Consider the following 113,715-nt stretch of genomic DNA (forward strand, 5'->3'; position numbering starts at 1 on the left):
TCCCCCTCGTATTCCAGGCCGATCTTCAGCCGCGGGTATGCCAGATCGAGTGCGCCGAGGTACATCCCTGCGTCGAAGACCTCGTAGTTCAGCTCCGGCTCGGACAATCCGGCGTCGACGACGACGAGGCGCAGATGGGTCTCCGGCCGTGACGCCGACCGGGTTCGGATCTGAGGGAGCGCCTCTCGCAGACGCGCCACCCCCACCCGCCGTCCGGCGCCGGCTGCGGCAGTCAGTTCATGCAGCTGGGCGAGGGGCGTGGTCCTCCAGCTGCGAACAGCCGCGTCGCCGACGGCGACGACGTCGCGCACGTTCGGCAATACGGCTGCCAGTGCGGCCCACGTGGTCGCGGGACTCGTCACGAGAAGGCCGGTCGCCGGGTGCCGCCGGACGTGCGCCAGCGCCTCGTGGGCTTGATGCCCCCGCACACCTCGACCGCGCGGCGCCCGTCCCGGGGCCCACACGGAGACATCGATCGTGTCATCCCGCAGGAGTTTCGGAGGGAGCGGCAACCCCCATATCGCCGCTGCGGTGACGTGGCTGAAGAAAGCGCCTTCGGCAGCGACCGCGGCATAGGCACGCGCCCTGTCGATGTGAGCATCCTCGGGCGCACCCCGCGCACCGAAGATCGAGTCGGGCCACGGCGAGCCCCGGCCGGGATCGAGGGAGCGGACGCCATGGAACGGACGCCGAAGAGACGGGTGACGAAGGCGAGCACGGCTCACACCGGCGCGCAGCGCGTCCCTCACGTGGAAGTATGGTCCGAGTTCTGCGGGGAGGGATTCTCGAGGCATGCCGCAACGCTGTCCGAGAGGCGCGGCCACCGGCATCGCGTGCGCTGGATCTGTGGGCGACTTTGTCGCCGCCTCGCCTGTGCAGGAGCGGACGGCGACCTCGCCTCCCCTCTTCGCTGGTCGCAATCGGCGTGTCCCCGTCGCGCTTTGCGCCAGGCGAAACCACGTCGACAGACACAGCGGACGTTCGCCTGGCCGAAAGTGCCGCGGGGATGCGCAAGATGTGACAGGCGAGCGCGGGGAGCGCAGGGCGCGGCGACAGGCGAAGCGCGCGGGCGCGAAGCGCGGGCGCGAAGCGCGCGGCGAAGCGCGGCGGCTAGGGGTTCCCGAGGACCGGGACCCGGATGTCGGCGAAATCGCCGCCCGACAGCACGGCCGTGACGGCCGCATCGTCGTCGACGTCTCCGGTGACCGCGACGACGGTGACCCGCGGCGCCATGTCGGCGGTGCACACCTGGTCGGCGACCGGCTCGGCGAATCGCACGAGCACCTCGGCGCCCGCAGCCTCGGCGGACTCCAGCACCGGAGGGCAGGTCGACGAGCCCCAACTGAGGATCAGCATCATGTCGTCATCGGCCCATCCGGCGCTGGGAGCGAACTCCTCGGGCACCGCGATGTCGCCCTCGAGGCCGTCGAGGTCGGTGTCGTCGGCATACGTGCCCGTGACGACGATCTCGAGCTCGCGGGTCGGGTCGACTCCCTCCGGCAACCCCACGTATGACCCGCGCGGCACGAGATCGCGGGTGCAGGCCTCACCGTCGGGGTCGCTGATGTCGACCGTGAGCACCCCGTCGGCGTACGTCGGCTCGCCGACCACCGGAAGGCAGGACGACGAGCCATACGTGACGAGCCCCACGCCGCGCCCGCCGTCGAGCCATGCGGCCTCCACGTCGTCCGTCCCCACGACTCCCCCGACGACGCCTCCGGCGACGGAGACGCGGATCCAGACGGCGCCGGCTCCGCAGATCCCGACCCGGCGCCGGCCCCGCCACCGGACGGGGTCGCGCAGCCGGCGAGCATCATCGCCCCCGCTCCGAGAACAGCGAGGGCGAGAACCAGGCGAGGTCGTGTCATGTCCACATCATGCCGCGAACGGCGGCCCGCGTCATCCGTCTTCGCTCGCACGCTACTGCAGCGCCGACGTGAGGCGCGCGATGTTGTCGAGCACGGTCGAGCGCAGCGGCTGCTTCTGCCACTCCTCGAGGGTGAGTTCGCGGGAGAGCGAACGGTACTTGTCCTCGACCTCGCGCATCTCCCGCACGAACTCCTCGCCGCGCACGAGCATCGAGATCTCCATGTTCAGACCGAACGAGCGCATGTCCATGTTGCTCGATCCGATGACGGCGATCTCATCGTCGATCGTCATGCACTTGGAGTGCAGGATGTAGGGCTTGCGGTACATCCAGATCTTCACGCCGGCGCGCAGCAGCGCCTCGTAGTAGCTGCGCTGGGCGTGGTAGACCATCGCCTGATCGCCCTCCTCCGAGACGAACAGCTCCACCTCGAGTCCGCGCTGGCAGGCGGTCGTGATGGCCAGCAGCAGCGCCTCGTCGGGCACGAAGTACGGGCTGACGATGATGATGCGGCGCTGGGCGTAGTACAGCAGCGCCGCGAACAGGCGCAGGTTGTTCTCGGAGTCGAAGCCGGGCCCGGAGGGCACGATCTGGCAGTCGAGGTCGCCGTGGCTGGAATCGACCTTGAACAGGTCGATCTCGTCGGTGAGGATCTCGTCGGTCTCGCTGTACCAGTCGCTGAGGAAGACGGCATTGATGGATGCCACGACGGGGCCGTGCAGCCGCACCATGAGGTCGACCCAGTGCAGCCCCCGCTTGATGTTCTTGCGCAGGTTGTAGGTGGAGTCGGTGACGTTCTGCGAGCCCATGTAGCCGACCTTGCCGTCGATGACGAGGAGCTTGCGGTGGTTGCGCAGGTCAGGGCGCTGATACTTCCCCTTCAGCGGCTGCACCGGGAGCATCAGACGCCAGTGGGCGCCCATCGCATCGAGGCGGCGGAGTGTCTGCCTGTAGAACGGCTTGCCGCGGTTGGCCCAGTGATCCAGCAGGACGCGGACGACGACCCCTCGGGCGCACGCCTCCTCGAGGGCGGCGAAGAACTTCTCGGTCGAGGCGTCGGTTTGGAGGATGTAGAACTCCACGTGCACGTACCGCTCCGCGGCACGGATGGCCTCGCCCATCTCGTCGAGGCTCTTCTGGTAGTCGGAGATCAGGTGTGCGTCGTTGTCCCCGGCGAGGGGCATCGCGCCGAGGGCGCGGTTCATCGTCACCAGCGACTGGAACCACTGCGGCGCGTGCGGGCGCAGCGTGCCGAAGTCGAGGCCCGCGCTGGTGTCGCGGATGTACTGGTTGATGGCGTCCTGCTGGCGACGGCGCTTGCGCGGCAGCCGCGGGTTGCCGATCAGCAGGAAGAGGAAGACGCCGATGAGCGGGATGAAGTAGATCGCCAGAAGCCACGCCATCGCGGCGGTGGGCCGGCGATTGCGCGGAACGTAGATGACCGCGAGGATGCGCACGATGATGTCGAAGACGAACACCAGGATGAGCCACCAGGACGCATCCAGTGTGATCTCGATCACGGCTCCCCCGTTTCGCCCCGCCCGCCCAGAGCCAGCGTAGCGGGCCGAGCGATCAGCGCCCGGCGGGGGCCGGGGGTGCGTCGGGCGCTGCCGACGCAGGGGGAAGCCCGCGCTTGGCGCGCTCCTGCGCTTCGATGCGCGTGTAGGCACGCCGCTCGTTGCGGTCGGCGTGCAGGATGCTGCGCAGGATCCAGAAGAAGAGGGCGCTGACCACCACGGTGGGGAGGAGCGTCCACGCCGCTGCGATCCAAAAGCCATCCATGCCTTCCAGGATACGCGGGGCGGCCCTGGGCACGGCCCGGGAGAGGACGGATGCGGCGGCGCAACCTCTCCTGCACAACGGGCGGAGAGGGCGAGTTGACCACAGAGTGTGCTGACGAGCTCCCGCGCCCGGACGCCGACGACGAAGGTCGGGGCATGACCACGATCGTGAAGGCCGCCACCGCGGCCGAGTTCCTCTCCTTCGTCCCCCGCATGCTGGGCTACGTGCCGACCGACAGCGTCGTGCTCATCCCTTTCCAGGGCACGCGCACTCTCGGCGCGATGCGCATCGACCTTCCGGCGGTCGCCGACACCGACGCGGCGGCGGCGACCTACGTGGGGCTCGTATGCCGGATCGAGGCGGCCGATGCGCTCGCGGTGGTGGTGTTCACCGATGAGCGTTTCGATGGCGGCAGCGCTCCCGCGAGGGCGCTGGCCGAGGGCATCCGAGCGCGGGCCGATTCAAGCGGCCTGCGTGTGGTCGACATGCTCTGCCGCGCCTCCGACGGCTGGGCGTCGTACCTCGACGCCGACACCCCGCCCGGCGGCCGGCCGCTGCCTGAGATCCTCGATGCCGACGCGTCGCCCGCCGACCGCGCCGGGCTTCCCCTCGCGGACGGCGATCAGTGGACCGGAGCCGCGCTCCCCGCGGTCGACCTCGCCGAGAAGGAGAGGGTAGGGAACGCGCTGCAGGCGATCCGCGTCGCGATCGGGGGGTTCGGGTCGAGCGCGACCGGATCGACCGCCCGTATCGACCCGCGCGGACTCGAAGCGGTGTGCCTGCTCGACGACCTCCCGGCCCTGTTCGAAGAGGCGCTGAGCTGGAACCCCGAGATGCTCGATCCGTTCGATGCGGCCCTGCTGCTGTGGTGCCTCGAGCGGCCGGCGACCCGGGATGTGGCGCTGGTTCAGTGGTGCGACGACATCGACCGTGGCGATGAGGCGATGGCTGCGCAGCTGCGGTGGGAAGCGGGAGAGCCGTACCCCGCCGAGGTCGCCAAGCGCATGTGGGGTGAGGGTGCGCAGCCCTCGGCCGAACGCCTCCGCGGCGCGCTCGAGGTCACTCGCCGGGTGGCCGCCGCAGCGCCCCGAGCCACCCGGCCCGGACCCCTCGCGGTCTGCGCGTGGCTCTCGTGGGCGCTCGGCCGATCGACCCACGCGGAGTGGTTCGTCGGACAGGCCGCCGCGATCGACCCGACCCATGGCCTCACCGGGATCGTCCAGGCGATGGTGCGCAGCGGCCACCTGCCGGAGTGGGCCTTCGCCCGCACCGGGGTGTGGCGCCCGGAGGATGCGATGGGGGCTGCGGGGTGACCGGCTATTTCACGAGCGGGAAGAGGATCGTCTCGCGGATGCCGAGCCCCGTGATCGCCATGAGGAGCCGGTCGATCCCCATGCCCATGCCGCCCGTGGGCGGCATGCCGTGCTCGAGGGCGCGGAGGAACTCCTCGTCGATGCGCATGGCCTCGACGTCGCCGCGCGCGGCGAGCTTCGCCTGCTCGACGAACCGCTCACGCTGGATGACGGGGTCCACGAGCTCGGAGTACCCGGTGGCGAGCTCGAAGCCGCGGGCGTACAGGTCCCACTTCTCCACCAGTCCCGGAACCGACCGGTGCTCGCGCACGAGTGGACTGGTGTCGACGGGGAAGTCCATCACGAAGGTGGGGCGCGTCAGGCCCGGCTTGACGAAGTGCTCCCACAGCTCCTCGACGAGCTTGCCGTGGGTGGCATGCGGCGGCGCTTCGACGCCGACTTCGGCGGCGAAGGTCAGCAGATCGTCCAGCGACGTGTCGGGGGTGATCGCTCGGCCCGCGGCATCCGAAAGAGAGTCGTACATCGACAGCCTCTCCCACTGCCCGCCCAGGTCGTACACCGTGCCGTCGGCCCAGGTGACCGTCGTCGACCCGGCGACCGCGACGGCGGCGTTCTGGATGAGCTCCTGGGTGAGGTCGGCGATTCCGTGGTAGTCGGTGTAGGCCTGGTAGGCCTCGAGCATCGCGAACTCGGGGCTGTGCGTGGAGTCGGCGCCTTCGTTGCGGAAGTTCCGGTTGATCTCGAAGACCCTGTCGAGCCCCCCGACCACCGCGCGCTTGAGGAACAGCTCCGGCGCGATGCGCAGGTAGAGCTCGGTGTCGAAGGCGTTGGAGTGCGTGACGAAGGGGCGCGCGGATGCGCCGCCGTGCTGCACCTGGAGCATCGGGGTCTCGACCTCGATGAAGTCGTGAGCGGTGAAGGTCTGCCGGAGGCTTGCGTTCACCGCGGCGCGTGCGCGCACGGTCGCGCGGGCCTGATCGCGGACGATGAGGTCGAGGAAGCGGCTTCGCACCCGGCCCTCTTCGCTCAGCTCGCCGTAGACGTTGGGAAGGGGCAGCACGGCCTTCGCGGCGATCTCCCACGAAGCGGCCATGATCGACAGCTCTCCGCGACGGCTGGAGATGACCTCGCCCGAGACGAAGACGTGATCGCCGAGGTCGACCAGTTCCTTCCACCGCTGAAGGGACTCCTCGCCTACGGCGGCGAGGGAGATCATGGCCTGGATGCGACTGCCGTCGCCCGACTGCAGGGTGGCGAAGCACAGCTTGCCGGTGTTGCGACTGAAGACGACCCGTCCGGCGACCCCCGCTGTCACGCCCGTCTCGGCGCCTGCCTCGAGGTCGCCGAACCGCGCGCGGAGCGCGGGGATGGTGTCGGTCAGCGGCACCGCCACGGGGTAGGCGCCACCGGCGGCATCCGTCCGCTCGGAGATGAGCCGCTCCCGCTTGGCCAGACGCACCGCCTTCTGCTCGAAGACCTCTTCGTCGCTGGGCTCGGAAGCGTCGGTGTCGTCAACGGCGCCGGGCGCGGTCGAATCAGTCATGAACAGGCTCCTCGGGGTCGCCGTCAAGTGTATCGACGGGCACCGGCGCGCCCGTCGCTCGCGTCCGGCCCCGGCGGACGGTCACACCGGCGGTCGCGCGGGCGTGAGCGCGGCGATCACTGCAGCGAGATCTCGGTGTTGTCGATGAAGCGCTGCCCGGCGACGGTCGCGGCGATCAGCGCCAATGCCCGCCCGCGATGGCCCTCGTCGACGGGAAGGAAGGTGGCCGGGTCCACCACGGTGAGGTACTCGAGGTTGATCCGCGGCTCGCCCATCAGCGAGGACTGGGCCGCGGCGATGCACGCGTCGACCCCGCGGTCGGCGTTCGAGGCCGCGGCGTCGAGGGCCTTCGTCAGCTTTCCGGCGGCCTGGCGATCGCGGTCTTCGAGCAGTGACGCACGGGTCGAGACGGGCAGCCCGTCATCGCCGCGTACGGTCTCGACGGTGGCGACGTCGACGTCGATGAAGAGGTCGCGGATCATCCGTTCGACCAGGAAGATCCGCTGCCGGTCGCGGAGCCCGTAGACGGCGACATCGGGCTCGACGAGGTGGAAGAGCTTCGCCTCGACGGTGAGCAGGCCGTCGAAGTAGTACGGCCGGAACCGCCCCTCGTACCGCAGACCCAGGTCGCCGGCGCTGATCTTCGTCGTCGCCGTGCCGTGCGGCAGGAGGTCGGCGGTCTCGGGGGCGAACACCACGTCGACGCCGAGTGACTCCAGCAGCAGACGGTCGGCGTCGGGGGTGCGCGGATACGCCTCGAAGTCGGCCGTCGTGCCGAAGCGCAGCGGGTTGACGAACGTCGAGACCACGACGATCTCCGCACGCTCACGGGCGGTGTCGATGAGATCGATGTGACCGTCGTGGAGCGAGCCGATCGTGGACACGAGCGCCACCGTCGAGCCCGGGGCGTCGCGGCGGGCCTCAGCCAGGCGGCTGCGCAGCGCCTCGGGGGTGCGGATCATCCGTCGATCGTATCGGCGGTGCGAGCTCCACCCGTCCGCGGGCCGTGACAGCGACAGGATCGTCGTGTCCAATGGACACCATGCCCCAGCGACAGGACGCCGACGTCGCGCTCGCCGAGGTCCACCGTGCGGAATGGGGCCGGATCGTCGCGGGGCTCGCCCGCCGCTTCGGCGACCTCGATCTCGCCGAAGAGGTCGCGGCCGAAGCGTTCGCCGTCGCCGTGGAGCGGTGGGCCGTCGACGGTGTGCCTCCGAATCCGGGTGCCTGGATCACCACGACGGCGCATCGGAGGGCCATCGACCGCCTCCGGCGCGAGGCCCGGCGTGACGACAAGCACCGGGAGGCCCTGCTCCTCGCAGACGACTCCCCCGCCGAACCGGTGGGCGCGGTCGCGGACGATCGCCTGCGGCTGCTCTTCGCGTGCTGTCATCCGGTCCTCGGCCTCGAGACCCAGGTGGCTCTGACCCTCCGTGTCATCGTCGGTCTCACCGTCGAGCAGATCGCGCGGATGTTCCTCGTGCCGCCGACGACGATTGCGCAGCGGATCACCCGGGGGAAGGCGAAGATCGGCGCGGCGCGCGTCCCGTTCCGGGTTCCCGAGGCGAGCGACCTTCCTGATCGCGCGGCCGCCGTGGTGGCCGTGCTCTCGCTGATGTACACGCAGGGCTACACGGCCACCGGCGACGCCACCGACCGGCTGCGGCTCGACCTCCTCGCCGAGGCGCTCCGGCTCGCACGCGAACTGCACGCGCTGCTTCCCGGCGACGGCGACGTCACCGGGCTCCTCGCCCTCCTCCTCGCCTCGATCGCCCGCACCCCCGCCCGGATCAGCGACGACGGCGCACTCGTGACCCTCGCCGAGCAAGACCGCGGCGCGTGGGACCGCGACCTCATCGAGGAGGCCGACGCGCTCCTCGGCGAGCGGAAGCGACAAGCCCGCGCCAGCGGCATCCCCCTCGGCCGTTTCGAGCTGCTCGCCGCCATCCATCTCGTCCACGCGCACGCCACCGATGCCGGAAGCACCGACTGGTCGCAGATCGTCACGCTCTACGAGATGCTCGAGCGGGTCGACCCGAGCCCCATGGTGGGCGTCAATCACGCCCTCGCCGTCGCCGAGGCCGACTCCCCCGAGGCGGGCTTGGTCGTCCTCGCGCGGCACGACGACGCCCTCGCCGGGCACTACGCCCTCCACTCGGTCCGGGCCCACCTCCTGGCGTCGAGCGGCGCACCTTTCGAGGCCCTCGACGCGTACGAACGTGCGATCTCGCTCGCGCCGACGCCCGCGATGGCGGAGCTGTTGACCGCGCGCCGCGACGGTGTCGATGTGACGACGCGCGGATGAATCATCCACCGGGTGTCGTATCCGACGCTCCCCGATCGTCGCTTGTTCGACAGAGGCCGTTCAGGCCCCGCATCATCACACGAGAGAGAAGCAGATGAGCAACAGGTACCTGGTCATCCACATGACCGACCCCAGCGGCACCGATGTCCCCCGCGAGGAAGACCAGCGCATGCTCGAGGGCTGGCTCGCCGACGGCGAAGCGAAGGGGATGCTGCAGAGCGGCGCGCCGACAGCGCCGGCCGATCAGGCGAAGTCGGTGGTCGTCCGCGACGGCCGCGCCCTCATCACCGACGGACCCTTCCCGGAGTTCACCGAATGGTTCGCCGGGTACGACATCATCACCGCGGAGTCGATCGACGACGTCGCGGGCCTCATGACCAAGCATCCGACCGCCATCGCGGGACGGGTGTACGTGCTGCCGCTGGTGAAGCTCCCCTGGGACGAGGAGTGAGCGCCGCCGCGGCGCCCGGGAATGCTCGGGCGCCGCGGAGCGCTTGACCCCTCCATGACGAACATCACGCAGCCTGCACAGTCATCCGGCACCTTCCGCATCGGCGGCGACCTCGAGGTCAACCGCCTCGGCTACGGGACCATGCAGCTCACCGGGCCCGGGGTCTGGGGACCGCCGAAGGACCACGACGAGGCGATCCGCGTCCTGCGCCGGGCGGTCGAGCTCGGCGTGAACTTCTTCGACACCGCCGAGTCCTACGGCCCCTACGTCGCCGAGGAGCTTCTGAAGGAGGCGCTTCACCCCTACGCCGACGACATCCTCATCGCGACCAAATCGGGCCTGACCCGCACGGCCCCCAACGTCTGGCCGCCGCTCGGTCGCCCCGAGTTCCTGCGCCAGGGTGCGGAGATGAGCCTCCGCCGGCTCGGGCTCGAGCGCATCGACCTCTTCCAGCTGCACCGCATCGACCCGAAGGTGCCGCTCGAAGACCAGGTCGGCGAGCTGAAGGCGCTCCAGGACGAGGGCAAGATCCGCCACATCGGCCTGTCGGAGGTCACGATCGACGAGGTGAAGGAGGCGCAGAAGATCGCAGAGATCGTCACCGTCCAGAACCTCTACAACCTGCAGACGCGCGACGCGGAAGACCTTCTCGACTGGTCCGAGGAGCAGGGCATCGGGTTCATCCCGTGGTTCCCGCTCGCGACCGGTGGTCTCACCGGAGCCGACTCGCCGCTCACCGACATCGCTGCGCAGAAGAACGCGACCCCCGCGCAGATCGCTCTCGCGTGGCTGCTGAGGCGCTCGCCCGTCATGCTCCCGATTCCCGGCACGTCCAGCGTCGCTCACCTCGAGGACAACATGCAGGGCGGCGCCCTCGAGCTCACCGCCGAGGAGTTCGCCGAGCTGTCCGCGCTCCGCGGCTGACCTTGCGCCGGGTCAGGCGTCGGGCGACGACGCCCCGGGTGGCTCGATCACCGGGGCGTCGGCCCGCGTCAGCGCGTGGTCGATCGTCGTGTGCACGAGGTTCGAGAGGTAGAGTCCGGGATCCTCGACCCCGGCGCGGGAGAGCAGGTCGGCCGCCTGGGCGATGATCGAGCGGGAGAACTCCGTCGCGGTCGAGATCGCCTCGGCGTACAGCGGTCGCTGGTCCTCGGCCACCTCGACCGGCTCGCAGCCGAGCTCGACCGCGAGCGCCTGCGCGATCGGGAGAACCGGCGCCGGCGCGGTGACCGCCGCGTAGGCGTGGGTCAGCTGCCGCAGATCGATGGATGACCCGGTGAAGGCGATCGCGGGATGAATTGCCAGCGGGATGGCGCCGCGCGCCGTCGCCGGCTGGAGCACCTCGATCCCGTACGAGGCGTCGGTGTGCAGCACCAGCTGGCCCGGCCGCCAGGCGTCCAGCGCGGCGAGGCCCGCGACGAGGCCCGGAAGCTCGGTTCTCGGGACCGCGATCACGACCAGGTCGCTCCCCGCGATGAGCTCGACCGGGTCGAGCACCGGCACATCGGGCAGCACCGCGTCGACGCGGTCGCGGTCGGAGCCGGCGGTGATGCCGACGATCGCGTGACCGGCGCCGCGGAGAGCGGCGCCCATCACGGGACCGACCCGACCCGCTCCGATGATGCCCACGCCGAGTCGTCCGTCACGCCTCACCGCGACACCTCCTCCGTGCGGCCCGGGTCCGTCGATGCGACCGGTCCAGGCACCTCCGGCGGCGGGGCCGCAGCTCCGACGGTCACCGCGACCTCATCTGGCGCCTCGTCCCCCGCCCACCGGTGGCTGCGGTCGTTCGCAGCCGCCACGATCGCCGCCGCCTCGGTGCGCTCGAACAGCGACACCGCGTCATCCCGATCGATGATGCCGAGCGATCCGCTCACCCGACCGACGACGGTGTGCACCTGCAGATTCGCGACACCGAGTGCGCGGTCGACGGGCCCCTGCGCGATCGCGAGACTCTGCATGCGCGCGAGCGGGAAGAGGGCGAGCTTGCGCCAGATGAACCCTCGGCGCACGAACAGCACGTCGGGCGTGACGAAGGCGCCGTTGCGCCGCCAGCTGGTGGGCCGGAGCCAGGCGGCGCGGCGCGGCGTGGTCACGTAGGGGTCGCCGTCCTCCGGCCCGAGCACGCCGTGCCGGAACACCAGCGGCCACTCCTCGCGCGGCAGGTGCGGCAGCAGAAGCTGCAGGACGCGCTCCACGTCGGTGCGATTTCCCACCGGGAGGACCGTGGCGAACTGGTCGGTCCCCGCAGCCTCGAGACCTCGTCCGGACAGCCGATTGACGGTGATCGCCCACCATCCGGCCGGCCGCCACAGGATCGGCTGGCTGATCTCAAGGGCATGGATGCGACCCGGCGGCAGCGTCTCGGTGACGGTGGTGAACAGGCCGAAGGTGATGCGCACGCCGCTCGAGGTGGGGGCGATCGAGTAGCGCAGCGACCTCGTGATCGTGCGCACCCAGTACGCCCCGAAACCGAGAAGAGCGGGGATGGCGGTCAGCAGCAGCCACGGCGTTCCGAGAATCGAGGCCACCACGATCGCCGCGACGAGCACGATGAGGAACAGCAGCGAACCGTCGAGCAGGTGCGAGGCGATAAGGCGCCCGACCGGGATGTTCACCACCGAGTCGGGCTCGTCGGCGGGATCCTCCGCCCCCTCGATCATCTCGGTGAGCCCGGCCGCGACGGTCGACGCCGCCGCCGACACCCGGCCGCCGCCCGCCGCCGCGGCCGCCTGGCGGGCTTCGGCGAGGCGTCGTCCTGAGGCGAGCCGCAGGATGTCGGCCCGCACCGCCTCGGCGTTGGCGGTGGAGAGGTACTCGAGCTTGACGTTCCCGTCGGTGCCGGCGCCGACGACCTCGAGCTTGGCCATACCCATGAGCCGGGCGATCATGGGCCTGGTGAGGTTGACCCCCTGCACCCGATCCAGCGGGGCGCGCCGCTGGGTGCGGAACAGCACACCGCTGCGCACCTCGACATCGTCGCCGGTGATCCGGAAGGTGTGGAACCGCCACGACAGGTAGAAGACGCCGACGAGCACGACGACAACGACGATCACCGCGCCGAGAGCGGCGAGGATGAGCCCGCGCTCGAAGATGAAGTCCAGCGGATCACCGGTCTCGAAGTCGCCCGGGTCGACTTCGGGGACGAAGATCGGCACGACCCCCTGGATGAGACGGTCGCGGAAGTTCGCGATGAGGATGCCGGCGATGATGACGAGTGTCAGCCCGCCCCGCAGCAGCGGAGTGAACGGATGCAGGCGGTGCCAGTCGCCGTCGCTGAGCGGCGAGCGCGTCGGCGCGGGAGCGCTCGTCACAGTCCCGTCCGGCGGGTCTCGGCGACATCGATGAGAGTGTCGCGCAGCTGCTCGGCTGCTTCCTGCGTGAGTCCGGGGAGCGTCACTCCCGACACGGCCGCCGCGGTGACGATCTTCAGCTGGGCGATGCCGAAGCCGCGATCCAGGGGGCCATGGGTGATGTCGACCAGCTGCATCCGGCCGTAGGGAACGGCGACGATGCGCTGCCACAGGATGCCGCGGCGGAACACGAGATCGTCGCGGCGGAGCTGGTAGCCGTACGAGCGCGCCTGCCGGGGTGTCACGACGAGCACCGCGGCAAGGATGACGAGGAGGATCCCGGCGGGGATCATCAGCCAGCGGATGTCGAACGCGAACACCGCGACGAGGCCGGCGACGAGCACGAGCAGGAAGAAGAACCCGGTCGTGATGAGCTGCACCCGCACATAGGCCTTCGCCAGCTGGTACCAGGTGCCGTCCCCGAGGGGGAGACGGTTCTCCGAGCGCGGCTCGACGATGCGATCGAAGGCACCCCCGGTGAACACCGCAGGATCGTGGTCATCCTGGCGGACCTGATCCGCTTCGAGCGGCGCGGCCGCCGGCGGGGTCGGCGCGGCGTCGAAGGCCACGGCGGCCCGCTCAGTGTCCGCCGGGTTCGAGTCCGGGGTCGGAGCCTCCGGGCTGTTCGTCATCGTCGTCCTTCCGGATCGTGCAGAACTGCTCTGCGACCAGGCCCGCGACCACCAGCAGCACCGCGCACAGGGCCGTCGCGATGACAGCCCCCAATGAGCCTATCGAGGGCGGAACGGGCCGGGTGAGCAGGAACAGCGCCAGGCCGCCCGCGATTCCCGTCACGATCGCCCCGACCAGGCTCGACGCCTTCGCGAGCACCGCGATGCGCAGCGCCCGGAACGGATCCACCGGGGCAGCGGCTCCCCGCGTCGCGCGGCGGATCGGCACCGCGAGGGCGACGATCACGGCGGCCAGCAGCACCAGGAGGATCGGCAGGGACACGGCGGGAGTGAAAGTCGCCCGTCCGGCCGCGGTGAGTGCCTGGTCGATCGCGAACCCGACCGCGACGCCCAGGACGGCGACGATGACGAGGACGAGCGGGCGCGTGCGCCTCACGAGGGTCCCCGCAGGCGGGCGAGGATGTCGGCGACAGGGCCGACCCCCGGGAGCACCGCATCGGGGTCGACCTGCAGCCAGGGCTCGAGGACGAAGTCCCGCTCCGCCGCGCGGGGGTGCGGGAGGATCAGCACGGGCCCGTCGCTGGTGACCTCGCCGTAGGCGATGAGGTCGAGGTCGAGCGTGCGGTCGGCCCAGCGGGCCCCCCGCTCACGGCCGTGCCGCGCTTCGATGGCGTGCAGGTAGCCGAGCAGCACGGTGGGTGCGAGGCGCGTGGTGAGCAGTGCCACCGAGTTGAGGTAGGCGGGGGCCTCGGTGTCGGGCCCGTCCGGCGTCAGGGCCACCGACTCGATCGGCGTCGCGGTCTTCACGTGGGTGACGAGCGGCAGCCGGGCGAGGTCGGTCAGCGCCGCGTCGAGGATGCCCGCGCGATCGCCCAGGTTCGACCCGAGCGCGACGACGGCGATCGCCTCGTCGCGACGCCGGGGCGTCGCATCCGTCTTCAGACCCTCAGCCAGTCGACGACTCATGGGCATGCCCTCCTTCATCGGGTCGCACACGCGTGATCGTCACCGACACGTCGGCGAAGGTCAGCGGGATCGGCGCCTGCGGCTTGTGGACGGTGACGCGCACGGCCGAGACGAGGGGACGCCCGAGCACCGCGCGGGCGATCCGATGGGCGAGCGTCTCGAGCAGGTTCACCGGATCGCCCGCGACGATCGCGGCGACCTCTTCGGCGAGCTCGCCGTAGTGCACGGTGTCGGAGACGTCGTCGCTGCTCGCTGCGGGGCGGGTGTCGAGCGTCAGAGCAAGGTCGATGACGAAGTCCTGACCGTCACGCCGCTCGTCGTCGTAGACGCCGTGGTATCCGAAGACCCGCAGGCCCGTCAGCGTGATCGTGTCGCCGTCCACCGGCGGTCTCCCTCCCACGCCTCCGCGATGAGCAGCGCATCTCGGGTGGCGCGGACGTCGTGCACGCGAACGCCCCACACCCCCTCACGCGCAGCGAGCGCGCTCGTGACGGCCGTCGCGAGGTCGCGCCGTTCTTCGGATGCGTCGTCGAGCGTCGCGGTCGGCGCACCTGCGGCGCCGCCGGAGACGAGCGTCTCGGCGAGGAATCGCTTGCGGCTCGTTCCGATGAGCACCCGGGGGCCGATGCCGAGGATGCGCGGGAGCCCGCTCAGCACCGACCAGTTCTGATCGCCGCGTTTGCCGAACCCGATGCCCGGATCGAGGATGACGCGGGACGGCGCGATGCCGGCGATCGCCGCGGCCTCCAGGCGCGCCGACAGTTCGGTGACCACCTCGCGGACGACGTCGCCGTACTCGGCGCGGGCGTACATGTCGCTCGAGGGACCCCGCCAGTGGCCGACGACGAACTCGGCGCCCGACCCGGCGACGGCCGGGAGCATCGCGGGATCGGCGAGGCCACCCGAGACGTCGTTGACGATCGCAGCCCCCGCCTCGACGGCGGCCACGGCGGTGGAGGCGTTCATGGTGTCGATGCTCACCGTCGCGCCCTCGGCCGCCAGCGCGCTGATGACGGGGAGCACGCGCTCCTGCTCGACACCCGGGTCGACCCGATGGGCACCGGGCCGGGTCGATTCGCCGCCGATGTCGAGGATGTCGGCGCCGGCGGCCCGGAGGACGCGGCCGCGTGCGATCGCGGCGTCCTGCGCGAAGTAGCGTCCGCCGTCGCTGAAGGAGTCGGGCGTGACGTTGACGATGCCCATGACGACGGTCATTCGCGCGGCGCCCCCATGAGCAGCATCAGCTCGGTCCGTGAGATCGGGTCGGTGAACTCGCCCCGCGCGGCGATCGTCACCGTGGAGGCGTCGCGCTGGCGCTCTCCGCGGAAGGTGACGCACCCGTGGGTTGCCTCGAGCACGACGAGCACGCCTCGGGTGTCGAGCGCGTCCCAGATGGTGTCGGCGATCTGCTCGCCCAGGCGCTCCTGCACCTGCGGGCGCGAGGCGAGCACGTCGACGACCTTCGGCAGCGCGCCGAGACCCACCACCTGCTCCCCCGGCAGGTAGGCGATGTGGGCCTTGCCGCGGAAGAGCAGCAGGTGATGCTCGCAGACGGAGCGGAAGTGGATGTCGCGGAGCATCACCGCCCCCGAGGGCAGCGTGTCAGGGGCAGGACCTCGGCTGACCGAGATGGTGTGCGAGAGCGGCTCGGCGGGGTCCTCCCCCACCCCGGAGAAGAACTCGGCGTATGCGTCGGCGACGCGCTGCGGCGTGAGCTTCAGCCCCGGACGGTCGGGATCCTCCCCGATCGCCGACAGAAGCTCGGTCACGAGCGCGGCGACGCGCTCTCGATCAACGGCCACAGGCCGAGCCTACGCGGTCGCCGGACGCGCCTGTCCGCTCGGCCGGCGACGCGGCGCCTTCTCGGCGGCAGGCTCCTCCGCCTCGACGGAAGCCGCCACGCCCGCGGGCTCCGCGCGTCGCGGCACGTCGACGGGGGGAAGCGTCGAGACGGGCCGGTCGCTGCTGGAGAGCCACTGCGGACGTGGCGGGAGCTTGGTGATGTCGGAGAAGATCTCGGCGAGTTCGATGTGATCCAACGTCTCCTTCTCGAGCAGCGCCAGGGCGAGCTTGTCGAGGACGTCGCGGTTGGCGTTGATGACCTCGTACGCCTCGTTGTGCGCCTGCTCGATGAGTGCGCGCACCTCGGCGTCGACCCGCTCGGCGATGCGCTCGCTGAAGTCGCGGCCGTGGCCCATGTCGCGGCCCATGAACACCTCGCCCGAGGACTGGCCGAGCTTGACCGGGCCCACCTGCGTGGTCATCCCGTACTCGGTCACCATCTTGCGCGCGATGCTCGTGGCCTTCTCGATGTCGTTCGAGGCGCCGGTGGTGGGGTCGTGGAAGACGACCTCCTCAGCGACCCGGCCGCCCATGGCATACGTCAGCTGATCCTGCAGCTCGTTGCGAGTGACCGAGTACTTGTCGTCGAGCGGGAGGACCATCGTGTAGCCGAGGGCCTTGCCACGCGGGAGGATCGTGACCTTCGTCACCGGGTCGGTGTGGTTCATCGCCGCCGCGGCCAGGGCGTGCCCGCCCTCGTGGTACGCGGTGATCAGCTTCTCCTTGTCGCGCATCACGCGGGTGCGCCGCTGCGGACCGGCGATGACGCGGTCGATCGCCTCGTCGAGCGCGCGGTTGTCGATCAGCTGGGCGTTGGAGCGGGCGGTCAGCAGTGCCGCCTCGTTCAGCACGTTCGCGAGGTCGGCGCCGGTGAAGCCGGGGGTCTTGCGGGCGACGACCTCGAGGTCGACGCTGTCGGCGAGGGGCTTGCCGCGACCGTGCACCTGCAGGATCTTCTGCCGGCCCTTGAGGTCGGGCGCGTCGACGCCGATCTGGCGGTCGAATCGACCGGGGCGCAGAAGCGCCGGGTCGAGGATGTCGGGGCGGTTCGTCGCTGCGATGACGATGACGTTCGCCTTCGGATCGAAGCCGTCCATCTCGACGAGCATCTGGTTCAGGGTCTGCTCGCGCTCGTCGTGACCGCCGCCCATGCCGGCACCGCGGTGGCGGCCGACGGCATCGATCTCGTCGATGAAGATGATGGCGGGAGCGTTCTCCTTGGCCTGGTTGAACAGGTCGCGCACGCGGCTGGCGCCGACGCCGACGAACATCTCGACGAAGTCCGACCCCGAGATCGAGTAGAAGGGGACGCCCGCCTCACCGGCGACGGCGCGGGCGAGCAATGTCTTGCCGGTTCCGGGAGGGCCGTACAGCAGCACGCCCTTCGGGATGCGGGCACCGACCGCCTGGAACTTGGCCGGGTCCTTCAGAAAGTCCTTGATCTCCTGCATCTCCTCGATGGCCTCATCGGCACCGGCGACATCGACGAAGGTGACCTGCGGCATCTCCTTGGTCACGAGCTTCGCGCGCGACTTGCCGAACTGCATGACCTTGCTGCCGCCGCCCTGGGCGCTGGAGAGCAGGAACCAGAACAGCAGACCCAGCAGCAGCAGCGGGATCATCAGCGACAGGAACCCGTCGAACCACGACGGCTGCGGCACGGAGTCGTTGAAGCCGTCAGCGGGGTCGGCGGAGTTGATGGCGTTGACGACCTCTTCGGCGCGGGCCTGGACGTAGTAGAACTGCACCTCGGTGGCGCCCTCATAGGGCTCGGCGAGGGTGAGGTCGACCCGCTGGTCGCCGTCGGTGTTGAGAACCTCGGTCACCGTGCCGCCGTCGAGGAGTTCCAGGCCCTCCTGCGTGGAGATCTGCTTCGCTCCGCCCAGGCTCGAGATCAGCGAGAAGCCCACGATCAGGAAGATCCCGATCAGCACGATGTAGAACAGGGGATTCCTGGTGATCTTCTTCAGGTTCATGGTGCGGGCGGGGCCCGATCCCTTCCTCGACGAGCCGTGAGCGCGGCGGGAGCCGCGGTGACGGTGAACTCAGGGTAACGCGGGGTCTCTATGCCCGGCCTGTGCGTTCGTCGTGGGCGGAATCGACGCGTGACCTGCCGGCGGTCAGGCGTACACGTGCGGTGCGAGCACCGCGACATCGCGGAGGTTGCGGTACTTCTCGGCGAAGTCGAGGCCGTACCCGATCACGAAGTCGTTCGGGATGTCGAATCCGACGTACTTGCAGTCCACGTGCACCTTGGCGGCTTCCGGCTTGCGGAAGAGCGCGAAGACCTCGACGGAGGCGACCCCGCGGGAGGAGAAGTTGTCCAGCAGCCAGCGGAGCGTGAGGCCGGAATCGATGATGTCCTCGACGATGAGCACGTGCTTGTCGTGCAGGTCGGTGTCGAGATCCTTCCGGATCTGCACCACCCCGCTCGAGCGGGTTCCGGCCCCGTAGGACGACACCGCCATCCAGTCCATCGGGTACGACACCGGCAGCGCGCGGGAGAAGTCCGCCATCACCATGATCGCGCCCTTGAGCACCCCGACGAGCACCACGTCCTTGCCCGCGTAATCGGCGGCGACCTGCGCCGCGATCTCGTCGAGCCTGGTGCGGATCTCCTCCTCGGTGACGAGAACCCGGGTGATGTCGCCTTCGATGTCGGCCGCGCGCATGCGCTCCAGCTTACGGCGCTGCGTGTCGCGCGCCGAGCGCCGGCATCCCCGGCGCCGCGCCCGACGCGGTCAGCGTGCGGTGAAGACCACGCGGCCGCCGACGCGCGCAGCGCGGCACGCGGGCAGGTCGAGGGGCCCCTGCCCCGACCAGGCGGTGACCAGGCGCGCGACCTCGAGCGTCTGCGCGCGGGTGAGGCTCTCGCCGAACTCGGCGGCCACGACGTGGCGGATGATCCGGTGCCGGAGCGCGGGCGGATTGGCGGCGAGCGCCGCGATCGACACGGCGATGCCCGCCTCGGCGTGCTCGACGATGTCCTCGATCGTCTCGTCGATCATCTCGTCGAAGGCTGCCGCATCCTCGCGCAGCTGCTCGGCAGTGCGCGCGAGCGCCTCGGCGATGCCCGGGCCGAGCTCGGCTTCGAGCACCGGCAGCACGCGTTCGCGCACCCGCACGCGCGCGAAGCGCGCGTCGGCGTTGTGCGGGTCGTCCCATGGGGTGAGCCCCTCGGCTGCGCAGGCGGCCCGGGTGGTCTCGCGCCGCAGGCCCAGCAGCGGCCGCAGCAGCGGTACGCCGTCGAGATCGGATGCTGCGGCCATGCCCTGCAGGCTCGCCGCGCCCGAGCCGCGGGCAAGGCCCAGCAGCACGGTCTCGGCCTGATCGTCGAGGGTGTGACCGGTGAGGATCGCCGCGGCGCCCTCCTCCCGCGCCGTGTCCCGAAGCGCCCGGTAGCGCGCATCGCGCGCCGCGGCCTCCGGCCCGCCCGCGGCGCCCACCTCCACCCGCACCACGCGGGCCGTGGCCCCGAGGGTCTCCGCGGCGCGGCGGGCCGCGTCCGCGGCATCCACCGACCCCTCCTGCAGACCGTGATCGACCGTGACCGCGACCACCGTGATCCGACGTCGCGCAGCCTCGAACACGGTCGCGGCGGTGAGCGCAAGCGAGTCGGCACCACCCGAGAGTCCGACGATCACAGAGTCGCCGTCGGTCACCGCATCGAGGCCGCCGCGCACAGCCAGCCGCACGGCGGCGACCGCCGGCTGGAGCGAGGGTCGATACGTCACGCCCTCACGCTACCCACCGACGGCGTGGCGACCGTCGACAGCGCGCACGCGGGGCTCTACGTTGTGGCCATGGAATCCGAATCCGAGATGGGTCGCACCCGCTACCGGCTCTACATGATCATCGGTCTCGTCATCTCGCTGCTCTTCGCCGCCGCCGGCGTCGGCGCTCTCCTGACGAATGGCGGACCGGTGCTCGGCTGGCTCATGATCGTCGCCGGCCTCGCCATCGCCGTCGTCTCGGTCGTGCAGCTGCGACGATCCTGAGCGCGGAGGGCGCCGCGACTAGGCTGGTCGCCGGCCACCCACCGTTCTGAAGGAGCACAGGCATGGGCGCATACGACGCCGTCATCGAGATCCCGCGCAACAGCAAGATCAAGTACGAGGTCGACCACGGCACCGGACGGGTCTTCCTCGACCGCATCCTCTTCACCCCGATGGGGTACCCGACCAACTACGGGTTCTTCGAGAACACTCTCGGCGAAGACGGCGACCCGCTGGACGTGCTGGTGCTGCTCGACCAGGACCTCATGCCCGGCATCCTCGCGAAGGTGCGCCCCGTCGGCGTGCTGAAGATGGTCGACGAGGCCGGCGGCGACGACAAGGTCGTCGCGGTGCTCGCGAAGGATCCCCGCTGGTCGCACATCCAGGACGTCGACGACATCCCCGAGTACACCAGGAACGAGATCGGGCACTTCTTCGAGCACTACAAGGACCTCGAGCCGAACAAGTGGGTCAAGGTCGACCAGTGGGCGGGTGCGGCCGAGGCCGAGCGCCTGGTGAGCGAAGCCTTCGTCCGCTTCGAAGAGCACGAGGGCGAGACCCGCACCCAGGGTGAGGGCGAATCGCCGAGCACGCGAGACTGAGGCTGGGGCGACGGTGGCGCGGAACGGGTTCGGGCCACGCGCCGCCGCGCTCTCCGAAGCCATCGCCTCGCGGCTGTGGCCGATCCCGCTCGCCGCGACCGTGGTCGCCGTCCTTCTCGGCGTCGCGCTGCCCGAGGTGGACCGGGCGATCGACGAAGACCTGCCGGCCACCTTCACCGCGCTGCTGTTCGGAGGCGGCGTGGAAGCGGCGCGTGCCGTGCTCTCGGCGATCGCAGGATCGGTCATCACCGTCACGTCACTGACGTTCTCGTTGACCGTCGTCGCCCTGCAGCTCGCCAGCAGCCAGGGCTCGCCGCGACTGCTGCGCATGTTCGCCGCCGACCGGATGGTGCACGCGACCCTCGCGATCTTCATCGGCACGTTCGCCTACGCATTGACGGTGCTGCGCACGGTCGAAGACGCCACCGAGGATGCGGGAGCCTTCGTCCCTCGGATCGCGGTCACCGTGGCATCCGTCCTGACGCTCACCAGCGTGGTGATGCTGACCTTCTTCCTCGGGCATCTGGCTCGGCAGCTTCGGCTCGAGACGATGATGCGCGACGCCCACCGCGAGGCGTCGCGCACGATCAAGATGGTGTGGGATGCCGCGCCGGGGCGCCCTGCTGCCGTCGCCCCCCGCACGCCGCAGGAGGCACGGGAGGTGCGCGCGGAGTCCTCGGGGTTCCTCACCGAGGTCGATCGGTCCGGGCTGGTGGAGATCGCCCGCGAGCACGACATCCTCGTCGAGGAGATCTCACCGACGGGCACGAACGTGGTGACCGGATCGCCGTTGCTCCGGTGGTGGCCGCGCTCGGGTGAACCGACGCGCGCCGATGCCGGCCTCGACGGCCGCCTGCGCGAAGAGTTCAGCCTGTCGTACGAGCCCACTCCCTCACAGGATGTGAGCTTCGGTATCCGTCAGATCACCGACGTCGCGATGAAGGCCCTCTCCCCCGGGGTCAACGACCCGACGACGGCCGAGTACGCGGTGGGGCATCTGGCCGACCTCCTCGCGGACATCGCCGCGCGCGGCCCCCTGCCGGCGTCGTTCGCGGATGACACAGGTGCGGTCCGTCTCGTTCCGGCGCACGACTCGTTCGAGTCGCTCGTCGCGCTCAGCCTCGGCCGTGTCCGCCACTACGGATCCGGCGATCCACTCGTCGCCGGCCGGCTGCTCCGCGCCTACGGCGAGGTGGGCCGTCGCACCGTCGATGACGGCCAGCGCGAGGTGCTGCGGGCCGAGCTCGCACGCACGCTGCGCGCGATCGACGCTCACGCCGCCGATGACACGGACATCCGGGCGGCCCGGCGCATCGCGGACGAGGTGCGGCCGGCACTCGGCTGACCGCGCGACGACGGCGCCCGGGTGTGTCAGACGCCGATTCCCCGAGCGGCCATGAAGTCGATCGGGTTCGTCGTGCCGCCGTTGACATAGCACTCGAAGTGGAGATGGCAGCCGAACGAGCGCCCGGTGTTGCCTTCCGCGCCGATCAGCTGGCCGGCGTTGACCCACTGGCCGTAGCCGACGTAGATCGCCGACATGTGCCCGTAGCCGGTGCCGATACCGCCGCCGTGATCGATGCGGACGTAATTGCCGTACCCGCCGTTGTATCCGGAGTACGTCACCCGGCCCGCTGATGCGGCGAAGATCCCTGCGCCGCACCCGGCGGCGAGGTCGACCCCGGCGTGGAACGAGCTTGCACATCCCTGCGGGCCGCACTGACTGGTGCGCCACCCGTAGCCGGAGGACCGCCAGCCCGACGACGGACGAGCCCAGCCGGTTCCGACGACGCCGCCGCCGTTACCGCCGCCACCTCCGCCGCCGCCGCCACCGCCGCCACCGCCGCCTCCGCCGCCACCCCCGCTGTTCTGCTGGGCTTCGCGGCGTTTGCGCTCCTCCTCAGCCAGGCGGGCGGCCTCGGCCGCGCGGGCGCGGGCCTCTTCCTCTTCACGGCGCTTGCGCTCTTCCTCGGCCTTGCGACGCGCCTCGACGCCGGCCTGGTAGTCGGCGATCGTCTTGGCGGTCGTGTCGCGAAGGGCTGCCAGCTGAGCCTCGAGCTCGACGCGGTGCGTCTGCTGTGCAGCGAGCGCCGCCTCAGCGGCAGCGGCCGCTTCCTGGGCGGCCACCATCTTCTGCTCCGCCTCCTTCTGCAGACGGTCGCGCTCCGCGCGCTGTACGGCGGCCTGGTCGCTGAGGCTCTGCGCCGAGTCGCGAGCGGTGATCGCCTCGGCGTAGACCCCGCGGTTGCGCTCGACGAGCTTGTCCATCGTGCCGAGCTTGGCGAGGAGGTCGTCGGCCGTAGCGGCGGAGCCGGCGAAGAACAGCTCGAGCGAGGTGTCGTCACCGCCGTTCCGATACAGCTCGGCGGCCACGCGGCCGGCCTTGTTGGCGGCATCCGCGGCCTTCTCGGCCTGCTCGTCCGCCTGTCGCTGCAGCTCATCGGCGCGGTAGGCGGCCTCGAAGAAGGCCTGCTGCGCCTCGTAGTACTCGTCGCCTGCGCGGACCGCCTCGGCCTGCTTGGCGGCGACATCCGCAGCGAGACCGGCGATGAGCCCCTCGATACGGGTGATCTCCGCAGCCTTCGCGCCCTCGTTCTGCTTGGCGCGCTCGACGTCGTCCCACGAGGGGTAGTCGACGGCGAAGGCCGGAGCGAGGGTGGGACCGGCCAGCGCACTCGCCGCGGCGAGGCCGACGATTCCGAGCCCGAGCAGGCCGCGACGGCTGAGGTCGGGCCAGAGCATCGCCTTCTCGCGCGCGGTGGGCGCGCAGCCGCAGTCGTCATGCATAGCGTCGGAGTCCACAGGCCCTCTCCTTCGCGCACAGGCAGAAGTAGACGTGCATCACATTAGCAACATCAGTCACAATCGCAACGGTGATCACCGGAACCGTGCCCGTCGATTCCGGTCTGTCTCTCGGCTCAGTGTCGCCGTCACCCCCGCCTCCCGTGCGCGCGACGCGCGGGTCGGGGCCGCATCCGAGAGCTCGATTGGCGCAAGCGCCGGGGATTGCGTATGCTTGGGCGTCGGCGAGTGAGCCTCCGGGTTCGTTCATCCGGCCCCATCGTTTAGCGGCCTAGGACGCCGCCCTTTCACGGCGGTAGCACGGGTTCGAATCCCGTTGGGGTCACTCCGTACGGCACAATTGAATAAGCATGGCCCTGTAGCGCAGTTGGTTAGCGTGCCGCCCTGTCACGGCGGAGGTCGCGGGTTCAAGTCCCGTCAGGGTCGCTCCAAGCGGCGGGCCTTCTTTCGAGAGGGCCTTTCGTCTAGGACGTGGCATCGCGTCGTTCGCGATACGGATGCCGCGCGGCTCTGTAGCTCAGTTGGTAGAGCGCACGACTGAAAATCGTGAGGTCACGGGATCGACGCCCGTCGGAGCCACTGGGACCCTCGTGTGGCTTCTACGCACGGGGGTTTCTTCTTTTCCCAGCGAGCCCCTTGCGACGCCGCCTCGCCTGGCTGCCCATACCCCACTGGCGCAGAGGGTCAACCCCGTGTGCAGTCTGTCGACCCCTGTCCTAGCGTGCAGCGACGCACTCGAACCGCCATCCGCCGGCGGACCCAGGGCGGTCGAAACCCGACACCCACACGGCACCGCGCGATTCCCGAATCGGAGACGTCATGACCTCGAACGACCACCCGAACACCGAGCGGAACAACAGCAACTCACCATCCGAAGAGCACGGCCGGCCCGAGTCTTCCAAGTCCTGGAGGATGTATCTACGGTTCGGGGCGATGATCCTCACGGGAATGGTCGTCATGTACTGGGTGATGTTCGTCGGCTCCTGGGAATGGAGCCACGTCCGCTTCAGCGAAAGTCGCGTCTTCATGGCCCTCACCATGGGCGGCGCCATGGGGCTGGTGATGCTCGCGTGGATGCTCAACATGTACAAGAGCGTCACGGCGAACATCGCCGTGACCACCGTCAGCCTTCTGCTCCTCGGCGGTGGAATCGCCCTTGACCGCAGCCAGATCACCGTGGGCGATACCGACTGGATGAGCGCCATGATCCCTCATCACTCCCTCGCCATCACGCGTTCCGAACGCGCTCAGATCCTCGATGTCCGCGTCTGCGAACTCGCCGCCGAGATCAGCGCCGCACAGCGCAACGAGATCCTCGAGATGGACTGGCTGATCGATGACATCCAGCGCAACGGAGTCGCCGACACCTCCGAGGAAGCACGCGCTCGCCCTGCGCCCTCCTTCGATCAGTCTGCCCTGCGCGAATGCCCAGGCGAGTAGTGGAACGGGCCGGTCACGGCCGGCGTACCGCCACTGTGAACGGCGAACTGCCGCGCTTCGATGAGTGCGCCGGCCGTCGCTCTCGGCTCGGAGCGGGTCCGCGTCGCCGGATGCGGTCAGAGAGCGCCCCGTCGCACCGCACCGCCTAACGTGGCACGCATGCCCGACGTGGACACCCCCGGCGACGACCGCGAGCCGACGCGCGCGACGCGCCTGCGTTCCCCTACTTGGCGTTACCTCCTCCGCCGCACGATCAGCGAGTTCATCCGGGATGAGTGCCTGGATGCCGCGGGGTCGCTGACCTTCTTCGGCGTGCTGGCTGTCTTCCCCGCGGGCTTGGCCATCATGGCGGTCGTCGGCATCGTCGGCGACAGCGACGCCGTTCGAGACCGGTTGCTGACGCTCCTCGGCCAGGTCGCGCCCGGCGCCGTCACCGACACCGCGGACGCCATCCTCACGAACGTCACCGGCTCATCCAGCGCCGACGTCACCCTCATCGTCAGTGTCGCCATCGCCCTGTGGTCCTCCTCGATCTACGTGACTGCCTTCGGAAGATCCGTCAATCGGATCTATGGCGTGGCGGAAGGTCGCCCCTACTGGAAGCGGAAGCCGATCCAGCTCCTCGTGACCGTCGTGCTTCTCACGAGCGTCACGATCATGATCGCCATCGTGATGGTGTCCGGACCTGTGCTTCGTCTCGTCGGAGACGTGCTCGGCATCGGCGATGCGACCGTCGAGGCGTGGAACGTCTTCCGGTGGCCGATCTTCGCGGTGGCGCTCGTCGTCGTGATCGCGATCCTCTACAAGGGCACCGGGAATGTCCGACTGCCGAAGTTCCGATGGTTGGGACTGGGCGCGCTTCTGGCGATGATGGTGATGGGAGCAGCGTCGCTCGGTTTCGGCTTCTACGTCTCGAACTTCGCCCGATACAACGAGACGTTCGGCGCCTTCGCCGGCGTCACGATCTTCCTGATCTGGCTCTTCCTGGTCAACGTCGCCCTCCTGCTCGGAGTAGAGCTGAACGCCGAGATCGAGAGGGGACGGGAGCTGCAGGCGGGGGTGCCCGCTGAGGAGCACATCCGCATTCCCCTCCGCGACACCACGGCGATAGAGAGTCGAGAGCGTGCGAGGGAAATCACTCGCGACCACGGCTCGATGCTGCGTCGGGGTGAGGTCCCCCCTCCCCGACCCGACTCGTTCGTCACGCGCGTCCGGGAGTGGCTCCGACGACGCTCCCCGCACAAGGAATGATGTTCTGCGCCAGAAATTCGCCGCTCCGCTGCGACTTCGACGGATTTTGTGCAACGCCGCGGCACGACGTGACGCATAATCCAGATAGCGCGTCCTCCGAATGATCGGTTTCCCCATGCCCTTCCGCAATGCTGCCACCCTCCAGGGGTGGTTGGAGGAGTTCCTCGCCTCGGGCGATCACGCCGGCTTCGCGGGCACGGTGCGCGTGCTTCCGCAGGACGGGGCGGACGGCGCGGACACCGGGCTCGTGGGAGTGCAGTTCGAGCGGCTCTCCACGACGACCGCGATCCGACCCGAGCAACCCGGCTCCTCGCGGTGGCTGGTGAGCTTCGAACCGCGCGAGACCCCCGTGTCGATGCCACCCGAACAGGTCAGCGCCCTGGCCGAGGATCTCGCCTACATCGCGCGGCTCTGCCAGTTCCTCGAGCGCAAGTCCGCGGAGTATCTGGGAGGCGACCAGCCCTAGCCGGACCCCCGGGTCTCAGCGAGATGAGACGGCAGCCGTGAGGTCGTCGAGGAGCGTCGACAGCTCCTCGATGCGCGCCACGTCGCGACCTGCCACGGCCTCGTCGAAGTCGTCGTCGAAGCGGCAGAGCGATGACCACGGGTCATCCGAGAGATCGATGGCGGGTTGGATCCGGATGGCGCGGCGATCGTCAGGGTCGTATTCACGGGTCGCGACGCCTCGCTCGACCAGTCGGTCGATGAGCGCCGTGGTCCCGGCCGCCGTGATGCCGAGGCACGCCGCGATGTCGGCTGCACGAACGCCCGGACGCTCGCAGATGAACATCAGCGCGCGCGCATCGCCGTCGCCCATGTTGAGCTCGCGGCGAGCCCGCGAGAAAGCGGCGGAGCGCGCGTCGGCATAGCCGGAAAGCGCCCGCCGCAGAGCGGATGGTTGTCGTGCGATCGTCATCGCCTCCATCCTGCTGCCCGCACTCGTACGGTGGGGTTCGCTCCCTGAGTATTACACAAATTTAACTAAATTGGTGAAGCATTGTGTTAGCGTGGTCGCATCGCCACTGGCTCGCTCCCGGTGTCGACACCTCGATCCCAAGCGCTGGGCTCGCCTGGCGAAGGAGTGGACATGGGTTACTTGTACTACGGTAGCGACACGCAGGCCATCTCGATGCCTGACCGCATGCTCGCACACGTGAAGGTGCTGGCGGCGACGAAGCTCAGGCGGAACGAATCCTTCACGATCACGTGGCGCCATACCGACGATGAAGCCCCGGGCCGGACGACGCTGTGGCTACATCCTGCGATCCCGCTTCGCTTCACCTTCAGCACGGTCGACGCCGAGAAGATCGACGGACCGCTCCTCCAGCGGCTCGCGGCAGAGGCCAGCTCCTCTGGCGGCCTCAATCTCGACGCGCGCATGTTCGAGGCTTCCGCGGATCCCGTTGCAGTACCGGTACGGGAACTCGCCCACGCCTGACGCCGCAACGGTCAAGAAGGCGAGACCGCTGGCGTCGCGCGCCCTGAAGGCGGGCATGCGCAGCATCTCCTTGGCCGTCGGCCAGCTTCTCAGCAGAGTCTTCGCGGGCATCCTGGTGTTTCGGCATCCGCGACCGATCCACCCGCACGGCGTGGCATTGTTTGGTCAGTCGCACTGGATCGGATCGTCTGGAAGCGGCATCCGATGGATCGATGAGCCTCCCGCCGAGCCGCAGGTGGTGACTGCCCGCGCGTCGCGCTCCCTCGGGGTTCCTGCGCCGCTGCCTGACATCGTCGGGTTGGCAATACGGTTCCACACTCCGGAAGGCTTCGCCGATCTGGAGTTGGCCTCCACCGGGCTCGGCGTCCCCGCCCGCTTCGCGCTGCGCGCCCACGGCTCGCCGTCACGCGCACGCCTCACCACCCTTCTGCCCCACCACGGCGCCCACGGCAGCGTGCTCATCGCAGCCGTCACTGTTTCGCCCGGCGATCTTCCCGTCGACCTCGGGGAGCTCGCTGCCGCGGTGCAACAGACGCCATGGCGCCTGCGCCTGCTCGTCGCGCGACCCGCAGGCCGCTGGCACCCGTTCGCCGAGTTGGAGTTGCGGAGCGCGGAAAGCGGCGGCGACTCCCCCATCCACTTCGACGCAGGCCAGCACATGCTTCCCGGGGCTACGATGCCGACGTGGGTCCGAAACGCCAGAGAACCGTCCTACCGACTCACGCGTCGCCACAGGTCGACGTTCACCTCCCCGCCCGTTCCCCGCGCCGGCCCGGCCCCTTCCCCGCCGCCGTAGGCTGACGGCATGGAGGACGGTCCACGACGGGGCACCGCACCGCTGGACGCCGGCGAGGCCGAAGAACTCCGCTCTCTCCGCCGACGCGCTTTCAGCCCCGACGCCGATATCCACCTCGACGCCCGAGCACTGGCACGCCTCGACGAGCTCGAAGCCCGCGCGCTGCCGAGCCCGCCTCCTCCCCCGCCCGCACCTGCGCCGGCGCCACTTGCCGGCCCGGGCGTTTCGCCGCCGCATCCCTCCGCGACGGGTGCGGCCACCGACATCCTGCTGATCCCCATCGATGAGGATGTCGCGGACGCGACCGGTAACGCCGAGCCCCGACACCCGCGGCGACCTCGGCCGGCCGTCACCTGGGCGGCCTCGCTGATCGGCGCCCTCGTCATCGGCGCGGTCGTCACGGCGGGGGTGATGGGCGCCGCCGCCGAGAGCGGCGAGATCCGCCAGGTCGCGACTTTGGCCGTGGTCGAGGACTTCCAGGCGCCGTTGTTCATGGATCCCGAAGCGTCCTCGGTGCGCGGCTACGAGGACTTCTACGGAATGGTCGTGATGGCCAGCGACCAGAAGTGGCTCGGGCCGGGATCGGACCAGTGCCTGGTCATCACCGCCGGCGGAGACATCAGCTCGCAGTCGCAGGCATTCCAGGGACGACTGTTCGTGGGGTGCGGGGCGGGCGAATTCCCCGCTTCCGCTCAGTTCACGGTCTCGCCGGGCCTGCCCCGCGACCTCATCGCGGCGTTCCCCGTCGGCACGCCGCTCCAATTCGTGCTCGACGGGTCGCGCGTGGGGGTGTTCGTCGGACAGGAGACGTCCGTCCAAGCAAGCGGAGCCGGCGGATGACGCCCGACGCCACTCACGAAGAGCTCCGACGCCTGCGGGAGCGGGCGTGGGGTCCCGACGCCGACCTCGCCGACGATGCGGCCGCCCTGGCACGGCTGCGCGCCCTCGAGGCCGCCGTCCACGGAGAGGTCGAGCGGACGGAAGACCCGGGGCCACCGGCTCACGGATCCGCCGCAGACGCAGCCGCGCCCGCTGCCACGCCCGAGGCGCCCGCGACGCCCGCGACGCCCGGCCCGGAGTCCGAGAACCGCCCCACGACCGAGGGCGTCGAGCTCGCGGCATCCGACCTCCTCCCGGAGGCGGAACGACCGCCGATCCGCGCCTGGTTCCCCCGGCGACGCGCACCCTGGGCCGCTTCGCTCATCGCGGCGGCGGCGATCGGCGCCGTCATCGTCGTCGCCGGCGCGACCACCGTCGAGCGCACCGGCGGCGGTCGGCAGATCGGCACCCTCGCCCCAGACCCCGGCTTCACTCCGCCGGACTTCCTCGGCATCCCGGCGGACTCGCTGCGCGGGTTCGACGAGTTCTACGGCCTCACCGTCTTCAGCAGCAACGAGGAGTGGATCGGGGGCGGCACCGACGAATGCCTCCTGGTGGTCGGCGACGGCGGCGGCGAGGCGCAGCGACAGGTCTTCCTCGGCTGCGGCGTGGGCGCCTTCGCCGCGTCGGTGTCGTTCCGTGTGCAGCCGAGGATGCCCGCCGAACTCCTCGAGCGCTTCCCCGAGGGCACGCCGCTGAAGTTCGTGCGTCAGGGCTCCGACGTGCGGGTGCTCGCCGGCGATACGCCCTGACCGCCCGGCGCGGCGGCTTCGCGGCTCGTTCGACGTGCCGCGATCCGACGCCCGATGATGCCCTGCCGCGGCGCGAACAGGTAGGCCAGCGTGAAGAACATCCCCTGAACCAGGACGATGAGCCCCCCGGATGCCGCATCGAACCAGTAGCTCAGATAGATGCCGATGACCGACGCGGCCGCTGAGACCACCGGCGCGATGACGAGCATGCGCCCGAACCGGTCGGTGAGGAGGTACGCCGTCGCGCCCGGGATGATGAGCATCGCCACGACGAGGATCACGCCGACCACCTGGAGAGCGACGACGGCGGTCAGGGCGAGCACCCCGAGAAGGAGAGCGCCGAGCATGCGCGGCGACAGCCCGATTGCGAACGCGTGCGTCGGGTCGAAGGCGTAGAGCGTGAGGTCGCGACGCTTGACGATGAGCACCGCGAAGGCGACGACCGCGAGGATGAGGATCTGCACGAACTCGGCGTCGGAGATGCCGAGGATGTTGCCGAAGATGATGTGGCTGAGATCGGTCTGGCTGGGTGTGACCGAGATCAGGACCAGGCCGAGGGCGAAGAGCGTGGTGAAGACGATGCCGATCGCGGCATCCTCTTTGACCCGGCTGGTGCCGCGGATGAGTCCGATGAGCGCGACCGCGAGGAGTCCGAACACCAGCGCCCCGAGCGCGAAGGGCGCGCCGAAGACGTAGGCGAGCACCACCCCGGGGAGCACGGCGTGCGAGACCGCGTCACCCATGAGCGACCAGCCCACGAGCACCAGCCAGCACGACAGCAGCGCGCACACGATCGCGGCGACGACGGTGGTCGCGAGCGCGCGCACCATGAAGTCGTACTGCAGGGGCTCGAGGAGGATGTCGAGGGGAGTCACGGCGAGTCCTCCTCCGCGCGGGGCTGCCGCTGGCGGGGCTGGTCCTCGAGACCGAACGCGCGTGCCAGGGTCGCGGGTTCGAGGGCCTCGGCGACGGGTCCGTGGAAGAGGACGCGATTCATCAGCAGCACGGCCTCGTCGGCGAGATCGGGAAGCGCGTGGAGGTCGTGGGTCGAGACGAGGACCGTGCGGCCCGCCGCGGCGAGGTCGCGGAGGAGGCTGACGATCGTCGCCTCGGAGCGCTTGTCGACGCCGGCGAACGGTTCGTCCAGAAGCAGGATGCCGGCATCCTGCGCGATGGCCCGCGCGACGAACGCGCGCTTGCGCTGGCCGCCGGACAGGCGGCCGATCTGCCGGTCGGCGAGCTGGTCGAGCTCGACCCGGGCGAGGGCGTCGTCGACCGCGCGGCGATCGGCTCCGCCGGCGCGGCGCATCGGACCCAACCGGCCGTAGCGGCCCATCATCACGACGTCGCGCACCGACACCGGGAACGACCAGTCGACAGCCTCCGACTGCGGGACGTAGCCGACCAGCCCGCGACGGCGGGCGCGCGCCGGGTCGGCACCGTCGATGCGCACCGAGCCGCTGTCGGGGCGAAGGCGCCCCACGATCGCGGCGAAGAGGGTCGACTTGCCTGACCCGTTCATGCCGATCAGTCCGGTGACCCGGCCGGCGGCGACCTCGAGCGAGACACCGCGGAGCGCGACGACGTCACCGTAGCGGACGGTGACGTCGGAGACCTCGATAGGATGCGTCATCCGCTTTCCCCTCGCAGACCCGCGGCGACCACCTCGGCGTCGTAACGGAGGAGATCGAGGTAGGTCGGCACGGGCCCGTCGGGTTCGGAGAGCGAATCGACGTAGAGGGTGCCGCCGAAGGCGGCCCCGGTCGCTTCGACGACCTGCTGCATCGGACGATCGGACACCGTGGATTCGCAGAAGACCGCGGGGAGGCGATCGTCCTCGACCCGCTCGATGACGGCGGCGATGCGCTGCGGTGTCGCCTGCTGCTCGGCGTTGACCGGCCAGATGTAGGCCTCCTCGAGCCCGGCGTCGCGCGCGAGGTACGAGAACGCTCCCTCGCAGGTGACGAGCACGCGCTCCGCCGGGGGGACGGCATCGATCTCGTTGACGAGGTCGTCGTAGACCTCCTGCAGCTCGGCCTTGTACGCCTCGCCGTTCGCGGCGTAGTCGTCGGCGTTCTCGGGATCGAGTTCGCCGAAGGCGACGACCATGTTGTCGACGTAGATCGCAGCGTTCAGCGGACTCATCCACGCGTGCGGATTCGGCAGGCCCGCGTAGGCGTCACCGGAGATGTCGATCGGCTCGACACCCTCGGAGACGACGACGTGGGGCACGTCGACCGACTCGACGAATTGGGCGAACCAGGCCTCCAGGCCCAGCCCGTTGTCGAGGACGAGGTCGGCATCGGCGGCACGGCGGACATCGCCCGGGGTCGGCTCGTACCCGTGGATCTCGGCGCCGACCTTGGTGAGCGACTCGACGCGGAGGTTGTCGCCGGCGACGTTCTGGGCGATGTCGGAGAGCACCGTGAAGGTCGTGAGGACGACGGGACGGTCGTCAGCGGGGGTGGTCGCCGCGCCGGAGGCGCATCCCGCGAGCGCGACGGCGAGCGCCAGCATCCCCGTGGGGAGCGCACCGGCGAGCGCCGCACGATTTTTCGGCATACCGAAAAATATAGCGGCAGCACGTGACGAGCGACATCACGATGAGGATGCGACGGCCTCACGCTGCCGGCCGAGGCTCGCCCGAGGTACTACGATGCCCTCGGCGCGGGGGCGCAGCGAAGGGGGAGCGCGATGTCGCAGATGGGTCGATCCGGGAGGCGTCGGGCCAGCGCCCGCGTGCGACGCCGGAGGCGTCTGGTCGCGACCGTTGCGGCCACGGTGCTCGTGGTCATCCTGGTTGCGACCGTCACGATCTCAGCTCTCACCCGGGGTGCGTCGCCGCCTGCGGCCGGCGGCGGCGCCTCGACTGTTCCCGCGAGCTCGGCCCCGCCGACGCCCGAGCCGACCCCGCTCACACCGGTGGAGACGCTGCTCGCGACCACCGACGACCCCGCCGCATGCGCGGTGAGCTTCGCCGGAGACAGCGTCGACCAAGCGCCGATCCTGCAGACGCAGGGGACGCTGTACGCGGGTCTGCCGATCCCCGGCCGCGACGGCGCCGTGTTCGCCGGCTGGTACGCGACACCGGAGGACGCCGACGCCTTCACCATATCCGCGCGGGTCAACGGCTCGGAGATGGTCGCCTGCACCGACCGCCAGGTGACGCTGCACGGTGCGTGGAAGACCCCCGAGGACAACGCCGCCGAAGACGCGCGCATCCCGATCCTCATGTACCACCAGTTCACCTCGAATCCGGAGGGCGAGAGCGGCTGGCTGCGCGGCAACTACGCCTACATCGGCGATTTCGACGCGCACATGAACCACATCGCCACCGGCGGGTTCTACCTCCCGACCTGGGATGAGTTGAGCGCCTTCATCGACGGGCGGCTGTGGCTTCCGAACCGGTCGGTGATCGTCACCGACGACGATGCCGATCAGACCTGGTTCGATCTCGCCGTGCCGGTGGTGGACAAGTACCAGGTGCTCTCGACGTCGTTCATGATCACCGCCTACCGGCAGGACCCTGCACCCTCGCCCTACGTGCTCCGTCGCTCGCACACGCACGACATGCATCAGGCCGGGGCGAACGGCGACGGGCGGATCACGAACTACGCCGTTCCCGAGATCGTGGCCGACATGGAGGCATCCGCTCAGGTTCTCGGCGTCAAGGAGGTCATGGCCTACCCCTTCGGGCACTACAACGAGACCGCGAAGGAGGGTCTGCGCCAGGCCGGCTTCGAGATGGCCCGCACCATCGAGCCCGGGTACGTCACCATCGGCACCGACAAGCTCGCCCTCCCCACCATCCGCATCAACTACGGCATGGGGCTGGATGCGCTGGTGAACCTGATCGGCTGAGTCGCGCGGTCCTGCGGTGGTCTCGCGGTGCGAGGTTCGGCGCCGGGGAGGGGCCGCGGCCTCGCTGGTTCTCGCGCTCGCGGGGATTTCACCTACACGCGGATGCAGGGGCTCGAGCGATCCGCAGGAGCGAGGATCTCCGCGCGAGCGCGTGCCGGTGCGCCACCGGCCCGGAGCGGACCCCGATTCGCCGCGTCCCGCTCTTCGCCCTCGCGCGGATATCCGCACTCACGCGGATGAAGACGGCCCGAGCGGTCCGAAGTAGCGCAGATCTCCGCGCGAGCGGAGACGAGAACGGAGGGTGGTGCCGCACAACGCGCCGCACCACGGAGGGGATGCGCGTCAGAGCTCGCCCGGCGACATCGCCTGCGCGTCGAGCTCGTCGACGAACTGCCGCGCGCGACTCGGGGCACCCGCCCGGCGCGGGGCGTAGACGACCAGCGAGTGGAACATGAACCGCACGAGGAAGGCGACGACCAGCGTCATCCCGGCGGCGATGACGCTGGAGATGTGCCAGGTCTCCACCAGCAGCGCGATGACGGGGATGCGGATCAGCGCCTCGGCGTTGTTGAAGGCGAAAGACTTCGCGAAGCGCGTCCAGACCCCGGATGCCTCGTGCTTCATGTCGTAGAAGACGAAGCGCTCCTGCAGCAGGAAGTTGCCGATGATCGTGGCTTCGGCGGCGATGACCGCCGCGACGATGTAGCCGACGCCGAGCTGGATCAGCACCCACATGATCGCAAGGTTTGCGACCGCCCCGAGCCCGCCGATGAGGGCGAACAGCGACATCTTGCCGAAGCGCAGCGCCGTCAGCTGGGCGAGGAAGTGAAGACCCTGGCGGAACGACGCCTTCGAACGGCCCGCGTGGCGCTCGGCGAAATCGAAGGGCACCTCGGCGATGCGGAGCGCCCGACGGGCGAGGATCTCGAGCAGGATCTTGAACCCGCGCGGCATCAGCGTCGCCGGATCGACCGCACGACGGTCGATGAGGAAGAACCCCGTCATCGGGTCGGTGACCTCGTGCAGCCGGATGGGGAACATCGCCTTCGTCAGCGCCGTCGACGCGCTCGAGACGAGCACGCGGGTGCGGTCGGCGAGACCGCCGGAGGTGCCGCCGCCGGCGTAGCGCGAGGCGATGACGACGTCGACGTCGCCCTCGTCGAAGCGCCGGTAGAGCTCGGGGATCTTCTCGGGCGGATGCTGCAGATCGGCGTCCATCACCAGGCAGGCATCGGCCTCAGCGGCCTTCATGCCCGCCATGACCGCGCCGCCGAGGCCCCCGGTGCGCTTCGCGCGGTGAATCAGCCGGACCGGGAGCGCCGCGCTCCGCGCGACCTCCTCGACCACGACGGGGGTGTCGTCGGTGCTGTCGTCGACCACGATGATCTCGGCGTCGATGCCCTCGACCGCCGCCGAGACGCGCGCGACCAGCTCCGGGATGTTCGGAGCCTCATTGAAGGTCGGGACGATGATCGAGAGCTGCACTGCCGACCATCGTCGCATGATCGCTCGGGCCTGCGCGCGGCCGTGGGGGAATGCGTCGGGCGTGCTCAGGTGTTGTCCATGCTCGGCACGAAAGGATTGACCGATGACTGACACCCCCACCCCCATCACCATGTTCGGCGCCGACTGGTGCCGCGACTGCATCCGCACCAAGAAGCAGCTGGATGAGCTGGGCGTCGCCTACACCTACGTCGACCTCGTCGCGCAGCCCGAAGCCGCCGACGTCGCCCGCGAGATCTCGGGCCGGACGAACATCCCCGTCGTCGTCTACCCCGACGCGTCGCACCACGTCGAGCCCTCGAACTCCGACGTCGAGGCGAAGCTCCGGGAGCTCGCCCTTCTCTGACGCGCCGCGCGCACGCCGCGGCGTCCGACCGGCACACCTCGCCTGACGCGAACGGCCGCCCCCGAGCGCCAAACGCGCCCACCGAGCCGCGCCCCGACCGGTCGGCACACCTCGCCTGACGCGAACGGTCGCCCCCGAGCGCCGAACGCGCCGACCGAGTTGCGTGCCGATCGACCGGCACACCTCGCCTGACGCGAACGGCCGCCCCGGGGCACCAAACGCGCCCACCGAGCCACGCCCCGACCCACCGACGCACCTCGCCTGACGCGAACGGTCGCCCCGGGGCATCAAACGCGCTCACCGAGCGCCGCGGGCGCGTGGGCCACCCGGCCAGCGCGCAGCGCGCGGCGCAGGGCGCACCCGCGCACCCGCGCACCCGCGCACCATCCGATCCCCCGCCCGCGACGAACAGGTGAGGTCAGGCCGAGAAGCGGAAGGGGAGCGGGATGACCGTCAAGACGGCACGCCGACCCATCGGGTGGGCCGCGGCATCCGGGATCATCGCCGCCGCCGCCTTCCTCGCCGCGGCCGAACTCGTCGCGCTGATCGTCGCGCGCAGCGCGAGCCCCATCCTCGCGGTCGGGTCGTTCCTCATCGACATCGTTCCGCAGCCGATCAAGGAGTTCGCGATCTCGACCTTCGGCGATGCCGACAAGGTCGTGCTGCTGATCGGGATCGGCGTCGGCGTCGTGGTCGCCGCGGCGGTCGCGGGCATCCTGCAGTATCTCCGTCCTCCGCTCGGTGTTGCCGCCCTCGCGCTCGCCGGCATCCTCTCGGGCGCCGCGACGCTGACGCGCGCCGGCGCGACCCCGCTCAGCGTGCTGCCGCCGCTCGTGGGCACGGTCGCCGGCATCCTCGCCCTCATCCTGCTCGTCAACCGTCTCCGTCGGTGGCGCGCGCCGCGCGCGAGCGCAGTCGGCGCGACGACCACCGCCGAAGACACCGACGCCACGCGATCGACCGCCGAACGGCCATCCGCCGTCGACCGCCGCGCGTTCCTGCGGGCCAGCATCCTCACTGCCGCGGCTGCGGTCGTCGTCGGCGCGGGCTCGCGCGTCGTCAACGCCGCGACCTCGTCTCTCGCCGCCATCCGCGAAGAGCTCGCCCTCCCCGCACCCGGCACGACGGTGACCATCCCCGACGGGGCGAGCTTCGACATCCCGGGCCTGTCGCCCCTCATCACCCCGAACGATGAGTTCTACCGCGTCGACACCGCGCTCACCGTGCCTTCGATCGACCCCGCGACCTGGCGGCTGCGCATCGACGGCATGGTCGACACCCCCGTGGAGCCTGAGCTTCGACGACCTCGTCGCGATGGGGGTCGATGAGTACGCCGTCACCCTGACGTGCGTCTCGAACGAGGTCGGCGGCGGACTCGTCGGCAACGCCGTCTGGCTGGGTGTGCCGCTCCGCGACGTCTTGCGCATGGCCGGCCCGCAGGCGGGCGCGGATATGGTGCTCTCGCGCAGCGTCGACGGGTACACCGCCTCCACGCCGCTCAGCGCCGTCACCGATCACGGGATCGACGCGATCCTCGCCGTCGGGATGAACGGCGAGCCGCTCCCGTTCGAGCACGGCTTCCCCGTGCGGATGGTGGTGCCCGGCCTCTACGGCTACGTCTCGGCGACCAAGTGGCTCACCCAGCTGACGGTCACCACCTTCGCGCAGGACGAGGCCTACTGGACCCCGCGCGGATACAGCGCCGAGGCGCCGATCAAGTTCTCCTCGCGCGTCGACACCCCGCGCGCCGGCACCCCCATCCCCGCCGGACGCACCCCGATCGCCGGCATGGCCTGGGCGCAGACCGTCGGTATCGAGCGGGTCGAGGTCAGCATCGACGACGGCCCCTGGCAGCAGGCGACGCTGTCGACGCCGATCAACGACGACACCTGGGTGCAGTGGTTCCTCGACTGGGACGCCACTGCCGGCACCCATTACGTCGCCGTCCGCGCGGTCAACCGCGACGGCGAGACCCAGATCCAGGAGCGCGCGCCGATCGCACCCGACGGATCGACCGGATGGCAGCGGGTGCTGGTCACGGTCCGGTGACCTGCAGCCGCGGCCGGCCCCCCGCGACTCGTTAGGCTGACGGAGTGACGGTCGAGCGCAACACCCGACCACTGGAGCCCACGGTCGAGACCGATTTCTCCGACCGGATGAGCTACGGCGGCTATCTGCAACTTCCCACCCTGCTGTCGGCGCAGCTGCCGCTGAGCGACCCCGAGCACCACGACGAGCTGCTGTTCATCGTCCAGCACCAGACCACCGAGCTGTGGCTGAAGCTCGTGCTGCACGAGCTCGCCGAGGCGTGCCGTCTGCTCCGTCAGGACGAGCTGGCACCGGCCCTGAAGTGCATCGCGAGGGTGAAGCACATTCAGCGCACCCTGACCGAGCAGTGGTCGGTGCTGGCGACCCTCACCCCCACCGAGTACGCCCAGTTCCGGAGCGTCCTCGGCAAGGCGAGCGGCTTCCAGTCGGCGCAGTACCGGGCGGTGGAGTTCACGCTCGGCAACAAGAACGCCGCCGTCCTGCGGGTGTTCGACGCCGACCCGGCCGCGCACGAGCTCGTCCGCACCGCGCTCGAGCAGCCGAGCCTCTACGACGAGTTCCTGCGGCTCCTCGCGCGCACCGGCTACGACATCCCGAGCGAGATCCTCGACCGCGACGTCACCCAGGCGTGGACCTTCACGCCCGAGCTGGTGCCGGTCTTCACGGCCATCTACGCCGACACCGCGACGCACTGGGCCGCATACGAGACGTGCGAAGAACTCGTCGACCTGGAGGAGAATTTCCAGTTCTGGCGGTTCCGTCACCTGAAGACGGTCGAGCGCATCATCGGCGGCAAGACCGGAACGGGCGGTTCGAGCGGAGTGCCGTTCCTGCGCCGCGCGCTGGACCTCACGTTCTTCCCCGAGCTCTGGGCGGTCCGCACCGAGGTGCCCGATGGCGCATCCTGAGTCGCTGCGCGCGCTGCTCGGACCGGATGCCACCCCGGTCCGGCGCGCCCTCACCGACGAGGTGGGAGTTTCGCTCCCCCGTTCGTCGACCACCACGTGCATCTTCACCTCGTCGACGGCGAGCGCCTGCCGCTCGGCGGCGTCGCCGCGGTGGTCGACCTGGGCGGCGACCCCGCGATCCTCGCCGACCGCGCCGCGGGCTCGCTCCCGCACGTGACCTATGCCGGCGCCTTCCTCACGACCCTCGGCGGCTACCCCGCCGGTCGCGAGTGGGCACCGCCCGCCATCGTCCGTCAGATCACCGACGCCTCTCCGCAGATCGGGCGCCCCGGGGGCGCGGCGACGGCGGTGGACGAGCAACGGCTCGCCGGAGCATCCGTCATCAAGATCGTCCTGCACCACGAACGCCCTCTTCCCGAGGACGCCCTCGCGACGATCGTCGACACCGCCCACGCTGCCGGGCTTCCGGTCGTCGCCCACGTCGAAGGAGAGGGGATGACGCGGCGCGCCCTCGACGCCGGGGTCGACGCCCTCGCGCACACACCGTTCAGCGAGCGCCTCGACGCGGCCCTCATCGCCCGGGCCGCTGCCGCGCAGGTGTGGATCTCGACGCTCGACATCCACCGCGACGACGACCATGGGGCCGGTATCGCCCGCGAGAACCTCCGGGCGTTCCGCGCGACGGGGGGCCGGGTCGTCTACGGCACAGACCTCGGCAACGGCGACCTCCCGCTCGGGGTGAATCCGCGCGAACTCCGTGCGCTCCTCGCCGCCGGATGCGACGCCGCCGCCCTCGTCGCGGCCCTGACCGATCCGTGGCCCGGCACCGGATCGCTCCCGGGGGTGCGCACGTTCCTGCGCGGCCGGCCTCCGCGCCGCTCCGACGGCGCGGTCGACCCCGACGCCCTCGCCGACTGGCTCTCCTCGGCGAGCGTGCTGCCGACCGAGGACCTGCTCCCCACCCTCGACGACGAGGGCGACAACGCCGACAGTGAGGACCGCGATGACGGACACCCGTGAACGTGCCGGTACGCAGGACTGGGATGCCGCGGCATCCGCTCTCGACGCCGCCGACCCGCTCCGCGGCTTCCGCGACCGGTTCGTCGGAGCCGAGACGTCGCTGGTCTACTTCGACGGCAACTCGCTCGGCCGGCCTCCGCGCGCGACCGCCGAGCGGCTCGCCCGATTCGTCACCGACGAGTGGGGCGGGCGGCTGATCCGCGGGTGGGACGAGTCGTGGATGCGCCTGCCCTACGCCGTCGGCGACGAGATCGGCCGGGTGACCCTCGGCGCGGCGGCCGGCCAGACCGTCGTGGGCGACTCGACCACCGTGCTGCTCTACAAGCTCATGCGCGCCGCCGTCGATCATCAGCGCCGCCGCGACCCCGCCCGGGTCGAGATCGTCATCGACACCGACAACTTCCCGACCGACCGGTTCCTCGTCGAGGGGATCGCCGCCGAGCGGGGCGCGACCATCCGCTGGATCGAGGTCGACACCGCCGCCGGCGTCACCCCCGATCAGCTCCGCGCCGTGGTGGGGCCGGCGACCGCTCTCGTCGTCCTGTCGCACGTGGCCTACCGCTCGGGGCACCTCGCCGACGCCCCCGCGCTCACCGCCGTGGCCCGCGACGCCGGTGCTCTGCTGCTCTGGGATGTCTGCCACTCGGCCGGATCCGTTCCCGTCGAGCTCGACGCGTGGGGGGCGGACCTCGCCGTCGGGTGCACGTACAAGTACCTCAACGGCGGCCCGGGGTCGCCGGCTTTCGCCTACGTGGCGACGCGGCTGCAGTCGGAGCTCACCCAGCCGATCCAGGGGTGGATGGGCGCCGCCGACGTCTTCTCGATGGGGCCGCGCTACGAGCCCGCCGAAGGCATGGGCCGATTCCTCTCCGGAACCCCGCCGATCGTCGGGATGCTCGCGATGCAGGACACCCTCGCGATGATCGACGAGGCGGGAATCGGGCCGATCCGCGAGAAGTCGCGCGCGCTCACCGGCTTCGCCGTCGACCTCGCCGTCGACCTCCTCGAGGGCTACGGCGTCACCCTCGGATCGCCCCGCGATGCGGCCGATCGGGGCGGGCACGTGACGCTGCGGCATCCGCAGATGCGCGCCGTCACGGCGCGGCTCTGGGAGAACGACGTCATCCCCGACTACCGCGACCCCGGGGGCCTGCGCATCGGACTGTCACCGCTGTCGACCAGCTTCGCCGAGACCCTGGCGGGCATGCGTGCCGTCGCCGACGCGCTCGCGGCGCTCGACGGGGATGGGGACGGCGGTCGCGGGAAAGCGACCGACACCGCGGCTTAGGCTGGGCGGGTGCCGGCACCTGACATCGACGTCGCCCTCCACGACCTGCGTGAGGGATCGCGCGCCTGGGTCGCACTGACCCTGTCGCAGCGGGCTCGCCTCCTCGACCGAGTGCATGCGAGCATCAGCGAAGCCGCTCCCGAGTGGGCTGCGGCGGCGGCGCGGTCGAAAGGCCTCGATGCCGATCATCCCCTTCGCGGTGAGGAGTGGCTCTCCGGACCGTACGGCGCGATCGAGCTCGTCGACGCCCTGGCGACGACCCTCCGCCGGCTCGCACGGGGCGGCAATCCGCTCGACGGGGTGCGCGTCACCTCCGCGCCCGGGGGCCGGGTGCGGGTCGACGCCTTCCCGCTCCGCCCGATCGACTCGCTGCTGCTGTCGGGCTTCACCGGCGAGGTGTGGCTGAAGCCGGGCGTCACCGAGGCCGAGGCTCGGGCGGGGGCGGGCCTCGCGCAGCGCTCCCCCGGCGCCCCCGGCGGGGTGGGGCTCGTGCTCGGCGCCGGCAACGTCACCTCGATCCCGGTCGCCGACGTGCTGTACGAACTGTTCGCCCACAACCGCGTGGCGATGCTGAAGCTCAATCCGACGCAGGAGACGCTGCTGCCGGTGTTCACCCGCGCGCTCGCCCCGCTCATCGAGCCGGGGTTCCTGCGCGTGATCGCCGGCGGGCCCGAGGTGGGTGCCGCTCTCACCTCGCACCCCGGGATCGACCACGTGCACATCACCGGGTCTGCGGCGACGTTCGAGCGGATCGTGTGGGGCGACGGGCCGCAGGCCCGCCGCCGCCGGCGCGAGAACCGTCCCGCGCTGAAGAAGCCGATCACCGCCGAACTCGGCGGGGTCTCGCCGATCATCGTCGTCCCCGGTGAATGGTCGGCCGCCGACATCCGCTATCAGGCCGAGCACATCGCGACGATGCGCCTGCAGAACGCCGGGCACAACTGCATCGCGGGGCAGGTCGTGCTGATCAGTCGCGACTGGCCGCAGCGCGGTCGGTTCCTGGCGGCGCTCCGGCGCGCGTACGACGAGGCGACCGCGCGGACGCCCTGGTACCCCGGCAGCGCGGAGCGAATGGATGCCGCTGCGGCGGCGTACCCCGACGCCGCCTGGTGCGCCGACGGCACGCGGCTGCTCGTCGAGGTCGATGCCGGGGCTGCGCCCGGGCTGCCCGGACCCATCGAGGAGACCGAGTACTTCGCGCCGGTCCTCGGCGTGATCGCGCTCCCGGGTCTCGGCCAGGAGTTCCTCGACGCCGCGGTCGCGCACGCGAACGAGCGGCTCAGCGGAACGCTCGGCGCCAACATCCTCATCCACCCCGCGACCGAGGCGGCGCTCGGTGCCGGGTTCGAGCGCGCGGTGGCCGACCTGCGGTACGGCGCGATCGCGATCAACGCGTGGACGGCCTTCGTCTTCCTCACCCCGACCCTGACGTGGAGCGCGTTCCCCGGGAGCACCCTGCAGGACGTCGGCAGCGGCGTCGGCGTCGTGCACAACGCGCTGCTCCTCGACGACGTCGAGCGTTCGATCGCCCGCGGTCCGTTCCGGCCCTTCCCTCGGTCGCTCACCGCGCTGGTGCGGGGTGGCCGATTCTCGGTGCTGCCGAAGCCGCCGTGGTTCGTGTCGTCGCGGACGGGCGCGACGGTGAGCGAGGGATTCACACGGTTCCGGATGCACCGTCGGTGGCCGGCGCTCGCGGTGACGCTCCTGCGGGCGTTTCGGGCGTAGGCGTCATGCAGGGGCGGGCCGAGTCGCCATTCGGAAGGTCGACGCCAGGACGACGACGAACAGACCCGCCAGGCCGACGATCGTCCACGCCAGCACTTCCCAGTCGGCGCTGGAGGTGCCACCCGAGAAGCACAGACCGACCACGACGCTGGCACCGATGCAGCCGGCACTTCGCGCCGTTTGGAACAAACCCGCTGCCTCCCCCACCTCGTCCGCGGGGGCAGCGATGTACAGCGACTGCGTGACCGCCACCAACACGAAGACGTACGGCACGCCGATCCCGGCTGCGGCGAGGAGCACCAGCCACACCGGCGCGCTCGCCCCGAGCAGGGGCATCAGCAGCGAACCGGCAGCGAGCCCGATCACTCCGACGAGCATGGCCTGTCCGAGCCCTCGCGCGTGGACGAGTTTCTCGGCGGGACGAGCAAGGAGCACGTTGAATGCGGCAAGCGGGAGGAGAAGGGCACCGACGATGGCGGTGCTGTATCCGACGTGGTCTTCCAGGTACTGGGGCAGCCCGAACAGCGCGCTGTAGAGCACGAGGCTTCCGAGGATGATCCGGGAGTAGACCCGCAGGAGCGGGGCGTTCGCGGCCAGGAAGCGGATGTCGATGAAGGGCGTTCGGCATCGTAGCTCCCGCCACGTGAAGAGGCAGGCCGCCGCCACCGCGATCACGAGGAGCACCCACGGAGCACCGTCCGGCAGATCCAGCAGGAACATCAGCAGGGCGACAACCGTCACGGTGAAGGCGAGGATGCCGGGAAGGTCTGACTCACGCAGGATCTCGATCAGGGGGCGGGACTGTCGCGGCTCATCGGCGGGAGTCACCGCGCGTGTCGCGACGATCGCCGCGACGGCGATCGGAATGTTGACCCAGAACACCGCCTGCCAGCCCACGAGCGACAGCAGCACGCCGCCGACGACGGGGCCCACGGCCGCGGTGCTCGTGTCGATGAGCTGGATGCGGCCGATCATCGTCGGAGCATCGCCGCCGCGGTCGTGCGCGATCGCCCGCAGCATCGAGGCTGCTGCGGGAAAGGCCGCGGCTGTCCCGATGGCAAGGATCACTCTCGAAAGGCAGACCCACCAGATGTCCGGGGAGAACGGTCCGACGGTGCCGGCGACGATGATCACCGCCATCCCCAGCGTGAAGATCCGTCGCGGGCCGAATCTGTCGGCAAGGCGGCCCATCAAGGGCTGCAGCACCGCCGACGCGAGGTAGAAGACCGAAATCACCCACGTGACGGTCGCCACGTCGACGGCGAACACACCGCGGAGGGTACTGAGGGCCACCGCGATCATCCCGGAGTTGAGCGCTGAGAGGGCCGTGCCCAGACAGAGCGCGGCGATGACCTGTCCGGCCCGGGCATCTTTGTGGCGCGCGGTACCCATCAGCGGGCGCCTGAGCCGAGCACCACACGCACCACCGCTTCCCGCGCCGCCCACAACGCCGCCCCCGTCTGCTCCATGCCGGCCATTCTGCCGGGTGGGCCGCGCACACGCGTCCATACACTCGCCCGGGTCCGAACTTCACCGGTGCGCGGATGGTCATCGCGTTTCGTGCGGCATGTGGCGCTCGTGTGGCGCCCCCCAGCCGGCTCGAATCCATTCGGGCGAGCGTTCGGGACCTCGGCGGGAGTGGTTCAGCCGCCGGCGGCGAGGACCACTCCCCACGCGAGCGCGGTCGTCGCCAGGAGGGGGAGGATGCCGGGAGCGTCGGCGTCCGCCGGCCGGAACCAGCCGCGGAACCACACCGCGATCGACAGCGCGAGAACGATGAGGGTGACGACGCGCGTCACGAGTCCGACCGGGTCGCCGAGGATGCCCCCGCCGATCTGTGCGAATGCGATCGATCCCCAGGGCACGATGCCGATGACCGCCGCCGGCGCGGCCGGGCGCCGGAGACCCCGGATGCCGCGGGTCGCGGATGGGGTGGCGGCAGCGTCGACGGGGGCGGACGTACCGGTCCGGAGCACGGGGCCGTCGCTGCGACGCGTGGCCGAGATCTCGTGGGGCGTGGCACCGTCGTCCAGGCGCGGAGCGACGAGGGTGCCGTCGAGCGCGAGCAGCATCACCGCGCCCGCGGCAAGGGCGTAGAGCGCGACGAGGGTCGTCAGCTCGGTGATGCCGTTCAGCTGCGCGATGAGGAAGACCGCGACACCAGACAGCTGCGACCACCCGATCCAGGTGACCAGGCGCGCGCGTGTGGCGAGCGGTTCGATGCGCGCGACGGCGGCGTCGACGAGCCCGCCGAAGGCGAGCAGCACCACCGCGGCCCATCCGGCGTGGACCGTCGCGATCACGACATCCGCTCCTCCCAGGCGGGCGGTGACCTCACCGCTGGCCGGCATGCCGACCAGCGTGATGACGACGCCGACGATGACCGCCTGCACCAGGTACAGCCCTGCGCGAACGAGCCTCATGCCGTCATTCTGCCCGGCCCCGGGCACCGCGATGCCGGGGTTGCGCGGGCGGGCGGGTGCTCCGCCTCGTCGGTCGAAGCGCCGCTCCGGGGCATCCGGCTACCGACGAAGGTGACGCAGATGGCGACCTTGCGCCCGTCAAGCCCACCATCTGCGCCACTTTCGCGGCGGAGCTCGAGACGAAGGTGGCGCACATTGCGACCTTCACCCGGCCAAGGTCACCATCTGCGCCACTTCGACGTCGCGCACCCCGAAAAGGCCCCCGACGCGAACGAGCCCACCCGATCCAGCCCGCCAGCGCGTCCTCGCGAGAGGACGGGGACGAGGAGGAACGGATGGGCTCGGCCGGCCGAGGCCCCCGGCGAGAGGGGCCCCGGCGACCGGCGCGGATTGGGCCACGCCGGTGTCGTGCGGCGCGTTACTCGGCGACGGGGATCGACTGCGCCTCGAGTGTTGCGATCGTGGCCGCCTGGCCCTCCTCGAGCGCCTCGAGCAGCGTGCCGTTGCCCTGCGCGGCGGCCTTGAAGCCGTCGGACACGTCACCGTAGGTCTGCGTCATGGTCGGGCCCCACGTGAAGTCGGGATCGACCTGGGTCGCGGCCTGCGCGAAGACGTCGTAGATCGGCTGGCCGCCGTAGAACTCCACGCCCTCCTTCAGCACCGGCAGCTCCAGGCCCGCGGTGGTGGCGGGGTAGATCTGCGCGGTCTCGTTGAGCGAGGTGAGCGCCTCTTCCGAGGTGTTCAGCCACAGTGCGAACTTCGCCGCCTCGTAGAGGTGGTCGGTGCCGTTGAAGACCGCGATCGACGATCCGCCCCAGTTGCCGGCCTTCTCATCACCCGCGTTCCACTGCGGAGCCAGGGCCACCGACCAGTTGCCGGAGGTGTCGGGAGCGCCCGAGAGGATCGAGTTCGCCCCCCACACGGCCGAGTTCCAGGTCCATACCTCACCCGAGTTGTAGGCGTTGTTCCACTCGTCGGTCCAGGCGGGGTAGGTCGACACGAGGTCGTTCTCGATGAGGTCCTGCCAGTAGTCGGCGACCGTCGTCGACTCGTCACCCGTGAGGTTCACCGTCCAGGCGTCGCCGTCGTTCTCGAACCACTGACCGCCTGCCTGCCAGACGAAGCCTGCGAACTGGTTGATGTCGCTGTCGGAGAAGTTGGTGATGTAGCCACCGGCCTCGCGCACCTGCACCGCAGCCTCGCGGTACTCCTCCCACGTCGTCGGAACCTCGATGCCGTTCTGCTCGAACAGGTCGCTGCGGTAGAACAGCGCCATCGGGCCCTGGTCCTGCGGGATGCCGTACACCTCGTCCTCGGTGCCGAGCGTGACCTGGCCCCACGTCCAGTCGAGGAACTGGTCCTCGGCGGCGAGCACGTCCTCGCACGCGCCGAGGTCGACGAGTCCGTCCTGCACGCGGAAGTTCGGCAGCGCGTCGTACTCGATCTGGCCGAGGTCGGGGGCGTTGCCCGCCTCGAGCTGGTTGAAGAAGTTCTGGTAGGTGCCGGCGTTGCCCGACGGGCCCGTCTGCACCTCGACCTGGATGTCGGGGTTCTCCTCGTTCCACATCGCGACGGCATCCTCGATGCCGGGGATCCACGAGGTGAACGTGAGGGTGACGTCCTCGCCGGCTGGCTCGCAGGAGGCGGCGTCGCCTCCACTGCCCGACCCTCCGCCGGCCGCACAGCCGGCGACGGCGAGCGCGGACACGGTGAGCAGGGCTGCGGCGGCCGCTCGTTTCGCTGAACGCATTGTTTCCTTCTCTCGGTGGTGGATGCCCGGGTTGCTGCCCGGGCGGGGGGTCGTCACTTCAGCGCGCCGGTGCCGAGGCCGGTACGCCAGTACCGCTGAAGCAGCAGGAACGTGATGATCAGGGGGACGATCGACAGCAGCGAGCCGACGAGCACGAAGGTGCGCAGCTCGGGGAACTGGTTGATCGTGGAGTTCCAGGCGTAGAGCCCGTACGTGACCGGGAACAGCTCTTCGCTGCGCAGCATGATCAGCGGCAGGAAGAAGTTGTTCCAGATGGAGACGAACTGGAAGAGGAACACCGTCACCAGCGCCGGGAACATCAGACGGATCGACACCGTGAAGAAGGTGCGCACCTCCCCCGCGCCGTCGAGGCGGCTCGCCTCGAGCAGCTCGTCGGGAACGGATGCCTCGGCGAAGACGCGGCTCAGATAGACACCGAACGGGCTGACGATGCTGGGGAGGAAGACCGCCCAGAAGGTGTTGGTCAGCTGCACCTGGCTGAAGAGCAGGAACAGCGGCAGCGCGAGCGCAGTGGCGGGCACGAGCACCCCGCCGAGCACGACGTTGAAGAGTGTCTCGCGGCCCGGGAACCGGTACTTCGCCAGAGCGTATCCGCACATCGACGCCAGCAGGGTCGCCACGACGGCGCCGACCCCGGCGTACAGCAGGCTGTTCAGCAGCCACCGGAGGTACACCCCGTCGCGGTACGCGACGAGTGCCCCGACGTTCTCGAAGAACCGGAAGTCGGCGAACCACAGCGGGTTGGTGCTGAACAGGTCGCCGCGGTCCTTCGTGGAGGCGATCAGCAGCCACCAGATCGGCGTCAGGAAGTAGAGGGTGAAGACCCCCATGACGATGAAGGCCGCGGTGCGGGGGATGACGCCCTCGCGGGGTCCGCGACCCACGGCATCCTGTCCGCCGCCTGTCGGGCGGCGCGCGGCCCTCGGGTTGACGGCCGTCATCGTGGTCGTCGTGGTCATGACGCCGCCGCCTTCCGCCGGGTGATGCGCAGGAACGTGAACGACAGCACGAAGGTCGCAAGGGCCAGCACCACCGAGAACGCCGCCGCGAGCGACACGTTGGGGATGGAGCTCGTGGCGTAGATCGTCATGTTCGGGGTGTAGGTGCTCGTCACCGCCGAGCTGAACGACCGGAAGGTCTGCGGCTCGGCCAGGAGCTGGAGGGTCCCGATGATCGAGAGCACGCCGGTGAGAACCAGGGCGGGCCGGATGAGCGGGATCTTGATCGACCACGCGATCCGCGCCTGCCCCGCACCGTCCAGGCGCGCTGCCTCGTAGATGTCGCCGGGGATCGCCAGGAGGGTCGAGTAGATGATCAGCATGTTGTAGCCGACGAACACCCAGGTCACGACGTTCGCGATCGACCACAGCACCAGGTCGGAGGAGAGGAAGTCCACCTGGCTGGTCACCGCCTCGAAGGGCGACAGGTTCGGGGAGTACAGGAAGCCCCACATGATCGCGGCGATGACGCCGGGCACCGCGTAGGGCACGAAGAACGCGAGGCGGAAGAACTTCTTGCCCCTCAGCAGCGGCGAGTCCAGCAGCAGGGCGAAAAGCAGCGCAAGGCCCAGCATGACCGGCACCTGTACGACGCCGAAGAGGAAGACCCGGCCCACGGATGACCAGAACTCGGCGTTCTGGAACACCAGCGCGTACTGTGCGAATCCGCCGAAGACTTCCCGGGCCTCGCCGAACGTGCCCTCGCGCTCGACGACGAGCAGCGACTGCCACACGGCGTAGCCGATGGGGATCACGTAGAAGAGCGTGAACACCAGCGCGAACGGCGACACGAAGGCGACGATGGCCCCCGGGCTCTGCACGCGCGGACGCTTCCGCTTCTGCACCGGCGCGTCGGGCGCCGCGACCGCGCCGGCGACGCCGGCGATGGATGGCGAAGTGGTCATGCCGTCTCCTCTGTCGGCTGCTCACGGATGACACGGACGCCGCCGGCGGGGACGACGAGCGTTCCGGTCACGCGGCTCTGGGTCACGAGGTCATCGCCGACCGCGTCGATCTCGACGGGTCGGTCGGTGTTGTTGATGACGAAGCGGTAGGCGCGGTCGTCTCCGCGACGGCGGATGACCTCCACCCCGCGTCCGGCACCGGGCTCGGCGGTGACACCTGCCGCCGAGGCGGCGGTCTCGAGCAGATCGCGCAGCGCCGGTGCCTCCAGGAGCGTCGCGAGGTACCATGCGTCGCCGCTGCCGGCAGATCCGCCGCTGCGCCGGGTGATCGCCGGGAGCCCCGCCGATGGCCCGTCCGCGAAGCGTGCCACGACCGTGGCGTTGCTCACCGACATCCGCTCGGTCCACATCGTCGCGCGGGCGCCCGTGTCGAGGGTGACGGTCGTGCCGGGGAGCACGGGGGCGAACTCCTCGACGCGGACGCCGAGCAGGTCGCGCCACGCGCCGGGGTGACCACCGGGGCGGACTCGGTCGTTCTCGTCGACGATGCCGCTGTAGAAGGTGACCACGACGTGGGTTCCGGTGGCCGCGGCGCCGTCGAGCGCGCGGGCGTCGGCATCGGAGACGAGGTGCAGCCCCGGAACGACCACGAGGCGGTAGCGCGAGAGGTCGGCCCCCGGACGGACGACGTCGACGGTGTGACCGAGGTCGCGCAGCGCTGCGTACATCGCGTGCACCTGGTCGAGGTAGCCGAGCGCGTGGTTCGGCCGGTTCTCTGCGTCGGCGGCCCACCACGATTCCCAGCTGAAGAGCATGGCCACGTCGGCGGTCACGGTGGTGCCCCCGACCTCGTCGAGCCGACCGATCAGCGCGCCGAGCTCGCGCACCTCGCGCCACAGAGCGCTCTCGGTGCCGGCGTGGGGAAGGAGTGCCGAATGGAATTTCTCCGAGCCCTGGAGCGAGGCGCGCCACTGGAAGTAGCAGACGGCGTCGGCGCCGCGCGCGACGTGCGACAGCGAGTCGCGCGTCATCTGCCCCGGCGCCTTGGCGAGGTTCACCGGCTGCCAGTTCACCGCGCCGGTGGAGTGCTCCATCAACAGCCACGGCTCGCCGCCGGCGAGCCCCCGGGTGAGGTCGGCGGTGAACGCGAGCTCGGCGAGCGGGTCGGCCAGGCGCGAGTCGAGGTAGTGGTCGTTCGCGATGACGTCCATCTCGGGCGCCCAGGTCCAGTAGTCGAGGGCGTCGATGTGGGCGGTCACCATGAAGTTGGTGGTGACGGGGATGTCGCTGTGGCGACGGATCACGTCGCGCTCGGCCCGGTAGTGGGCGAGCACCTCGTCACTGCAGAAGCGGCGGTAATCCAGAACCTGACCGGGGTTGCGGGTGGAGACGGTGCGCATCGGCGTGAGGATCTCGTCGAACTCGCTGTAGCGCTGACTCCAGAAGCTCGTCCCCCAGGCATGGTTCAGGGCGTCGATGGTGGCGTACTTCGCCCGCAGCCACCGGCGGAAGGCGCGGGTCGACTCGGCGCAGTGGCACTCGGCGTTGTGACAGCCGAGCTCATTCGAGACGTGCCACAGGGCGACAGCGGGGTGCGCGCCGTAACGCGCGGCGACGGCTTCGACGAGCGCGAGAGCGTACCGGCGGAACACCGGGGAGCTCGGGCACCAGGCCTGGCGGCCGCCGGGGTAACGGGTCGTGCCGTCAGCCATCACCGGCAGGATCTCGGGATGCCTCGTCGTCAGCCATGGCGGCGGAGAGGAGGTGCCGGTGCCGAGATTCACGCGGATGCCGTTCTCGTGCAGCAGCGAGACCACCTCGTCGAGCTCGTCGAAGCGGAAGACGCCGTCGGGGCCCTGGAGGGCAGACCAGCCGAAGACGTTGATCGCGACCAGGTCGACCCCGGCCTCGCGCATGAGGGCGACGTCTTCGCGCCACACCTCGGGCCGCCACTGCTCGGGGTTGTAGTCGCAGCCGAAGGCGACACCCTGGTGTGCGAGGCGCGGGTGAGCCGTCGACGCGTCGATCTCGGTGAGAAGCGCGTCGTCGCTCTGCAGGCGGAGCGTCGTTGCGAGGTGGTCCACGGGTCTCCAGAAGGCGGGGGCTGTCGGACGGCTGCTGTGTGAACGTGCACAGTTTCCCGGACGACAACTCCTCGTCGAGAGTCTGTGAACGTACACACACTGACATTTCCGCGGGCCCGATGTCAAGCAGAAAGTTCGGTGGCGGGGGCTACAGTGGCTCCGTGACCTCTCCGCCCGTCCGCCCCAAGCGTGCGACCGTGCACGATGTGGCGCAGGAGGCCGGGGTGTCGCGAGGCACGGTCAGCCGGTACGTCAACGGCGACCGTTACGTCTCGACCACGGCGCGCGAGGCGATCGAGGCCGCCATCGCGAAAGTCGGATACGTGCCGAACACGGCGGCGCGCAACCTCGTGATGCAGCGGAGCCAGGCGGTCGGCTTCATCGTGCACGAACCGCACTCCCTGTTCATCGAGGATCCCAACATCGGCGAGATTCTGCTGGGCGCCAACGCCGCGCTGTCGGAGGCCGACCATCAGATGGCCGTGCTCATCGCCGACACCGGCCGCGACACCGATCGTGTCGCCCGCTACCTCTCCGGCGGCTTCGTCGACGGCGTCATCATCGTCTCGGCCCGCGCGAACGACCCGATCACGCGGGTCGTGGAGCGTCTGCAGCTGCCGGCGGCGTACGTGGGCCACCCTCCCGGCGCATCCTCGGCCTCATTCGTCGTCATCGACAACCGCGGGTCTGCCCGGGCCATCACCTCGCGCCTGAAGGACACGGGTCGCCGACGCATCGGCATGATCGCCGCCGCCCTCGACCGCGACTCGGGCTCGGACCGACTCGCCGGTTTCCGCGAGGCGCTCGGCGAGCAATTCGACGAGCGGCTCATCGAACCGGTGCCGCTCTACTCGTACTCGGCCGGTAGAGAGGGCATGCAGGCGCTGCTCGCGCGCGCGCCCGACATCGACGGGATCTTCGCGGCATCCGACGCCGTGGCCGCCGGCGCCGTGGAGGCGCTGCGCACGGCAGGCCGCCGGGTGCCCGAGGATGTCGGCGTGGTCGGCTTCGACGACTCGGCGTGGGCGCGCCGCACCCTGCCCGCGCTGTCGACGGTGCACCAGCCGGCAGCGCGGCTGGGCGCCGAGGCGGCGCGGCTGGTGCTCGATCGGATCGGCGGCGCCCCCGGCGGCACCGAGGTGATGCTCGAGTGCGAGACGGTGTGGCGGGAATCGGCATGAACCTCGACGACAGCACGCTCGCGGCACGCGTGCTCGAAGCACGGCTGGAGGTGCGGCATCCCTCGCCGCTCAAGCGCGCGGCGAAATACGTCGGCGCCTTCGCGCTGGCCGTCATGGGCGGCGGCGACGACCTCGCCGCCCCGACCTTCGATCTCGTGGTGGTGCGCTCCGACAGCGACGCGCCGGTGCTCCGCGTGAACGCCGGAGCGGATGCCGAGGCGAGCCGTCTGCTCGAGACGGTGCGGCGCGACCTCGGCGAGAAGACGGTGCGCGACTTCTTCGCCGAGTGGCGGCTCCTCGACGCCTGAGCGCCGCGTCGTGCTCAGCCGGCGAGCCGGCGCCGATAGGCGGCGGGCGGTTCGCCGCAGCGATCGCGGAACCGTGCGTAGAACTGGCTCTGCGAGCGGAAGCCGGCGGCGAACCCGACCTCGCTGATCGGCAGATCGGTGGTCAGCAGCAGGCGCTGGGCCCGCGCGACCCGGCACTGCAGCAGGTATTCGCCGATCGTGATGCCGAGCGAGCGTCGGAACAGCGTCATGACGTACTGCGGGTGCAGGTGGACGTGGCGCGCGACGTCCTCGACGCGGAGGTCGTCGGCCGAGTGTTCCGAGATGAAGGCCGCCATCTCTCCGGCGGCCCCCTTGACCCCCGGATGCCCCGGGGCGACCTCCGTGCGACGCGCGGCGATCCGCCGCAGGAGCGCCTCGACTTCGAGCTCGGCTGCACGCCGCTCGGCGTCGGCGGTTTCGCGTGCGAGCGCCCCGGCCCACAGCGCGGCACGCTCGGCGAGCGCGAGCCCCGCCCCCTCCGAGACGAGCACGAGGTCACCGGCGAGAAGCGATCCGATGAACCCGCCCGGCAGCGACCAGCCGAGGGCCACCCCGAGCGGCACGGTGAGCCAGCTGACCTCGTCGACGGCGGTGACCAGTCGATGTGGCCGGGCCGCCCAGAACACCCCCAGGCTCCCCGCCGGGATGGTGGTCTGCCTTCCGTCGATGAGGTAGACCAGCGGCGAAGGCGACGCGTTGACCTCGAGGTCATCGTGCCGGTGCGCAGCGAACATCGCCGGCACCGCTCCGCGGAACGCCGCCAACCCGAACCACTCCGGCCGGCCATCTGGCATGCTCATGATCCCGGAATTCTGCCATGCATCTCGGGAAGTACTGCGGCCGACTCCTCCGTAGCGTTCCTTGCATGACCGACACCACACTGACCGACGCCCCTCTCGCTCCGACGCGCGCCTGGCACCTCACCCCCGAAGAGATCGCCTTCTTCGACGCGAACGGCTATCTGGTCCTCCGCGACCGAATCCCCGCACCTCTGCTGGAGCGCCTCCGCGCGGCATCCGATGCCTGGATGACCCAGGGCCGCGCTCTGGGTCCCGATCACCCCGACGCGGGGGACTACGCCTGGGCGAACCGGGGCGGGCAGAAGCGCATGTTCCGCGTGGACTACCTGCACAGCAAGGGTCAGTCCGCGTCGCTGGAGCTGCTCGGCAGCCCCGCTGTCCTGGGGATCGCCGAAAGTCTCGCCGGCGAGAACTTCGTGCCGACCTACGAGTCGCTGGTGTTCAAAGACGCCGGCGACGGCGCCGCGATCGACTGGCACCAGGACGCCGTGCACCCCCGCACTCACCGCATCTTCAACATCGACGTCTACCTCGACGCCTCGCGCGCCGGCGAGGGCGCCCTCCGGGTCGCGCCCGGATCGCACCGCGCACCGGTCGATGTCTGCCAGCTGCAGGAGGAGTACGGCTGGGATGCGCCCGGCGTCATCCAGGTCGAGCTGAACCCCGGCGACGTGCTCGTGCACGACGTGATGATCGTCCACGGCTCGGAGGCCGTCACCGGCAATCGCCTGCGCCGGACGATCTACTACGAGTTCCGCGCCGCAGAGCAGATCCTCAGCGAAGGACCCTGGGACGCCGAATGGGTCGACCGGCGCCTGCGGCTCGTGCCGCTCGGCCTGCGCGAACACGCCCGGCAGAATCCCCACACCGAGGCGTTCGACTGGCGGATCTCCCCCGAGCTCGCCCCCGCGGTGGGCGAGGATGACGCCGCCGAGCTGCGCATCGCGCACGTGGTGCACTCACCGGGGTCGTACTGCAGCGCGGGGAGCGTGCCCTTCACCGAGTGAGGCTCAGTCGGTGACATCCGCCGCCGCGGGTACGTCGTCCGCCGCGAACCGGTCGGTCGCTGCGCGCAGTGCGGCAGCGATCCCCGGCTCCGACGCGGCGTGCCCCGCGTCGTCGACGATCACGAGCTCCGCCTCCGGCCACGCCCGGTGCAGGTCCCACGCCGTCATCACCGGCGTGCAGACGTCGTAGCGGCCCTGGACGATCACACCCGGGATGTCGCGGAGCGCCGTCGCACCACGGATCAGCTGCTCCTCGGTGAACCACCCGCCGTGCGTGAAGAAGTGGTTCTCGATGCGGGCGAAGGCGGTCGCCGCGACCTCGTCGGTCATCCTGTGGACGAGGTCGGAATCGGGTCGGAGGGTGAGGGTCGCCGCCTCCCAGCGGGTCCACGCCTTCGCCGCGGGCACGTGGACGGCCGGGTCGGGGTCGGAGAGTCTTCTGCAGTACGCCTCGATCATGCGGGACCGCTCGAGCACCGGGATCGGGGCCAGGAAGTCCTCCCAGAGGTCGGGGAAGATCGCGGCCGCCCCACCCTCGTAGAACCACTCCAGCTCGTGCGGGCGCAGGGTGAACACGCCGCGCAGCACCACCTCGGTGACGGCGTCGGGGTGCGTTTCGGCATACGCCAAGGCCAGCGCGCTCCCCCACGATCCGCCGAAGACCTGCCAGCGCGTGATCCCGAGATTCCGGCGCAGCAGCTCGATGTCGGCGACGAGGTGCCAGGTGGTGTTGAAGCGCAGGTCGGCCTCGGGCGCCGACGCGTGCGGCGTGCTGCGGCCGCAGCCTCGCTGGTCGAACAGCACGATGCGGTACCGCTCGGGATCGAAGAAGCGGCGGTGCCACGGCGAGGTTCCCGCCCCCGGGCCGCCGTGCAGGAACACCACGGGCTTGCCGTCGGGGTTGCCGCTCTCCTCCCAGTACACGCGGTTGCCGTCGCCGACGAGGAGCTCTCCGGTCGCATACGGCTCGATCGAGGGGTAGAGGATCTCGTCGAGGTGCGCCGGACCGCCGCTCACAGCTCGCTCCCCGAGACCGAGAAGGTGTCGCAGGCGCCCACCCCGCCCTGGTAGCCCGCGGCGAACCAGCGCTGCCGCTGCTCGCTCGACCCGTGCGTCCAGCTCTCAGGGTTCACCGGCGCCCCGGATTCCTGCTGGATGTGATCGTCGCCGACCGTCGCGGCGGCGTTCAGGGCGTCGGTGACCTGGGTGCCGGTGGGCGTCTCGAAGAACGGCACGCCGTTCTGATCGACCTGCTCGGTCATCGCCGCGACCCACGCCCCGGCGAAGCAGTCGGCCTGCAGTTCGATCCGCACGCCGTTGCTGTCGGGGCCGGTGCCGTTGTCGGGGTTCTGCTGCGTGATTCCGGTGATGTTCTGCACGTGGTGGCCGTACTCGTGGGCGAGCACGTAGAGCTGGGCGAGCTCGCCGGCGCTCGCATCGAAGCGCTCGCGCAGGAGCCCGAAGAAGGTGGGGTCGATGTACACCGTCTCCTCGGGCGGACAGTAGAACGGCCCTGTCGCATTCGAGGCGGTGCCGCATGCAGACGATGTGGACTGGTCGACGATGATCAGCTGCGGCTGCCGGTACCCCTCGACCTGTTCGGCCCAGTACTGGTCGAGCACGAGCGACCCCGCCGCCAGGCGGCATTCGTCGTTGCGGTTGGCGTCGGCGCCGGTCTCGCACGATGCGATCTCACTGCCCTCGCCACTCGAGACGCCGGGCACCCCGCCACCGCCGAGGAGCCCGGAGAAGTCTCCGCCCGTGAACAGATTCAGCAGCAGCACGGCGATCGCACCGATACCGGCCACGCCGCCGCCGGCGAGAACGAGTCCTCCGCCGCGTCGTCGCGCCGTGTTCCCGCCGACCTGTGCGTTCTGATTGAACGTCATCTGCTCACGGTACCGCCCCGACCGCCTTCCTCACGGGACGGCGCCGCCCGGGCCTATGCTCGGAGCCATGCGCGCGACGACGATCACCCTCACCGGCGCCGGGGGGCAGATCGGCTACGCCCTGCTCTTCCGCATCGCCGCCGGCGACATGCTCGGCCCCGAGCGTCCGGTGCAGCTGCGCCTGCTCGAGATCCCCGCGGGCCTCCGGGCTGCGGAGGGTGCGGCGCTGGAACTGCAGGACTGCGCCTTTCCGCTCCTGGCGGGGGTGGAGATCTCGGATGACCCGCGCACGGCGTTCGACGGCTGCGAGATCGCTCTGCTCGTCGGCGCCCGCCCCCGCGGTCCAGGCATGGAGCGAGCCGACCTGCTCGCCGCGAATGCGGGGATCTTCGGCCCGCAGGGTGCGGCGCTGAACGACGTCGCCGACGACGCGATCCGCGTCGTGACGGTGGGGAACCCCGCGAACACCAACGCCCTCATCGCGCAGTCGTCGGCCCCCGACATCCCTCCTGAGCGCTTCACCGCCCTCACCCGCCTCGATCACAACCGCGCCGTCGGTCAGCTCGCCGCCGCCCTCGAGGTGAATCCGCGAGACATCGACGGCGTCATCGTGTGGGGCAATCATTCGGCCACGCAGTATCCCGACGTCTCGCACGCCACTGTCGCCGGCCGCCCCGTGATCGACGCTCTCGCCGAGCGGCTGGGCGGCACCGATGTCGCCACCGCGTGGCTCGATGCCGAATTCGTCCCCCGGGTGGCGCGCCGCGGCGCCGAGATCATCGAGGTGCGCGGCTCGTCGTCGATCGCCTCCGCCGCGCACGCGTCGATCGAGCACGTCCGCAGCGACGTGCTCGGTGGTTTCCGCACGTCGGCGGCCGTCGTCTCCCACGGAGAGTACGGCGTGCCCGAGGGGCTCATCTGCTCGTTCCCCGTCACCTCCGACGGGTCGGGCTATCGGGTCGTCGCCGATCTGGGCGTCGACGACCGGTCGCGGAAGCTCATCGACGCCTCGGTCGACGAGCTCGTCGCCGAGCGCGACGCCGTGCGGAGCCTGGGCATCCTGCCGTGATCGAGGTCATCGTCATCGCCACGGTGACGGTGCTCGTCATCGCCGGCGCGACCGCGCTCGGTCCGCGCCTGCGCCTCGCCGGACCCCTGCTGCTCGTGCTTCTCGGGCTCGGGGTCAGCCTCCTGCCGTTCGTCCCGCCGTTCGAACTCGACCCCGAGGTCATCCTCGTCGGAGTCCTTCCACCCCTGCTGTATTCGGCGGCGGTGTCGCTTCCCGCCATCGAGTTCCGCCGCGACGTGCGACCGATCTCCGGGCTCGCGGTGCTGCTCGTGGTGGTGAGCGCCGTCGCGCTCGGCTTCTTCTTCCACGCCGTCATCCCGGGGCTCGATCTGTATCTGGCGATCGCACTGGGGGCCATCCTCAGTCCGACCGACGCGGTGGCGACCTCCATCGCGAAGCGGCTCGGCATCTCTCGTCGCGTCACCACCTGGCTCGACGGTGAGAGCCTGCTCAACGACGCCACATCGCTCGTGATCCTGCGCACCATGGTCGCCGCGGCGGTGACCGGCTCCATACCCGAAGGCGGCATCGTCGGCGCTTTCCTGTGGGGCGTGGTCGTCGCGATCGTCGTGGGCTCGATCATCGGCTACATCAACCTGCGGGTGCGCGCGCTCGTGCGCAATCCCGCCGCGAACACCGCCATCGGTTTCGTCGTGCCGTTCGTGGCGTACCTTCCCACCGAGGCGCTCGGCGGCTCGGGCCTCGTCGCCGCCGTCGTCGCCGGCATCGTCACCGGGCAGGGCGCCGCCCGCCGGTTCACCCCCGAGCAGCGCCTATCGGACGAGCTGAACTGGCGCACGGTCGAGCTCGTCCTCGAGGGTGCGGTGTTCCTGGTGATGGGGCTCGAGGTGAAGGACCTCTGGGACTCCGTCTCCGCCGACGGCGCGGGAGGTCTCGAGCGGGCGGTCTTCCTCGCTGCGACGGCGCTGCTGATCATCCTCGCCGCGCGGGCGGTCTTCGTCTCCGTCCTCGTCTGGGGAGAGTCTCGGCGCGCGAAACGCGCGGCCACCCACCTCCCACGGGTGCGCACCTGGCCTGACAGGGTGCCCGAACGCGCCCGCCCCCGAGTGCTCCGCTTCATCGAAGACCTCGAGTACCACCGCACCACCCCGCTCGGGTGGCGCCACGGCACGATCATGGTGTGGGCGGGCATGCGAGGCGTCGTCACCCTCGCGGCAGCGCAGACCCTTCCCGCCGCGACGCCGTCGCGCGACCTGCTCGTCTTCGTCGCCTTCCTCGTTGCGGTTGGCAGCCTGCTGCTGCAGGGCTCGACCCTCCCGTGGATCGTGCGCGCGCTCGGCCTCGACGGCGAGGGTGACGAGACCGTCGGCCGTGAGGAGCGACTGCGGCTGGATCAGGAGCTGCGGGATGCCGCGGCCGCGGCCCTCGCCGACGACAACCTCGCCCGGCGAGACGGCGAGAGCTTCCCGCCGGAGCTCATCGCCCGCGTCGGCGACCGGTACACCAGACCGCCCGACGAGGACACCACCATGGTCGTGCGCGACGGGTTGGAGCTGCGCCTCGCTCTCATCCGGGCCATGCGCCGACGCCTGATCGAGCTCTCCTCCGGTGGCGCGTACAGCACCGCAGTCCTCCGCCACACGCTCGCCGAGCTGGACGCCGATGAGCTGAGCCTCGAGCTCCGCCTCGACGGCGAAGACTGACAGGGCCTGAAAGAGGTCGCGGCACCGGTCATCCCGGGTGAGAATGGATGTCATGAGTGCGGGATTCGGCGAGGCGATGGAGACGAGCCCCGTCCCCGTTCCCCATGACGCCGCCGACTGTCCGAAGTGCTTCACCGAATTGCAGCGCGATCGCGACTGGTGGGCCGCGCGCCCGTCGGGCGCACGCCTGGTGGGCCTCGTCATCGCCCGCGACGACATGCCGTCGGTGGTCGAGCAGCGCGACCTCCTCACCCGCTTCGGGGTGCCCATCGAGGGGTTCCGTCACCCCTCGCCCGAGACCCTCGAGAGCTGGGAGGAGCGGCTGGTGCGCCTGTTCGGCACGCTCCGCCACGGCGATGTGCTCGTGGTCGCGAACGTCCATGCGCTGGGACGCGACATCGAGGAGGAGACGCGTACCGTCGCCGCCCTCCGCCGCCGCGGAGTGGTCGTGAAGGTGCTCAGCCACGGCGCTCGGCACCTGTACGACGCCGGCCGGTGAGCCGTGGGGAATCGTTCGGGGGCCCGCGCGGTTTCCTCTGTCGTGCCCAGCTCTGAAACATCACGAAACGCGATGACGGCGAACGATCTGTCGCGGGCTAGCCTGCCGCCCATGACTCGTTCCGCCGCCGGCACCCACCCCGCGTCGTTCCCGACCGCCTCGCTCAGCGCCGAGGAGTTCAAGACCGTCTTCCGCGGACACCCCGGCGGCGTGGCCGTGATCACCGCCGACGCCGGCGACGGACCTGTCGCCCTGACGGCGACCTCGGTGTCGTCGGTGAGCGCCGAGCCGCCCCTGCTCATCTTCTCGCTCTCGGCCATCTCGTCGGCCGCCCCCACGATCGCCGAGGCCGACACCGTCGTCGTGCACCTGCTCGATGCGCATGACCTCGAGCTGGCCAAGCTCGCCGCCACGAGCGGCATCGACCGCTTCGCCGACACGTCGCTGTGGGCGCGGCTTCCCACGGGCGAGCCAGTCTTCCCCGGTGCGCGGGCATGGCTGCGCTGCGCGATCATCAACCGGATGGATGCCGGCGCCTCGACCGTCATCGCCGCGCAGGCGCTGCAGCACCAGATCACCCGCGATGTCGAGCCGGGCGAGCCCGCCGACGCCCTGGTCTATCACAACCGCACCTGGCACCGCCTCGGCGAGCACTCGCAGCTCGGCTGACGCGCGCGGAGCCGCCGGCTCGCCGACTACTTCGACGCGACCCGTCAAGAACCGTCGCCCGCCCGCACCCCGAGCCGCACTTCCTGACGGGTCGCGCGACAACGGCCGCCGCGACCGCCTGCGCGCCGCGCGGCAGACGCCGCGCCCAGCCCCGCGGCACGACCCGTCAAGAAACGTCGCCTCCCCGCACTCCGAGCCGCACTTCCTGACGGATCGCGCGAAGAACGCGGCTCGCCGCACGCGCGCGACAAACGTCGCGACCAGCCCCCCGGCACAACCCGTCAAAAAACGTCGCCCGCCCGCACCCCGAGCCGCACATTCTGACGGATCGCGCGAAGAGCGCAGCTCCCCGCACGCGCGCGGCCGACGCCGCGCCCAGCCCCGCGGCACGACCCGTCAGAAAACGTCGCCTCCCCGCACTCCGAGCCGCACTTCCTGACGGATCGCGCGAAGAGTGCAGCTCCTCGCACCCGCGCGGCAGACGCCGCGACCACCCCCTCGGCACAACCCGTCAAAGAACGTCGCCCGCTCGCACTCCGAGCCGCACATTCTGACGGGTCACGAGAAGAACGCAGCTCCCCGCACGCGCGCGACGGACGCCGCGCCCACCCCCTCGACGCGACCCGTCAATAAACGTCGCCCGCCCGCACCCCGAGCCGCACATTCTGCCGGGTCGCGCGAAGAGCGCGGCACACCACACGCCCACGCCGCACGTCCGTGCACAACGCGCCCGACGCGACGCGACGCGCTCAGCCGCCGACGTAGGCGCGCAGATGCCGCGCGGTGAGCGTGTCGCCCGTTGCCACGAGGTCGGCCGGTGTGCCCTCGAACACGATGCGCCCGCCGTCATGGCCGGCGCCGGGCCCGAGATCGATGATCCAGTCGGCGTGGGCCATCACCGCCTGGTGGTGCTCGATGACGATGACGCTGTTGCCGGCGTCGACGAGGCGATCGAGCAGGCGCAGCAGATTGTCGACGTCAGCGAGGTGAAGCCCGGTCGTGGGTTCGTCGAGCACGTAGATCGCGCCCTTCTTCGCCATCGAGATCGCCAGCTTCAGCCGCTGGCGCTCGCCGCCGGACAGCGTGTTCAGCGCCTGCCCGAGCGTGATGTACCCGAGACCGACGTCGATGAGCCGCGCGAGCGTGGTGTGCGCCGGGCCGGTCGGGAAGAACTCCGCCGCCTCGGCGGCGGACATCGCCAGCACCTCGGCGATGTTCTTGCCGTTCAGGAGGTACTCGCGCACCTCGGCGCTGAAGCCCGTCCCCTCGCACACCTCGCAGAGCGTCTCGACGCTCTGGGTGTAGCCGAGCGTCGTGATGATGACCCCGAGGCCCTTGCACACCGGGCACGCGCCGGCCGAGTTCGCGCTGAACAGCGACGCCTTGACGCCGTTGGCCTTCGCGAATGCGGTGCGGACGGAGTCGAGGATGCCGGTGTAGGTCGCCGGGCTCGAACGACGCGACCCCTTGATCGGCGACTGATCGACGACGACCACGTCGTCGAAGGCGGGAACGTTCCCGTGGATGAGCGACGACTTTCCCGACCCCGCCACACCTGTAACGACGGTGAGGATGCCCAGCGGGATGTCGACGTCGACGCCGGTGAGGTTGTGCTGCGTCGCTCCGCGGACCTCCAGGGCCCCGCGGCGCTCGCGGGTCGCCGCCTTCAGCCGTGCCCGATGGTCGAGATGCCGGCCGGTGAGGGTCTGCGAGGCGCGCAGCCCCGCGACATCCCCGGTGTACTGGATCTCGCCGCCCGCGCGGCCGGCGCCGGGGCCGAGGTCGACGATGTGGTCGGCGATCTCGATGACCTCGGGCTTGTGCTCGACGACCAGCACGGTGTTGCCCTTGTCTCGCAGGCGCTGCAAGAGGTCGTTCATCCGCTGGATGTCGTGCGGGTGCAGCCCGGCCGTCGGCTCGTCGAAGACGTAGGTGATGTCGGTGAGAGAGGACCCGAGGTGACGGACCATCTTCGTGCGCTGCGCCTCGCCCCCCGACAGAGTTCCCGACGACCTGTCGAGCGAGAGGTAACCGAGGCCCACTTCGACGAAGGTCGCGGTGAGGTGCTTCAGGCCCGACAGGAGCGGCCCGACCTCGCGGTCGTCGACGGTGTCGAGCCACGCGGCGAGATCGGAGATCTGCATCGCCGCGGCATCCGCGATCGAGACCCCGCCGATCAGGGATGACCGTGCCGCCTCGTTCACGCGCGAGCCCCCGCACTCGGGGCAGGCGGTGAACATCACCGCGCGGTCGACGAAGGCGCGGAGGTGGGGCTGGAGGGCGTCGCGATCTTTCTGCAGGACCGACTTCGTGACCTTCGGGACGAGTCCCTCGTAGGTCATGTTGATGCCGGTGACCTTGACCTTCGTCGGCTCCCTGTACAGCAGATCGTGAAGCTCCTGCTCGGAGTAGTCGCGGATCTTCTTCTGCGGATCGACGAACCCCGACTCGGTGAAGATCCGCACCATCCACCCGTCGACGTTGTACCCGGGGATCGTGAGCGCACCCTCGGCGAGCGACTTATCGCGGTCGAACAGCTCATCGAGATTGATGTCGCTCACCTCGCCGAGCCCTTCGCAGCGCGGACACCACCCCTGCGGCAGATTGAAGCTGTAGTGGAAGCTCGCGCCGGCGCTCGGCTGCCCGAGCCGACTGAAGAGGATCCGCAGCATCGCCTGCGCGTCGGTGGCGGTGCCGACCGTCGACCGGGAGTTCGCGCCCATCCGCTCCTGGTCGACGACGATCGAGGCGCTGACGTTCTCCAGCGCGTCGACCTCGGGGCGGCTGAGCTGCTCCATGAACTGCTGCACGAAGGTCGGGTAGGTCTCGTTGATGAGGCGCTGCGACTCGTTGGCGATCGTGCTGAACACCAGGGACGACTTCCCCGATCCACTGACGCCGGTGAAGACGGTGAGACGGCGCTTGGGGATGTCGACGCTGACGTTCTTGAGGTTGTTCTCGCGGGCGCCGACGACCCTGATGAGCCCGTGCGAATCAGCGATGTGAGCGGATGCTTCGGCCATGCGTTTCCCGTCTGTCGAGGCGCCTAGAACCTACAGCGTGCCACCTGCTGCGGACAGAGACTGTCCTCGATCGTCAGCCGCCGCGCGCCAGCATCCTTCGAGATGGTCATCGACCATCCCCGAAGACTGCATCAGCGCGTACACCGTCGTCGACCCGACGAAGCGGAACCCGCGCTTCTTCAGTTCTCGGCTGAGAGCGTTCGACTCCGGCGTCGTGGCCGGCAGGTCGGCGAAGGCCTGCGGGCGGGGCCGGCCCGCAGCATCCGGAGCGTACGCCCACATCAGCGCGTCGAGTGCGCCCTCAGGCATCTCGGCGACGATCCGGGCGTTCCCGATCGTGGCGAGGATCTTCGCGCGATTGCGGACGATACCCGCATCTGCCATGAGTCGCTCGACATCGTCGTCGTCGAACGCCGCGACCTTAACGGGCTCGAACCCGGCGAAGGCGTCGCGGAACGCGGGGCGCTTGCGGAGGATCGTGATCCACGAAAGCCCGGCCTGAAACCCCTCGAGGCTCATCTTCTCGAAGAGCGGACCGTCGCCGTGCAGCGGGTGGCCCCACTCCTCGTCGTGGTACCGCCGATACTCGGGGTCGTCACCGACCCACCCGCAGCGGTCGCGTCCGTCGGGCCCCGTGACCACACTCATTCGGTCAGTATGCCCGGCTCCGCCGACACCGCGAACCGCACCCGCCCGCTACTTCTTCTGCAGCGTTCTGCCCTTCTGCAGCGACTTCTCCGAGATCGGCTCGTTCCCTGCGGCAGCCTGGGCGCGGTAGTACTCTCGCGCTTCCTCCTGGCGCACGCGCTCCTCGCCCGAGGCGATGGGGGCGCGCACGTGCTCGGGCGCGAACCCGTAGGCGTCGACGAGGTCCTGGGCGTGGGGCCGCAGCCGCGCGCAGAGCCGATCGATGTAGCGCGACACCGCCGCGGCGCGCTGCGTCGAGAGGCGCCCGTTGATCAGGTACCACGCGAGGTGCTTCTCGATGAGGTGCAGCCCGAACAGGTCGCGCAGCCACGTCAGCACCTGACGGGTGCCGGGATCGGCCACGGCCTTGACCCCGTCGGAGAAGGCCTCCCACTGCAGGAGCTCACCGTGAGCGCGGGCCGCTTCGATGAGTTCGGCCTGGTGGGTGTTGAACAGCGCCGCAGCCTCCGCCTTGTCGAGCTTGGCCGCGGGGCGGAGCGCCCCGGCGAGGTCGGCGACCATCTGCTCCACTCGGCCCGACAGAATCTCGTGCTGCTGCTCGGCGCGAAGCCCCAGCTCCACCGAGCGTGCCGTCGACCCGAAGTCGGCGACCGCCTGCCCGAGCTGGCGGAGGCCCGCGCCGTGGAAGACCTTGCCCGCCGTCTGCGCCGCGGCGAACCGGGCGAGCGAAGCGGCATCCTTGCCCTTGAACTGCTTGGCGTAGTCCGACAGCAGCCGCTTGCCGACGAGCTGCAGGAGCACGTTGTTGTCGCCCTCGAAGGTCACGTAGACATCGAGGTCGTGGCGGAGCCCCGTCATCCGGTTCTCCGCCAGGAAGCCCTGGCCACCGCACGCCTCGCGGCTCTCTTGAATGGTGGTCAGCGCATTCCACGTCGACAGCGACTTCAGCGCCGCGGCGAGGGTCTCGAGGTCCTCCCGCTCCTCGGAGGTGTCGGCACGGCCCGAGAACACCCCGTCGAACTTCCGCAGCAGCTCGTCGTGCGCGAAGAACTGCGCGTAGTTCTGGGCGAGGAGCGGGAGAAGTCGCCGCTGGTGCTTGCCGTAGTCGAGCAGCGTGACCTCGTCGGTGCCGGCGCCCGAATCGAACTGGCGGCGCTGGTTGCCGTAGGTGGTGGCGATGTAGAGAGCCAGAGCGGATGCCGTCGTGGCGGCCCCGTCGAGCGAGACGCGTCCCTGCACCAGGGCGCCGAGCATGGTGAAGAAGCGACGTCCGGGGCTGTCGATGGGACTCGAATACGAGCCGTCGGGCGCGACGTCGCCGTAGCGGTTGAGGAGGTTCTCGCGCGGGACGCGCACGTGGTCGAAGTGCAGGCGTCCGTTGTCGATGCCGTTCAGGCCGCCCTTGGGACCGTCGTCCTCACCGCCGATGCCGGGGAGGAAGGTGCCCGCGTCGTCGCGGATCGGAACGAAGAAGCAGTGCACGCCGTAGTTGACTCCGCCGGTGATCAGCTGCGCGAAAACGGTCGCGGCCCTGCCGTGCAGTGCGGCGTTGCCGAGGTAGTCCTTCCACGCCGCGCGGAACGGCGTGTGGATCACGAACTCCTCGGTGTCGGGGTCGTACGTGGCGGTGGTGCCGATGGCCGCGACGTCGGATCCGTGACCGGTCTCGGTCATCGCGAACGCCCCGGGGAGCTCCATCGACATGACGGGGCGCAGCCACTTGTCCCAGTGCTGCTTGGTGCCGAGCTGGTAGATCGCGGAGGCGAAGAGGCCCCACTGCACGCCCGACTTGATCTGAAGGCTCGGGTCGGCCAGCACGAGCTCCTCGAAGCCGGCGAGGTTCGCGCCGTTGTCGTCGCTGCCGCCGTACTCGGCGGGGAACGCGCGGCGCCCGCCGCCGTTGTCGGCGAGGAGGTGCAGCTGTGTGAGGGTCCGCTCGCGGTGCTCGGCGACCGTCAGGTCGTTCACCTGCCAGAACGCGGAGTCCTTGATGAGTTCGCGCGCCTCGCGACGGGTGTCGGCCCACGTGCCGAGCAGCAGGTTCGTGACGGCATCGATGTCGATGCGGGCCTCGGATGCCTCTGCCGCCGTGTGGGGCGCGGTGGGCGCTCCACCGGCGGGCGTGCGGGAGTCGGATGCGGGGGTCTCAGGACGAACGGCGGCGTCGGCCATTTCTCACCTCTCCAGAAGGAGTCGAAGGGAAGTCACCTAAACGGTAGGTCTCCCACAACGCGCCTCCAACTGCGTTGTTCATTCGTCACAAGGAGTCCCAGCCATGTCGCCGGGACCGATTGTGCCCAAGCGACATCCGACCCGGCGACGGGCGCCCGCGCGTGCACAACCGCGGGCCGCTCGGCCGACGCGCCGCGCCGTCGTCGCCACGCCCGGCGTGTCATCCGCCGGCCCCGCGGTTATGCACGGCGGGCCCCCGGAAGGTCAGAAGAGCCCGACGATCCGCCCGTCGTCGGTGATGTCGATCGTGTTCGCCGCGGGCACCGCCGGCAGGCCGGGCATCGTCATGATGTCGCCGCAGATCATCACGACGAACCGGGCCCCGGCGGCCAGGCGCACTTCACGGATGTCGACGACGTGCCCGGTCGGTGCACCCCGCAGCCGCGGGTCGGTTGAGAACGAATACTGCGTCTTCGCCACGCACACGGGGTACCCGCCGTACCCCTCCTCCTGAAGGCGACGGATCTGTGCGCGCACGGCGCTCGAAGCCGTGACATCGGATGCTCCGTAGATACGTGTGGCGATGGCGCGCATCTTGTCCCACAGGGTCGCGTCATCGGGATAGGTGAGGGCCGGCTCCGCCGGCTCGCCGCAGAGGCGCACGACTTCGCGCGCCAGCTCCTCGGCGCCCGCCCCGCCCTCGGCGAAGTGGCGGGCGACCACGGCGGTGACGCCGGCGGCGGCGGCCTCCTCCTGCAGCGCCGCGACCTCGGCACCGGTGTCCTCTGCCCGGTGGTTGATCGCCACGACCACGGGCAGACCCAGCACGCCGTGAACGATCTCGATGTGCCGCCGCAGATTGACCGTGCCGCGGCGGAGCGCCGCAACATCCTCGTTCGGGAGGTCTGCGACCTCGACGCCACCGTGGTACTTCATCGCCCGCACGGTGGCGACGATGACGGCGGCCGAGGGCCGCAGGCCCGTGGAACGGCACAGGATGTCGAGGAACTTCTCAGCCCCGAGGTCGGAGCCGAATCCCGCCTCGGTGACGACGTAGTCGGCCAGATGAAGGGCCGTGTCGGTGGCGAGGTAGGAGTTGCACCCGTGGGCGATGTTCGCGAACGGCCCGCCGTGGACGAAGGCCGGGGTGTGCTCGAGCGTCTGCACGAGATTGGGCGCGAGCGCGTCGCGCAGCAACGCCGCCATGGCGCCGTGGGCGTCGAGGTCGCGGGCGCGCACGGGCTGCCGTTCGCGGGTGTAGCCGATCACGATCTCGCCGAGACGCGCCTTGAGGTCGGCGAGATCGGTGGCGAGGCAGAAGATCGCCATCACCTCGCTCGCCACGACGATGTCGAAGCCGCTCTCGCGCGGATAGCCGTTCCCCGGGCCGCCGAGTCCCGTCACCACGTCGCGCAGTGCGCGATCGTTGACATCGAGCACCCGCCGCCACGCGACCCGACGGACGTCGATGCCGAGGGCGTTGCCGTGATGGATGTGATTGTCGATGAGCGCTGCCAGGAGGTTCGTCGCCACACCGATCGCGGCGAAGTCGCCGGTGAAGTGCAGATTGATGTCCTCCATCGGCACGACCTGCGCATACCCGCCGCCCGCCGCGCCGCCCTTCATGCCGAAGACCGGCCCCAGCGCCGGCTCGCGGAGGCAGATCGCGGCGCGGGCGCCGACCCGGTTCAGCGCGTCGCCGAGGCCCACCGTCGTCGTGGTCTTCCCCTCGCCCGCCGGCGTCGGGGAGACGGCGGTCACCAGCACGAGGTGGCCGCGAGGGCGATCCCGGATGCTGCGGGCGAACGACAGCGCGACTTTCGCCTTGTGTCGACCATAGGGTTCGAGGGCGTCGGCGGGGATGCCGAGCTTTTCGGCGATGACCCCGATGGGCTCGAGCTGCGCCGCCTGGGCGATGTCGATGTTGCTCATTGCTGGGCTGGACCTCCCGGGCCTCTTCGCCCGATATCTCGACGGGCCTCATCGCCCGCCGTCTCACATGGGCACCGATGCCCGGTGTCGGGGCGCCGTCGCCCCTGAGGGGAGCCTAGAGGACGCGGGTTCAGCCGGCCCGGACCACGTCGAGAACGGCCTCGCCGTACGCCTCGCGCTTCTTCGCTCCGATTCCGGGGATGCCTTCGAGGTCGGCCGCACTGCCGGGGCGGCGCTCGGCGAGCGCGCGCAGCGTCGCGTCGCCGAACACGATGTACGCGGGCACGCCCTGCTCCCGTGCGACGCCCGCGCGCCACGCGCGAAGCGCCTCGAACAGCGGCTTGTCCCCGTCATCCAGCGCCTCGCTCGCCGCGGCTTTGCGGACGCGACCACCGCCGCCCGATCTCCCGAGCACGTCGCGGCGGAGCGGCACCTCACTTGCTCCGCGCAGGACGTCGGGCGCCGCCTCGCCGAGTGCCAGGGTGCCGTATTCGCCGCGGGCGACGAGGATGCCGCGGGCGAGCAGCTGCCGGATGACGCTGCGCCAGTCCTGATCGGTCAGGTCGGCGCCGATGCCGAAGGTGGCCAGCTGATCGTGCCGCTGCTGGCGGACCCGCTCGGTGCTGTTGCCCCGGAGGATGTCGATGAGCTGCCCGGCTCCGAAGGACTGGTTCCGCTCGCGCTGGAGCCGCACGATCGTGGAGAGGAGCTTCTGCGCGGCGACCGTTCCCTCCCACGTCTCGGGAGGCTCGAGGCAGGTGTCGCAGTTGCCGCAGGGTTCGGAGGGCTGACCGAAGTAGGCGAGGAGGTTCTGCCGGCGGCATCCCACGGTCTCGCACAGCGCCAGCATCGCGTCCAGGTGCTGCCCCAGGCGGGTCTTGAACTGCCGGTCACCCGGGGAGGCGTCGATGAGGCGACGCTGCTGGACCACGTCGCCCAGCCCGTAGGCCATCCACGCGATGCTCGGCTCGCCGTCGCGGCCGGCGCGCCCGGTCTCCTGGTAGTACCCCTCGACGGACTTCGGCAGGTCGATGTGCGCGACGAAGCGCACGTCGGGCTTGTCGATGCCCATGCCGAACGCGATGGTGGCCACCATCACCACGCCGTCCTCGCGAAGGAAGCGGGCCTGGTGGGCGGCGCGCATCTCGGCCGGAAGCCCCGCGTGGTACGGCAGCGCGTCGATGCGCTGGGCTCGAAGGTACTCGGCGGTCTGCTCGACGGTCTTCCGGCTGAGGGCGTACACGATGCCGACCGAGCCCTCGGGCTGAGCGCGGATGAAGGAGACCAGCTGCTTGCGCGGCTCGACCTTGGGCTCGATGCGGTACTGGATGTTGGGCCGATCGAAGCTCGCGACGAAGTGGCGGGCCTCGGGCAGGCGCAGCCGCTCGGTGAGCTCGCGATGGGTCTCGCGGGTGGCGGTGGCGGTGAGGGCCAGCCGCGGGACGCCGGGGAAGCGCTCCGCCAGGTCGCCGAGGGCGAGGTAGTCGGGCCGGAAGTCGTGCCCCCACTGCGACACGCAGTGCGCCTCGTCGACGGCGATCACGCTCAGCCGGCCGCGCTGCAGGAGCGCGGTGGTCGCGGCATGCGAGAGGCGTTCGGGTGCGACGTAGAGCAGGTCGATCTCGCCCGCGAGGTACGCGCGCTCGGTGGCGGCGCGCTCGGGCTGAGACTGCGTGGAGTTGAGGTACGCCGCACGCACACCGTTGGCCACGAGCGCGTCGACCTGGTCGTGCATGAGGGCGATGAGGGGGGAGATCACCAGGCCCGTGCCCGGTCGCACCAGGGCGGGCACCTGATAGGTGACGCTCTTCCCGGCGCCGGTCGGCATGAGGACGACCGCATCGCCTCCGGCGATGACGTGCTCGACCACGGCAGCCTGATCGCCGCGGAACGCGTCGTACCCGTAGACCTCTTTCAGGACCGACCGCGGGTCGCCGCCGGTGAAGTCGCGGCGCGCGACCCCCGGCGCTGCGGTCGACGCCACCGGGACGTCGTCCGGGGGCGGCCAGGCGTCCTCCGGCGGGTACCACTCGTCGTCGTCCGGCGGGATGAGGTCGGACGGGGCGAGATCGGAGGGCGGGAGGTCGGACGGGGGCGCTTCATCGAGGGGGTATCGGTTCGCGTGCGCCACGGCGGCCATGCTACGCGGTGGCACCGACACCGGCCTCCCGCTGTCAACACCACCGCTCGGCGAGGCCGGTGACGACGGTGCGCGTGCGGTTGGTCGCGATCCCCAGCAGCTTCGCCGCGGCGAGCGGGTCGACCTGGCCCGCCTCGTAGCCGTCGCCGAGCAGGGCGTGGGCCGCGCGCCCGCGGACCACCATCCGCCCCTTGTCGCCGGAAGTCGCCTCGACGGCCGCTGCCTGAGGGGGCGTCGGGCTGCTCTTGAGCAGGTAGACGTAGTGGCGCGCGAGGCCCGGGTGCGCGGCGGAGAGCTCCGCGACATCCGCCGCCACCCGGCGGAACTCGTCCTGCGAGAACACGATCGTCGGAACATCGAAGCCCCGATCGGCGGCGAAGGCGGTCTCGAGGGCCGTCTCGATGCGGGTCTGCGACCGCATCGCCGTTGCGAATCGGACATTGCCGGTATTGATGTACGTCTCCACGCGGGTGAAGCCGAGGCTTTCCACGACGCGGCGGATGTCATCCTTCGGGAACACCCGCTTCGCACCGAGGTTGACGGCGCGAAGGAAGGCGAGATAGGTCGGCACGTTCTCGTTCTACCCGATGTCGCCGTCCGGGTCACCCGGTTCAGGTGGCGCGATCGGTGAACGTCGGAGCACCGAGGCCGCCAACCGCGCCACCTCGATGCGGGGTTTCCGCTGGGTGCGGGGCGATGTCCGACGCCCGGCCTAATCTCGAACAAACATACGCATCTGCGATCGAAGGAGTGGGAATCCATGTACGAAGAGACGCCTCTCGCCATATCCGCTTGGCTCGACCAGGAAGACGCGCACGTGGCCGACACCATCCGCCGCTTCGGGGTGCACATCACCTATGTCGGCGGCGAGTGCGGAGCGCCGGGCTGCTCCTGCGAAGACAGCGGCGAGGGGCCGTCCTTCGCCTACACGACGGGCCTTTTCGGAATCGGTCATCCGGAACTCGCGATCACGGGCGTGAAGTCCGGCACGGCGCAGGCGGTCCTCAACGACGTAGCCGGTCGCGTCCGAGAGGGGGAACGCCTCCTTCCTGGGATGCTGCTGACCTTCGGCGATACGTGGGCTCACCGTGTGACCGTCGAGACCATTCCCAACCCCGGCGAGATCGCGTTCGACGCCACCGGCATTACCAGCGCCCTGATGTCGTCTCGGTGCCGCTGCTGCAACTCACCTACGACGACAAGAGCGGCAGATTCCCGTGGGAGAAGGGCTACGCGAACACCCCCGGGATGCAGCCGCGACCCGGGCAGTGGCATGCGTAAGTCCGGCGGATCAGAGGCGCACGGCTTCGGTCACGCGAACCACCGCGGTGCCTTCGGCGACGGATGCCTCGAGGTCGACCTCGGCGCGGATGCGCCAGTCATGGTGTCCGGCCGGATCGTCGATCGTCTGCTCGACCGCCCAGCGACCCTCGGCAGCGTCGGTCTCGTCGATCGTCACCAGCGCGGACGAACGGGCGGAGCCCCCGGTGAGGATCTCGTCGTGCTCGTCGAAGTACTCGTCGAGCACGGTCGGCCAGTCGACGTCGGGGTCGAGCGCGACGAGTTCGTCGTCTCGCTGCAGCGCGGCCAGCTGAACGCGGCGGAACAGCTCGTTGCGCACCAGAACGACGAACGCCCGCCGATTGGTGAGGATCGACGGGGGCGCCGGCGGAACGACGGGCGCGTCGGGGTCGGCGGCCGGATTGATCAGCGCCTCCCACTCGTCGACGAGACTCGAGTCCACCTGACGCACCAGCTCGCCGAGCCAGGCGATGAGATCGAGCAGATCCGGGGTCTGTGCTTCCGCGGGAACGGTCTGACGGATCGCCCGATAGGCGTCGCTGAGGTAGCGGAGGACGAGGCCCTCGCTGCGACCGAGCTGGTAGAAGGTGACGAACTCGGCGAAGGACAGGGCGCGCTCGAACATGTCGCGGACGACCGATTTGGGCGACAGGGCGAAGTCGCGCACCCACGGTTGGCTCGAGGCGAACACCTCGAAGGTCTGCTCCAGCAGCTCGGCGAGGGGCTTCGGGTAGGTGATCTCCTCGAGCGCGGCCATGCGGTCGTCGTACTCGACGCCCTCCCGTTTCATCGCCGCGACCGCCTCGCCGCGCGCCCGGAACTCCTGCTGCGAGAGGATCGGCCGCGGATCGTCGAGGGTGGCCTCGATCACGCTCACCACGTCGAGGGCGTAGTGGCCGGTCCCCGCGGTGTGCGCAGCGTCACCCTTGTCGGCGGCCTCGGCGCTCGGGCGGGGGGCTCGACCCTGCTCGACAGAAGGATCGAGCACCTCGATCGCTGCGAGCGCGAACGGGGACAGGGGCTGATTGAGGGCGAAGTTCGGCTGCAGGTCGACCGTGAGACGAATGGCACCGCCCGGGCGCTCCACCACGACGATGCCGGCGACGACGAGCGTGCGGAAGATCGCCAGCGCGCGACGTGCGAGCGCGAGCTGACGAACGCGCGGCTCGTGATTGTCGAAGACGAGGCTGCGCACATGCGCGAAGACGTCGCCGCCGCGGGCGACGACGTTGATGAGCATCGCCGCGGTCAGCTGCAGGTGCGGGACGAGGGGCTCGGGTTCGGCGGCGACGAGCCGCTCGAACGACGCCTCTCCCCAGTTGACGAACCCCTGCGGAGCCTTCTTGCGGACGACCTTCCGCTGCTTCTTGGGATCGGACCCCGCCTTGGCGACAGCCGCTGCGTTCTCGATCTCATGCTCGGGCGCCATCACCACCACGGTGCCCGCGGTGTCGAATCCGGCCCGGCCCGCCCGACCCGCGATCTGGTGGAACTCGCGGGCGCTGAGGTGTCGCATCCGCTGCCCGTCGTACTTGGTCAGCGCCGTGAGCACCACCGTGCGGATCGGCACGTTGATGCCGACACCGAGGGTGTCGGTGCCGCAGATGACCCGCAGCAGCCCACGCTGGGCGAGGGTCTCGACCAGTCGCCGGTATCGCGGCAGCATCCCGGCGTGGTGCACGCCGATGCCTGCGCGCACGAGGCGCGAAAGAGTCTTTCCGAACCCGGTCGTGAATCGGAACCCGCCTATCGCCTCTGCGATCTCGTCGCGACGTTCCCGCGAGACGATCCGGACGCTCGACAGCGCCTGGGCTCGCTCCATCGCCGCCGCCTGCGAGAAATGCACGATGTAGATCGGCGCCTTCTGGTCGGACAGCAGCTCTTCGACGATCTCGTGCGCCGGCGATCGCGAGTAGGAGTAGTCGAGAGGGACCGGCCGGTCGACCCCGGTGATCTCGGCCACCTCGCGTCCGGTGCGTCGGCGCAGGTCAGTGGAGATCTCGGAGGTGTCGCCGAGGGTGGCCGACATGAGGACGAACTGTGCGCGTGGCAGCAGCAGCAGGGGCACCTGCCATGCCCAGCCCCGATCGGGATCGCCGTAGTAGTGGAACTCGTCCATCACGACCTGGTCCACCGCGGCATCCGACCCCTGCCGCAGGGCGAGGTTGGCCAGGATCTCGGCTGTGCAGCACACGATCGGGGCGTCGGGATTCACCGAGGAGTCACCGGTGACCATGCCGACCTTCTCCGCGCCGAAGATGTCCACCAGGGCGAAGAACTTCTCGCTCACGAGGGCTTTGATCGGGGCGGTGTAATACGTCCGGCCGCCGCGGGCGAGCGCGATCGCGTGGGCTGCGACGGCGACGAGCGACTTCCCTGTGCCCGTCGGAGTGGACAGGATCACGTGGGCACCCGACACCAGCTCGATGACCGCCTCGTCCTGGGCGGGGTAAAGGGCCAGCCCGCGCTCGGCCGCCCACGCGGCGAATCCCTCGTACGCCGCATCCGGATCGGCGCCGGGCGGGACGGCTTCGAGCAGCGAAAGGGGCATCCAGCGAGTCTGCCTGATGCGCGCGCCGTGTGGCGCCCCGCGGCGCGACGTCGTCCTCGCGGAATGCCCACGACGCGGCATAGGTTGAGAGGCACGACGGAAGGACACCCGTGGGCAACGAGACCGACACCGACAGCATCAGCGTCACCCGCAACGATGAGGCGGGCCGCTACGAGATACACGTCGGCGACGCGCTCGGCGGATTCTCGCAGTTCGTCACCGACTCCCGCGGTCGCGAGCTGTTCATCCACACCGAGATCGACGAGGCCTTCGCCGGGCGCGGGCTGGGTGGCACCCTCGTCGGACAGGCGATGGCGGATGCCGCGGCGCGCGGTGTCACGGTCGTGCCCCGCTGCCCATTCGTCGCCCGTTGGCTCGGCAAGCATGAGGTTGCCGACCTCCAGGTCGACTGGCCGGAACCCCGGCCATGACACGCCTCGACGCATCGGCGCCGGGGACAGCGGGCGGCCTCGATGCTTCCGCCGAACTGTCCGCGTCGGTGGAGTGCGACGGCCCCAGGGCGCTGCTGCTCGAGTCGCGCGAGGTGCCGCTCGGCGGCGTACGAGGGATGGAGGTCCACCGGGCCCTCCCCCAGCGCGATCTGCCCCTCGTCGGGGCGTGGTGCTTCCTGGACCGGTTCGGTCCGCAGGAGACCATGATGCGGGTGGAACCCCACCCGCACATCGGGCTGCAGACGGTGACGTGGCCCCTCGTCGGCGAGGTGCGCCACCGCGACTCGGTCGGCAGCGACGTCGTGGTCCGCCGCGGCGCGTTGAACCTCATGACGAGCGGTGCGGGGATCTCTCACTCGGAGTACTCCCTCGGCGACGGTCCGACCGCACTGGACGCCCTTCAGCTGTGGGTCGCCCTTCCCGAGTCGCGCCGGCACGGCGCCCCCGACTTCGAGCGGCACGAGTCGCTGCCGACCCTCCGCTTGGAAGCCACGACGGGCACCGACGGTGAAGCGACCGTCGTGATGGGGAGCCTCGGCGGGGTGGCATCACCGGCGAGCGCCTTCACCCCGATCGTCGGCGCCGAGATCCGCATCCCCGCGGGGTCGCGGGTCCGCGTGCCCCTGCGCGAGGAATGGGAGCACGCCGTCCTCGGTCTTGAGGGAGAGGTCGAGGTGTTCGACGTCGTCGACGAGCCCGAGCGTCGCGCCGCGGCATCCGTCGACGATCGCCACCTGCTGTACCTCGGAACCCACCGGCGCGAGATCGAGCTTTCCAGCACGGTCGACGCCACTGTCTTCCTCCTCGGTGGCGAGCCGTTCGAGGACGAGATCGTCATGTGGTGGAACTTCGTCGGTCGCTCGCACGAGGAGATCGTGGATGCGCGCGAGGCCTGGCAGGCACGCGGCGACCGCTTCGGTCGGGTGATCGATCACGGCGACGAGTGGATCCCCGCCCCACCGCTCCCCGCCGTACGCCTGACCCGCCGGCACCGTCGGGTGTAGCGCGGGGACGCACCTGTCCCCCTGATCCTGGAACGCCGACGGCGCCCGGACCGAAGCCCGGGCGCCGTCGTCTTTCAGAGCGTCGTCACACCCCCGCGTCAGCGGAGCACGAGGAACCCGGAGAGTCCCGTCGAGGTCTCGACCGTGTCACTGCCGCCGTACTGCGCGACCACGACATGCACGCCGCGGTTCTGCTTGGGAAGCGGGAAGGCGACCTGGCCGTCCACAAGGGTGCCGGTGTACTTCTTCGCGTCCACGAAGAGGGTCACGTCGCCCTCGGGTACGACGCCGTTCCGGGCCGAAACCGTCACGGTGGCGACGAACTCCTGGGAGCTCGATCCGACGTAGCGGTTCAGGCTCACCCGCGTGTCGGAGGCCACCTTGACGAACACCTCGGCGCTCGTCGCGGTACCGGGGTTGATGTTCCCCTCGGCGGTGGCGGTGACGCGCACCGAGAGGGCCGCCCCCTGATCATCGCGGGTCACGCGGTAGCGGTCGGAGGTCGCCCCCTCGATCGGCTCACCATTGCGCAGCCACTGGTAGGCGACGGTCACCTCGGCCGGGTCCCATGTGCCCGGGTCGGCGGTCAGGGTGCGTCCGATCTTCGGGGTCCCGCTGATCGAGGGAGCCTCGACCGCGACCGGAGCCGCGGCCCCCGGGTCGACCTCGACGACCGTCCGCACCGCCGAGTCGCCGTAGCCGACGACACCGAGGTAGCGCGTGCCGGGCTCCAGGCCCGACCACGAGACGGTGTACGTGGCGGCCACGCCCTGCTGCACGGGCAGCGGGTTGGGCGTCGCGGTGAACGAACCGGCGCCACCGGGGGTGACGACCGCCGAGGTGAGGTCCCACGTCAGCGGCTGGGTGATCGAGTACATGTTCGCGATGACGAGGTACGTGCCCGCCTCGGGGTCGTCCAGGCTCACCTGCTCATCGGCCGAGGCCGTCGCCGACGTCCACGACTCGTAGTAGCGGAGGTCATCCGGCGCGACCACGCGGTACACGAACAGGTCGAGGTCGCTGCCCTCGTCATCCGACGAGTCCAGCTTCCACTGCGCGAGCGTCGCTCCCTCGGCCACGTCGACGATCCACGCGATGTCGCCGTTCTCGTCGCCGGAGTTCTCGTCTCCGGTGTGCCCCTCGACGGGGTTCGCGGGGTCGGTGAGCAGGCTCACCGGCGCGAGGCCCGAGAGGTTCAGCGCGAGGTCGCCGGTCACACCGGGCGTGATGGTCACGTCGGCGCTGCCGGTGATCCCCTCGCCCGACACGGTCGCCGGAGCATCCGCCGTCACGGGCTGCACCGCGAGCGGCGAGCGCGCGGTGGTGCCGTCGCCGCCGGTCCAGGTGAGGAAGCCCGTCGCCCACTGCTCGACCGGAGCCGAGGCGTTGGAGATCGTCACCGAGAACGACTGGCTCTCGCCTGCCGCCCCGAAGGTGAGGGTCGACGGCTCGACCGAGACATCGACGCCGGGAACCGACGCATCCATCGTGTACGTGCCTGGGCGCGTCGCGGTGAGGGTGCGGGTCACGGTCTGCTCGCTGGAGAGCGTGCCGATCGCGATCGAGGCGAGGTTCAGGTCGCTCGGGTCGATCGGCTCGACGCCGTCGAAGTCGCCGTTGCCGGTTCCCTCGATGAACGCCGCCCAGTCGGCCGGACCGTTGAGGTAGAGCACACCCGGGTCGAGGAACCGGCGCGCGTCGACCTGCCCGGCGCCCTGCGCGAACGGATCGGTGTTGGCCGAGCCGTCGGCGTTCACGGTGTTGTAGGCGGTGGTCATCATCGCCGACTTGACCTCGTCGGGCGTGGCCAGCGGGTTCTCGCTGAGGTACAGCGCGCCGAGGCCGGCGATGTGCGGCGCCGACATCGAGGTGCCGGAGAGCACGCCGTAGTCGGGGTTGCCGTCCGCGTCGTTCTGCACTGCGGCGAGAATCGCCACGCCGGGGGCGGCGATGTCGGGCTTCAGCACATCGCTGCCGTCAGCCAGCATCGGGCCACGGCTCGAGAAGCCCGCGACCTGCGGTACGGGAGTCTCGGTGCCGGTGATGTTGCCGCCGATGAGCGTCGCCGTCGGGTCGACGGTGCTCTGGACGTACTCCAGCAGCGCGGGGCGCGCGGCGGCGTCCAGGTGCACGGTCGGCACCGAGTGGAAGTCGTTGTCCAGCGACCCGGGGGTGACGTTGACCAGGATCATGCCGATCCCGCCTGCGGCGGCGACCTCCTGCGACTTCTCCACACGCGCGTTCACACCGCGGTCGCAGACGACGATCTTGCCCGCGGCCTGCGCGGGGTCGACGGTGTCGAGGAAGCACAGCGCGGCATCGGCGGCGTTCACACCCTCGGCGGGGATGTCGCCGGCGTACACGACCGGACCGGTGACCTCCTCGCCCTCCTGCACGGTGACCGATGCTCCGGCTTCCAGGTAGCCGTTCGGCAGCTGGACGCTGCCCTCCCACGTGGGGATCGTCGAAGCGGCGACCGTGGCGTACCAGGGTGCTGCGTGGTCGGCGGTCGACGCGTCGGGGCCGCTGTTGCCGGCGCTGACCGACACGAACACACCCGCGATGGCCGCGTTGAAGAACGAGATGTCGTCGGGCTGCAGGGTGGAGGATGCCGCGCCGCCGCCGATCGAGTAGTTGATGACGTCCACGCCGTCGGCCACCGCGGTGTCGATCGCGTCGAGCAGGTCGCTCAGGGCGCAGATGTCGTCGTCGGTGACGAGCGGGTCGGGTCCTGCCCAGCACGCCTTGTACGCCGAGACCTTCGCAGCGGGGGCGACACCGGAGATCGCGCCGAGGTCGATGCCCTCGATCGACGCGGCCACCTGGTCGTTGCCCGCAGCGGTCCCGGCGGTGTGCGAGCCGTGCCCGTCGTTGTCGCGCGGCGAGAGGTCCTCGGCCTCGAACGTGAAGCCGGCGGCGGCGGCGCCGTCGCCGAAGTAGCGCGCACCGATGAGCTTGGTCGAGTACGCCGACTCGTCCCAGGCCTCGCCGGTCACACGCTCCGCGCGGAACTGCGTGCCGTCGGCCTTGTCGAACACGACCTCGTTGCCCTCGAGGTATGGCTCTCCGGTACCCGGGGTCGTGCCCAGCGGGTCGCCGGCGAAGGAGGGGTTCTCGGGCGCGATGCCGGTGTCGATGACGCCGACGACGACACCCTCACCCGCGGCATCCACACCGCCGGTCTGCTCCCATACGCCGCCGGGCCCTTCGAGGCCGAGGAACTCGGTCGAGGGGACGGCGTCGGGGTGGTGGATCTCGTCGGGGTAGACGCCGATGACACCGTCGGTCCCGGCGACCTTCGCCGCCTGCTCGGGAGACATCTTCGCGCTGAAGCCGTTCAGGGTCAGCTGGTAGGTGGCCGCAGGGTCGACGCCGGTCTCGGCCGCGACATCCTGCTGCCGTTCGGCGAGGAATGTGGCGTACTCATCGACCGCCTGCGACTGGGTGTCGAGCTTCTCGCCCTCTTCGGGCTTGGTGGGCGCGAGGCCCGCCTCGCCGCCTTCATAGCTTGCGACCGGCTCCTCCTCGAGGAGCACGATGTACGAGCCTGTGGGGGAATCGATGGGAGTGGGGGGTGTCACCTCCTCCACGGGTGTCGCGGCATAGGCGCCGGTTGCTGCGGACCCGGTGAACAGGGCGGCGAGTGTGACGACCGCGGCTGCTCGCACGGAGGATCGACCCATAGAGGCTCCCAACGAGGATGGTGTAGAGCGAGGCGTACGCGGCGTCTTCGGCGCGCACGTCGGGCTAACGTAACTCACAGGTGAAACTCAGAGAACGTATTCCAGATGAGAACTCGATGAGATCCGCCCTACGCTGGAGAGGTGGCCCGAACCGCGCCTCTGACGACCCGCGTGCTGCTGACGTGCGCGGCGATCGGCGTGGCGACGGGTGTGCTGCAGGCCGGAGCCGGCGCGCTCAGCGGCGTGATCGTCGCGACCTGGCCGATCCTCTACGGCCTCGTCCTCGGCATCCATGTCCTTCCCGGAGTGATCGCGCAGGAGCTGCTGCGCCAGCCCTGGGTCGCCCTGCTGACGCATCTCATCGCCGCGCTCGTCGCAAGCGCCGTCGTGCCGGTGTGGATCGGACGATACGTCGGGACGGCGATCCTCATCGGCCTGCTCCAGGAGGGCGTGGCCGCCCTCACGCGTTATCGCCGATGGGAGCCGTGGCGCTTCTTCGTGTCGGCGGTCGTCGTGGGGGTCGTGATCGGCGCGGCGATCTGGTTCGCCGCCGATGTGACGCAGTTCCGCGAGTGGCAGCAGGTCGTCTACGTCACGCTCTTCGTCGCCGGTCCGATCGCCTGGACCGCGGTCGGGCTCGGAATCGGTCGCGCACTGCGCCGGGCCGGCGTGCGCCCGCGGGTTCCTCAGCCGCCGAGCTCGGAGGGGTGAGTCAGCCGCCACCACTCGGTGGGCGATTCGATCTCGCCCTCGATCACGACGTCGACGGTCGCCGTCCGAGGCCCAGCCGTCCAGGTGATCGTTCCGACGACCCCGCCGTCGGCGTAGGTCTCGGGGGTGCGGATGTCGGAGGTCACGGTGATCGGCGTGTCCGACCAGGTGCGGATGTCGACGCGCGACGCGGTCACCATCCGCGCCGCCCCACCCCACGGGGTCGTGACTTCTCCGAGTTCCTGACCGGCGCTGACCAGGGGTACGTCGCTAAAGCCCGCCTGGATGCTGCCGAGCAGCCGCAGCACGTCGCCGTTGACCGCGTCGCGGGATTCGCCTCCGAGCATCACGCCGACGACCGAAAGCGGCGTGCCCACGCCGACGTCGAGACGGGACGTGTAGAGGAAGGCGAACGTGCCGGCGCCGAGGTTGCCGGTCTTGAGCCCGGTGATGCCAGCCGTGCCGAGCAGGCCGTTGGTGTTGTTGACGTTGCCGGCGCTGCCGATCGTCGCCGACCGGGTGCCGACGATGCCCGCGATGTCGGAGTGCGCCGCGGCGATGCGCCCGAGCGCGATGAGGTCGGCGGGGGTGCTGGTGTTGCGCGGGCTGATGCCGGTCGGGTCGACCACGGTGGTCTGGGCGAGGCCGTGGTCGTCGAGCCAGGCGCGGGCGGCCGCGACGAAGCCGGCCCGTGACCCGAAGGCCCACGTCGAGACCACGTCGGCGTAGTTGCTGGCCGACGGGATGAGCATCGTCGCGAGCGCGCCGCGGAGGGTCATCGAACTGCCCGCGAGCATCGGCGCGATGGTGACGTTCTGCACGTAGTAGGCGTCGTAGAGGTCTTCGTCGGCGCCGTCGAACCACAGGGTCGGTCCCTGGTCATCGGGGCTCGCGAGCGGGTGGGCGTCGAGCACGACGAGCGCCGTGATGAGCTTGGTGATGCTCGCCATGGCCGCCGGCTCCTGCGGCCCCGAGGTCGCCCAGATGCCTGCCGCCTCCGCGCCGAGATACTCGTCCACGCCGGTGACGCTCACCGCCGATGACCCCTGTGCGGGGAGCGACAGCGACGCGGCGGCGGTGAGCGGGACGGCCGGTTCGGTGAACGTCGCCTCGGGAGCGGGCAGCGGAGCGGTCAGCGCCCAGGTCACGTACGCCGATGGCGCACCGATCACCAGGGCGAGGATCACCGCCGCGACCGTCCAGCCGATCCATCGTCGCCGCCCGCGGCGATCGGGATCGACGTCGGACAGTCCCTCGGGCGCCCGCGCCGCGTCGCGCATGAGCGCGTCGAAGTCGGCGAAGTCGCCTCGTTCGCCCAGTTCCGCCGTCACCGCTCCCCCTTCGGCTCCTCATGCTTACCCGCTCGCGCGGGAAAGCGCGAGTCCCGAGTTGTGGTCCGGCGGCCGCGTGTCCCCAACTCCTGCAATTTCGGCGCGGGGCGCCGGAAACAGGCGGTTTCAGCGGTGCTGCCTGCGAAAGTGCAGGAGTTCGGGACGATGCCGAGCGGAGCCGGCGTGATGGTCGCGCTGGTCGCAGCGTCGAGAGACCGCCGGTCGGACGAGGTTAGGGCAGGCTAAGTTGGGGGGTACCGAGCCAACGAGGACCCATGCCCGCCCACCCCTCCGACCACGCCGCCCCGCGCACCGCTCGGGACGACGCCCCGCGCCTCGTTCGCGCGCGGCATGTCGCGATCACGCACGAGGGGGCGCAGGCCGCAACCCCCGCCGCCGCGACGCTCGACGTCGCGCCGGGCGAGGTGGTGCTGCTTCTGGGGCCGAGCGGCTCGGGCAAGTCGAGCTTCACCCTGGCGCTGAACGGCCTGATCCCGCAGGCGATCCCCGCCGCGGTCGTCGGCGACCTCGAGGTCGGCGGACTCGACGTCCGCAGCACGCCGGTATCGACGCTGAGCACGCGTGTGGGGATGGTCTTCCAGGACCCCGACGCCCAGCTCGTCACCGGCACGCTTCTCGACGAGGTCGCTTTCGGCCCCGAGAACCTGCGCCTGTCGGTCGACGAGGTCCTCGACCGCGCCGAGGCGGCGCTTCGCCGCGTCGGACTCTGGGAACGGCGCCACGAGAACCCTGATCGGCTCTCCGGTGGCGGCCGGCAGCGCCTGGCGATCGCCTGCGCCCTGGCTCTGGGCTCGGCGCTCGTCGTCCTCGACGAGCCGACCGCCAACCTCGACCCGCGCGGGATCGACGAGGTCTACGCCGCGCTCGCCGACGTCGTCGCGGCGGGCGACCGCGCGATCCTGCTCGTCGAGCACAACCTCGACGCCGCCGTCGGCCTCGTCGACCGGGTCGTCGTCCTGGACGCCGAAGGGCGGCTGTTCGCCGAGGGCGCGACCGACGACGTGCTGCGCGCCCGCGCGGACGCGCTCCACGCGATGGGCGTCTGGCTTCCGGTCTCGACGCTCGCCGCACTGCGGCTGCGCTCCGCGGGGTATGCGCTGGACCCCCTTCCGCTGACGCCCGCCGAGCTGACCGCCGCGCTCGACGCGGCACCCTCCCCCCGCTCCGCGAGCGTTGCGCCCCCCACCAGCTCCCCGCTCCCCACCGCCTCCCCCCTCCCCACCACCTCCGCCTTCCCCACCGCCTCCCCCCTCCCCACCGCCTCCGCCTTCCCCACCGCCTCCCCGCTCCCGACCTCCTCCCCCCTCCACACGCGGACGATCGGTCCAACCGCGGACGATTCCGGGCGAAACGTCCGCCTCTCGGCCGAATCTCCTCGCCTCGACCGAGCGCTCGGCACAGCCGCCGCGGGCGCCGCACGCCCCCCGACCGGCCACCCCGCGACCCGGCCCGCCGCCACCCCGGCCGTCACGGTGCGCGACCTGACCATCCGACGTGGGGGCAGCGAAATCCTGCACGCCGTCGACCTCGACATCGCCGCGGGCGAGTTCGTCGCGATCGTCGGCGCCAACGGCGCCGGCAAGACCACACTGCTGCAGGCGATTGCGGGCGTCGTCCGTCCGCCGAAGGGAAGCGTCACCGTGGGCGGAACGGATGTCGCACGCGCCGACATCCGCACCCTCGCGCGCCGCGTGGGCTTCGTCTTCCAGAACCCCGAGCACCAGTTCATCACCCACACCGTGTTCGACGAGGTGGCGCACGGACTGCGTCTGCAGCGACTCCCTGACGACCAGGTCCGCGCACGGACGGCGGAGATCCTCGCCCGTTTCGGCCTGACCGACAAAGCCGCCACCCACCCGTTCCTCCTCTCGGGCGGGCAGAAGCGTCGCCTCTCGGTCGGCACGGCGCTCGTGACCGGCGCACCGGTGCTCGCCCTCGACGAGCCGACCTTCGGGCAGGATCGCGCCCGCGCCGACGAGCTGCTCGGCCTCCTCGGCGACCTGAACGCCAGCGGCACCACGGTCGTCGTCGTCTCGCACGACATGCAGCTCGTCGGCGAGCACGCCGACCGGGTCGTGGTGCTCGACGACGGACGCATCCGCGCCGCCGGGAGCCCCGCCGACATCCTCTCCGACCTCGCCCTGCTCGAGTCCACGGGTCTCGCCGCGCCGCCGCTCGCCCGCGCGATGACGGCGCTTCAGCGGCATCCGTCCCTTCGCCGGGTCACCCGCCTCGCCGACCTCCCCAGCGGTGCGTCGTGACGGTCACCGGCCCCGTCACCGCAGCGCAGGCGACCCGAGGGCGGTTCGACCCGTACGCCGAGCGCGTCCAGGCGTCACCGCTGCGCTTCCTGTACCGCATCAACCCGCTCGCGACGCTGCTCGCACCGGCACCGGCCATGCTGGGGCTGGTCTTCGTGCGGGATGCCGCGACGCCGGCCGCATTCGTTGCGCTGGCGTATGCGGTGCTGCTCGTCGGGGTGCGCTTCACGCCGCGTCTCGTCGGCTTCCTGCTCGCCATCCCGGCCTTCGCCGCGGTGCTGGCGCTGAGCTTCGCCCTCTGGACCGACCCCGACCGCGTCGACCAGAGCGTCGCCGTCTGGCGGATCGGCGACTGGACCCTGTACGGCGGTGCCCTCGAGGTGGGGGCGGCCACCGGCATCCGGATCGCCGCCATCGTCTCGCTCGCCCTCATCGCGGGGATGTCGGTCACCGGGCCCGACCTCGTCCGCGCGATGGTGCAGCAGCTGCGCGTGCCGTACCGCATCGGGTACACCGCGCTCGCGGCGTTCCGGTTCGTGCCGCGCTTTGGGTACGAACTCGAGGTGATCCGCCAGGCGCACCGGGTCCGCGGATCGCACGGCGGGCGGGGGCCGTTCGCCGCAGCACGCCGGTGGATCGGATACATCGTGCCGCTCCTGGCCGGCGCGATCCGGCACGCCGAGCGGGTGGCGCTGGCGATGGACTCCCGCGCCTTCGGCGCCTACCCCGACCGCACCGAGCGGCACCTCGTGCCCTGGCGCGCGCGCGACACGGTCTTCACGCTGGCGTTCTGGGCGGTCAGCGCTGCGCTCTTCGCGCTGCTGTGACGCCGCGCCTGCCGAGGCCGCGCGGCCGGCGGTGCGGCGCATCACACGACCACGCGGGAATCACACGTGCGCGCCCCTTTCCTGTGACATTGGTCGAATTCTGTGACCGAAGACAGGCGGATGCCGCGCCTCAGCGCTTCCCGGCGAGCTGGCGCCCGACGATCTCGCGCATGATCTCGTTCGTGCCGCCGTAGATGCGGTGCACGCGCGCGTCGAGGAACGCCCGGGCGATGGGGTACTCGGTGACGTAGCCGTAGCCCCCGTGGAGCTGCACGCAGGCGTCGAGCACCTCCCACTCGCGCTCGGTCGCCCAGAACTTCACTTTCGCGGCCTCTTCGGCGCTGAGCGTGCCGTCGCGGTATGCCAGGAGGGCTCGGTCGATGTAGGCCCACAGCGCGTCGACGGTCGTGGCGACATCCGCCATCTGGAACCGGGAGTTCTGGAAGTCGATGATCCGCTGCCCGAACGCCTCGCGGCTGCGGGTGTAGTCGAGGGTCCAGTCGAGCGCCGCCTGCGCGGCCGCCGCCCCGGCGACGCCGATCGACAGGCGCTCGAGCGGCAGGTTCATCATCAGCTGGATGAAGCCCTGCCCCTCGGTGCCACTGATGAGGTTCTCCTCGGGCACGAACACGTCGGTGAACGACAGCTCGGCGGTGTCGTGGCCGTGGAATCCCATCTTCTGCAGCTTCTTGCCGTGGTCGAAGCCCTCCGACGAGGTCTCGATGAGCAGCAGGCTGAACGCCTCGGGGCGGTTGCCCTCCCCCGTCTTGACGAACGTGACGACGACATCGGCGCTCGCACCGCTGGAGATGAACGTCTTCGCGCCGTTGACGACGTATCCGCCGTCGACCTTCTTCGCAGTGGTGGAGATGCCGCGCAGGTCGCTGCCGGCACCCGGTTCGCTCATGGCGAGGGCGCCGATGGTCTCGCCCGTGGCCATGCCGGGCAGCCACTTCTGCTTCTGCGCGTCGGTGCCCATGTGCACGAGGTAGGGCACGGCGAGGTCGTCCTGGATGCCCAGCGCTCCCGCGAGCGACCCGGCTCCCGCGGCGATGACCTCTTCGTTGACGATGGCGCGGAACCGGTAGTCCTGCAGCATCCCCGCGCCGCCGTACTCCTCGGGGACCGACAGACCCATGACACCGGCGTCACCCGCGGCACGGAGCGTCTCGCGGTCGATCTGGCCGTCGGCATCCCACTTCTCGCGCGCGGCGTTGGTGACGTAGCGCTTGCAGAACTCCCTGACGACGTGGCGGAACGCCTCGTGGTCCTCGTCGTAGATGTCGCGCTCCATGAGCGGCCTCCCTCTCTCGTCTTCGAGTGCGGGTCGCGCCGACCCTCAGTGTCACGAGCAAGGGTACTCAGTTTCATACCAGAGCGGATGCCGCGGCCCGGCCGGGCACGGATGGTGCGACCTCAGCCCGCGGGTGCGTAGGCCGGTGCTGCCGGGAGGCCGAAGAACTCCTCGAGCGTGGTGTACCCGCCCTCGCGCATCGCCGTAGCGATCTCGGGGCCGACGTAGCGGAGGTGCCAGGGTTCCGGGGCGTAGCCCGTGACATCCGTCCGCCCCTCCTGGTAGCGGACGATCCACCCGAACTGCCACGCGTTGTCGGCGACCCACGCGCCCTGCGAGGTCGCTGCGAGGTCGTCCAGGGTTCCGCACGATCCGTTCGCACACGGGACGACGTCGGCGGCGAGACCCGACTGGTGCTCGCTGTGACCGGGCCGGGCGCTGACGAGGTCGGCGCCCTCCACACCACGATCGGCGACCTGCACGCCGTACGAGGTCTGCTGCGTCGTGTACGACCGGTAGGCGCTCTGCAGCCCGATCTCGCCGGCGCCCGCGGCTGCGGCCGCCGACACCATCGCCGTGAGCGCCGCGGCCGCCTCGGGGGCGAGGGCGCCTTCGCCGATGTTGCGGACCCCGTCGGGGAAGACGACCGACCCGGGGGCCCAATCGATCGGAGCGAAGGGACGGATCTTGTTGACCACCACCCAGCTGAGGTTCGGGTCGTCGAGGCGGAGGCATGGCGCAGTACCGGCGACGACCGCCTCGCGGAAGAGCTGGGCTCCACCGACGGCGGCGATCGCCGCAGCCTCGTCCTGCGCGGCGAGCGCGGCGGTCACCGCGGGGTCGGTGCAGACATCCTGACCCGCGACCTGCTGCTGTTCCACGACGGGCAGATCGGTGGCGGGCACCGGCGCGAGGGGCGGTGGGGTGGCGGCCGCGGCGGTCGCCGGGGCGATGAGCGCGCTGAGCGGCGCAGGAGGCGTGGTCTCCGCAGGCGCCGCGACTGCCGGGGGCGGCTCCTCCGGAGCGAGGCGGGTGACGGCGGCGGTGACGCTCGCGCTGGAGCCGAGGACGAACACCGCGACGAGGGCGGCGGCGACCGGCACCGACGGCCAGCGGCGACGCCGCCTTCGCACATGCTGGGCCAGCGGAACACCCGGGCCGCCGAGTGCGGAGACACGCCTGGCCGGCACGGCCTCGTTCGCTCGCGTGGATACCGTCTCATCTGCCCGCGCCGGCGCAGCTTCCTTCCCCCACGGGCGCGCCGCATCGTTCACCCGCGCGCGCTCTCTGGCTTCGCGACGGGTGAGGGGAGGAGTGTGAGGAGGGGGCGCCTGCACCCGTTCATTCTTCCCTCATGAGCGCCGGCTGGCCAGCCCGCCCGGCGCGCTTTCGATGATCGATGCGCAGGAGCTTGACAGAGTTTCGAAGACGTGTTCACCTGGATGCATGCGTTGGCAGGGACAGCAGTTGGGCGTGGCGGATGCCGCGGCCCTGCCCGGCCTCGAGTATCTGAACGGCCTGGTGCGGTCGGTGACCACACCCGAGTTCGCGGGGATCACCTTCCACGAGGTGATGGCGAAGTCGGCACTGAACCGCGTGCCGGGGTCGTCGGCGATGCCCTTCGACTGGACGATCAACCCGTACCGCGGCTGCTCTCATGCGTGCTCCTATTGCTTCGCCCGGGGAACCCACGAGTACCTCGAGCTCGACGCGGGGAAGGACTTCGACTCGCAGATCGTCGTCAAGATCAACGCCGTCGAGGTGGTGCGCAGGGAGCTCGCAAAACCGACCTGGCTGCGCGACCCGGTGCAGCTCGGCACGAACACCGATCCATATCAGCGCGCCGAGGGCCGCTACCGGCTGATGCCCGGCATCATCGACGCCCTCACCGCGTCGGGGACGCCGTTCTCGATCCTGACGAAGGGCACGCTGCTTCGACGTGATCTGCCGCTGCTGGCCGACGCCGCGGCATCCGTCCCTGTCACCCTCGCGATGTCGATCGCCGTCTTCGACGACGCGCTGCAGGCAGCGCTCGAGCCGGGGACGCCGAGCGCCGCCGCGCGGCTCGACACCGTACGGGCGGCGGTGGACGCCGGATTCGCGGTGACGGTCTTCCTCATGCCGATCCTGCCGCACCTGACCGACTCGGTGGCGGCGATCGACGAGGCGCTTCGGCGCATCCGCGACGCGGGCGCGACGAGGGTCGTCTACGGCGCCCTGCACCTGCGCCCGGGGGCGAAGGAGTGGTTCCTGCAGTGGCTCGCGCGCGAGCGCCCGGAACTGGTCTCGTCGTACCGGGGGCTGTACCCGGGAGTCTCGGCGACCGCCCCGAAGGCCTACCGCACGTGGCTCGCGCGCCGGGTGCGCCCGCTGCTGCGCGCCTACGGACTGGAGGGCGGAGCGGAGGATGACGCGCACCCGCGCGCGACTCGGTATGCGGGGCTGGCGGGCGGCCCGGGCGCGGGGGGCACGCCGCTCTCGCATGAGGCCGCCGATCGCGCGCGGCTTGCCGCCACGGTGATGACGACGTCGCGCGGTCGGCGTGCCGCGTCTGCGCCTCCGGCGCAGCCGTCCCTCTTCTGAGCCTGCCGTCCCCCACCACGCCGCCGCGGATCAGGTCGCCGCCGCGCGCGCCGCCCCGGTCGCGCCGCCGCGCGCGCCGCCCCGGTCGCGCCGCCCCGGTCGCGCCGCCGCGCGCGCCGAACCACCCGAAACGCGACGAGCCACCCCGGGATGCGGGGTGGCTCGTCGTGAAGGCGGTGGCTCGACGCCCCGCGGGGCCGGACGAGGACTCGCCGGCGCGGACCCGGACCTCAGGAGGTGAGGTCGGCGACCGTCGGACGACCGGCGAGGGCCTCGACGACCTCGTCGCCGGGACGCGCGTCTTCGAAGGGCGCGTCGATCTCGGCACGGCTGAGCAGCTCCGCCATGCGGCGACGACGCTGACGCGTGACCAGGGTCACGACGGTGCCCGCACGACCCGCGCGGCCGGTGCGGCCCGAGCGGTGCAGATACGTCTTGTACTCATCGGGCGCATCGGCCTGGACGACGAGATCGATGTCGTCGACGTGGATGCCGCGCGCGGCGACATCGGTGGCGACGAGCACCCGCACCCGGCCCGAGGTCAGGCGCTCGAGGTTGCGCGTGCGCTTGCCCTGGTTCAGGTCGCCGTGCAGCGCCAGTGCCGGGATTCCGGCGTCGTCGAGCTGCTCGGCGAGCATCTCGGCGTAAGCGCGGGTGCGGGCGAAGACGAGGGTCTTGCCGTCGCGGTCGGCGAGGGAGGTGACGATCTCCGCCTTGTCGCGATGGTCGATCACGAGCACGCGGTGCTCGATGGTGCTGGAGTCCTGGTCTTCGCCGGCGACCTCGTAGACGGCCGGCTCGACGAGGAACTCCTCGACGAGGGCGGCGACCTCGCGGTCGAGGGTCGCGGAGAAGAGGAGCTTCTGCGATCCCTCGGCGGTCAGGCGGAGGATCCGCTGCACCGGCTCGAGGAAGCCCAGTTCGCACATGTGGTCGGCCTCGTCGAGGACGGCGATCTTCACCTGCGAGAGGTCGAGCTTGCCCTGCTCGACGAGGTCTTCGATGCGACCGGGTGTGCCGACGATGATGTCGACGCCCTTGCGCAGGGCCCCTACCTGGCGAGCCTGCGGCACGCCGCCGTAGATCTGGGTGGTGAAGAGGCCGACGCTGCGCGCCAGCGCCTGTACCGTGCGGTCGATCTGAAGGGCGAGCTCGCGGGTCGGAGCGAGGATCAGAGCCTGCGGTGCGCGGCCCTGCTGGCGACGCTGGCCCGCCTGTGCACGCAGGATCGCCTCGACGAGCGGGGCGCCGAAGGCGATGGTCTTGCCGGAACCGGTGCGACCGCGCGCAAGCACGTCGCGTCCCTCGATGATCGGGGGGATGGTCGCCGCCTGGATCGGGAACGGCGACGAGGCGCCGAGTTCGTCGAGACGGTTCACGAGGTTCTCGCCGAGACCGAGGTCGCCGAAGCCGATGTTGTCGACCTCGTGCGCCTCGACGGCTTCGGCCTGCAGGCGCTCGTGGACGACATCGAGCTGCGCCTCGGCGTGCGCCGAGCGCGCCGGACGGTCGTCGGTGCGACGCGCCGGACGGTCCTCGTCGAAGCGACGGGCCGGACGGTCGTCGGTGCGGCGCTGGGGTCGGTCGTCGTAGCGGCGCTGCGGACGGTCCTCGTCGAAGCGACGGGCCGGACGGTCGTCGGTGCGGCGCTGGGGTCGGGCATCGTACCGACGCACCGGACGGTCGTCGCCGGAGCGCGAAGGTCGGTCGTCGTACCGGCGCACCGGACGGTCGTCGAAGCGACGCGCGGGACGATCGTCACCCCGACGAGGCGCGCGATCCTCGAAGCGACGCTGCGGGCGGTCATCCTCGAACCGGCGCTGCGGACGCTCGCCACCTTCGAAGCGCCGGGCGGGACGGTCGTCACCCCGACGAGGCGCGCGATCCTCGAAGCGACGCTGCGGGCGGTCATCCTCGAACCGGCGCTGCGGACGCTCGCCACCCTCAAAGCGACGGGCGGGGCGGTCGTCGCCCTGGCGGGCGTACGACCCGCGGTCGCCGCGTGCCTGCGAACGGATCGCGCGTGCCTCGTCACGGCCGGCCTTCTCCTGCGCGCTCCAGCGGCGCTTCGGCTCGCTCGCTTCGCGGGCCACCCACTCCCGTGAGGCGCCTGCGCGGCTGTCGGCCGCACCGTCGTTCGCGCGGTAGCCGCGGTGTCCGGGGCTGCGGCTTCCGGCTTTCGCACCGGCACCGCCGGCACCCGCTCCGTCGGCGGGGCGTCGCTTGCGGTCCTGATAGCTGGAGCCCGCGGCGTAGCGCGGGTCGTAGTTGCGTGCCGGACGTCCGCCGGCAGGCTTCTTGTTCTTCGGGCTCATGATGAGGTCCTTCGTGCTCGCACGAGAACAGCGCTCGAGGTCATGCTCGAGCAACCCGGGCAATCGCCGGCCGGGGCCATTCCTGTGATGTGAAGCGCCGGCTCGCGATGGCAGAGGGCGCGGGAATCGGCCTTGAGAACTCACAGAAGCCGTCACAACCTGGCGGTGTCCTCAGCCCGACGCCCCCACCGTATCGTCCCAGCCTGTGAGAGGCCCGATCGGCGGCGTGTCCGCTTGTCATCCGTACGCGCTACCATTCACACCAACGGGCTGGAACCGCTTGGCCCGGGGGATCCTCCTTTCCTTACTCGCGTCGACCTCCCGGAGGAGCGGTTGGGCACAACCGACCATCGGAACTCGTCGCCGCCCGACCGATCGTGAGCAGCATGACCACCGCGACCCTTCCGGCCACGGCTCCCTCCCCGTCTGCGCTCACGACCGCGCCCCCGACGTCTCCCGTCGCTCATCCGCGCGTGCACCGCCTCGGCACCATCGCGATCTCGTCGCTGCCGATCGGCGTGCTCCTGGCGATCCTCACCACCACCGATCCCGACTGGTGGCACCTGCACTTCTCCCAGCTCGGCACCTTCAGCACGGTATCGAGCAAGCTGTTCAACTCCACCGTGCTCTTCTCCGGCTTCTTCCTCGCCGCCTACGGCGTGCTCCTCGCCGTCGCCCTCCCCCAGGGAGTGGGCCGCCGCACGCGCCGGATCTTCCGCGGATCCATCGTGTCAGCGGGGCTGCACCTCACCGTCGTCGGAATGATTCCGATCCCCGTCAGCGTCGTCCTCCACGACCTCGCCGCGTCGGGCCTCGGGCTGTCGTTCCTCACGATGGTCGCGTCGAGCCTCGGCATCCGCGGACGCCACCTCGCGTTCCGTCGATTCACCCTCTTCTGCGTGGTGATCCTCGCGAGCGGCATGGTGATCCTCACCGCCGGGTTCATCACGCTCGCCCTGTTCGAGATCGTTGCCTTCTCGCTGATGCTCGTGTGGCTCGGCCTGCTCCCGCGGGCGCTCGCCTACCGCGCACCCGTCGACGCACGCGGTGACGTCACGGCGAGGACGCCCCGGACGACGGATGCTGCTGCCGCACCTCGCACCGAGATCGCCGCGTCCGGTCCGACCCGCCTCCCGGCTCCGGTCATGACCCGCCGACCCGGCCGACCGGCCCTCGTCACCGCGGGTCGCGCTCCTCGGCGTCGGATTCCTCGTCGGGCGACGCGCCTTCCGGCGATGCACCTTCTGACGTCGACTCCGCCTCGGCCGCCTCGGCAGCCGGCACGCCTGCGTCCGGTTCAGGTCCGTCAGCACCTGAACCGTCGTCGGCTGACCCGCCCGTAGGCGTCGACTCCTCCGGAGGCATCGACGTCTCGATGTCGGGGTCCTGCTCGATCACCGGCAGATCGTCGGGCACCGTGGTCTCTTCCAGGACGACGTCGCCCTCGGCGGCATCCTCCTCGTCCGGTGTCGGCATCTCGACATCGGGAGCCTCCTCGATGAGGGGCACAGCCACCGCGATCGCGCCGGTCGCGACGCCGGCCTGCTCACGCAGCTGACGACGGGTGAGACCGGACGACCCGAGAGGTGCACCCCCGGCAGGGGCGAGTGCGCCCTCGACCGGGGCGGGCGCACCCTCGCCGTCGCGGAGACGACGACGGGCCTCCCGGCGCTCCTTGGCGCCCTCGATGAGGTTGTACAGCGTCGGGAGGACGAGGAGCGTCAGCACCGTCGAGGAGATGAGGCCGCCGATCACCACCACCGCGAGAGGCTGCGAGATGAATCCGCCGCTGCCGGTGATGCCGAGCGCCATCGGAGTGAGCGCGAAGATGGTCGCGAGCGCGGTCATGAGAATCGGTCGGAGCCTGCGCGACCCGCCCGCGATCGTGGCGTCGTGCGAGGTGAGCCCCTTCTCGCGGTACTGGTTCACGAGGTCGATGAGCACGATCGCGTTCGTCACCACGATGCCGATGAGCATCAGCACGCCGATCAGCGAGGGGACTCCGAGCGGGATGCCGGTGACGACGAGCAGCAGGATGGCGCCGGTCGCGGCGAAGGGCACCGAGATCAGCAGCTCCAGCGGCTGGCGCAGCGACTTGAAGGTCGCGACCATGACGATGTAGACGATGAGGATCGCGGCGAGGAGCGCCAGGCCCAGCTGGGTGAAGGCGTCCTGCTGCTCCGAGACGACGCCGCCGAGCTCGGCGTCGGCGCCGGTGGGCAGATCGACATCGGCGAGCGCCTCGGTGACGGCGGCCGAGGCGACGTTGAGGTCGTCGGTCGAGGGGGTCACGGTGACCGTGGCGGTGCGCTGCCCCCGCTCGGTGGTGATCGACGCCGGACCCGCCGACTCCTCGACGGTGGCGATCTGCTCGAGCGGGATCGGGCCCGTGGCGGCGGGGACCTCCAGCTGCCGGAGCTCGTCGATGGTGAGCGGAGTGTCGGCGGCGGTGAGGTACACCGTCAGCGAGGTGCCGTCGATCTCGACCGTGCCCACCGACTGCGGCTGCATCGCCGCCGAGACGATGCCTCCGACCGCGACCTCCGAGAGGCCGAGGCCGGCAGCGGCGTCGCGGTCGACCGTCACGGCGATGAACGGCAGCGACGAGGAGAGGTTGTTGGACACCTGACCGATGCCCTCCCGGCCGTCGAGCCCGGCGACGACGGCGTCGGTCGCTTCCTGGAGCGTCGGCGAATCGGGCGCGGTGACATCGATCTCGATATCGGTCGAGCCGAAGCCGCCCTGCGCGGCCGAGACGGTGATCTCGCCCGCATCCTCGAGCTCGGAGACCTGCTGCTGCACCTCTTCGCGCAGGGCCACCTGATCGACGTCATCGGCGGTGGTGATCGAATAGGTGATGCCTGTGCCGCCGCCGGCGAAGGCATCCTGCAGCGGCGATCCGCTCGAGCCGATCGAGACCTGCACGGTCTCGATGCCCTCGATGTCGGTGAGGATCGCCTCGACCTCCTCGGCCGCCGCGCTCTCGGCCTCGAGGCTGGGAGCGGGCCCGATGCTCTGGGTCATCGTGAAGGTGTTCTGCCCCGAATCGCCCAGGAAGTTCGTCTTCATGAACGGGATCGCCGCGACCGTGCCGCCGAGCACCAGCACGGCGATGAGAAGGGTCGCCCACGAGTGACGGAGCGTCCAGCGGAGGATCGGCAGGTACGCCTTCTGCAGCCGGCTCGGAGGTGCCGCCGGGTCTTCCGGGTCGATCGCGCGACCACCCTCGTCGAGGATGGGCTTGCCGGGCCTCAAGAACCAGTACGCCAGCACCGGCACGATGGTGAGGGCGACGAACAGCGAGGCCAGCAGTGCGATGGCCGTCGTCAGCGCGAACGGCCGGAAGAGCTCACCGGTGACGTCGCCGACGAAGGCGATGGGGAGGAAGACCGCCACGGTCGTGATCGTCGACGCGGTGATCGCCGTCGAGACCTCGCGGACGCCGAGGAGGATCGCGGCCCTCTTGTCGGCGTCGCCCACGTAATGGCGCTTGATGTTCTCGATCACGACGATCGAGTCGTCGACGACGCGTCCGATCGCGATCGTGAGCGCGCCGAGGGTCAGGATGTTCAGCGAGTACCCGAACCCCTGCAGGCCGATGAACGTGAGGAGGACGCTCGTGGGGATCGAGATCGCCGTGACGAGCGTCGCACGCACCGACAGCAGGAAGACCAGGATGACGAGGACGGCGAAGACGAGGCCGAGGGTGCCCTCGACGGCGAGGGTCTCGATCGATTTCTGGATGTAGGGCGCCTGATCGAAGACGACGGTGAATTCCGCCCCGTCGATGGCGTCTTCGAGGTCGGGGAGGGCGGCGAGCACGCCCTGCGACACCTCCACGGTGTTGGCGGCGGGGAGCTTCGTCACGGCGATGGTGAGCGCCGGCTCGCCGCCCACCCGCGAGATGCTCGTGACCGGATCCTCGGCCTGCTCCACCGTCGCGACGTCGCCGATCGTGACCGTCTCGGCGCCGAACTGCTCGGCGTCGGTCGGGACGAGGGGCAGCGCGGCGATGTCGTCGACCGAGCCGAGCTTCGCACCGGTCTGCACCGTGAGGGTCTCGTCGTTCTCGGTGATCTCACCGCCGGGGAAGAGCACGCCGTTCTGGTCGAGCGCATCGCGGATGGCCTGCTGACTGAATCCGGCGGCGGCGAGCGCGGCCTGGTCGGGCGTGATGCTGACGCGCTGGCCCGTGCCGCCGACGATCTGGGCGGTGTTGACACCCTCGACGTCTTCGAGTTCGGGGACCACACTCGCCTCGAGCTGCGACTGGATGGTCTCCTGGTCGTCGTACCCGGTGACGGCGAGCTGGATCACGGGGAAGTCGTCGATGCTGGCGCTCAGCACGTTGGGGTCGAGACCGTCGGGCAGCTGGCTCTCGATGCGGTTGATCGCCTGGGTGATCTTCTGCTCGGCGGTGGCGAGATCGGTCCCGTATGTGAACGACGCCTGCACGACTGACGCGTTCGTGGTGCTCGTCGCCGTGGTCGACTCCAGGCCCGGCACCGCCTGGATCGCCGTCTCGATCGGGGTGGACACGTCGGTGTTGACCACCTCGGGAGACGCGCCGGGGTAGGTCGAGACGATGATCAGCGTCGGGAACTCGATCGAGGGGATGAGCCCTGCTTGAGGCTGTTCAACGCGATGCCGCCGAACAGCGCCGCCACGATGGTGATGAGGGCGATGAGCGCGCGGTTCTTCAGGCTCAGGACGGCGAGGTTCGACATGAGCTGCTTTCTGCAGGGACACCGGATGCCGCGACCCGGCGCTCCATGCTGTGCTGCTGCTGTGGCGGAGCCGCCGGCGCGTCGATACGGGAATGTATCGGCCGCCTCAGTATCTCATCCACGTGTCGGCATCAGGCTGTGAGCACCGTGCCGATGACGAGGCCCATGCCCGCCGCGGCGACACCGACGAGCAGTGTGCCGACGACGTTGCCGATCGCGAGGCGCCACCGGCCCCGCTCCGCGAAGAGCACCGTCTCGACCGACACCGTGCTGAACGTCGTGTACGCACCGAGGAAGCCGACTCCGATCACGGCGACGACGGTGTCGTCGAGGGCCAGGGCCGCCCCGGTCAGCACACCGAGCAGCAACGATCCGGTGACGTTCACCAGGAAGATGCCGAGGGGGAACGTGCGCATCCAGGCGCGTTGCACGAGGGCGTCGACGACGTAGCGCGCCCCCGCGCCGAAGGCACCTGCGACGACGAGCAGCAGGAAGGCGAGCGGATCGACGGCGTTCACGACGGCACCCGGGCATCGTTCATTCGGCCTCCCGAGGGGGATCGGAGCCCCGCCGTGCGCCGGTGAACCGCCGCCCTGCGGCGAGGCCCCCGAAGGCGGCGAGGAGACCGAGGAGGAGCGAGGCGAGCACGAGCAGGATCGCGGTCGCCGTGGCATCCGTCGTCGATTGCGCCGTCTGGACAGCGAACGTGCTGTATGTCGTGAAGCCGCCGAGCACGCCGGTTCCGGCGAAAGCGCGCAGTCGCGGCCGGCGATCGCCGAGCACGGCGACGACCACGCCGAGCATGAAGGACCCGACGACGTTCTCGACGAGGGTGACCGCCACGACGTCGGCTCGAGCCCCGCCTGCGACGGGCAGCAGGAGGAGCGCACGAAGACCCGCTCCCACGGCACCGCCGGCCATGACGGCGAGGAGCACATCGAGACGGATGCGCGGTCGGTCGGACACCCGGCCACAGTACTCGGCCGGCGTCGGGCTCAGCGGCCGGTGAGCAGCTGGCGGATCGCCGATTCGGGCGAGATCGTCAGGTCGAGCAGCCGGCCGCGGTCGTAGCGCGCGAACACCTTCGGGTCGATGTAGCTGCTGCGGGCGACCGCGGGGGTGTTGCCGAGGGCTTCGGCGGTGGCGCGCACCGCGAGCTTCTCGGCGCGCTTGCGATCACGCGCCGTGTCGACGGTGCCGATGCGGGCGAGGGCCTCGGCGGCCATGATGGTGCCGCGCAGGGTGCGGAAGTCCTTGGCCGTGAAACGGCCGCCCGTCAGCGCCCGGACGTGGTTGTTCACATCGGCGGGGGTCAGGGGCACGCGTCGCCGACCCCGCTGATACGACAGCAGTGCCGAGCGTGGACGACCCGCGCTGAGTTCTTCGACGACCGCGGCGAGCTCTTCGTCCTCGATGCGGATGAGTGCGCGCTGTCCGCTCTTGGCCGGGAACGACAGGGTGATGACGGAGTCCTCCACCGACGCATCGCGGCGCTGCAGAGTCGTCAGGCCCCGACTGCCGTGACGCTCGAGATAGCGGGCCGATCCGATCCGCGGCGCGCCCTCGTCGAGCAGGCGGAAGGAGACCGCCAGCACCTTCTCGCGGCTGAGATCGTCGCGTCGCAGGGCCGTCGTCGCCTTCGCCCTGGCACGAGGGAGCGCCTCGGCGAGGGTGAGGGCGCGTGCGAACTTGCCCCGGTCGCGACGCTCGCGCCACTTCGGGTGGTAGAGGTACTGCCGCCTCCCCGCCTCGTCGACTCCCACGGCCTGAATGTGCCCCATCGGGTCACTGGAGATCCAGACGTCCTGCCAGGCGGGCGGGATGACCAGCTGGTGGATGCGCTCGCGATCCTCTTCAGGAGCGGATGACCCGTGGATGTCGACGTAGCGGAAGCTCGATCCCGAGCGGACGCGACGGTAGCCGGGATCGTCGCCGGGGCGCACCCGGACCAGTCGCGCTCCGCGCCGACCCTCGGCGGTCGTGCTCAATGATCACGGAGCATCGAGATGAGCTCCGCCTTCTTCTTGTTCGAGTACCCCGAGAGGCCGAGCTCCTTCGCCCGGCCGCGCAGTTCGGCGACCGTCCAGTCCTCGTAGTTGCCGGATTCGCCGCCACGGCGGCCGACCGTCTTGCGGCCATCGCGGGCGGCGGCATTGGAGATGCGCGCAGCCTTCTCCTTCGACGCACCGTCCTCGCGCAGCTCCTCGTAGAGCTCCGGGTCCTTCAGGCTCGACGAGCCTCTTCCCTGGGGCATGATGACTCCTTCCGCGCGGTCGGTACGGCGACCACACCGCCGACGTTAGGACGGTGGTCGCAGAGGCACAGCGGCTTGACAACCCCCGCCGGCGGGGATAGCCGGTCCTGCCGTGATTACACCGCACGGGGGACGTCGTCAAGCCCCTGCTGGCGGAGGCCGCGGAATGCGAACCTGTGAAAGTGCCGAGTGGCACGCGGCGCACCCGACACTGGTCGCCGAATACGGACAAGGAGAGCCCCATGAACCTCGCCCTGATCATCATCATCGTGGTTGCGATCGTGCTTGCCATTGTCGGCGGCCTGAACTCCGCCCTGCAGTGGCTGCTGTGGGTCGCGCTCATCGTCGGCGTCATCGCCCTGATCGCCTTCCTGTTCCGCGTCATCACCGGCAGCCGCCGGACCTGACGTCCCGCACCCGCGCGCGACGGACGGAGCGCGGGAAGACCAGAAGGATGCCGCAGGCCTGGAGCCCGCGGCATCCTTCTTCTCCGCGTGGCGAACTCTCACCACGCAGCGTCCACGCGGTGCCGAAGCGCGGCGCGGACGAACTCCGCGCCCGCCGCTCCGCCGTAGTTCGCCGCGAATCGAGGGTCGTCGACGTACATGTCGGCCAGACCCCGCACGTACTGTGCGAGCTCGTCGGGAGACCCGTGGCCGGGAGTCCCGGGGATGCTGCGCAGCCAGGCGATGTGGCGGGCGGCAAGCGCCTGCGCCTCGTCGCCCGTCGGATCGACACCGCTCTCGGCGGCCGTGATCCAGTCGCGACCGAGATCGGCGGCAAGGCTCTTCCAGTCGGCGCGCTCGTCGTCGCTCATCCCCCGCCACCAGCGGTCGCTCCGCTCGTACGCGTCGGCGCCCCAGCGCTGTTCTACCTCCTCCTTGTAGCGGGTGTGGTCGAACCCGTCGAACATGTTCTCTGCCATCAGTTCTTCACCTCCTCTCAGTGCGTGGATGGTCGCCGCCACCGACGCGATCTGGCGCGCCAGGCGGCTCTGCTCCTCACGGAGCCAGGCCAGATGCTTCTCGAGGGCATCCACCTCGGTCGTGTCGCGATCGAGCAGATCGCGGATCTGCGCAAGCCCGAGACCGAGGTCTCGAAGGAGGAGGATCCGCTGGAGACGCACCAGCGCCGACCGGTCGTAGTAGCGGTAGCCATTGCTCCCGATCCGCAACGGGGGAAGCAATCCGATGACGTCGTAGTGCCGCAGCGTGCGGCTCGTCGTCCCCGCCGCACGCGAGATCTGCTGGATGGACCAGTCCATCGCCTGTCCTCCTTTCGAAATCGACCGTAGAGGTTGACGTTGCGTCAAGGTCAAGACGCATCGTGCTCTGAAGGGGACATTGGTCCTGGCTGGACGCGATATATCGTGTTACCCTCGTCGCAAACGAGATATATCGCGTCTCACAGTTTGGAGGAGTCATGAGTCTGGAGAAGTGGATCATCCACCCGGGCGAAACCCGCGTCATCGACCTCGAGCACGTCGCCGCCCTGAAGATCGGGCTCGTCGGCGGACAGATCGACGTCGTCGCCCACGACGAGCCCGGAGCCCGCATCGAGGTGCACTCGGTCACCGTCAAAGACCTCCGCATCGAGGTCACCGGCGACGGCGCGGAGGGCAGCACCGTCGAGATCGACCACCCGCAGCTGCGCTGGGACAACTTCCTGGAGGTGTTCCGCAACTTCGGCGCCGGCGGGCCGCGCGCCGAGATCAGCGTCGCCGTTCCCCGGTCGGTGGCACTCAACCTCGGCGTCGTCAGCGCGAGCGCGCTGGTCACAGGCTTGCGCAACGACGCCCGGCTCAACACCGTCTCGGGCGACATCATCGTCGACGGACACACCGGCAACCTCACGGCCAATGCGGTCTCGGGCGACGTGCAGGTGCGCGAGCTCGTGGGCGGCCTCGTGGCCAACAGCGTCTCGGGCGACGTCACCGCCACCGGCGAACTGCGCAAGGCCACGATCGACACCGCCTCGGGCGCCATGCTGGTCGACTCCACCGGCAATCTGCAGAGCGTGAACCTCAACACCGTCAGCGGGGATGCGACCGTCCGCCTCGACGAGGCACTGCCGGCGAACTACGTCGTGCGCAGCGTCAGCGGCCGGATCCAGATCGACGGCGTCGTGCGCTCGGGACGCGGACCGACCGGCTACAGCGGTTCGACGGGCGAACTCAGCGGCTCGTTCGTCGATGTGCGTGCGAACTCGGTGTCCGGAGACCTGACCGTGCTGCGCCGCGCATCGCGGGTCGCCCCCGCCGACGCTCCCACCGCTCAGGTGGAGGGTGCCGACGACCACCGCGAGGAGGAGTGGTCATGACGCCGGTGTTCTCGCACGGCGACCTGCGCCTGTATCTGCTGAACCTCCTCGACGAGGGGCCGCGCCACGGCTACGACGTGATGCAGGCCCTCGCCGACCGCACGGGCGGCACCTACACGCCGAGTGCGGGGACCATCTACCCGCGGCTGGCCAAGCTCGAGGAGGAGGGCCTTGTGACGAAGACCGTCGACGGCCGCAAGACCGTCTACGAGATCACCGACGCCGGCCGCGCCGAGGTGCGCGCCCGCGCCAGCGACCTCGAAGGGATCGAAGCGGGGCTCAGCGACTCGGTGCGACTGATCGCCGAGGGTGTGCGCGGCAGCGTCCGCGAGGCGATGAAGAGCTTGCGCGCCGACCTCGCCGCCGCACGCGTCGACGAGAGCGCGAGCACCGAATCGGCGCGGACCATGACGGATGATCCGCGAGGACGCAATCGCGAACAGCTGAATCGCGCCGATGCGGCGCTCACCGAATTCCGCGCCCGCATGCGGGGAGACCTCAGGACGCACGTCGCGCGGGGCGGCGAGCTGTCATCATCCGTCGTCGATCGACTCGCCGACGACCTCGATCGGATCTCTCGCGAGATCACCCGCGTGCTGCGGGGCTGATCTGCCCCGACCGTCACGCCGGCCAGATCTCCTCGTCCTCGGGTACCGGCTCCCCCAGAGGCACGACGAGGATCGGCCGGCGCTGACGGTGGGCCAGGCGCGCGGCGACCGATCCGGTGAAGAACTCGCGGATCGACTCGCCGATCCCGCGCTTGCGGGTGCCGACGACGAGGAGCTTCGCGTCGATCTTGTCGGCGAAGTGCTTCATCGCCAGCGCCGGGTCGCCGACCAGCTGGTGGACGCGCCAGTCGACACCATGCCCGTCGAGGGCCGCCGCGGCAGCCTGCTCGATGAGCTTCAGGTCTGCCTCGCCGGAGGCGATGTTGATGTCGATCGGCGCCGAGTGGACGTAGCCGTCAGGATCTTCGTAGGTGACGAAGCGCGTGACGTCGACGTGCACCACGACGAGCGGCACCCCGAGGAGCTTCGCGTAGCGACCCGCCTCGTGCAGAACCCGAGGCGACTGGCCCGGGATGACGCCCGCGACGACCGCACCACGAAGGGCCTCGATATCGATTCCCGCGGTCTGAGATTCCGCCTCGCTCATATATCCTCGTTTCACCAGTCGTGGGGCCGCCGGTCGGGCGGGGCGCCGTGATATTCTGAATGCTACTCTTGCCGGTTCGTTGCCGGATTCGTGATTGCCCGGGTAACCGTCGCGGACAGCCCGCGCACAACAGCCCGCGGCTCAGACATGAGGGGGTCTCGCATGGGGCGTGGCCGACAGAAGGCGAAGAACACCAAGATCGCCCGTGAGCTCAAGTACGACATGCAGAGCATCAACTACTCTGCGCTCGAACGCGAGCTCGGCTCCCCGACTCGTGAAGACGAGTACGTCGACAAGTGGGCGGACGAGTACGAGGACGAGAAGGCCTGACAGCCCCGTCGCTCTGACCGTTGCGTCATCCCCGCGCTCGGAAGGCGGGGATGACGACTACGCGCGGCGCGCGTCGCGCTGCGCGCGGTATCGGCGCCACCAGGCCCAGAACCGGTCGAGCTGACGCTTGAGCCAGGCGGCGATGCGGCGCGCCCAGTGGAACTCGGTTCCCAGCACCGCGAGGCCGAGGAACACGATCAGCCAGCCGGGCCCGGGGAGCGGGACGAGGATCAGTCCGCCGAGCGCCAGGACGCCCCCGAAGATCGCCACTCCGATGCGGTAGACCCGTTCGAGAAGCGGATGACCCGCCACCCACGCCCGCGCGCGTCGCAGCGTCAACCGGATCGGGCGGTCGGGGCGTTCGGCCTCGGCGATCTCGCTGCGGGTCTCGCGTTCGTATGGCCCGGGAGAACTCACCCGCCGACGCTAACAAGCGCGTCCGCGAGCGGGCTGGGAGGGCGGTGAGCACACGCTCCACGTTCGAGCCACGCAGTGTCGCGCCTCCCTCACAGAATCTCGGCGTCGCGCTGTGAGATCCGCGTCATTCTGTGGAGATGCTGCGCTGCTGCGCGCGGTCAGCTCTCCTGCGAGCCCTCGACCCAGGCGAGGTACTCCTCCGTCACCGTGCCGGTGACGTAGCGGCCGTCGAAGCAGCTCATGTCGAGGTCCTCGACGTCTGACCCCTCGAGGATCGCCGCCTTCAGGTCCTCGACCTCCTGGTAGACCATGTAGTCCGCCCCGAGCTCGGCGGCGATCTCGGGGATCGTCCGCCCGTGGGCGACGAGCTCGAGGCGCGAGGGCATGTTGATGCCGTAGACGTGGGGGTAGCGCACGGGCGGTGCGGCCGAGGCGAAGGTGACGCTCTTCGCTCCCGCATCCCGGGCCATCTGGATGATCTCCTTCGACGTCGTGCCGCGCACGATCGAGTCGTCGATGAGGAGGACGTTCTTCCCCTTGAACTCGCTCGACATCGCATTGAGCTTCTGGCGCACGCTCTTCTTGCGCACCGCCTGCCCGGGCATGATGAACGTCCGGCCGATGTAGCGGTTCTTGTAGAAGCCCTCGCGGTACTCGATGCCGAGCTTGCGGGCGACCTGCATCGCGGCCGGTCGCGAGGAGTCGGGGATCGGCATGACCACGTCGATCGCCCCGGGCGGGGTGTACTTCGCGATGGTGTCGGCCAGGCGCTCGCCCATGCGCAGCCGCGCCTCGTACACCGAGATGCCGTTCATGATCGAGTCGGGCCGGGCGAGGTAGACGTACTCGAACGAGCACGGCACGAGCTTCGGATCCGACGCGCACTGGCGGGTGTGCAGCTTGCCTTCGAGGTCGATGAACACCGCCTCGCCGGGGTCGACGTCGCGCACGACCTCGAATTCGCCGTTCTCGAGGACGAGGCTCTCACTGGTGACGACCCACTCGTAGTGGCCGTCGTCGTGGCGGCGGGTGCCGAGGATGAGCGGTCGGATGCCGAAGGGATCGCGGAACGCGAGCAGACCGTGTCCGGCGATGAGCGCGATCGCCGCGTACGACCCCTCCACGCGCTCGTGGACGCGGGTGACCGCGTCGAAGACCTGGTCGGGGTCGAGCTCGGGGCCCGAGATCGTCGACTGCAGCTCGCCGCCGAGCACGTTCACCAGAAGCTCGGTGTCGCTGGAGGTGTTCAGGTGCCGGCGGTCCTTGTGGAAGAGCTCGTCGGTGAGCCTCGCGCGTGTTGGTGAGGTTGCCGTTGTGGATCAGCACGATGCCGTAGGGGGCGTTGACGTAGAACGGCTGCGCCTCCTCCTCGCTCGAGGCCGTGCCCTTGGTGGCGTAGCGGACGTGGCCGAGTCCGATCGTGCCGAGCAGCGCCCGCATGTCGCGGGTGCGGAAGGCCTCGCGCACCATCCCGCGCGCCTTGTGCATGTGGACCGCCCCGCCGGGCTCCGCCGTGGCGATGCCCGTGGAGTCCTGCCCCCGATGCTGGAGGAGAAGGAGCGAGTCGTAGATCTCCTGGTTGACGCTCCCGCGCCCGACCATCCCGACGATTCCGCACATGTGGTGTTACTTCGCTCCGATCCGGGGGATGCCGCCATAGGCGCCGACCAGGCGCACAGCGCCCCCGTCGACGCCCTTCGCACCCTGCTCGAACTCGCCGTCCGGCAGGGGGCCGTCGCCCACGACGCCGACCTGCCAGGTGGCGATACCCGCGCGCTGCAGAGCCGCGGTCGCGGCATCCGCTCTGTCGGCGGCGACGACGGCGAAGAATCCGATGCCGAGGTTCCATGTGCGCTCGGTGGCGGTCAGCGAGAGGTCGCCGAGGTCGGCGAGCACCTGGAACACCGAGGGCGGCTCCCACGTCGAGCGATCGACCTCGACCCAGCTGCCGCGCGGCAGCACGCGGGCGAGGTTGGCGGCGATGCCGCCGCCGGTGACGTGGCTCAGGGAGTGGACGCCGTCGCCGACCTCGTCGATGACGTCGAGCAGCGGCCGCGTGTACAGCCGGGTCGGCTCGAGCAGGGCCTCGCCCCAGGTCATCCCGAAATCGGCGGCGTGGTCGCCGTAGCCGATGCCGGCGCCGGCGACGATGTGGCGGATGAGGGAGTAGCCGTTCGAGTGCGGGCCACTCGATGCCAGCGCGAGGACGGCATCGCCCGGGCGCACGCGCTCGGGCCCGAGGACAGCGGATGCCTCGACGACACCGGTCGCGGCACCGGCGACGTCGTAGTCGTTCGGCCCGAGGAGTCCCGGGTGCTCGGCGGTCTCGCCTCCCACGAGCGCCGCCCCCGTCTCGCTGCAGCCGCGGGCGATGCCCGCGACGATGTCGGCGATGCGGGCCGGGACGACCTTCCCGCAGGCGATGTAGTCGGTCATGAAGAGGGGCCGGGCACCGACCACGGCGATGTCGTCGATGACCATGCCGACGAGGTCGAGACCGATGGTGTCGTGCTTGTCGATCGCCTGCGCGATCGCGACCTTCGTGCCGACGCCGTCGGTGCTCGTCGCGAGCAGGGGCCGCTCGTGCCCGCGCAGCGCGGAGGCGTCGAAGAGACCGGCGAAGCCGCCGACCCCGCCCAGCACCTCGGGGCCGTGGGTACGCGCGACGGCACCCTTCATCAGCTCCACAGCCAGGTCGCCCGCCGCGGTGTCGACGCCGGCGGCTGCGTAGGGATTATCGGGAGAGGAGGGGGAAGTGTCGCCAGAGATGCGGTCCACCCGCTCAGCCTACCCGCGCCGAAACAGCGGCCCTTACACTGGCGGCATGGGCGGTGCCGGCGGTCCGGAGTGGCTGATCCGCGAGGACGCGGGTCGGCCGGTGCTGATCGCCCTCTACCTTCGACAGGCCCTCGGGATCCGCTCACCCGACGAGCTGCCGTCGCTTCGCGGCATCCCTCCCCGGGCGAATGATCGCAACGAGAAGGCGCAGGCGCTCCTGGAGCGGCAGTGGCGGGAGTTCTGGGCGCTGACCGTCGAGCCGCAGGCGCACCCGTCGCCCGTGCCGCTCGACCTCGTCGACGGATTCGGCGTGCACGTCGCCCTGCCCACCGAGGGGATGGACGAGCTGCGCGAAGCGATCCTGCCGCACGCGGCGGAGGCCGTCGCCTTCGCCGAGGAGGTGCACGCGCGCTACAGCCGCGACGCGGGGTCGCACAGCGCGTACCGCGCCTACGCCAGCGCGATCGCCGAGCACGAGCGGCAGGTGGGCCGGCGCGCCCACTCGTTCGAGTTGAACGTGCAGGTGCTTCCGCTCGCTCAGCGCGGGGTGTGGTGGATCGGGTCGCTCACGATCGCCGTGACTGACGGCCTGCGCGGTGACATCGCGGCTTTCGACACCGCGATCCACCCGATCATCGCCGAGCTGGCGTGACGGTCAGTCCTCGCGGGTGAGGGTGTGATCGACACGCACCTGGCGCGTGCGGCGCCCCGAGGTGCGGTCGAGGATGAGGGCGACAGCGCCCATCACCGCCAGCCCGACGGGGATGAAGATGAGCAGCAGGAAACCGAACACCTGACCGGTGGAGTACTCCATCCCGGTGTTGTCACTCACCTGGGCGGAGCCGTCGAAGCCGAACGTGAGGATGAGGGCGGTGAGGATGCCGAGGGCTGCGCCGGCCAGCAGGAAGGCGGAGTACTTCGGCGATCGGCGCACCGACACGGTCTCGACCTCATCCCGGGCGGGGGGCTGGAGGTCGGGGCGATGCGGCTGATCTGCCATGCCCCCATTCTCCCACCCCGCGGTTCGGGCGGCGTCGCGTCGTTCGGGCGCGGTGGGGAGCAGTGGCGTGGTCAGCGGGCCGTGGTCAGCGCGGCCGCTTCTTCGGGTCGGGGTCGGCGGGCCGCCATGGCGGCGGATCGTCGGACACGGGGCGACGCATATCGTCGACGAGTGTGGTGTCGCGCTGCGCCTGCAGCATCCGTCTTCGCCTGCTGATGACGGCGTCGACGACCAGCACCACGAGCGCGGACACGAGGAGGCCGAGCCCTGCGAAGACGACGCTCAGCACCCCGGCGACGCGGAAGGCGCCGCCCAGGCTCTCGGAGGCGGGGCCGCCCGGGTTGCCCACGACGACGTAGAGAAGGGCCAGCGCCACGCCTGACAGCACGCCGATGACGAGGAACCGGCCGTAGCGCGGCGAGCGGTGCACGACGGCGGGGATGCGCTCCTCGTCGACGACGTGTTCGTCGTCGGGGTTCCCCTGCCAGCCGTCGCGGCCGGCGCGGCCGCGCGCCATGCCCTCATTGTGGCACCGGCGGTGGGGGTGAGGGCCGTGAGTCTCGCGGGACGGACGCCGTCAGGGCCGCAGCGGCAGGAGCGCGCTGATGTCGGCGCGGACCCCGGATGCCTGGATGCGGCCGGCCGCGGCGGCATCGGCCCACTGCTCGGCGCCGGTGGCGAGGGAGAGCCAGGTCGCGGCATCCATCTCCACCACATTGGGCGGGGTTCCGCGGGTGTGCCGTGGGCCCTCGATGACCTGCACCGCCCCGAAGGGCGGCACCCGCACCTCGACAGAATGCCCGGGCGCCTTCTCGGCGAGCAGCTGCAGGAGATACCGCACCGCCGTGGCCTGGGCCGGGCGCGGCGCCCCCGGCCGACGTGCGGCGTCGAGCGCGGCGCGCCCCTCGTCGGTGGTGATCTTCCGCGGCATCCCTCCACCGTACGCGGGGCCCTCCCCCATCTCGCACACCCGGTGCGCCTCGGGACGCATCGATAGGCTGGTCGGGTGAGAATCCTGGTCCTCGGCGCGGGAGCCCGCGAGCACGCCATCGTCCTTGCCCTCCGCAGTGAGGAGGCGCAGCACGAGATCTTCGCTGCGCCGGGCAACGCCGGCATCGCCCGGGATGCGACGATCGTCGACCTCGACCCCGACAGCCCCACGGCTGTGACCTCGTTCGCGCTGGCCGAGGACATCGACCTGGTCGTGATCGGACCCGAAGCGCCGCTGGTCGCCGGTGTGGCCGACGCGGTGCGCGAGCGCGGCATCCCCACCTTCGGTCCGAGTCGCGCCGCCGCGCGGCTCGAGGGGTCGAAGGCGTTCGCGAAGCGGATCATGGAGGCCTCCGGCGTGCCGACCGGACGCGCGACCCGCGCTCGCACCCTCGACGAGGTGGCCGCAGCCCTCGACGAGGTCGGCGCGCCGCACGTGGTCAAGGCCGACGGCCTCGCCGCCGGAAAGGGCGTCGTCGTCACCGAAGACCGCGCCGCCGCACTCGCCCACGCCGAGACCTATCTGCCGACCGGTCCGGTGCTGATCGAGGAATTCCTCGCCGGCCCCGAGGTGTCGCTGTTCTTCATCAGCGACGGCGACCGGGTGCTGCCCCTCAGCCCCGCCCAGGACTTCAAGCGCCTCGCCGACGGCGACGCCGGCCCCAACACCGGCGGCATGGGCGCGTACTCGCCGCTCCCGTGGCTCGCCGAGCGGTTCGGCAGCGAGGAGGCCTTCGTCGACCTCGTGACGACGGAGGTCGCCGAGCCCGTCATCCGTCAGCTGGACGAGGAGGGCACCCCCTTCATCGGACTGCTCTACGCGGGCCTCATCGTCACCGACGGCGGGGTGAAGGTCATCGAGTTCAACGCGCGCTTCGGGGACCCCGAGACGCAGGTCGTGCTCCCCCGCCTCGCCGAGCCGCTGTCGGAGCTGCTGCTGGCCGCGGCGTCGGGCCGGCTCGAAGGCCTCGCGCGCCCCCGCTTCAGCGACGCCAAGGCCGTGACCGTGGTGCTCGCGAGCGAGGGATATCCCGCGGGTCCGGTCACCGGGCGGGTCATCGAAGGGACGGATGCCGCGGCGAGCGTCCCGGGCGTCCACCTCGCCCACGCCGCCACCCGAGTCGAGGGCGACGACCTCGTCGCCACGGGCGGCCGGGTGCTGAACGTGGTCGCCGTCGCACCCACCTTCGCCGAGGCGCGCGATCGCGCCTACGACGCGCTGGGCCGCATCGCGCTCGAGGGCGGCCAGTTCCGCACCGACATCGCCCACCAGGCCTGACCTCTCGGGCGCCCGCGCACCCCGGTCGTCGAGCGAGCGCAGCGAGACGAAACGCCCGCACCCACCCCCTCGACGCCGCCACCGCGCATCGCTACGGTGCGGGTATGGGTGAGACCGAGCGCGCGGCGGCCAAGCGGCGCGGCCACGACCTGTTCGACCGGATCGCGGAGCGGTACTTCGCCCACGACGGGGTCGACATCGGCCCGATCTTCGGATCGGAGGGGCTCCGCATCCGCGGCAAGATCTTCGCGTTCCTGAGCTTCGACGGCCAGCTCATCGTGAAGGTCCCGGCCGAGCGGGCGACCGAGCTGGTCGCGACGACCCCCGCGCGCCGCATGGTCATGCGCGAGCGCGAGATGAAGGAGTGGCTCTTCTTCGAGCAGGCGGATGCCGCGCTGTGGCCCGCCGCGGTCGACGAGGCGTTCGCCTACGTCGACCGCATCACCCCCTGAGGTTCTCCCCTGGCACGGCCCCGACGTCGGGATAATGGGCGGGTGACCCTCCCCTCTGAGCTTCCCGGCTGGCGGCACGTCTACTCCGGCAAGGTGCGTGACCTGTACCTTCCTACCGAAGGACCGGAAGACCGGATGCTGGTGGTCGCGAGCGACCGCGTGAGCGCGTTCGATCACGTGCTCTCCCCGGGCATCCCGGGAAAGGGCGAGCTGCTCACGCGGCTGAGCCTGTGGTGGTTCGACCGACTCGGGGTGCCGAATCACCTGCGGGACGGGGAGATCCCCGAAGCGGTCCGCGGACGGACGATGCTCACCCGGCGCCTGGAGATGCTGCCGGTGGAGTGCGTCGTGCGCGGTTACCTCACCGGGTCGGGCTGGGCGGAGTATCAGCAGCACGGCACGGTCTGCGACATCCCCCTTCCTCCCGGCCTCGAGAACGGCGACCGTCTGCCCGAGCCCCTCTTCACCCCTGCGTACAAGGCGCCGCTCGGCGAGCACGACGAGAACATCTCCTTCGACCGCACCGTCGACCTCGTCGGCCGTGATCACGCCGACGAGCTGCGCGACGCTTCGCTCGACATCTACCGCCGTGCCGCGGGGATCGCCGAGGAGCGAGGCCTCATCCTGGCCGACACCAAGTTCGAGTTCGGCGTCGACGACGGCGGGGTGCTGCGCCTGGCCGACGAGGTGCTGACCAGCGACTCGTCGCGGTACTGGGACGCCGCCGCCTGGGCGAGCGGCACCACCCCCGGGGAGCGGATGGCGAGCTTCGACAAGCAGATCGTGCGCGACTGGCTCGCCGCGCACTGGGACCGCACCGGGACCCCGCCCGAGCTCCCCGCCGAGATCGTCGAGCGCACCGCCGCACGCTACCGGGAACTGATCGACCGCCTCACCGCCTGAGGCCGCCGCGGCTCGAACGCCTCAGGCGTTGCGCATCGCCTTCAGCCGTGACAGCAGGACGGGACCGGTGCGGTCGAGGGTCCGGCCGCCCAGCACCATCCCTCCCGCGAAGACGACGGCGCCCATCACGAGCCCCACGAGGCCGGCGACGAGGCCCAGCACCGCGTTTCCGGTGAAGAAGGCGATGAGCGCCAACACCACCGACGGCGCCGACAGCGCGATCGCGATCAGCCAGATGCCCATGAAGATGAGCCCCTGCAGGAAGGTCACCCCGGGCACCCGCTTGAACGGGTTGTCTCCGGCGGCGGCGACGGGCACCACGAACTGCGCCGAGGTCACCGCGCACACGCCGTACGAGATGCCGAGGACTCCCAGGCTCGCCCCCAGCACGGCGGGCGCCAGCGACCAGTCGCCCGAGAACGCGAAGGGCAGCACGGCCCCCGCCACCGTGAGCGGCAGCGCGAGCGTCGCGGCGGCGAGGGTGCGGCCGAACCGATCGGCGCGCCCCGATACCCCGGTCGCGAGCTGGGTGCCGAACGCGGTGCCGTCGTAGGAGATGTCGGCGTAGATGACGATGCCGATCACCAGCGCGATGAGCAGGCCACTCCAGCTCACGGCGCCCAGCGCGTCGCCGCCGCGGGAGTAGAACCACAGGACGACGGGGACGAGCGGCACGACGATGAGCTGGCGGAGGTAGCGCGGGTCGCGCAGCCAGTAGGTGAGCGACCGCGCGTAGATCGCCCCGAAGCCACCCGTCGGCACGCGCCCGAACCACCCGAGAGCGCCGGGCTTCGCGGCCGCCCCGCCGGCGTTCCGCGGCCGCACCAGGGCGTCGCCGAGCGCGCGGCGCCACAGCACCCACAGGATCACCACGGTCCCCACCGCGATGAGGAACTTCACCAGGGCGGGGAGGTAATCGCCCGCCGCGGCGGCGGCCGGGATCGCCCATGCCGCGCCGAGCGGTGTCCACGAGACGACCTCGACGGCGATCGCCACCGTGTCGATGTTGAGCGCGAACCCGGTGGTGACGGCGATGATGATCGGACCTGCCAGCACGAGGGGAATGAAGATCAGCACCCCCGCGATCTCGCGGAAACGGCGGCCGCCGCCGAGCCCCACGGCGAGTGCCGCCGTGGTGCGCGACGCGATGACCGCGGTGAGGATGGCCAGGGGGATGGCGAGCATGCAGGCGACGAGCGAGGCGGGAGTCCTCGACCAGGTGGCGACGGTCGCGAGGGCGGCCAGAGAGGTGACGGTTCCCGGGACGCCGCAGACCCCCGCAAGGGTGAGGGCGACCATCATCCGGTCGATCGTGATCGGGAACATGACCAGACGGTCGGGCTCGAGGGTCGTGTCGACCCCGGCGACGAGGATCGGAGCGACCGCCCACGCCAGCGTGACCGCGGCACCGACGCCCACGGTGATCGACGCGGCCTGCGCGAGCGGCGCCGAGCCCAGCAGGACGAGCCCGAGGGTGACTCCCGCGAGCATCCCCAGCCCGTACACGGCACCGAAGATGAATCCCACGAGCTGCCAGGGGCTGCGCGCCAGCTGGTTGCCGAGCGCGCGGAACCGCAGCCTCAGGAGTGTCGCAACCATTCCGGCCCCTCCGCGTGACGACGGCCGCCGACGAGCTCGACGAATCGGTCCTGCAGCGACTGCCCCGCGCGCACGTCGTCGACCGTGCCCGCCACGAGCAGGCGGCCGCCCGCGACGACCGCGACGTGATCGCACATGCGCTGAACGAGGTCCATCGAGTGGCTCGAGACGATGACGGTGCCGCCGGTCGCGACGTAGCCGGTCAGGATGTCCTGGATGTTCGCCGCCGAGACCGGGTCGACCGATTCGAAGGGCTCGTCGAGGACGAGGACGCGCGGGGCGTGCACGAGCGCGCACGCGAGGGCGATCTTCTTCGTCATGCCCGCGGAGTAGTCCACGACGAGCACGCCGCCGGCCTCGGTCATGTCCAGAAGCGACAGCAGATCGGCCGTGCGCCGCGCGATCTCGTCGTGCGCCAGACCGAAGAGCATGCCGGTGTAGGTCACCAGCTGTTCCCCGGTGAGGCGGTCGAAGAGCTTCACTCCGTCGGCGAGGTTTCCGAGCATGCGCTTGGCCTCGACCGGATGCCGCCACACGTCGACCCCGTGGATGAAGGCCTGTCCCGCGTCGGGCTGAAGGAGCCCGGTCGCCATCGACAGCGTCGTCGTCTTGCCGGCGCCGTTGGGTCCGACCAGGCCGTAGAACGACCCGGTCGGCACAGTGAGGGTCAGCCCCTCGACGGCGACCTTCTCGCCGAAGCGCTTGTGCAGACCGGTCAGCTGCATCGCCGCCGAGGGCGGTGCGGTGGTGCGGGATTCGTTCACATCGCTCCGTCCGTCGGCGCGCCCATACATCAGCGCCCGTACAGCATTCCGGAAACCGCTCACCGCGGCAACTCGGAGGAGGTGCGCCGCCCCGGATAGGGTGAGTCCCGCCATCCGCGGAAGGAAGACCCACCCATGCCCATCTGGAAGCTGCACGGAGACGGCCGCACCGTCGCACCCGGAAGCGTCGTCGGCCCGCAGGAGCGCCTCGCCTGGGGAGCGACGGTCGCACTCGGCATCCAGCACGTCATCGCGATGTTCGGCGCGACGTTCCTCGTGCCGGTGCTCACCGGCTTCCCGGTGTCGACGACGCTGCTCTTCTCCGGGGTCGGCACCCTGCTCTTCCTCCTCATCACGCGCAACCGCCTGCCCAGCTACCTGGGATCGTCGTTCGCCTTCATCGCCCCCGTCACAGCCGCCACCGCCTCGCAGGGCATGGGCTCGGCCTTGGCGGGCATCGTCGCCGTCGGGGTGCTGCTCGCCGCGGTCGGAGTCGTGGTCCAGCTCGCGGGTCTCGGCTGGATCGAGAGGCTGATGCCGCCGGTGGTGGCGGGCGCCATCGTCGCCCTCATCGGCTTCAACCTCGCGCCGGTGGCGTGGGACAGCTACCAGCAGCAGCCGGTGATCGCGACGGTGACGCTGACCGCCGTCATCCTGTTCAGCGTCCTGTTCCGCGGCTTCCTCGGGCGCATCTCGATCTTCCTCGGCGTCGTGGTCGGCTATGTCGTCGCTCTCCTCGTCGGCGCGGTGGACTTCACCGCCGTCGGCGAGGCCGCGTGGGTGGGCCTTCCCGAGTTCCAGCTCGCCGACTTCGGCTCGCCCGGCACATGGAGCGTCATCGCGATGTTCCTGCCCGTCGTGCTGGTGCTCATCGCGGAGAACGTCGGGCACGTCCGCGGGGTGGCGACGATGACGGATGCCTCGGTGAACCGCTCGACCGGACGCGCCCTCATCGCCGACGGCGCGGCCACGACGCTCGCGGGCTTCTTCGGCGGCTCGGGCACGACGACCTACGGCGAGAACATCGGCGTGATGGCGGCGACGCGGGTGTACTCCACCGCGGCGTACTGGGTGGCCGGGGCCACCGCCATCCTCCTCAGCCTGTCGCCCAAGGTGGGCGCGCTGTTCAACTCGATCCCCGCGGGCGTGCTCGGGGGTGTCACGACGGCGCTGTACGGACTGATCGGCATCATCGGCATCAAGATCTGGGTCGACAACCGGGTGGACTTCTCGCGCCCCGTCAATCAGTACACCGCCGCCGTCGCCCTCGTCGTCGCCATCGCCGGCTTCACCCTCGAGTGGGGCGACTTCCAGCTCGGGGCGATCGTGCTGGGCACGGCCGCGGCGCTGGTGATCTACCACCTCGGCAACGCCATCGCGCGGTGGCGCCGCACCGGAGCCGACGACGGTGGTCCCCTCCCGGCGGTCGGGCCGCTTGGGGGCGACCCCACGGAACGGTGACGAACCAGGCGACGGTGATGATTCAGGTCGAGTCGCGCACCACCAGTTCGGTGCCGAGGATCGTCGCGTGCGGCGGATTCCGCCCGGCCAGAAGGTCGAGGAGCACACCCGCCATCTGCTCGCCCTGCTGCAGCGAGGGCTGACGCATCGTCGTCAGTGCCGGCTGCACCGCCACGGCGATGGGCGAGTCGTCGAAGCCGACGACGGCGACGTCTTCGGGAACACGGCGTCCGGTGCGACGCAGGACCTCGACGGCACCCTGGGCCATGAGGTCGCTCGCGACGAACAGCCCGTCGAACTCCACCCCGCTGTAGACGATGCGCTCCATCGCGCGCATTCCACCGTCGGTCGTGAAGTCGCCGTCCTCGACGGCCACCTCGGCGAGTCCCTCGGCCGCCAGCGCCTCGCGGAATCCCGCCAGTCGGTCGACGCCCGCCGCCATCGTCAGCGACCCCGTGATGGTCGCGATGCGACGCCGGCCCTTGGCGATGAGGTGCGCCGCGGCATCCTTCCCGCCCCGCAGATTGTCGACGTCGACGTAGTAGTCCAGGGGCCCGAGCCGGGGCGGCCGGCCGCCGTACACGACCGGGAGAGCGCTGGCGATCCGGTCGAGGAACGTGTCGCTCGTGTGGTGCGACACCACCACCGCCCCGTCGACAGAGCCGCTCCGCAGATAGCTCGTCGTCTTGTCTCCGGGATCGTCGCTGGCGATGAAGAGATTCAGGACGTAGTCCGAGCGGCTGAGACGACGGTTGATGCCCGACACGATCGCCGCGAAGAACGGGTCGCCGAAGAAGCGGGTCGTGTCCTCGGGCACGATGAGCGCCACCGCGTGGGTCTGACGGCTGGCGAGCGAGCGGGCGGCGCGATTGGGCACGTAGTTCAGTTCGGCGATGGCGCGCCGCACCGACTCCAACGCGGCCGGGCTCACCGCGGTGGAGCCGTTGACCACGCGCGAGACCGTCGAGCGGGAGACCCCGGCGGCCGCGGCCACCTCTTCGATGGTCGCGGCAGCCCTGGTGTCACTGCTCATGGGATGC

The 113,715-nt window shown here is 70.5% G+C and carries 101 protein-coding genes, 3 tRNA genes and 4 pseudogenes (1 of these 108 cut by a window edge); 48 read left to right on the forward strand and 60 right to left on the reverse strand.

The window, feature by feature from the left end; all coding sequences use genetic code 11:
- The 4 genes from QSU92_RS07905 to QSU92_RS07920 all read right to left on the reverse strand — a co-directional run.
- Positions 1 to 794 carry the 5' portion of an endonuclease domain-containing protein gene (locus QSU92_RS07905; RefSeq protein ID WP_289265635.1) on the reverse strand. Its footprint begins 169 nt before the window's first position, so 794 of the gene's 963 nt are visible here — the first part of the coding sequence; it begins with the start codon at positions 792 to 794; its stop codon lies off the left edge, out of view.
- 316 nt (positions 795 to 1,110) lie between these two features.
- A complete protein-coding gene (locus QSU92_RS07910; protein ID WP_289265636.1) occupies positions 1,111 to 1,698 on the reverse strand; it encodes a hypothetical protein in 588 nt (195 codons plus the stop codon).
- Positions 1,699 to 1,920: 222 nt separating this feature from the next.
- Positions 1,921 to 3,387, reverse strand: coding sequence for a cardiolipin synthase (gene cls / locus QSU92_RS07915; RefSeq protein ID WP_289265637.1), 1,467 nt, complete (start codon positions 3,385 to 3,387; stop codon positions 1,921 to 1,923).
- Between the two features lie 52 nt (positions 3,388 to 3,439).
- Entirely contained in the window at positions 3,440 to 3,649 is a 210-nt protein-coding gene (locus QSU92_RS07920) for a hypothetical protein (RefSeq protein ID WP_179561397.1), read from the reverse strand.
- Positions 3,650 to 3,804: 155 nt separating this feature from the next.
- On the opposite strand from QSU92_RS07920, the gene QSU92_RS07925 reads away from it, so the two are divergent.
- Entirely contained in the window at positions 3,805 to 4,962 is a 1,158-nt protein-coding gene (locus QSU92_RS07925; protein WP_289265638.1) for a DUF4192 family protein, read from the forward strand.
- Between the two features lie 4 nt (positions 4,963 to 4,966).
- Here the strand turns inward: QSU92_RS07925 and lysS are convergent, their stop codons facing one another.
- Positions 4,967 to 6,505, reverse strand: a complete 1,539-nt coding sequence (lysS, locus tag QSU92_RS07930; RefSeq protein WP_289265639.1) for a lysine--tRNA ligase — start codon at positions 6,503 to 6,505, stop codon at positions 4,967 to 4,969.
- Positions 6,506 to 6,621: 116 nt separating this feature from the next.
- Complete coding sequence (gene panC / locus QSU92_RS07935; RefSeq protein ID WP_289265640.1) at positions 6,622 to 7,467, reverse strand: pantoate--beta-alanine ligase; 846 nt, start codon at positions 7,465 to 7,467, stop codon at positions 6,622 to 6,624.
- An 80-nt stretch (positions 7,468 to 7,547) separates the two neighbouring features.
- Here panC and QSU92_RS07940 point away from each other — a divergent pair, with 80 nt between their 5' ends.
- The 3 genes from QSU92_RS07940 (at position 7,548) to QSU92_RS07950 (ending at position 10,185) form a co-directional block, all read left to right on the forward strand.
- On the forward strand, positions 7,548 to 8,810 hold the full coding sequence (locus QSU92_RS07940) for an RNA polymerase sigma factor (protein ID WP_289265641.1): 1,263 nt from the start codon (positions 7,548 to 7,550) through the stop codon (positions 8,808 to 8,810).
- Between the two features lie 94 nt (positions 8,811 to 8,904).
- Positions 8,905 to 9,261, forward strand: a complete 357-nt coding sequence (locus tag QSU92_RS07945; protein WP_289265642.1) for a YciI family protein — start codon at positions 8,905 to 8,907, stop codon at positions 9,259 to 9,261.
- Between the two features lie 54 nt (positions 9,262 to 9,315).
- Positions 9,316 to 10,185: an aldo/keto reductase gene (locus QSU92_RS07950; RefSeq protein WP_289265643.1), complete on the forward strand. Its 870-nt coding sequence runs from the start codon at positions 9,316 to 9,318 to the stop codon at positions 10,183 to 10,185.
- 12 nt (positions 10,186 to 10,197) lie between these two features.
- Here the strand turns inward: QSU92_RS07950 and QSU92_RS07955 are convergent, their stop codons facing one another.
- From QSU92_RS07955 to tilS, 11 genes are all read right to left on the reverse strand, one after another.
- Positions 10,198 to 10,914, reverse strand: a complete 717-nt coding sequence (locus QSU92_RS07955; protein WP_289265644.1) for a Rossmann-like and DUF2520 domain-containing protein — start codon at positions 10,912 to 10,914, stop codon at positions 10,198 to 10,200.
- Positions 10,911 to 12,575, reverse strand: a complete 1,665-nt coding sequence (locus QSU92_RS07960) for a PH domain-containing protein (RefSeq protein ID WP_289265645.1) — start codon at positions 12,573 to 12,575, stop codon at positions 10,911 to 10,913. Before QSU92_RS07960 ends, QSU92_RS07955 begins: the two co-directional genes overlap by 4 nt.
- Positions 12,572 to 13,246 carry a PH domain-containing protein gene (locus tag QSU92_RS07965; protein WP_289265646.1) on the reverse strand — a complete coding sequence of 225 codons (675 nt, stop codon included), beginning with the start codon at positions 13,244 to 13,246 and terminating at the stop codon, positions 12,572 to 12,574. Before QSU92_RS07965 ends, QSU92_RS07960 begins: the two co-directional genes overlap by 4 nt.
- Complete coding sequence (locus tag QSU92_RS07970) at positions 13,194 to 13,682, reverse strand: DUF3180 domain-containing protein (protein WP_289265647.1); 489 nt, start codon at positions 13,680 to 13,682, stop codon at positions 13,194 to 13,196. Before QSU92_RS07970 ends, QSU92_RS07965 begins: the two co-directional genes overlap by 53 nt.
- Entirely contained in the window at positions 13,679 to 14,212 is a 534-nt protein-coding gene (folK, locus tag QSU92_RS07975; protein ID WP_289265648.1) for a 2-amino-4-hydroxy-6-hydroxymethyldihydropteridine diphosphokinase, read from the reverse strand. The genes QSU92_RS07970 and folK overlap by 4 nt, the downstream gene beginning before the upstream one ends.
- Positions 14,193 to 14,594: a dihydroneopterin aldolase gene (folB, locus tag QSU92_RS07980; protein ID WP_289265649.1), complete on the reverse strand. Its 402-nt coding sequence runs from the start codon at positions 14,592 to 14,594 to the stop codon at positions 14,193 to 14,195. Before folB ends, folK begins: the two co-directional genes overlap by 20 nt.
- The gene (gene folP / locus QSU92_RS07985; protein ID WP_289265650.1) at positions 14,570 to 15,427 is read right to left on the reverse strand and encodes a dihydropteroate synthase; all 858 of its coding nucleotides are present in this window, start codon (positions 15,425 to 15,427) and stop codon (positions 14,570 to 14,572) included. Before folP ends, folB begins: the two co-directional genes overlap by 25 nt.
- Positions 15,424 to 16,014 (reverse strand): GTP cyclohydrolase I, encoded by a 591-nt coding sequence (gene folE / locus QSU92_RS07990; protein WP_289265651.1) that lies wholly within the window; start codon positions 16,012 to 16,014, stop codon positions 15,424 to 15,426. The genes folP and folE overlap by 4 nt, the downstream gene beginning before the upstream one ends.
- A gap of 9 nt (positions 16,015 to 16,023) precedes the next feature.
- On the reverse strand, positions 16,024 to 18,030 hold the full coding sequence (gene ftsH / locus QSU92_RS07995; protein WP_289265652.1) for an ATP-dependent zinc metalloprotease FtsH: 2,007 nt from the start codon (positions 18,028 to 18,030) through the stop codon (positions 16,024 to 16,026).
- Positions 18,031 to 18,174: 144 nt separating this feature from the next.
- On the reverse strand, positions 18,175 to 18,726 hold the full coding sequence (gene hpt, locus QSU92_RS08000; RefSeq protein WP_289265653.1) for a hypoxanthine phosphoribosyltransferase: 552 nt from the start codon (positions 18,724 to 18,726) through the stop codon (positions 18,175 to 18,177).
- Between the two features lie 69 nt (positions 18,727 to 18,795).
- Positions 18,796 to 19,788 carry a tRNA lysidine(34) synthetase TilS gene (gene tilS, locus QSU92_RS08005; RefSeq protein ID WP_289265654.1) on the reverse strand — a complete coding sequence of 331 codons (993 nt, stop codon included), beginning with the start codon at positions 19,786 to 19,788 and terminating at the stop codon, positions 18,796 to 18,798.
- 69 nt (positions 19,789 to 19,857) lie between these two features.
- Between tilS and QSU92_RS08010 the strand changes: the two genes are divergently transcribed.
- The 3 genes from QSU92_RS08010 to QSU92_RS08020 all read left to right on the forward strand — a co-directional run bounded on the left by QSU92_RS08010 (position 19,858) and on the right by QSU92_RS08020 (position 21,996).
- Entirely contained in the window at positions 19,858 to 20,052 is a 195-nt protein-coding gene (locus QSU92_RS08010; protein ID WP_289265655.1) for a hypothetical protein, read from the forward strand.
- Positions 20,053 to 20,114: 62 nt separating this feature from the next.
- Entirely contained in the window at positions 20,115 to 20,651 is a 537-nt protein-coding gene (ppa, locus tag QSU92_RS08015) for an inorganic diphosphatase (RefSeq protein ID WP_289265656.1), read from the forward strand.
- A gap of 13 nt (positions 20,652 to 20,664) precedes the next feature.
- On the forward strand, positions 20,665 to 21,996 hold the full coding sequence (locus QSU92_RS08020) for a DUF2254 domain-containing protein (RefSeq protein ID WP_289265657.1): 1,332 nt from the start codon (positions 20,665 to 20,667) through the stop codon (positions 21,994 to 21,996).
- Positions 21,997 to 22,022: 26 nt separating this feature from the next.
- Here the strand turns inward: QSU92_RS08020 and QSU92_RS08025 are convergent, their stop codons facing one another.
- Entirely contained in the window at positions 22,023 to 23,438 is a 1,416-nt protein-coding gene (locus QSU92_RS08025; RefSeq protein WP_289265851.1) for a peptidoglycan DD-metalloendopeptidase family protein, read from the reverse strand.
- 267 nt (positions 23,439 to 23,705) lie between these two features.
- Here QSU92_RS08025 and QSU92_RS08030 point away from each other — a divergent pair.
- The 6 genes from QSU92_RS08030 (at position 23,706) to QSU92_RS08055 (ending at position 26,610) form a co-directional block, all read left to right on the forward strand.
- Positions 23,706 to 23,778 (forward strand) — tRNA-Glu (locus tag QSU92_RS08030).
- A 27-nt stretch (positions 23,779 to 23,805) separates the two neighbouring features.
- A tRNA-Asp gene (locus QSU92_RS08035) sits at positions 23,806 to 23,879 on the forward strand.
- A gap of 80 nt (positions 23,880 to 23,959) precedes the next feature.
- Positions 23,960 to 24,032: transfer RNA gene (locus tag QSU92_RS08040), tRNA-Phe, on the forward strand.
- Between the two features lie 240 nt (positions 24,033 to 24,272).
- Complete coding sequence (locus tag QSU92_RS08045; RefSeq protein WP_289265659.1) at positions 24,273 to 24,893, forward strand: DUF305 domain-containing protein; 621 nt, start codon at positions 24,273 to 24,275, stop codon at positions 24,891 to 24,893.
- Positions 24,894 to 25,052: 159 nt separating this feature from the next.
- A complete protein-coding gene (locus tag QSU92_RS08050) occupies positions 25,053 to 26,144 on the forward strand; it encodes a YihY/virulence factor BrkB family protein (RefSeq protein ID WP_289265660.1) in 1,092 nt (363 codons plus the stop codon).
- Positions 26,145 to 26,244: 100 nt separating this feature from the next.
- Positions 26,245 to 26,610, forward strand: a complete 366-nt coding sequence (locus QSU92_RS08055) for a hypothetical protein (RefSeq protein ID WP_289265661.1) — start codon at positions 26,245 to 26,247, stop codon at positions 26,608 to 26,610.
- A gap of 15 nt (positions 26,611 to 26,625) precedes the next feature.
- Here the strand turns inward: QSU92_RS08055 and QSU92_RS08060 are convergent, their stop codons facing one another.
- Positions 26,626 to 27,060, reverse strand: a complete 435-nt coding sequence (locus QSU92_RS08060; protein WP_289265662.1) for a MarR family winged helix-turn-helix transcriptional regulator — start codon at positions 27,058 to 27,060, stop codon at positions 26,626 to 26,628.
- A 171-nt stretch (positions 27,061 to 27,231) separates the two neighbouring features.
- Here QSU92_RS08060 and QSU92_RS08065 point away from each other — a divergent pair, with 171 nt between their 5' ends.
- From QSU92_RS08065 to QSU92_RS08080, 4 genes are read left to right on the forward strand one after another with little or no spacing between them, the layout of a single operon-like run.
- Positions 27,232 to 27,582 carry a DUF7882 family protein gene (locus QSU92_RS08065; protein WP_289265663.1) on the forward strand — a complete coding sequence of 117 codons (351 nt, stop codon included), beginning with the start codon at positions 27,232 to 27,234 and terminating at the stop codon, positions 27,580 to 27,582.
- Positions 27,583 to 27,637: 55 nt separating this feature from the next.
- Positions 27,638 to 28,378, forward strand: coding sequence for a hypothetical protein (locus QSU92_RS08070; RefSeq protein WP_289265664.1), 741 nt, complete (start codon positions 27,638 to 27,640; stop codon positions 28,376 to 28,378).
- Between the two features lie 9 nt (positions 28,379 to 28,387).
- Positions 28,388 to 29,218 (forward strand): hypothetical protein, encoded by an 831-nt coding sequence (locus QSU92_RS08075; protein ID WP_289265665.1) that lies wholly within the window; start codon positions 28,388 to 28,390, stop codon positions 29,216 to 29,218.
- On the forward strand, positions 29,215 to 30,009 hold the full coding sequence (locus QSU92_RS08080) for a hypothetical protein (protein WP_289265666.1): 795 nt from the start codon (positions 29,215 to 29,217) through the stop codon (positions 30,007 to 30,009). The genes QSU92_RS08075 and QSU92_RS08080 overlap by 4 nt, the downstream gene beginning before the upstream one ends.
- Here the strand turns inward: QSU92_RS08080 and QSU92_RS08085 are convergent.
- Genes QSU92_RS08085 through QSU92_RS08095 form a run of 3 tightly spaced genes read right to left on the reverse strand, consistent with a single transcriptional unit; the run spans position 29,967 to position 32,571 of the window.
- Positions 29,967 to 30,884: a metal ABC transporter permease gene (locus QSU92_RS08085; protein ID WP_289265667.1), complete on the reverse strand. Its 918-nt coding sequence runs from the start codon at positions 30,882 to 30,884 to the stop codon at positions 29,967 to 29,969. The two genes, QSU92_RS08080 and QSU92_RS08085, sit on opposite strands and share 43 nt — an antisense overlap.
- Positions 30,881 to 31,642 carry a metal ABC transporter ATP-binding protein gene (locus QSU92_RS08090; RefSeq protein WP_289265668.1) on the reverse strand — a complete coding sequence of 254 codons (762 nt, stop codon included), beginning with the start codon at positions 31,640 to 31,642 and terminating at the stop codon, positions 30,881 to 30,883. The genes QSU92_RS08085 and QSU92_RS08090 overlap by 4 nt, the downstream gene beginning before the upstream one ends.
- Positions 31,639 to 32,571 (reverse strand): metal ABC transporter substrate-binding protein, encoded by a 933-nt coding sequence (locus QSU92_RS08095; RefSeq protein ID WP_289265669.1) that lies wholly within the window; start codon positions 32,569 to 32,571, stop codon positions 31,639 to 31,641. The genes QSU92_RS08090 and QSU92_RS08095 overlap by 4 nt, the downstream gene beginning before the upstream one ends.
- 141 nt (positions 32,572 to 32,712) lie before the next feature.
- On the opposite strand from QSU92_RS08095, the gene QSU92_RS08100 reads away from it, so the two are divergent.
- Positions 32,713 to 33,870: a polysaccharide deacetylase family protein gene (locus tag QSU92_RS08100; RefSeq protein WP_289265670.1), complete on the forward strand. Its 1,158-nt coding sequence runs from the start codon at positions 32,713 to 32,715 to the stop codon at positions 33,868 to 33,870.
- A 342-nt stretch (positions 33,871 to 34,212) separates the two neighbouring features.
- Here the strand turns inward: QSU92_RS08100 and QSU92_RS08105 are convergent, their stop codons facing one another.
- Complete coding sequence (locus QSU92_RS08105) at positions 34,213 to 35,355, reverse strand: glycosyltransferase (protein ID WP_289265671.1); 1,143 nt, start codon at positions 35,353 to 35,355, stop codon at positions 34,213 to 34,215.
- Between the two features lie 103 nt (positions 35,356 to 35,458).
- On the opposite strand from QSU92_RS08105, the gene QSU92_RS08110 reads away from it, so the two are divergent.
- From QSU92_RS08110 to QSU92_RS08135, 6 genes and pseudogenes are all read left to right on the forward strand, one after another.
- Positions 35,459 to 35,719 carry a glutaredoxin family protein gene (locus QSU92_RS08110; RefSeq protein WP_124292182.1) on the forward strand — a complete coding sequence of 87 codons (261 nt, stop codon included), beginning with the start codon at positions 35,459 to 35,461 and terminating at the stop codon, positions 35,717 to 35,719.
- 446 nt (positions 35,720 to 36,165) lie between these two features.
- Positions 36,166 to 37,768 (forward strand): annotated as a pseudogene (locus tag QSU92_RS08115) (molybdopterin-dependent oxidoreductase).
- A gap of 44 nt (positions 37,769 to 37,812) precedes the next feature.
- Positions 37,813 to 38,676 carry a tryptophan 2,3-dioxygenase gene (gene kynA, locus QSU92_RS08120; protein ID WP_289265672.1) on the forward strand — a complete coding sequence of 288 codons (864 nt, stop codon included), beginning with the start codon at positions 37,813 to 37,815 and terminating at the stop codon, positions 38,674 to 38,676.
- Between the two features lie 96 nt (positions 38,677 to 38,772).
- The gene (locus tag QSU92_RS08125) at positions 38,773 to 39,696 is read left to right on the forward strand and encodes an amidohydrolase family protein (protein WP_289265673.1); all 924 of its coding nucleotides are present in this window, start codon (positions 38,773 to 38,775) and stop codon (positions 39,694 to 39,696) included.
- On the forward strand, positions 39,680 to 40,984 hold the full coding sequence (locus tag QSU92_RS08130) for a kynureninase (protein WP_289265674.1): 1,305 nt from the start codon (positions 39,680 to 39,682) through the stop codon (positions 40,982 to 40,984). Before QSU92_RS08125 ends, QSU92_RS08130 begins: the two co-directional genes overlap by 17 nt.
- 9 nt (positions 40,985 to 40,993) lie before the next feature.
- A complete protein-coding gene (locus tag QSU92_RS08135) occupies positions 40,994 to 42,709 on the forward strand; it encodes an aldehyde dehydrogenase family protein (RefSeq protein ID WP_289265675.1) in 1,716 nt (571 codons plus the stop codon).
- Between the two features lie 3 nt (positions 42,710 to 42,712).
- On the opposite strand, the gene QSU92_RS08140 is transcribed toward QSU92_RS08135, so the two are convergent.
- The 6 genes from QSU92_RS08140 to QSU92_RS08165 form a co-directional block, all read right to left on the reverse strand.
- Positions 42,713 to 44,101: an MFS transporter gene (locus QSU92_RS08140; RefSeq protein WP_289265676.1), complete on the reverse strand. Its 1,389-nt coding sequence runs from the start codon at positions 44,099 to 44,101 to the stop codon at positions 42,713 to 42,715.
- A gap of 251 nt (positions 44,102 to 44,352) precedes the next feature.
- On the reverse strand, positions 44,353 to 45,132 hold the full coding sequence (locus tag QSU92_RS08145) for a hypothetical protein (RefSeq protein ID WP_289265677.1): 780 nt from the start codon (positions 45,130 to 45,132) through the stop codon (positions 44,353 to 44,355).
- Positions 45,133 to 45,550: 418 nt separating this feature from the next.
- The gene (locus QSU92_RS08150) at positions 45,551 to 46,882 is read right to left on the reverse strand and encodes an ABC transporter substrate-binding protein (RefSeq protein WP_289265678.1); all 1,332 of its coding nucleotides are present in this window, start codon (positions 46,880 to 46,882) and stop codon (positions 45,551 to 45,553) included.
- A gap of 53 nt (positions 46,883 to 46,935) precedes the next feature.
- Positions 46,936 to 47,862 (reverse strand): carbohydrate ABC transporter permease, encoded by a 927-nt coding sequence (locus QSU92_RS08155; protein ID WP_289265679.1) that lies wholly within the window; start codon positions 47,860 to 47,862, stop codon positions 46,936 to 46,938.
- Positions 47,859 to 48,806, reverse strand: coding sequence for a carbohydrate ABC transporter permease (locus tag QSU92_RS08160; protein ID WP_289265680.1), 948 nt, complete (start codon positions 48,804 to 48,806; stop codon positions 47,859 to 47,861). The genes QSU92_RS08155 and QSU92_RS08160 overlap by 4 nt, the downstream gene beginning before the upstream one ends.
- Positions 48,803 to 50,833, reverse strand: a complete 2,031-nt coding sequence (locus QSU92_RS08165) for a beta-galactosidase (protein ID WP_289265853.1) — start codon at positions 50,831 to 50,833, stop codon at positions 48,803 to 48,805. The genes QSU92_RS08160 and QSU92_RS08165 overlap by 4 nt, the downstream gene beginning before the upstream one ends.
- Positions 50,834 to 51,051: 218 nt before the next feature.
- Here QSU92_RS08165 and QSU92_RS08170 point away from each other — a divergent pair, with 218 nt between their 5' ends.
- Entirely contained in the window at positions 51,052 to 52,071 is a 1,020-nt protein-coding gene (locus tag QSU92_RS08170; protein WP_289265681.1) for a LacI family DNA-binding transcriptional regulator, read from the forward strand.
- A complete protein-coding gene (locus QSU92_RS08175; RefSeq protein ID WP_289265682.1) occupies positions 52,068 to 52,379 on the forward strand; it encodes a hypothetical protein in 312 nt (103 codons plus the stop codon). Before QSU92_RS08170 ends, QSU92_RS08175 begins: the two co-directional genes overlap by 4 nt.
- A 14-nt stretch (positions 52,380 to 52,393) precedes the next feature.
- On the opposite strand, the gene QSU92_RS08180 is transcribed toward QSU92_RS08175, so the two are convergent.
- Positions 52,394 to 53,200, reverse strand: coding sequence for a helix-turn-helix domain-containing protein (locus QSU92_RS08180; RefSeq protein WP_289265683.1), 807 nt, complete (start codon positions 53,198 to 53,200; stop codon positions 52,394 to 52,396).
- A gap of 65 nt (positions 53,201 to 53,265) precedes the next feature.
- Here QSU92_RS08180 and QSU92_RS08185 point away from each other — a divergent pair, with 65 nt between their 5' ends.
- The gene (locus tag QSU92_RS08185; RefSeq protein ID WP_289265684.1) at positions 53,266 to 54,207 is read left to right on the forward strand and encodes a phytanoyl-CoA dioxygenase family protein; all 942 of its coding nucleotides are present in this window, start codon (positions 53,266 to 53,268) and stop codon (positions 54,205 to 54,207) included.
- Positions 54,208 to 54,210: 3 nt separating this feature from the next.
- Here QSU92_RS08185 and pip read toward each other — a convergent pair whose 3' ends face one another.
- Both pip and ypfJ read right to left on the reverse strand, forming a co-directional pair.
- Complete coding sequence (gene pip / locus QSU92_RS08190; RefSeq protein WP_289265686.1) at positions 54,211 to 55,224, reverse strand: prolyl aminopeptidase; 1,014 nt, start codon at positions 55,222 to 55,224, stop codon at positions 54,211 to 54,213.
- Positions 55,221 to 56,096 carry a KPN_02809 family neutral zinc metallopeptidase gene (ypfJ, locus tag QSU92_RS08195; RefSeq protein WP_289265687.1) on the reverse strand — a complete coding sequence of 292 codons (876 nt, stop codon included), beginning with the start codon at positions 56,094 to 56,096 and terminating at the stop codon, positions 55,221 to 55,223. The genes pip and ypfJ overlap by 4 nt, the downstream gene beginning before the upstream one ends.
- A 67-nt stretch (positions 56,097 to 56,163) precedes the next feature.
- Between ypfJ and QSU92_RS08200 the strand changes: the two genes are divergently transcribed.
- The 4 genes from QSU92_RS08200 (at position 56,164) to QSU92_RS08215 (ending at position 59,997) form a co-directional block, all read left to right on the forward strand.
- A complete protein-coding gene (locus QSU92_RS08200; RefSeq protein WP_289265688.1) occupies positions 56,164 to 57,165 on the forward strand; it encodes a malate dehydrogenase in 1,002 nt (333 codons plus the stop codon).
- On the forward strand, positions 57,162 to 58,829 hold the full coding sequence (locus QSU92_RS08205) for a cation:proton antiporter (RefSeq protein ID WP_333783459.1): 1,668 nt from the start codon (positions 57,162 to 57,164) through the stop codon (positions 58,827 to 58,829). Before QSU92_RS08200 ends, QSU92_RS08205 begins: the two co-directional genes overlap by 4 nt.
- A gap of 52 nt (positions 58,830 to 58,881) precedes the next feature.
- The gene (locus tag QSU92_RS08210) at positions 58,882 to 59,328 is read left to right on the forward strand and encodes a recombinase family protein (protein WP_240638745.1); all 447 of its coding nucleotides are present in this window, start codon (positions 58,882 to 58,884) and stop codon (positions 59,326 to 59,328) included.
- A 111-nt stretch (positions 59,329 to 59,439) separates the two neighbouring features.
- The gene (locus QSU92_RS08215) at positions 59,440 to 59,997 is read left to right on the forward strand and encodes a flavin reductase family protein (RefSeq protein WP_289265689.1); all 558 of its coding nucleotides are present in this window, start codon (positions 59,440 to 59,442) and stop codon (positions 59,995 to 59,997) included.
- A gap of 749 nt (positions 59,998 to 60,746) precedes the next feature.
- Here QSU92_RS08215 and QSU92_RS08220 read toward each other — a convergent pair.
- The 6 genes from QSU92_RS08220 to QSU92_RS08245 form a co-directional block, all read right to left on the reverse strand.
- A complete protein-coding gene (locus QSU92_RS08220) occupies positions 60,747 to 63,020 on the reverse strand; it encodes an ATP-binding cassette domain-containing protein (protein ID WP_289265690.1) in 2,274 nt (757 codons plus the stop codon).
- 30 nt (positions 63,021 to 63,050) lie between these two features.
- The gene (locus QSU92_RS08225) at positions 63,051 to 63,668 is read right to left on the reverse strand and encodes a DNA-3-methyladenine glycosylase I (protein ID WP_289265691.1); all 618 of its coding nucleotides are present in this window, start codon (positions 63,666 to 63,668) and stop codon (positions 63,051 to 63,053) included.
- A 48-nt stretch (positions 63,669 to 63,716) separates the two neighbouring features.
- On the reverse strand, positions 63,717 to 65,840 hold the full coding sequence (locus QSU92_RS08230) for an acyl-CoA dehydrogenase family protein (protein ID WP_289265692.1): 2,124 nt from the start codon (positions 65,838 to 65,840) through the stop codon (positions 63,717 to 63,719).
- Between the two features lie 264 nt (positions 65,841 to 66,104).
- Entirely contained in the window at positions 66,105 to 67,772 is a 1,668-nt protein-coding gene (locus QSU92_RS08235) for a formate--tetrahydrofolate ligase (RefSeq protein WP_289265693.1), read from the reverse strand.
- Between the two features lie 130 nt (positions 67,773 to 67,902).
- Entirely contained in the window at positions 67,903 to 69,903 is a 2,001-nt protein-coding gene (recQ, locus tag QSU92_RS08240; RefSeq protein WP_289265694.1) for a DNA helicase RecQ, read from the reverse strand.
- A gap of 43 nt (positions 69,904 to 69,946) precedes the next feature.
- Positions 69,947 to 70,483, reverse strand: a complete 537-nt coding sequence (locus QSU92_RS08245; RefSeq protein ID WP_289265695.1) for a DUF1697 domain-containing protein — start codon at positions 70,481 to 70,483, stop codon at positions 69,947 to 69,949.
- Between the two features lie 189 nt (positions 70,484 to 70,672).
- Between QSU92_RS08245 and QSU92_RS17575 the strand changes: the two are divergent.
- Positions 70,673 to 70,966, forward strand: a pseudogene (locus tag QSU92_RS17575) (DUF4262 domain-containing protein); the annotation flags it as partial.
- A gap of 237 nt (positions 70,967 to 71,203) precedes the next feature.
- On the opposite strand, the gene QSU92_RS08250 reads toward QSU92_RS17575, so the two are convergent.
- The gene (locus tag QSU92_RS08250) at positions 71,204 to 73,765 is read right to left on the reverse strand and encodes a DEAD/DEAH box helicase (protein WP_289265696.1); all 2,562 of its coding nucleotides are present in this window, start codon (positions 73,763 to 73,765) and stop codon (positions 71,204 to 71,206) included.
- A 110-nt stretch (positions 73,766 to 73,875) separates the two neighbouring features.
- Here QSU92_RS08250 and QSU92_RS08255 point away from each other — a divergent pair, with 110 nt between their 5' ends.
- A complete protein-coding gene (locus QSU92_RS08255) occupies positions 73,876 to 74,196 on the forward strand; it encodes a GNAT family N-acetyltransferase (RefSeq protein ID WP_289265697.1) in 321 nt (106 codons plus the stop codon).
- Positions 74,193 to 75,221, forward strand: a complete 1,029-nt coding sequence (locus QSU92_RS08260) for a pirin family protein (protein ID WP_289265698.1) — start codon at positions 74,193 to 74,195, stop codon at positions 75,219 to 75,221. The genes QSU92_RS08255 and QSU92_RS08260 overlap by 4 nt, the downstream gene beginning before the upstream one ends.
- A gap of 98 nt (positions 75,222 to 75,319) precedes the next feature.
- Here QSU92_RS08260 and QSU92_RS08265 read toward each other — a convergent pair whose 3' ends face one another.
- Positions 75,320 to 78,904, reverse strand: coding sequence for a S8 family serine peptidase (locus QSU92_RS08265; protein WP_289265699.1), 3,585 nt, complete (start codon positions 78,902 to 78,904; stop codon positions 75,320 to 75,322).
- A 141-nt stretch (positions 78,905 to 79,045) separates the two neighbouring features.
- Between QSU92_RS08265 and QSU92_RS08270 the strand changes: the two genes are divergently transcribed.
- Positions 79,046 to 79,615 carry an ECF transporter S component gene (locus QSU92_RS08270; RefSeq protein WP_289265700.1) on the forward strand — a complete coding sequence of 190 codons (570 nt, stop codon included), beginning with the start codon at positions 79,046 to 79,048 and terminating at the stop codon, positions 79,613 to 79,615.
- On the opposite strand, the gene QSU92_RS08275 is transcribed toward QSU92_RS08270, so the two are convergent.
- Complete coding sequence (locus tag QSU92_RS08275; protein ID WP_289265701.1) at positions 79,591 to 80,946, reverse strand: D-alanyl-D-alanine carboxypeptidase family protein; 1,356 nt, start codon at positions 80,944 to 80,946, stop codon at positions 79,591 to 79,593. The two genes, QSU92_RS08270 and QSU92_RS08275, sit on opposite strands and share 25 nt — an antisense overlap.
- 275 nt (positions 80,947 to 81,221) lie before the next feature.
- Between QSU92_RS08275 and QSU92_RS08280 the strand changes: the two genes are divergently transcribed.
- Positions 81,222 to 83,228 carry an ATP-binding cassette domain-containing protein gene (locus QSU92_RS08280; protein WP_289265702.1) on the forward strand — a complete coding sequence of 669 codons (2,007 nt, stop codon included), beginning with the start codon at positions 81,222 to 81,224 and terminating at the stop codon, positions 83,226 to 83,228.
- Positions 83,225 to 84,055 (forward strand): energy-coupling factor transporter transmembrane component T family protein, encoded by an 831-nt coding sequence (locus tag QSU92_RS08285; RefSeq protein WP_289265703.1) that lies wholly within the window; start codon positions 83,225 to 83,227, stop codon positions 84,053 to 84,055. Before QSU92_RS08280 ends, QSU92_RS08285 begins: the two co-directional genes overlap by 4 nt.
- Before the next feature lie 130 nt (positions 84,056 to 84,185).
- Here the strand turns inward: QSU92_RS08285 and QSU92_RS08290 are convergent, their stop codons facing one another.
- Positions 84,186 to 85,349 (reverse strand): acyl-CoA dehydrogenase family protein, encoded by a 1,164-nt coding sequence (locus QSU92_RS08290; RefSeq protein ID WP_289265704.1) that lies wholly within the window; start codon positions 85,347 to 85,349, stop codon positions 84,186 to 84,188.
- A 122-nt stretch (positions 85,350 to 85,471) separates the two neighbouring features.
- The gene (locus QSU92_RS08295) at positions 85,472 to 86,539 is read right to left on the reverse strand and encodes a M15 family metallopeptidase (RefSeq protein WP_289265705.1); all 1,068 of its coding nucleotides are present in this window, start codon (positions 86,537 to 86,539) and stop codon (positions 85,472 to 85,474) included.
- A 256-nt stretch (positions 86,540 to 86,795) separates the two neighbouring features.
- Here QSU92_RS08295 and QSU92_RS08300 point away from each other — a divergent pair, with 256 nt between their 5' ends.
- A complete protein-coding gene (locus tag QSU92_RS08300; protein ID WP_289265706.1) occupies positions 86,796 to 87,932 on the forward strand; it encodes an Rv2578c family radical SAM protein in 1,137 nt (378 codons plus the stop codon).
- 230 nt (positions 87,933 to 88,162) lie between these two features.
- Here the strand turns inward: QSU92_RS08300 and QSU92_RS08305 are convergent, their stop codons facing one another.
- On the reverse strand, positions 88,163 to 90,247 hold the full coding sequence (locus QSU92_RS08305) for a DEAD/DEAH box helicase (RefSeq protein ID WP_289265708.1): 2,085 nt from the start codon (positions 90,245 to 90,247) through the stop codon (positions 88,163 to 88,165).
- A gap of 386 nt (positions 90,248 to 90,633) precedes the next feature.
- On the opposite strand from QSU92_RS08305, the gene QSU92_RS08310 reads away from it, so the two are divergent.
- A complete protein-coding gene (locus QSU92_RS08310; RefSeq protein ID WP_289265710.1) occupies positions 90,634 to 91,590 on the forward strand; it encodes a DUF998 domain-containing protein in 957 nt (318 codons plus the stop codon).
- A 244-nt stretch (positions 91,591 to 91,834) separates the two neighbouring features.
- On the opposite strand, the pseudogene QSU92_RS08315 reads toward QSU92_RS08310, so the two are convergent.
- The 5 genes and pseudogenes from QSU92_RS08315 to QSU92_RS08335 all read right to left on the reverse strand — a co-directional run.
- A pseudogene (locus tag QSU92_RS08315) lies at positions 91,835 to 94,974 on the reverse strand (efflux RND transporter permease subunit); the annotation flags it as partial.
- Positions 94,975 to 95,105: 131 nt separating this feature from the next.
- Entirely contained in the window at positions 95,106 to 95,492 is a 387-nt protein-coding gene (locus QSU92_RS08320) for a fluoride efflux transporter FluC (RefSeq protein WP_289265712.1), read from the reverse strand.
- A gap of 19 nt (positions 95,493 to 95,511) precedes the next feature.
- On the reverse strand, positions 95,512 to 95,940 hold the full coding sequence (locus QSU92_RS08325) for a fluoride efflux transporter FluC (protein ID WP_289265713.1): 429 nt from the start codon (positions 95,938 to 95,940) through the stop codon (positions 95,512 to 95,514).
- Positions 95,941 to 95,969: 29 nt separating this feature from the next.
- Positions 95,970 to 96,917 carry a DNA topoisomerase IB gene (locus QSU92_RS08330; RefSeq protein ID WP_422880435.1) on the reverse strand — a complete coding sequence of 316 codons (948 nt, stop codon included), beginning with the start codon at positions 96,915 to 96,917 and terminating at the stop codon, positions 95,970 to 95,972.
- A gap of 41 nt (positions 96,918 to 96,958) precedes the next feature.
- The gene (locus tag QSU92_RS08335) at positions 96,959 to 97,228 is read right to left on the reverse strand and encodes an SAP domain-containing protein (RefSeq protein ID WP_289265715.1); all 270 of its coding nucleotides are present in this window, start codon (positions 97,226 to 97,228) and stop codon (positions 96,959 to 96,961) included.
- 242 nt (positions 97,229 to 97,470) lie between these two features.
- Here QSU92_RS08335 and QSU92_RS08340 point away from each other — a divergent pair, with 242 nt between their 5' ends.
- Positions 97,471 to 97,635, forward strand: a complete 165-nt coding sequence (locus QSU92_RS08340; protein WP_164478137.1) for a hypothetical protein — start codon at positions 97,471 to 97,473, stop codon at positions 97,633 to 97,635.
- Between the two features lie 98 nt (positions 97,636 to 97,733).
- Here the strand turns inward: QSU92_RS08340 and QSU92_RS08345 are convergent, their stop codons facing one another.
- Entirely contained in the window at positions 97,734 to 98,492 is a 759-nt protein-coding gene (locus QSU92_RS08345; protein ID WP_289265716.1) for a MerR family transcriptional regulator, read from the reverse strand.
- A gap of 158 nt (positions 98,493 to 98,650) precedes the next feature.
- Here QSU92_RS08345 and QSU92_RS08350 point away from each other — a divergent pair, with 158 nt between their 5' ends.
- Together QSU92_RS08350 and QSU92_RS08355 are read left to right on the forward strand one after the other, a co-directional pair.
- Positions 98,651 to 99,547 (forward strand): DUF4097 family beta strand repeat-containing protein, encoded by an 897-nt coding sequence (locus QSU92_RS08350; protein WP_289265717.1) that lies wholly within the window; start codon positions 98,651 to 98,653, stop codon positions 99,545 to 99,547.
- Positions 99,544 to 100,155, forward strand: a complete 612-nt coding sequence (locus QSU92_RS08355; RefSeq protein WP_289265718.1) for a PadR family transcriptional regulator — start codon at positions 99,544 to 99,546, stop codon at positions 100,153 to 100,155. The genes QSU92_RS08350 and QSU92_RS08355 overlap by 4 nt, the downstream gene beginning before the upstream one ends.
- A 13-nt stretch (positions 100,156 to 100,168) precedes the next feature.
- Here QSU92_RS08355 and QSU92_RS08360 read toward each other — a convergent pair whose 3' ends face one another.
- On the reverse strand, positions 100,169 to 100,702 hold the full coding sequence (locus QSU92_RS08360) for a universal stress protein (protein WP_289265719.1): 534 nt from the start codon (positions 100,700 to 100,702) through the stop codon (positions 100,169 to 100,171).
- Between the two features lie 162 nt (positions 100,703 to 100,864).
- On the opposite strand from QSU92_RS08360, the gene QSU92_RS08365 reads away from it, so the two are divergent.
- Complete coding sequence (locus QSU92_RS08365; RefSeq protein ID WP_179561265.1) at positions 100,865 to 101,032, forward strand: DUF3073 family protein; 168 nt, start codon at positions 100,865 to 100,867, stop codon at positions 101,030 to 101,032.
- Between the two features lie 57 nt (positions 101,033 to 101,089).
- Here QSU92_RS08365 and QSU92_RS08370 read toward each other — a convergent pair whose 3' ends face one another.
- The 3 genes and pseudogenes from QSU92_RS08370 to purM all read right to left on the reverse strand — a co-directional run bounded on the left by QSU92_RS08370 (position 101,090) and on the right by purM (position 104,128).
- Positions 101,090 to 101,449: a TIGR02611 family protein gene (locus QSU92_RS08370; protein WP_289265720.1), complete on the reverse strand. Its 360-nt coding sequence runs from the start codon at positions 101,447 to 101,449 to the stop codon at positions 101,090 to 101,092.
- A gap of 158 nt (positions 101,450 to 101,607) precedes the next feature.
- A pseudogene (purF, locus tag QSU92_RS08375) lies at positions 101,608 to 103,069 on the reverse strand (amidophosphoribosyltransferase).
- Between the two features lie 6 nt (positions 103,070 to 103,075).
- A complete protein-coding gene (gene purM / locus QSU92_RS08380) occupies positions 103,076 to 104,128 on the reverse strand; it encodes a phosphoribosylformylglycinamidine cyclo-ligase (protein WP_289265856.1) in 1,053 nt (350 codons plus the stop codon).
- Between the two features lie 145 nt (positions 104,129 to 104,273).
- On the opposite strand from purM, the gene QSU92_RS08385 reads away from it, so the two are divergent.
- Positions 104,274 to 104,879: a zinc-binding alcohol dehydrogenase gene (locus tag QSU92_RS08385; RefSeq protein WP_289265721.1), complete on the forward strand. Its 606-nt coding sequence runs from the start codon at positions 104,274 to 104,276 to the stop codon at positions 104,877 to 104,879.
- 3 nt (positions 104,880 to 104,882) lie between these two features.
- Here QSU92_RS08385 and QSU92_RS08390 read toward each other — a convergent pair whose 3' ends face one another.
- The 3 genes from QSU92_RS08390 to QSU92_RS08400 form a co-directional block, all read right to left on the reverse strand.
- Positions 104,883 to 105,227: a potassium transporter Trk gene (locus QSU92_RS08390; protein WP_289265722.1), complete on the reverse strand. Its 345-nt coding sequence runs from the start codon at positions 105,225 to 105,227 to the stop codon at positions 104,883 to 104,885.
- Positions 105,228 to 105,312: 85 nt separating this feature from the next.
- Positions 105,313 to 105,744: a hypothetical protein gene (locus tag QSU92_RS08395; protein WP_289265723.1), complete on the reverse strand. Its 432-nt coding sequence runs from the start codon at positions 105,742 to 105,744 to the stop codon at positions 105,313 to 105,315.
- A gap of 60 nt (positions 105,745 to 105,804) precedes the next feature.
- Positions 105,805 to 106,158: a sterol carrier family protein gene (locus tag QSU92_RS08400; protein WP_289265724.1), complete on the reverse strand. Its 354-nt coding sequence runs from the start codon at positions 106,156 to 106,158 to the stop codon at positions 105,805 to 105,807.
- A 75-nt stretch (positions 106,159 to 106,233) separates the two neighbouring features.
- Here QSU92_RS08400 and purD point away from each other — a divergent pair, with 75 nt between their 5' ends.
- The 3 genes from purD (at position 106,234) to QSU92_RS08415 (ending at position 108,851) form a co-directional block, all read left to right on the forward strand.
- Positions 106,234 to 107,496: a phosphoribosylamine--glycine ligase gene (gene purD, locus QSU92_RS08405; protein WP_289265725.1), complete on the forward strand. Its 1,263-nt coding sequence runs from the start codon at positions 106,234 to 106,236 to the stop codon at positions 107,494 to 107,496.
- 104 nt (positions 107,497 to 107,600) lie between these two features.
- Positions 107,601 to 107,948 (forward strand): hypothetical protein, encoded by a 348-nt coding sequence (locus QSU92_RS08410; RefSeq protein WP_289265726.1) that lies wholly within the window; start codon positions 107,601 to 107,603, stop codon positions 107,946 to 107,948.
- A gap of 42 nt (positions 107,949 to 107,990) precedes the next feature.
- Positions 107,991 to 108,851, forward strand: coding sequence for a phosphoribosylaminoimidazolesuccinocarboxamide synthase (locus QSU92_RS08415; protein WP_289265727.1), 861 nt, complete (start codon positions 107,991 to 107,993; stop codon positions 108,849 to 108,851).
- A gap of 21 nt (positions 108,852 to 108,872) precedes the next feature.
- Here QSU92_RS08415 and QSU92_RS08420 read toward each other — a convergent pair whose 3' ends face one another.
- Together QSU92_RS08420 and QSU92_RS08425 are read right to left on the reverse strand one after the other, a co-directional pair.
- Positions 108,873 to 110,450, reverse strand: a complete 1,578-nt coding sequence (locus tag QSU92_RS08420) for a hypothetical protein (RefSeq protein ID WP_289265728.1) — start codon at positions 110,448 to 110,450, stop codon at positions 108,873 to 108,875.
- Positions 110,432 to 111,175, reverse strand: coding sequence for an ABC transporter ATP-binding protein (locus tag QSU92_RS08425; protein WP_289265857.1), 744 nt, complete (start codon positions 111,173 to 111,175; stop codon positions 110,432 to 110,434). Before QSU92_RS08425 ends, QSU92_RS08420 begins: the two co-directional genes overlap by 19 nt.
- A 174-nt stretch (positions 111,176 to 111,349) precedes the next feature.
- On the opposite strand from QSU92_RS08425, the gene QSU92_RS08430 reads away from it, so the two are divergent.
- Complete coding sequence (locus QSU92_RS08430) at positions 111,350 to 112,675, forward strand: uracil-xanthine permease family protein (RefSeq protein ID WP_289265729.1); 1,326 nt, start codon at positions 111,350 to 111,352, stop codon at positions 112,673 to 112,675.
- A 22-nt stretch (positions 112,676 to 112,697) separates the two neighbouring features.
- Here the strand turns inward: QSU92_RS08430 and QSU92_RS08435 are convergent, their stop codons facing one another.
- Positions 112,698 to 113,708 carry a LacI family DNA-binding transcriptional regulator gene (locus tag QSU92_RS08435; RefSeq protein WP_289265730.1) on the reverse strand — a complete coding sequence of 337 codons (1,011 nt, stop codon included), beginning with the start codon at positions 113,706 to 113,708 and terminating at the stop codon, positions 112,698 to 112,700.
- Positions 113,709 to 113,715: the final 7 nt, after the last annotated feature.

This window comes from Microbacterium sp. ET2, assembly GCF_030347395.1.
GTDB classification, from domain to species: domain Bacteria; phylum Actinomycetota; class Actinomycetes; order Actinomycetales; family Microbacteriaceae; genus Microbacterium; species Microbacterium albipurpureum.

Bases quoted from the DNA above. Each gene is read 5' to 3' on its own strand.
- QSU92_RS07920 (WP_179561397.1), bottom strand. From the start codon at position 3,649: ATGGATGGCTTTTGGATCGCAGCGGCGTGGACGCTCCTCCCCACCGTG.
- QSU92_RS07925 (WP_289265638.1), top strand. From the start codon at position 3,805: ATGACCACGATCGTGAAGGCCGCCACCGCGGCCGAGTTCCTCTCCTTC.
- lysS (WP_289265639.1), bottom strand. From the start codon at position 6,505: ATGACTGATTCGACCGCGCCCGGCGCCGTTGACGACACCGACGCTTCC.
- panC (WP_289265640.1), bottom strand. From the start codon at position 7,467: ATGATCCGCACCCCCGAGGCGCTGCGCAGCCGCCTGGCTGAGGCCCGC.
- QSU92_RS07940 (WP_289265641.1), top strand. From the start codon at position 7,548: ATGCCCCAGCGACAGGACGCCGACGTCGCGCTCGCCGAGGTCCACCGT.
- QSU92_RS07945 (WP_289265642.1), top strand. From the start codon at position 8,905: ATGAGCAACAGGTACCTGGTCATCCACATGACCGACCCCAGCGGCACC.
- QSU92_RS07950 (WP_289265643.1), top strand. From the start codon at position 9,316: ATGACGAACATCACGCAGCCTGCACAGTCATCCGGCACCTTCCGCATC.
- QSU92_RS07965 (WP_289265646.1), bottom strand. From the start codon at position 13,246: ATGACGAACAGCCCGGAGGCTCCGACCCCGGACTCGAACCCGGCGGAC.
- folK (WP_289265648.1), bottom strand. From the start codon at position 14,212: ATGAGTCGTCGACTGGCTGAGGGTCTGAAGACGGATGCGACGCCCCGG.
- folP (WP_289265650.1), bottom strand. From the start codon at position 15,427: ATGACCGTCGTCATGGGCATCGTCAACGTCACGCCCGACTCCTTCAGC.
- ftsH (WP_289265652.1), bottom strand. From the start codon at position 18,030: ATGAACCTGAAGAAGATCACCAGGAATCCCCTGTTCTACATCGTGCTG.
- hpt (WP_289265653.1), bottom strand. From the start codon at position 18,726: ATGCGCGCGGCCGACATCGAAGGCGACATCACCCGGGTTCTCGTCACC.
- QSU92_RS08010 (WP_289265655.1), top strand. From the start codon at position 19,858: ATGGAATCCGAATCCGAGATGGGTCGCACCCGCTACCGGCTCTACATG.
- ppa (WP_289265656.1), top strand. From the start codon at position 20,115: ATGGGCGCATACGACGCCGTCATCGAGATCCCGCGCAACAGCAAGATC.
- QSU92_RS08025 (WP_289265851.1), bottom strand. From the start codon at position 23,438: ATGCATGACGACTGCGGCTGCGCGCCCACCGCGCGCGAGAAGGCGATG.
- QSU92_RS08045 (WP_289265659.1), top strand. From the start codon at position 24,273: ATGACCTCGAACGACCACCCGAACACCGAGCGGAACAACAGCAACTCA.
- QSU92_RS08050 (WP_289265660.1), top strand. From the start codon at position 25,053: ATGCCCGACGTGGACACCCCCGGCGACGACCGCGAGCCGACGCGCGCG.
- QSU92_RS08055 (WP_289265661.1), top strand. From the start codon at position 26,245: ATGATCGGTTTCCCCATGCCCTTCCGCAATGCTGCCACCCTCCAGGGG.
- QSU92_RS08060 (WP_289265662.1), bottom strand. From the start codon at position 27,060: ATGACGATCGCACGACAACCATCCGCTCTGCGGCGGGCGCTTTCCGGC.
- QSU92_RS08065 (WP_289265663.1), top strand. From the start codon at position 27,232: ATGGGTTACTTGTACTACGGTAGCGACACGCAGGCCATCTCGATGCCT.
- QSU92_RS08070 (WP_289265664.1), top strand. From the start codon at position 27,638: ATGCGCAGCATCTCCTTGGCCGTCGGCCAGCTTCTCAGCAGAGTCTTC.
- QSU92_RS08075 (WP_289265665.1), top strand. From the start codon at position 28,388: ATGGAGGACGGTCCACGACGGGGCACCGCACCGCTGGACGCCGGCGAG.
- QSU92_RS08080 (WP_289265666.1), top strand. From the start codon at position 29,215: ATGACGCCCGACGCCACTCACGAAGAGCTCCGACGCCTGCGGGAGCGG.
- QSU92_RS08090 (WP_289265668.1), bottom strand. From the start codon at position 31,642: ATGACGCATCCTATCGAGGTCTCCGACGTCACCGTCCGCTACGGTGAC.
- QSU92_RS08095 (WP_289265669.1), bottom strand. From the start codon at position 32,571: ATGCCGAAAAATCGTGCGGCGCTCGCCGGTGCGCTCCCCACGGGGATG.
- QSU92_RS08100 (WP_289265670.1), top strand. From the start codon at position 32,713: ATGGGTCGATCCGGGAGGCGTCGGGCCAGCGCCCGCGTGCGACGCCGG.
- QSU92_RS08110 (WP_124292182.1), top strand. From the start codon at position 35,459: ATGACTGACACCCCCACCCCCATCACCATGTTCGGCGCCGACTGGTGC.
- QSU92_RS08130 (WP_289265674.1), top strand. From the start codon at position 39,680: ATGACGGACACCCGTGAACGTGCCGGTACGCAGGACTGGGATGCCGCG.
- QSU92_RS08140 (WP_289265676.1), bottom strand. From the start codon at position 44,101: ATGGGTACCGCGCGCCACAAAGATGCCCGGGCCGGACAGGTCATCGCC.
- QSU92_RS08145 (WP_289265677.1), bottom strand. From the start codon at position 45,132: ATGAGGCTCGTTCGCGCAGGGCTGTACCTGGTGCAGGCGGTCATCGTC.
- QSU92_RS08150 (WP_289265678.1), bottom strand. From the start codon at position 46,882: ATGCGTTCAGCGAAACGAGCGGCCGCCGCAGCCCTGCTCACCGTGTCC.
- QSU92_RS08155 (WP_289265679.1), bottom strand. From the start codon at position 47,862: ATGACCACGACGACCACGATGACGGCCGTCAACCCGAGGGCCGCGCGC.
- QSU92_RS08160 (WP_289265680.1), bottom strand. From the start codon at position 48,806: ATGACCACTTCGCCATCCATCGCCGGCGTCGCCGGCGCGGTCGCGGCG.
- QSU92_RS08175 (WP_289265682.1), top strand. From the start codon at position 52,068: ATGAACCTCGACGACAGCACGCTCGCGGCACGCGTGCTCGAAGCACGG.
- QSU92_RS08180 (WP_289265683.1), bottom strand. From the start codon at position 53,200: ATGAGCATGCCAGATGGCCGGCCGGAGTGGTTCGGGTTGGCGGCGTTC.
- QSU92_RS08185 (WP_289265684.1), top strand. From the start codon at position 53,266: ATGACCGACACCACACTGACCGACGCCCCTCTCGCTCCGACGCGCGCC.
- ypfJ (WP_289265687.1), bottom strand. From the start codon at position 56,096: ATGACGTTCAATCAGAACGCACAGGTCGGCGGGAACACGGCGCGACGA.
- QSU92_RS08200 (WP_289265688.1), top strand. From the start codon at position 56,164: ATGCGCGCGACGACGATCACCCTCACCGGCGCCGGGGGGCAGATCGGC.
- QSU92_RS08210 (WP_240638745.1), top strand. From the start codon at position 58,882: ATGAGTGCGGGATTCGGCGAGGCGATGGAGACGAGCCCCGTCCCCGTT.
- QSU92_RS08215 (WP_289265689.1), top strand. From the start codon at position 59,440: ATGACTCGTTCCGCCGCCGGCACCCACCCCGCGTCGTTCCCGACCGCC.
- QSU92_RS08220 (WP_289265690.1), bottom strand. From the start codon at position 63,020: ATGGCCGAAGCATCCGCTCACATCGCTGATTCGCACGGGCTCATCAGG.
- QSU92_RS08225 (WP_289265691.1), bottom strand. From the start codon at position 63,668: ATGAGTGTGGTCACGGGGCCCGACGGACGCGACCGCTGCGGGTGGGTC.
- QSU92_RS08230 (WP_289265692.1), bottom strand. From the start codon at position 65,840: ATGGCCGACGCCGCCGTTCGTCCTGAGACCCCCGCATCCGACTCCCGC.
- QSU92_RS08235 (WP_289265693.1), bottom strand. From the start codon at position 67,772: ATGAGCAACATCGACATCGCCCAGGCGGCGCAGCTCGAGCCCATCGGG.
- QSU92_RS08250 (WP_289265696.1), bottom strand. From the start codon at position 73,765: ATGCCCCTTTCGCTGCTCGAAGCCGTCCCGCCCGGCGCCGATCCGGAT.
- QSU92_RS08260 (WP_289265698.1), top strand. From the start codon at position 74,193: ATGACACGCCTCGACGCATCGGCGCCGGGGACAGCGGGCGGCCTCGAT.
- QSU92_RS08265 (WP_289265699.1), bottom strand. From the start codon at position 78,904: ATGGGTCGATCCTCCGTGCGAGCAGCCGCGGTCGTCACACTCGCCGCC.
- QSU92_RS08280 (WP_289265702.1), top strand. From the start codon at position 81,222: ATGCCCGCCCACCCCTCCGACCACGCCGCCCCGCGCACCGCTCGGGAC.
- QSU92_RS08290 (WP_289265704.1), bottom strand. From the start codon at position 85,349: ATGGAGCGCGACATCTACGACGAGGACCACGAGGCGTTCCGCCACGTC.
- QSU92_RS08300 (WP_289265706.1), top strand. From the start codon at position 86,796: ATGCGTTGGCAGGGACAGCAGTTGGGCGTGGCGGATGCCGCGGCCCTG.
- QSU92_RS08305 (WP_289265708.1), bottom strand. From the start codon at position 90,247: ATGAGCCCGAAGAACAAGAAGCCTGCCGGCGGACGTCCGGCACGCAAC.
- QSU92_RS08310 (WP_289265710.1), top strand. From the start codon at position 90,634: ATGACCACCGCGACCCTTCCGGCCACGGCTCCCTCCCCGTCTGCGCTC.
- QSU92_RS08335 (WP_289265715.1), bottom strand. From the start codon at position 97,228: ATGCCCCAGGGAAGAGGCTCGTCGAGCCTGAAGGACCCGGAGCTCTAC.
- QSU92_RS08340 (WP_164478137.1), top strand. From the start codon at position 97,471: ATGAACCTCGCCCTGATCATCATCATCGTGGTTGCGATCGTGCTTGCC.
- QSU92_RS08345 (WP_289265716.1), bottom strand. From the start codon at position 98,492: ATGGACTGGTCCATCCAGCAGATCTCGCGTGCGGCGGGGACGACGAGC.
- QSU92_RS08350 (WP_289265717.1), top strand. From the start codon at position 98,651: ATGAGTCTGGAGAAGTGGATCATCCACCCGGGCGAAACCCGCGTCATC.
- QSU92_RS08355 (WP_289265718.1), top strand. From the start codon at position 99,544: ATGACGCCGGTGTTCTCGCACGGCGACCTGCGCCTGTATCTGCTGAAC.
- QSU92_RS08360 (WP_289265719.1), bottom strand. From the start codon at position 100,702: ATGAGCGAGGCGGAATCTCAGACCGCGGGAATCGATATCGAGGCCCTT.
- QSU92_RS08365 (WP_179561265.1), top strand. From the start codon at position 100,865: ATGGGGCGTGGCCGACAGAAGGCGAAGAACACCAAGATCGCCCGTGAG.
- purM (WP_289265856.1), bottom strand. From the start codon at position 104,128: ATGAAGGGTGCCGTCGCGCGTACCCACGGCCCCGAGGTGCTGGGCGGG.
- QSU92_RS08385 (WP_289265721.1), top strand. From the start codon at position 104,274: ATGGGCGGTGCCGGCGGTCCGGAGTGGCTGATCCGCGAGGACGCGGGT.
- QSU92_RS08390 (WP_289265722.1), bottom strand. From the start codon at position 105,227: ATGGCAGATCAGCCGCATCGCCCCGACCTCCAGCCCCCCGCCCGGGAT.
- QSU92_RS08395 (WP_289265723.1), bottom strand. From the start codon at position 105,744: ATGGCGCGCGGCCGCGCCGGCCGCGACGGCTGGCAGGGGAACCCCGAC.
- QSU92_RS08400 (WP_289265724.1), bottom strand. From the start codon at position 106,158: ATGCCGCGGAAGATCACCACCGACGAGGGGCGCGCCGCGCTCGACGCC.
- QSU92_RS08410 (WP_289265726.1), top strand. From the start codon at position 107,601: ATGGGTGAGACCGAGCGCGCGGCGGCCAAGCGGCGCGGCCACGACCTG.
- QSU92_RS08420 (WP_289265728.1), bottom strand. From the start codon at position 110,450: ATGGTTGCGACACTCCTGAGGCTGCGGTTCCGCGCGCTCGGCAACCAG.
- QSU92_RS08425 (WP_289265857.1), bottom strand. From the start codon at position 111,175: ATGCAGCTGACCGGTCTGCACAAGCGCTTCGGCGAGAAGGTCGCCGTC.
- QSU92_RS08430 (WP_289265729.1), top strand. From the start codon at position 111,350: ATGCCCATCTGGAAGCTGCACGGAGACGGCCGCACCGTCGCACCCGGA.
- QSU92_RS08435 (WP_289265730.1), bottom strand. From the start codon at position 113,708: ATGAGCAGTGACACCAGGGCTGCCGCGACCATCGAAGAGGTGGCCGCG.